The sequence below is a fragment of the Alkalihalobacillus sp. MEB130 genome (assembly GCF_032335535.1).
In the GTDB taxonomy this organism is placed as follows: domain Bacteria; phylum Bacillota; class Bacilli; order Bacillales; family Bacillaceae_D; genus Halalkalibacter.
In genome coordinates this window covers 1-115,343 of the sequence record NZ_JAOANA010000014.1, presented here as the reverse complement: position 1 = coordinate 115,343, position 115,343 = coordinate 1, and the positions used below count along the sequence as shown (strand labels likewise).

Here is a 115,343-nt window from a genome sequence, read left to right as displayed (position 1 = left end):
GGACCAGGCTACAGCTCGGGAGTTACTTGCAACAGAGGCGAGTTTAACCATTCGAGATGTATATGATGAAGTACTCGTAGATGGAGCAGATCTACGACAAAATGGAGCAAGTTCTTCATTTCATCCAGATACAAATGATCCAATTGTAACACTAACGTTAGATGATGCGCGTCAAATGGAACAAATTTCAAGAGATATGTTATCAAGACCACCAGCAGAGAATCTACTCGTCATGTGGTTAGATTTTGAAGAAGGTGTTGACTCTTATGCAGAGGAAGCGTTAAAAGAAGATCCAAAATACCTCTCTGCAGCAACTGTTCGTGAAATTATTTATTCGAATACAGCAACGATTAGTGGGAATTTCACCCTTGAAGAAACACAATTCCTTGCGGAAGTGTTAAATGCAGGTGCATTGCCGGTAGAACTGGAAGAAATGTATTCCAATTCTGTTGGTGCTTCTTTAGGGGAACAAGCGATGCAAAAGACGGTGTATGCAGGCTTTATCGGTGTCGCCCTCATATTCGCATATATGCTGTTTTATTATCGTTTTATGGGAATAATTGCTGTTATCACGTTAAGCACGTACATTTACCTTGTATTACTGGTGTTTAACTGGATGAATGCGGTCTTAACTCTGCCAGGAATTGCAGCATTAATACTCGGAGTGGGGATGGCCGTAGATGCCAATATCATTACGTACGAACGAATAAAAGAAGAAATCAGATCTGGAAAATCGGTGATGTCGGCATTTAAAGCTGGAAGTCGTAGATCTCTTTCAACAATTCTTGATGCCAATATTACAACGATTTTAGCAGCAGCTGTCCTTTTCTCGTATGGGACAAGCTCAGTACAAGGCTTTGCTGTCATGTTAATTGTCAGTATTTTAACAAGCTTTGTAACAGCTGTTTATGGATCGAGGCTTCTTCTTGGCTTATGGGTGAATAGTCGAGCTCTTAATAAGAAAACTCGTTTGTTCGGTGTGAAGGAAGGTGAAATTAATGAGCTTTAATTTCCAAAATCGCGAGATAGACTTCGTCCAACATCGAAAAAAGTTTTTCGCTTTCTCAGGAATTTTCAGTTTAGTGGGCATCATCTTATTGCTTACACTTGGCCTAAACTTAGGTATTGACTTTGAAAGTGGTTCACGAGTCGATTTGCTCTCACCTGAACCACTCACGCAAGATGTGATTATGGAAGAGTTTGCGCAGATTGGATTTACTCCAGATGATGTGCAGCTTGGCGGAGATCAAAATGAAATGGCTAGTGTAGGCTTTATAGGGGTATTAGGCCCAGATGAAATAAATGAGATACAAGCTCATTTTGCTAGTGAATATGGACATGAGCCAAGTGTGAGTACGGTTGATCCTATTATTGGTGCTGAATTAGCACGAAACGCATTAATCTCTGTGTTGATTGCTTCTGTTGGGATTATTATTTATGTAACGATTCGATTTGAATTGTTATATGGGATAGCAGCAATTGTAGCGTTGTTGCATGATGCATTTTTTATTATTGCTGTCTTTAGTTTGCTTCAAATAGAAGTAAACGTACCATTTATTGCAGCCGTCTTAACGATTGTCGGGTATTCGATTAATGATACAATTGTTACGTTTGACCGAATTCGGGAGAACATGAAGCTAGCTAAGCGAGTAAAAGACTTTGATGATTTAGCACGTGTCGTAAATAAGAGTCTTGTTCAGACGCTAGCACGTTCGATTAATACGGTTCTAACGGTTGTCTTTGCAGCGGCAGCTATCTTCATATTTGGTGGAGAGGCAATCCGGTCATTTGCGCTTGCTTTATTAATTGGTCTAGTAGCAGGTACATATTCATCTATGTTCCTAGCATCACAGCTATGGTTGATTTGGAAAGCGAAACAATTGAAAAAAAAGAAATTCAACTCTCAGCAGCAACCTGAGGGAGAGCCAACAGTATAACATGCGTGGAAGTATCAAGAAGGGTCTCAAGGGTGAAAATCATCCTAATTGAGGCCCTTTTCTCTTTTGATACTTGTTGTTTCTGCAAAAGATGAATGATGAGTTTTATTGATGGTAAAATAAGTACAGAAGAAAGATATGAGAATCAAAACAAGACAAAGTAGGTGTTGGGGTGTCCGAAGCAGATGTACGTTATCGAAAGGTAAGATTTGCGGCATGGGTTGGGATTATAGGAAATATTATATTAGCTATTATTAAAGCGGTTATAGGGATTATGGCAAACAGCCGAGCGCTAGTGGCAGATGCTGTACACTCAGCTTCTGATGTGGTCGGCTCCGTTGTCGTTTTAATCGGTGTCCGTGCGGCGAAATTGCCACCGGATCGGGACCATCCATATGGACATGGAAAAGCCGAGTCTGTAGCAGCCATAATCGTAGCCGTTTTGTTGTTTATTGTTGGCTTCGAGATTGCTCTTGGTGCATTTCAATCATTTTTTGAACCTGTAGAGGTACCAAAAGTTATTGCTATTTATGCTGTTATTTTTTCAATCGTTGTGAAAGAATTAATGTTTCGTTATAAGTATCAATTGGGTAAGAAGTATAAGAGTGAGGCGTTAATGACAGATGCATGGCATCATCGATCAGATGTCTTCTCTTCTTTCGCTGCCTTAATTGGGATAGGTGCAGCCATTTTAGGTGGGTATTTAAATATCCCATGGCTCGTTTACGGAGATTCCGTGGCGAGTGCGTTTGTAGCTATTTTGATTGGGAAAATGGCGTGGACTCTTGGAAAACAGTCTATTCATAATGCGTTAGATCATGTTCTTCATGAAGAAGATACAGTTGAGATGAAAAAGGCGGCAGCGAGTGTCGAAGGTGTCCTTAGAATCGATGAGTTCTTGGCAAGAGAACATGGTCATTATGTGATCATTGATATAAAAGTTTCTGTTGATCCTTCTATTACGGTAGAGGAAGGTCATACAATAGGAAAAAGAGTAAAGGTTCGACTGTTAGAAGAGAAAAATGTTCATGATGTGCTTGTTCATATTAACCCTTACAGAAAGAAAGAAGATAGCGGAGAGGAGTTGGATGAATGAGGGGACAATGGAGTTTAATTCTTGGGTTGGTGGCAGCTGTCGTTATCGCAATTTTTGCTGTTATAAATGTTGAGGCTGTTCGGGTCAATTATATGTTTGGAGTGGCAGAGTGGCCACTGATCCTAGTCATCTTAGGGTCCGTTCTTATGGGGGCTATTATAGTCGGGGCTGTAGGAATGCTTAAGATTTACCAATTACAAGCTGAGATTAAACGATTAAAAAACAAACAAAACGATTCAACAAAAGAACTGAATCACCAATCCAACGAGGCTAAAAAAGCAGCGGGGAAAAGTAAGATAAAAACTGAAAAAGAGGAAAGATTCCAGTCTAAGGAAAAGAATGAATGATCGTTGTAACCCCTTGAAAGCTCATGTATAATGAGACATTCAAGGGGTGTTTATATGTTAAAACCAAAAGCAAGATGGAGAATAAAGGAACAAGCATCCGATCAAATAGATCAATTAGTAAATGAACTAAACATTGCTCCTTTAGTAGCAACGTTGCTCTTGAATCGAGGTTTCGAGACCGTTGAAGCTGCTAGGCGATTTTTAAATAAAGAAGAAATGTCCTATCATGATCCGTTTTTATTGGATGATATGGACCGAGTCGTATCGAGAATTCGTGAAGCCGTTGAGAAAGAGGAGCGAATTCTTATTTTTGGTGATTACGACGCAGATGGAGTAAGCAGTACAACCGTTATGTACAAAGCCTTACAGTCTATAGGAGCTCAAGTAGACTTTTATATTCCTAATCGTTTTACTGAGGGATATGGACCAAATGAGCCAGCTATTCGACGAGCGAAAGAACAAGGATATGGCTTAATCGTTACGGTTGATACCGGAATTGCAGCTGTTCACGTTGCAGCTGTGGCAAAAGAGATTGAACTTGATTTTATCGTGACCGACCATCATGAGGCGCCACCTGTTTTACCTGATGCCTATGCTATTGTGAACCCGAAAAAACCGGGATGTCCGTACCCTTTTAAAGGGTTAGCAGGTGTCGGGGTTGCCTTAAAGGTAGCACAAGCGCTCCTAGGTCGGGTTCCTACAGAGTGGTTAGATATTGCGGTTATTGGAACGGTAGCCGATTTGGTTCCTCTTATCGATGAAAACCGTCTTTTAGTTATGGAAGGACTACATGTTCTGCAATCGACTAGTAAGCCTGGTTTAATTGCATTGAAGAAAAAGTGTGGAATTGAATCGCAAGTTGTTCAAGCTGATCATGTTGGGTTTGGAATCGGACCTAGAATCAATGCTGCCGGTCGCCTAGACTCAGCAGATCCAGCTGTCCACTTACTTTTAGCAGAAACGCAGGAGGAAGCGGAGCAATTGGCAACAGAAATCGACTTCTTAAATAAAGAGCGCCAAGCTGTCGTTAGTGAAATTGCAGAAGCCGCCGTTTCTGTAGTAGAAGAGCACTATCCTCCAGATGAAAATGACGTATTGGTTATTGCAGGAGAAGGTTGGAATGCAGGAGTAATTGGAATCGTTGCCTCACGTCTAGTGGAACGATATTATAGACCAACAATTGTCTTAAGTATTGATAGAGAAAAGGGACTCGCGAAAGGGTCAGCGCGAAGTATCGAAGGCTTTGATATGTTTGAAGAACTTTCAAAAAGCCGAGATATTTTGCCACATTTTGGTGGTCATCCAATGGCAGCCGGGTTAACAATGAATGTTGATGATTTAGACGAGCTTCGAACAAGGCTTAACCAACAGGCAAAAGAGGTTTTAACGGAAGAAGACTTCAAGCCTGTTACAGCCATTGATTTAGTCGCTACTGTCGATGAAATCTCAGTGTCTGTCATTAAACAATTAGAACAACTTGCTCCTTTTGGTGTAAGTAACCCAACGCCTAAAGTATTGCTTCAGAATGTCCAATTAGATCAAATGAGGAAAATTGGAAGTGATTCGAATCATTTGAAAGTCGGGTTTACAGAGAATGGAGCCACTCTAGATGGGATAGGCTTTCACCTTGGTTATTTATCAGATGAGATCACTTCGCATGCAAAGGTATCTGCAGTTGGTACGTTATCTATTAATGAATGGAATGGTCATGTAAAGCCTCAATTAATGATTGATGATATGGGTGTTTCAGAGTGGCAGTTATTTGATTGGAGAAGTATTCAGAAAGCTAGATTGGCGGAGCGCCTACAAACGATACCGCCTGAAAATCGAGTATTGATTGCATTTAAGAAAGAAACAAAGACCATACTAGGACTTGAAAATGAGACTGTGTATACAGTGGGTGAACATAAAGAATGGGGTAATTTATCTAATAGCTATGTTGTTTTACTAGATATACCAGAGGAACGAGAACAATTGAAATGGTTACTTTCAAACCATGGACAACCTAGTCGAATTTATGCGGTCTTTTATCATGAGGACGATTCTTTCTTTACAACAAATCCGAATAGAGAACAATTTAAATGGTACTATGCATTTCTTTTAAAGAGAAAATCGTTTAATATTAGAAAGCACAGTGAAGAATTAGCCAAATATAAAGGCTGGTCAAAAGAAACGGTCACTTTTATGTCACAAGTATTTTGTGAACTTGGTTTTGTAACGATAAACGATGGCATACTAAATGTAGCTAACGATCCACAAAAGAAAGGCTTAGAAGAGTCTGCAACGTACCGACGAAAACAAGAGCATGCGAAGATTGAAAATGATTTTGTTTATTCTTCGTACATGGATCTAAAACAGTGGTTTGCTCAAGTAATGGCTGATTCTATAGAAGAAACAATGATCAAGGAGACGGTGTAAAAATGGATTTTAAGAACTATATTCAAATTGTAGAGGACTACCCAAAGGAAGGGATTCGTTTTAAAGACATTACGACTCTCATGCAAGATGGAGCTGCGTATAAAGCTGCTATTAATGAAATGGCCGATTATGCTCGTGAGAAAAATGCTGATGTGATCGTAGGACCAGAGGCGAGAGGATTTGTCGTAGGGTGTCCAATTGCTTATTCGTTGGAAGTTGGATTTGTACCCGTTCGAAAAGCAGGGAAACTTCCACGTGAAGTGATTTCAGTAGACTATGGTTTGGAATATGGAAAGGATAGCTTAACGATTCATAAAGATGCGATTAAGAAAGGTCAAAGGGTTGTCATTACAGATGACTTATTGGCAACAGGTGGAACAATTGAAGCCACCATTAAAATGGTTGAACAGCTAGGCGGAGTAGTAGTAGGAATTGCTTTCATGATTGAACTTGGCTACTTAGATGGTAGAGATCGCCTGGAGAAATATGATCTATTTTCTTTAATGACTTATAACTAAAATTACATGATGTTGGGTGGCTTAACTTGGTAGGTTATGTAAGTAGGAGGATGGCAGAAATGCGGACTATTTCTTTCTATTTTTATGATCATCATTAGTTGGGTTACCCTCTTTTGTTATATAAGAAGAATAAGGGTGTGTTTTCCTTTTTTGGGTAACCTTTCATACAGTAAAGAAAGTTTCGTCTTTTCTCTTTACATAGCGCGGAAACTTACCCATAATATAAAGAAATATTGAATCGTAAAAAGGTGATTTCATGACGATAGATCAAGTTCTAGAGAAGGCAAGTCGGTATTTAAATAAGGATGACGTCGCTTTTTTACGAAAAGCTTACGAATATGCTGAACAGGCACATGAAGGTCAATACCGGAAATCAGGGGAGCCCTATATACTTCACCCTATTCAGGTTGCAGGAATTATTGTTGAGCTCGAACTTGACCCGAATACAGTTGCTGCGGCTTTTTTACATGATGTAGTGGAAGATACAGATGTGACGGTAGAGGATTTAACGAAAGCATTTAATGAACAAGTAGCTATGTTAGTAGACGGCGTGACGAAATTGAAAAAATTCAAGTATAAGTCAAAAGAAGAGCAACAAGCAGAGAATCATCGCAAAATGCTTATTGCAATGGCTAAAGACATACGTGTCATTTTAATTAAGTTAGCTGATCGTCTTCATAATATGCGAACACTCAAATTTATGCCGCCAGAAAAACAACGTGTGACGTCAAATGAAACGTTAGAAATTTTTGCGCCATTAGCTCATAGACTCGGGATATCAACAATCAAGTGGGAATTAGAAGATACGGCTTTACGTTACTTAGATCCACAACAATATTATCGGATTGTTAATTTAATGAAAAAGAAACGTGCAGAGCGTGAGAAGTATTTGTCCGGAGTGATGGATACGATCAGTGAACACTTGAATGATGTGAATGTACAAGCTGAATTATCAGGTCGACCAAAACATATTTATAGCATTTATCGTAAAATGGTGCTTCAAAACAAGCAGTTTAATGAAATATACGATCTGTTAGCCGTACGTATTATGGTCGATAGCATCAAAGATTGTTACGCCGTTTTAGGTGTCATTCATACATGCTGGAAGCCAATGCCTGGGCGGTTTAAAGATTATATTGCAATGCCAAAGGCCAATATGTATCAATCGCTTCATACAACAGTAGTAGGGCCTTTTGGAGATCCACTAGAGGTACAGATTCGAACAGAGGAAATGCACCGAATTGCAGAATACGGGGTTGCAGCTCATTGGGCCTATAAAGAAGGAAAAGATGTCTCTCAAAATAAAAATTCATTCGAAGATAAGTTAAGTTGGTTCCGTGATGTAATTGAGTCTCAAACAGAGACCAATGACGCACAAGAATTTATGGAATCATTAAAAATGGACTTGTTCTCAGATATGGTTTTTGTCTTTACACCAAAAGGGGAAGTCATTGAATTGCCTGCTGGATCAGTTCCACTTGACTTTGCTTATCGCATTCATAGTGAAATAGGGAATCGCTGTATAGGGGCAAAGGTAAATGGAAAAATGGTTCCACTTGAGCACCGTTTAAATACTGGTGATATTGTCGAAGTATTAACGTCTAAACACTCGTATGGGCCAAGCCAAGACTGGCTGAAAATAACGAAATCTTCTCATGCGAAGAATAAAATTAGACAATGGTTTAAAAAAGAGCGTCGGGAAGAAAATGTTGAAAAAGGTCGGGATTTAGTTGAAAAGGAAATTCGTAACCTAGATTTTGAACCGAAAGACGTTCTAACGGCTGAAAACATTGCGGAAGTAGCTAATAAATTTAGCTTCTCTGGTGAGGAAGACATGTTTGCTGCTGCTGGCTATGGCGGAATTAGTGTTAAACAAATCGTAAATAGAATGACAGAAAAATTACGGAAACAGCAAGATCAGGAACAAGAAGATAAATCATTAGCGGCGGCATTATCTGATGTACAAACGCAGCGACCGACGAAAAAAGTGAGCTCGGGTGTAAGGGTAAAAGGTGTAGATAATCTTCTAATTCGTTTATCTCGTTGCTGTACGCCGGTCCCTGGTGATGAGATCATTGGGTACATTACTAAGGGACGTGGAGTGTCTATACACAGATCAGATTGTGCGAATGTTCAAAATGAGGAAGCGCAAGGCCGCTTACTTGAGGTTGAGTGGGAAGGCGACATTCAACAAAGTAAGTCTTATAATGTTGACATTGAGATAAGTGCTTACGATCGAAATGGACTTTTAAATGAAGTGTTGCAAGCTATTACAGAGTCAAGAACGGTCATTAACGCAGTGTCTGGTCGTTCAGATCACCGCCAAAAAGTAGCTACGATTCATTTAACTATTTCCATTCATAATATTGATCATTTGCATAAAGTTGTAGACAAGATTAAACAATTACATGACATTTATTCAGTAAGAAGAGTTATGCACTAGAGGTGGAGTATGAGAGTAGTTTTACAACGGACTAAAGAATCATCTGTAAGTGTGAACGGCGAAATAATCGGTCAAATTAATGTGGGCTTAACATTACTTGTTGGAATCACTCACGATGATACGATAGATGACATCGAGTATGTGGCAGATAAAATTGTAAACTTACGAATTTTTGAAGACGACGATGGAAAAATGAATCATTCTTTAAAAGATGTAAATGGACAAATCCTTTCTATATCGCAATTTACTCTGTATGGAGACTGCAAAAAAGGACGACGTCCAAACTTTATGAACGCGGCCAAACCAGACGTAGCGAAACAGCTGTATGATCAATTTAACGAAGAGCTAAGAAACAAAGGAATGGACGTACAAACCGGAGAATTCGGAGCCATGATGGACGTCTCCCTCGTAAATGACGGGCCGGTAACATTGATTGTTGAGAGTAAATAAAAAAGGGTGAACTTCCCCTTTTTTATTTACTCGAAGCGATGAGCGGAGCCGCCGTAATGTCTTAAGCCTTTTTGAGCGAACTTCTCAAAAAGGCGCACGGCGAGTGGAGCCATCGCAACAGGTTCGCACGTAATAGAAGCGCTGACTCATCCTTTTTTCACAAAATTCATCCTTCCACGTAAGTTTTTCCCTTATCTTGGTCAAAATAAGAGAAACAACTTTGGAAGGATGAATGTTATGCGCTCAAGTATGCGTCAACAAATGCATCACAATCAACTACAGCCCGTCTTTAATATGGATTACCATAATTTTATCGAGCGTGAGAATCAAAATACAAACCTAGAACTTGCTAGTGAGTTTGGTCTATCGTTACGAGATGTAAAATTGCTAAAAGCTAAAATGAATCGTAATTAGACTATTGACATGAAGCGTGAACATTCGTATGATAATAATCAATTAATTTAAAAAATAACTATTCCTAAGAAGAGGCACAGTAGTTAAGGTAACAAGTAGAAAGAGAGGAGAGGTCGTGGCTGAGAGCCCTCCATACTTGTCTTAATGAATGAACACCTTGGAGGAGTTTTTCTGAACATATTTTATTAGTAGGAAAAGACGTATACAGGCGTTAACTGTTTAAAGTGGAAGCGATGTTTGCTTCAATTTAGGGTGGCACCACGGGTATAGACTCTCGTCCCTGATGAATGATTAAATTCATCAGGGACGAGAGTTTTTTTATGATTTATAAAGTTTGGAGGAAAAGAAAATGAATATTCAAATCCCGCGCGGTACGCAGGATATCTTGCCAGGTGAAGTAGAGCTTTGGCAATACATAGAAGAAAAAGCGAAGGACGTTTGTCGTAGATATAATTATCAGGAAATACGTACACCGATTTTTGAACATACGGATTTATTTCAAAGAGGAGTAGGGGATACGACTGATATTGTTCAAAAAGAGATGTACACGTTCACGGATCGTGGAAATCGTAGTTTGACATTAAGACCTGAAGGGACTGCTGCAGTTGTTCGTTCCTACGTAGAAAAGAAAATGTATGGTCAACCTAACCAACCGACGAAATTATTCTATACAGGTCCGATGTTTCGTTATGAACGTCCACAATCAGGTCGGATGCGTCAGTTTGTCCAATTTGGAGTAGAAGCACTCGGCAGCCATGATCCGGCTATCGATGCAGAAGTACTAGCTTTGGTTATGAGTTTGTATAAAGAGTTAGGTTTAAATAAATTAAAATTAGTCATCAATAGTCTTGGTGATCAAGAAAGTAGACAAGCACATCGTCAAGCGTTGATTGATCACTTTAAGCCAAGCATTAGTGAATTTTGTGATGATTGTCAAAGTCGTTTAGAGAAAAATCCGTTACGAATATTAGATTGTAAAAAAGATAGAGAGCATCCATTAATGGCCAACGCTCCTTCCATACTTGACTATTTAAACGATGAATCTAGTTCATATTTTAATCAAGTCAAAAGCTATTTAGATCAGCTTGGAATTGACTATGTTGTCGATCCTACTCTTGTGCGTGGGCTAGATTATTATTATCATACTGCATTTGAAATTATGGCAGAAGGAGAAGGGTTTGGAGCGATTACGACACTGTGTGGTGGTGGTCGTTATACAGGTCTTGTAGAAGACATTGGTGGACCTTCTACTCCGGGAATAGGATTTGCTTTTAGTATTGAGCGCGTCATTATGGCATTAAAGGCTCAAGAACAATCTATACCAGAACCTCCGAAATTAGACTGTTATTTGGTTTCGCTAGGAGATGCAGCTAAGGAAAAGTCAGTTGAACTGCTTTATCAATTAAGATGTGCAGGCGTGAGTGCTGATAAGGACTATTTAGATAAAAAGATGAAGGCTCAGTTTAAAGCTGCAGACCGACTGCAAGCTCGTTTTACAGCGGTTTTAGGTGATGATGAACTTTCGCAGGGGAAAATCAATGTCAAAGACATGGCAACTGGCGAACAAATTGAAGTTGAGCTGACATCATTTATTCAATATATAAAAGAGAAAACTGTAGGAGGTAAGTAAGATGATAGGGAGAACGCATCATTGTGGAATGATTAGTGAACAACAGGTTGGTGAAAAAGTACAATTAAAGGGCTGGGTACAAAGGCGCCGTGATCTAGGTCAAGTCATCTTTTTAGATGTACGTGATCGCTCTGGAATCGTTCAAGTTGTATTTAATCCTGACATAAATCAAGAAGCACTAGCAGTAGCAGAACGTGTTAGAAATGAGTATGTGATTGAACTAGAAGGGGAAGTAGTTGCGAGAGATCCGAAAACAGTAAATGATAAACTGGCAACTGGTTCAATTGAAGTTCATGTTCATAAATTGAGCATCTTAAATGCTTCAAAATCACTTCCATTTCAAATAGAAGCAGATACAGACGCATCTGAAGATGTTCGTTTAAAATATCGTTACTTGGACCTTCGCCGTCCAGATATGCAAGAAACATTCAAGCTTCGTCACCGTACGACAAAGTTAATTCGTGACTTCTTAGATGAAGAAACATTTATGGAGATCGAAACTCCAATGTTAACAAAAAGTACACCAGAAGGAGCACGTGATTATCTAGTACCAAGCCGTGTTCATCATGGAGAATTTTACGCTTTGCCACAGTCACCACAGTTATTTAAACAATTATTAATGGTGTCTGGATTTGAAAGATATTATCAAATTGTTCGTTGTTTCCGCGATGAGGACTTGCGAGCAGACCGTCAGCCAGAATTTACACAAGTCGATATTGAAACATCATTTATGGACAAAGAAGACTTATTAGCTATGACGGAAAAAATGATGGCGAAAGTCATGAAAGAAGTGAAAGGGCTAGACGTTTCGTTGCCATTTCCTCGCTTAACTTATGATGAAGCAATGAATCGTTTTGGATCAGATAAGCCAGACCTTCGTTTTGGGATGGAGCTAATTGAATTGTCTGATGTGGTGAAAGACTCAGAGTTTAAAGTATTCCAAAGTGCTCTTGCAAGTGGTGGTACTGTAAAAGGATTAAACTTAAAAGGAGGAGCCGATAAACTTTCACGTAAAGAAATCGACGCGCTAACCGATTTTGTTAAGCAATACGGTGCAAAAGGCTTAGCTTGGTTAAAAGTAGAAGAAGAAGGGCTTAAAGGACCGATTGCTAAATTCTTCGACGGTGACATTGCCACTTCATTAAAAGAAGCTCTTGATGCTGAAGTCGGTGACTTATTATTCTTCGGTGCGGATAAGAAACAGGTTGTGTTTGATAGCCTTGGTGCTCTTCGCTTAAGATTTGGAAAGCAATTTGACCTAATTGATCAAAATCAGTTTAATTTCCTGTGGGTCGTGGATTTCCCACTAGTTGAATACGATGAAGATGCGAAACGTTATGTTGCCTTGCATCATCCGTTCACTAGCCCAGTCAAAGAAGATATGGCTCTTCTTGCTACAGATCCAGCTAGTGTGCGTGCTAATGCATATGATCTGGTCTTAAATGGCTATGAGCTTGGTGGAGGATCACAGCGTATTTATCAAAGTGATATTCAAGAGCAAATGTTTAAGGCACTTGGTTTCTCTGAAGAAGAAGCACGTGAACAATTTGGCTTCCTGTTAGAAGCGTTTGAATATGGAACTCCACCACATGGAGGAATTGCATTAGGGTTAGACCGCTTAATTATGTTATTAGCTGGTCGTACGAATTTACGTGATACGATTGCTTTCCCTAAAACAGCTAGTGCAAGTGATCTAATGACGAATGCACCTGGAGAAGTAAGCGTGGAACAATTAATCGATTTAAATTTATCCATTATTGGAAAGAAATCGGAAAAAGTGAACGTATAAAAGATTGACACTACAATGATCGTAACGTATAATCACGATAATAGAATATGAACGTTTGATAATTCAAACTTATCCAGAGTGGTGGAGGGAACTGACCCAACGAAGCCCGGCAACCGTTTTGCAAGCCATGCAAAAAAAGGTGCTACATTCAGCAGAATAATGATTTATTCTGACAGATAAGTGAAGGCACAAAAACCTTTCCTTATCAGGAGAGGTTTTTTTATTTGGGAGAGGAGAGATGACAAAGATGTCATTAAAATTAGGTTTAATAGGATTTGGAACAGTAGGCAGTGGCGTATATGAACGATTGGTTCAATCAAAAGACGAAATAAAACAGTTACTAGGTAAGAATATTGAAGTAGCAGCCATTTTGGTAAAAGATAGGCAGAAAAAAAGAGTAGTAGATGTAGATGCCTTTGTTACAACTGATTGGGATGAATTTACTAATGCAGCTCAGTTCGACATTGTGTTTGAAGCAATAGGAGGAGTAGAGCCAGCCTTTACATATACAGCTGAATGGTTATCCAAGGGTGTACCAGTTATTAGTGCCAATAAGAAGTTGATTGCTGAAAAAGGACAATTGCTTGAGGAAATTGCGGAAAAACAATCAACTTATTATGGATATGAAGCGGCAGTAGCTGGAGGCATACCGATTATTAATAATTTGAAAGGAACGCTTGCAACTACGTCTATTTCTAGAATTTCAGGAATATTAAATGGAACAACAAATTATATGTTAACCGAGATGATTGAGAAGCATCGTGGGTTCGCTGATGTTCTATTGGAAGCACAGGAGTTAGGATATGCTGAGGCTGACCCTACGGATGATCTGGAGGGATATGATGCTTGGTATAAAATTCGGATTTTGAGTCGATTATGTTTTGGGAAATGGCCAGTAGCTGATGAGTTTCCAAGAAAAGGAGTGTCTGAGATAAAAGATTGGCATGTGGAAGTAGGAGAGCGCCTTGGTTTTAAAATTAAACTCATTGCGGAAGCTTGGAAAGCCGAGTCGAAGGTGAGTGGTCAAGTAACACCTGCCTTTTTGACACAGACCGAACCATTAGCAAATGTAAGGGGAGTAACAAATGGGATTGCCATTGAAGGGAGCTCGATTGACAAACTGCTTTTTATTGGCCCAGGAGCTGGAAAGGAAGCAACCGCCAATAGTATGGTAGAAGATTTTCTCTTTCATGAACGATCTTACAATACTAAGAGGGGGCTTGGTTCTGTAGAAAAGCAGGTAGAAGAGACGTATACTTACATGTTTATCTTCCTAGATCATTCTGAAAGAGACGAAGCACTAAATTGGGCAAAGCAAAACGAGATTGCGATTGTAGATACGTTTTCTCATCATGAAGGAGAAGGCTGGATTATGGAAGGTACGGAAGCTTCTCCTTTTGTAACTTATCCAATCTTTGGTGATGTTTCTACCCGAAATCGTTTAAAAACGGTGCATTCAGCGCAATTCGGGGCGTTCTGATTTTAATTTTTTATAAGCTGTAACTAATGAGTAGGCATCTTCCTTTATATAGTACGTACGAACGCCTCGGTTCGTATGTAAGTATAGAAATCCCATGGCTCCTTTTTCTGGTTTTTTTCGATAAGAAATATCGAAAATAGATGTTAGTGGGTAAGTATCTTCTTTTACGATAAGTTGATCGTCAAATAATTTCATTTCAAATGATGTCTCAATTGTGCGTTTTTCAGTCCAGCCAATTTCTTGATGGATTTCAATGCATGTTTGAGTTGCCAATAGATTCATATGTGCACCTCTCTAAAGAATATGTATAGTAAATAACTGTATCATAGGAGCATGTTTTTACCAAATAAAACAGATGATAGAATAATCAGAAAAATGATTGACGGGAATGTAGAGGTTTGATAGGATATAGATAAATAAGTAAGAACTCCTAGAATGTACGTGATTTTTACTATTTTGAGCCAACAGAATTGATAAGGGAGCTTGGGTTAATAACTGGCTTACAAGCCTGTATTATCAGGAAGTAAAAGAGTGATTACAGAGCACCCACCTGTTGTTAGAACAGGTTCAAAATCAATAAGGGCACGGCATTAGTGGGATTCTTACTGTACATAGGTCAAAAAGCAACTTCTCATGAGGGAAGTTGCTTTTTGTGCGAAGGATTTTGGAGAATGGTCTATACTAAAAATAGAATTGAGGGCATTGAAAAGGGGAATACCGTATCTTTTTCAGTGCCTCTCATATTCCATAGTTTAGACTTTTAATTATGGCTATGGTATAGTCAATTCCGACAGAACGTTTGGAAGGAGCAGGAAACATGTTGCATCAATTTTCTAGAAATGAACTGGCCATTGGTCATGATGGACTAGATCAATTAAAAAATAGTACAGTAGCCGTACTTGGTATTGGAGGAGTAGGGTCATTTTCTGCAGAGGCACTAGCCCGTTCAGGAGTGGGTAGATTAGTGCTCGTTGATAAAGATGATGTTGATATAACAAATGTGAACAGACAAATTCATGCTTTGTTGTCGACTGTAGGTAGACAAAAAGTGGAATTAATGAAAGAACGTATCCAAGATATTAATCCTGAATGTGAAGTAATTGCTTTAAAAATGTTTTATACAGAAGAAACATATGAGCAATTTTTCAGTTATGGGTTGGATTATGTTATAGATGCTAGTGACACGATTAGTTATAAAATTCACCTAATGAAACAGTGCTTAGAACGAAAGCTCCCTATTATTTCAAGTATGGGGGCAGCTAATAAAATGGACCCAACTCGTTTGCGAATTGCTGATATTTCGAAAACAAGTCATGACCCTATTGCCAAAGTGGTTCGTACACGTTTAAGAAAAGATGGAATTAAAAAAGGAATTGAAGTCGTTTATTCAGATGAACAGCCAATAAAAATTAGAGAAGAAATTCGCCAAGAGATTGTTTCTGAAGCAGCCGAACAAGGAAGCATCCGAAAAGCAAAAATGCCACCTTCTTCTAATGCTTTTGTTCCTTCTGTTGCGGGCTTAATTATGGCTGGCCACGTTATTACAAATTTGTTAAAAGATATTGAAATTAATCGATAAGAAAGAGAGGCTTCCTAGTGAAGCTTCTTTTTTTAGCAATGATATATCACACAATTTCGAAGAAGTATTTGTATGATTAACCAATGTTTTTTGTGAAGAATATCAATGTTGAAAAAAATCTTGAATGTTATTTGAACTTTTCATATAATGAAAGCACTTACAACAGGTCATCAGATGACCTGAGAGATGAATTGGATGAATGAGGGGGAATCTTAAATGAATTTAGGAACATTAGCTTTATTAGCACTTGTACCAATTTTATCTGTTTTTTTATTTTTGGTTATTTTAAAATGGCCAGCAAAAAGAGCCATGCCAGTGGCATTTATTGTTACAGTTGCTGTGTCTATGTTTATTTGGGGGGTACCAGGCAATCAAGTCGCAGCTGCTAGTATGCGGGGGGTTACGACAGCACTTGAAGTATTATTGATTGTGTTTGGGGCCATTTTATTATTAAACGCTCTTAAAGAAAGCGGTGCTATTCATACGATTCGTCAAGGGTTTACAGAGATTTCTCCTGATAGAAGGGTTCAAGCTATAATCATTTGTTGGTTATTTGGATCTTTTATTGAAGGCGCTTCCGGTTGGGGGACACCGGCAGCGATTGTTGCTCCATTACTTGTTGCGATTGGTTTTCCAGCGATGGCGTCTGTTGTCGTTGCCTTAATTATTCAATCTACTCCTGTATCTTTTGGTGCAGTCGGAACACCGATTTTAATTGGAGTAGAATCAGGGCTAGGGGAGTCAGCATTAGTTCATGAAACAGCTGCAAGCTTAGGGATGACCTATGAGGCTTACATACGCTCCATTGGAGGAGAAGTAGCGATTATCCATGGAATAGTTGGTTTGTTTATTCCTTTATTTATGGTAACGATGTTAACGACATTCTTTGGAAAAAATAAATCCATTACAGAAGGATTAGCAGTATGGCCATTTGCGATCTTTGCAGGGCTTGCTTTTACGATTCCATACGCACTTGTTGCGAACATCCTTGGACCAGAGTTTCCTTCGTTATTTGGTGGGTTAATTGGGTTAGCGATTGTTGTGCCAGCAGCTAAAAAAGGATTTCTTATTCCAAAGTCTACGTGGGATTTTGATTCAAAAGAAAATTGGGATCCAGACTGGGTTGGTAGATTGAAAGTTTCTAACGCGAAACCACCTCGTCGCATTTCACCACTAATGGCATGGTTTCCTTATGTTATTGTAGGGGGCATTCTTGTCTTAACACGTGTGAATGCGCTTCCTTTTGGTGATTGGCTAAAAGTAGTAAAAATTAACGTTACAGAGTTATTTGGTACAACCATTTCATTTTCGAGTACTCCATTACATTTACCTGGTTCGATATTAGTTTTTGTATCGATTATCGTGTATTTTATGCATAAAATGAAACCAGAAGAATATAAAACGGCAGTAAAGGAATCTTTCGGAACAGTGGTCAGCGCAGCTCCTGCTTTGTTGTTTGCCGTTCCAATGGTACAAGTGTTTCTAAACTCTGGTGTCAATTCTAGCGGCTTTGAAAGCATGCCAATTGTTTTAGCTGAAAGTGTATCCGCTTTACTAGGGGATAATTGGCCAGCAGTAGCGCCGGCAATTGGTGCATTAGGAGCCTTTGTAGCAGGAAGTAATACAATTAGTAATATGATGTTTTCTCTGTTCCAGTTTGGGGTGGCAGACAATATTGGAGTTACAGCATCAACAGTTGTTGCACTTCAAGCAGTAGGTGGTGCAGCAGGAAATATGATTTGTGTTCATAATGTTGTGGCTGCATCAGCTGCTGCAGGCTTATTAGGAAAAGAAGGAATCATCATCCGAAAAACAATCATTCCAACAGCCTTCTATGTATTTTTAGCTGGTGGTGTAGGATTTGTGTTCTTAAACGGAATTGGTTTTAATTTAGGAACTGTAATGGTGGCCATCGTTTTAGTTGGAATTGTTTTCGCTTTTTCAAAAGGAAGCAAAAAAAGAAAAGAATTAGATGAAACAAACAGAGCGGCATAATTAATGTTTTACATCTCGGTTTAGCTTATTATAATAGTAGTAGAGACTAAATGGGAGGGGGTCTTTTGACCACCCTCTAATCTTATAAATGAAAGAGAAGAATGAATTTTACTATAGTCATCAGATGACCTGATCATCTAGTGAGGGGGAAATAATGAAAGTATCATTATTTATTACATGTTTAGCAGATGTTTTTTATCCTGGTGTGGGCAAAGATACTGTTGAAGTGTTAGAAAGATTAGGGTGTGAAATTGATTTCCCAGCAGCTCAAATATGCTGTGGACAGCCAGCCTATAATAGTGGGTATCACCGTGAAACGAAAGATGTTGCCAAGAACATGATTCGTGCTTTTGAACAGTCTGAATATGTTGTGACACCGTCTGGATCTTGTGCGTCCATGTTTCTTGAGTACCCACATTTGTTCAAGGATGACCAAGAATGGAAGCAGAGAGCGGAACAATTGGCAGAGAAAACATATGAATTCAGTCAATTTTTAGTTGATGTATTAAAAGTGGAAGATGTGGGGGCGAAATGCCCTGTAAAAGCTACGTATCACACATCTTGTCACATGACGCGGTTATTAGGTGTAAAAGATGCACCAATGAAACTATTAAACAATGTGGAAGGACTCGAATTTACAAGCTTACCTAATAAAGAAAACTGCTGTGGATTTGGAGGGACTTTCTCAGTGAAAATGGTACCGATTTCAGAACAAATGGTGAATGAAAAGATTAGCCATATTGAAAGTACAGAGGCAGAAGTGTTAGTAGGGGCAGATTGTGGATGTTTAATGAATATTGGAGGAAGAATTGACCGTCAAGGGAAGCCAATTAAAGTCATGCATATAGCTCAAGTATTAAACCAAACAGCGAAATAGGAGGTGAAGACGGTATGGGAATGAAAATAGGAGATGTTGAATTTTTTGGACGCGTTGATAAAGGATTAAAAAACGATTTCATGAGAAATGCAGTAGTCTCAGCTCAAGAACGACTAAAAAATGCAAAATCAAATGCCGAAAAAGAATTAGGAGATTGGGAAGACTGGCGTGAGCTTTCTGAAGAAATTCGTCAGCACACGTTAGAAAACCTTGATTATTATTTGGAACAGTTAGCAACGAATGTCTCGGCTAAAGGAGGCCATGTCTTTTTTGCAGAAACAGCTGAAGAGGCCAATGAATATATCAAAGAGGTTATTCGAAAAAAAGAAGCGAAGAAAATTATAAAATCGAAATCAATGGTAACTGAAGAAATAAGTATGAATGAGGCTCTTGAGTCGATGGGATGTGAAGTGATTGAGTCGGATCTAGGGGAATACATCTTACAAATAGATGATCATGATCCACCTTCACATATTGTCGCTCCAGCTCTTCATAAAAATAAAGAGCAAATTCGCGATACTTTCCATGTGAAAAAAGGATACCAAAAATCGTCTAAGCCTGAGGAGTTAGCGCTCTTTGCACGAGAACAGCTACGTCAAGAATTCGTAAATGCCGATGTAGGAATTACTGGTTGTAATTTCGCTGTTGCTGAATCAGGGAGTATCTCTTTAGTGACCAATGAAGGAAATGCTCGTCTTGCTACTAGCTTACCTAAAACCCAAATTTCTGTAATGGGGATGGAACGGATTGTTCCTACTTGGGAAGAGTTAGAAGTCCTTGTGAGCATGTTGTGTCGAAGTGCGGTAGGTCAAAAGTTAACAAGTTACATTACCGGATTGACAGGACCTAAAGAAGAAGGAGATGTCGATGGTCCAGAGGAATTTCATCTTGTGATTGTGGATAATGGCCGGTCCAATATTTTAGGAACTGAGTTTCAATCTGCTTTGCAATGTATTCGTTGTGCGGCATGTATTAACGTTTGTCCGATTTATCGTCATATTGGTGGGCATTCTTATGGCTCAATCTACCCTGGACCAATTGGGGCGGTATTATCACCTCTATTAGGCGGGTATGACGAGTATAAAGAGCTTCCGTATGCTTCAAGTTTATGTGCTGCATGTACGGATGCTTGTCCAGTTAAGATTCCTCTTCATGAGCTTCTTGTTAAGCATCGTCGTAACATCGTTGAAGAACAAGGCAAAGCCTCGTTCGGTGAAAAGTTAGCTATGAAAGGGTTTGCTATGGCTGCTAGTTCACCTAAAATTTATAATATGGGTTCAAAAATGGCGCCGCAGATGATGAGTCCTCTTGTCAAGGATGGAAAGATCTCAAAAGGACCAGGACCTGTTAAACCTTGGACAGATATTCGCGATTTTCCTGAGCCGAGTAAAGAATCCTTCAGGGAATGGTTTAAGAACAGGGAAAAGGGAGGGGAAAAGTAATGGCGAATGGACTGATTCATAATCAAGAAGCTTTCTTAAATAAAATATCAGCTAGTTTAGGAAGAGAGCGTAGAAAAGATAAAGTAATTCGACCCGTATGGAAAAAACAGCCCCAATATAATGTCTTTAAAGGTGAAACTCAAGATGAGCTAGTACAAAGATTAAAAGCTCAATGTGAGAGAATTCATACGAGTTTTGAAGAGGTAACAACAAAAGAGCTTCCGGAAAAACTAGCGGAAGTAATCGAACGTTTTCAAGGAGAGAAGATTATTAGTTGGAAAGATGAGCGCTTTTCTCAATTTGGTCTAGATCCTCTCTTTTCCTCTTTGGAGGATAAAGGAAAAAGCATTCATACTTGGAATCCAGAGGATGGAGAGAAAAATATTGAACTAGCAGAGAAAGCAGATATTGGGATTACATTCTCTGATATGACATTAGCAGAATCAGGTACCGTTGTTTTGTTAAGTGATGCGAATAAAGGGAGATCTGTTAGTCTCTTACCAACGAGTTACATTGCAATTATCCCTAAAAGTACCGTTGTTCCTCGAATGACGCAAGCTGCCAGACATTTACATGAACTTGCACAACAAGAAGGACGCTTTCCTTCATGTGTCAATTTTATCTCCGGTCCTAGTAATAGTGCCGATATTGAAATGAATTTAGTTGTTGGTGTTCATGGTCCTATTAGAGCGTGCTATATTGTTGTTGATGATCAATAGAATTGAATAAAGAAACACAATGAAAAAACAACTAAGCCAGAGAAGAGGCTTAGTTGTTTTTTCTAGTCTTACGTAGTTCGTAAGAAATTTGATTTATTTCGCTAATTTTTCTAAATTCCCATTTTTGTCCATCTTGAATGAGGCAGTTGAAAGAGACTCTTCATCTTCAAGTATGGCCATACGTCTAGCGCGGTTCATAATTTGAATAAGAGATTGATAATCCTCTTCAATAATACTATTATCCTGTTTCATTTTCTTTAATTCTTTCTCTAGTTCATTGTTTCGTGCTTCAAGCTCTTTGTTTTCTTTCGCAAGCCTCTCATTCTCACGTTGTAGAACAGACGATTGAGAAGAAGTATGCATCATATTTTGTAAATAATCAATAACAGATTCTAGTGACATCTCACTATCTAGTGATTGGGTTACCCGTTCCATAGTTGGCTGTTGTGCCCACATCATAGGTCTCATTTGTGGGTAATAAGAAAACGATGCTGCTCTTTTCCGTTCTTTGCGCTCTTTCTTCGCTTCAGCAATTTGTTTCATATAACGATTACGAACAACAGCATTCCAACGGAATCCGCACGCTGCAGATGTCCGATTCAGCTCATCGCCAACCTCGTCAAACGCACGTAACTGAGTGCTCCCTTCTGTAATATGTTTCAAAACGGTTTCGGCAAGTAATACATCATCTTCATGTGACCAAGCATCTTGTCTAACTTTCATATTATATCAACTCCTTGAGATTGTTTTTTATCTAATTGGTACCAATTCTAACCAGATAAAAAGTGATTTATACAAGGGTGATAGAAAAAAGATAAGATTCTTTCGTTTCAATTGACTTAGTTACATAGATTAACATACCCACTACATATGAGCGTCATGGTTGTTTTTTTAGAATCTACAAAGCTACTTGAAATGGTAAAGTACTTACTATAAGGAAAGAGCTGACTTACTAGATTTTAGTAAGTCAGCTCTTGAAAGTGTTCCTTATTTATTTTTTAGACGTTCATAGATTTCCGCTAAAGCTTGTTCAAATTTACCCGTTCTCTTTGGTTCATAATAGGATGTCCCTTTTAACTTATTTGGTAAATACTGCTGTTTGACCCATCCATGTTCGTAATCATGAGGATATTTATAATCAATACCCCGGCCTAATTGCTGGGCCCCTTGATAATGGGCATCTTTTAAGTGTTTGGGAACATCCCCAATCTTCCCTTTTCGGATGTCAGAAAGAGCAGCATCTAGTGCTTTATACGCTGCATTAGATTTTGGAGATAAACAAAGCTCTATGACAGCATTCGCCAAAGGAATTCTCGCCTCTGGAAAACCGAGGCGCTCGGATGCTTCAATCGCTGAAAGCGTACGCGAACCAGCCTGAGGGTTAGCTAACCCTATATCCTCATAAGCAATCACAAGCAATCTGCGATTAATACTAATTAAGTCACCTGCTTCTATTAACCGTGCTAAATAATGAAGAGCCCCATCAACGTCACTGCCTCTAATCGATTTTTGAAAAGCAGAAAGAACATCATAATGAGCATCTCCATCTTTATCATGCTGAAAGCTTTTCTTTTGAATACAATCTTCAGCGGTTTTAAGAGAAATGATTTTGACCCCTTCGTTATTAGGAAACGTTGATAATATGGCCAACTCCAATCCATTCAAAGCTGAACGAACATCTCCTCCACAAGCTTGAGCAAGATGAGTAATAGCTTCATCATTAATATCGATTTTCTCTTTTCCATAACCATTGTGATCATCTACAAGAGCACGACGTAGTGCCTCTTTAATGTTATCAACCGTTAATGGTTCAAGCTCGAAAATTTGACAACGACTGCGGATGGCTGGGTTAATAGAGTGGAACGGATTTGCTGTTGTTGCCCCAATTAATATAAGCAATCCATTTTCAAGGTAAGGCAGCAAGAAATCTTGTTTCCCCTTATCTAAGCGGTGGACTTCATCAAGAATAAGAATCAATTGCCCGTGCATTTTTGCTTCTTCAACCGCAATTTCCATATCTTTTTTGTTGTGTACGACAGCATTAAGCATTTTCGATGGTGTTCCTGTTGAGCCTGCGATGCTACTAGCTATTGACGTTTTACCGATACCAGGGGGACCATAGAGGATCATGGAAGACAATTGACCGGCATCTACCATACGCCTTAGTAATTTTCCTTCCCCAATAAGGTGATGTTGCCCAATAATATCGTCTATTTTTTTTGGTCTCATACGATAAGCGAGTGGTTGTCTTTTCATGCTTTTTAGCCTCACTTCATACATTGGTATAGTCAGTGTAATAGATGTGAATCTAAATGCCAACTATTCTTACTGGATTTGATAGGTAACGGACGCAATTTACCTTTTTTCATGCTATAATGGCAAAGAATTAGATAGAGAGAAGGGATTTCTCTTGGGGAGAGTAGAAATAAATAGAGCAAAGCAAGTCTTTCTCATTAGGTGGAGCACCTTTATGATCGGTCTCATGATTATGGGGTTTGGAATCGCATTAATGGTTCATGCGGATCTTGGTGGGGCACCTTGGGATGTTCTTCATATAGGCCTGACCAATCAATTTGGTTTAACGGTTGGCACATGGTCGATTTTAATGGGATTTGTTGTATTAACGATCACTACCGTTTTAATGAAATCATTGCCGCAAATAGGTGCTTTTCTCAATATGATATTCCTAGGAATATTCATTGATTTATTTCTATGGATCATTCCCGCACCTGAGTTTTTAGTATTACAGTATGTGATGATGATAGCAGGAATTGTCATAATAGGGTATGGAATTGGTGTTTACATAGCCCCTGGATGTGGAGCCGGACCTCGAGACAGTTTAATGCTCGCACTTCAATTAAAAACAGGATGGAAAGTTCAACATGTTCGAGTCCTAATGGAAGTAAGTGTATTAACGGTTGGGTGGCTTTTAGGTGGTACGGTTTTTATAGGAACTCTTATTTTTTGCTTTGGAATTGGTTCAATTGTAGGAATTACATTGCCACATTGTAAGCGACTATTTGATTCTATTATAGAAAGAGGGAATAAGGATGAAGATTTCAACGAAAGGCCGTTACGGACTTACAATCATGATGGCATTAGCTAAGCAAGCGGGAGAAGGTCCTATTTCGCTTAAATCAATTGCTAAAGAATATGATCTATCTGAACATTATTTAGAGCAACTTATTGCTCCACTTAGAAATGCTATGCTTGTAAAAAGTGTTCGTGGAGCGTATGGAGGCTACATGTTAGCAAAAGATGCAAAAGAAATCACAGCTGGCGATATTATTCGCGTGTTAGAAGGACCAATTAGCCCTGTAGAGGTTATGGATAATGAGGAGCCAGCTAAGCGAAATTTATGGATAAAAATCCGTGATGCTGTCAAGGATGTACTTGATAACACTACGCTTGATGATTTAGCAACCTATGAAGATTCAGGAGAGCAAGAGTATTTTATGTTTTATATTTAAGGTGTTCGATCTTTTATAGAGATTACTTGATGTAAAGAAAGGTTACTCTTAGTGAAAGTTGCGGAAGTCATTCGACTCCTGCGGGATAAAGAGGTAGGCTACTTTACTGATAAAAACAACAATAAGTAAATCTTAAGAAGGTGAAATAAAGTGGAGATGATTTACGTTGACCATGCTGCCACATCCCCCCTTCATCCGAAAGTATTAGATGCGATGCTACCATATTTCGAAACGCATTTTGGAAACCCATCTAGTATTCATCAATTTGGAAGACAGGCGAGACAAGCTTTAGATCAATCAAGAAGAACGATTGCCAAAGTACTTGGCGTGAGTGAACAAACTTTAATCTTTACTAGTGGTGGCACAGAGGCTGATAATATGGCGATTATTGGCTATGCACTAGAAAATGAAGACAAAGGAAAACATATTATTACCTCTCAGGTGGAACATCATGCGGTTTTACATGCTTGCAAGGAACTTGAAAAACGTGACTTTGATGTTACCTATCTCCCAGTAGATGAAACGGGGCAAGTGAAGCTAAATGATGTACAAGCAGCCTTGCGTGATGATACAATTCTCGTTACATTGATGTTTGGTAACAATGAAGTAGGAACGATTCAACCGATTGAGGAAGTTGCTTTGTTGTTAAAAGAACATCAAGCTGTTTTTCATTCAGATGCCGTTCAAGCATGTGGAGCTGTAGAGTTTGACCTTTCTGATTTATCTGTTGATATGCTTTCCATTTCTGCACACAAAATAAATGGACCTAAAGGAATCGGGATTCTTTATGTGAAAGAAGGCTTGAAACTAAGACCTGTCCTTTTTGGTGGAGAGCAGGAACGAAAGAGAAGAGCAGGAACAGAAAATGTAGCTGCCATTGTTGGGTTTGCAAAAGCAATGGAGCTAACGTATCAGTCCATTGTTGAACGAAAAGAGCGTTACGAGCAGTTCGCTCAAATTCTAATTGATACGTGGACAAAACAAGACGTGCAGTTTTTCATTAATGGTCATCAAAATGAGCGATTGCCTCATGTGTTAAATATTAGTTTTCCAGGAGTAAATATTGAACAATTGTTAATGAATCTTGATTTAGCCGGAATTGCAGCTTCAAGTGGTTCGGCTTGTACTGCTGGTTCAATTGAGCCATCTCATGTACTTGTAGCCATGTTTCAGGATGAGGATACCAGAATTCAGTCAGCTATACGCTTTAGTTTTGGTCTGGGTAATACAGCAGAACAAATAGAACGCGTTGCAAATGAAACAGCAAAAATTGTGAGTAGGCTAGGCCAACAAGAGGAATTTATCAACTAGAACAGATAGCCAAAGGTGGTGAAAGAATGAAGAAACGACCGGAAGACACGAGAGTAGTTGTTGGAATGTCTGGTGGTGTTGATTCATCGGTGACGGCTTTGCTTTTAAAAGAGCAAGGCTATGATGTAATAGGAATTTTCATGAAAAATTGGGATGACACGGATGAAAGTGGATTCTGTACAGCCACAGAAGACTATGAAGATGTAATCCAAGTTTGTAACCAAATTGGAATTCCTTATTATGCCGTTAATTTTGAAAAACAATATTGGGATAAAGTGTTTACCTATTTCTTAGAAGAATACAAAGCAGGTCGGACACCAAATCCTGATGTGATGTGTAATAAAGAGATCAAGTTTAAAGCCTTTTTGAATCACGCGATGTCACTTGGAGCTGATTATGTAGCAACAGGGCATTACGCGCGTGTTGAGGAGCGAGACGGGAATTTTGTCCTTTTGCGTGGAGTAGATAATAATAAAGACCAAACGTATTTCTTGAACGCACTTTCGCAAAAACAACTATCCAAAACGATGTTTCCAATTGGACACTTACCGAAAAAAGAAGTACGTGAGCGTGCACTTGAAGCTAATTTAGCTACGGCTAAGAAAAAGGATAGTACAGGAATTTGTTTTATTGGTGAGCGGAATTTCAAGGAGTTTCTCAGTGAATTTTTACCAGCACAACCTGGCGAAATGCAAACGGTCGATGGAGAAGTAAAAGGTCAACACGACGGTCTTATGTATTATACACTTGGACAGCGTCAAGGACTTGGGATTGGCGGAGCTGGTGAGCCTTGGTTTGTGATAGATAAGGACCTAGAGCGGAACGTGTTAATTGTCGGCCAAGGGTTCCATCATGAAGGATTGTATTCTGAAGGACTCGATGCAATCGGAATGAACTGGATCGTCTCAAAACCATCTTTTGAAAAAGAATTTACTTGTATGGCAAAGTTACGATATCGCCAAGATGATCAAAAAGTAACCGTCTATCCAAAAGAAGATGGTACAGCTCGAGTTTATTTTCATGAGCCACAACGCGCCGTCACACCTGGACAAGCCGTTGTTCTATATGAAGGCGACGTTTGCCTTGGTGGAGGAACGATTGATCACGTCATTAAGAAGTGGGAAAATGCCTAAAAAGGTATTTTCCTTTTTTTCAGTCAGATCAAAAAGTGGGTTTCTTTTTGATCTGACTGAAGCAATGAGCGGAGCCGCTGCCATGTTTTAAGATCATCAGAGCGATCTTCTCAGATGATCGCGCAGCGAGAGGAGCCATTGCAAATTGAATGGATAAAAAGCGGTTTTCTTTTTGATCTGACTGAAGGAGGTTCATTTATGTTAAATGAAAAAGGCATTTCTTTAATGAATGAAAAAAAATATGAGGAAGCAGCACAAGCTTTTAATGATGCTATTGAAGAAAACCCTAAGGATCCTACAGGGTTTATTAATTTTGGGAATCTTCTAGGGCTACTAGGGGATCATGAACGTGCGTTAACGTTTTTTGATAAAGCGATCGGTTTAGATGAACACGCAGCAACAGCTTACTACGGAGCTGGGACCGTTTATTATAAGCAAGACCATTTTGAAGAAGCGACAAAAATGTTTAAGAAAGCAATAATGGAAAAGTTAGATGAATCTGATGTTCATTTTATGCTTGGAATGAGTTATTACCAACTTGGTGCACTTCCTCATGCATTAGCTTCTTTTAAAAGAACAGTAGAACTTCAACCAGAAGACGTTGACGGCTTGTTTCAATATGGATTATGCTTAGCTCAATTAGAGTATATTGATGAGTCTATTGAACAATTTGAACAGGTTATAACATTGGACAAGCAACATGCCGATGCATACTTCAATTTAGGGGTTGCCTATGCTTATAAAGAACGCGCCCATGAAGCACTTATAGCATTTGAAAAAGCATTAGAAATACAACCGGATCATGCATTAGCAGCTAACGGAAAGAAAACAATAGAACAAGCCATCAAGTAAGGGTGATGACATGTGAAAGAAGAGACGATCTTGCCTAAAGAAGAGAAGACAATTGAACGAGGATATATAAAAGGTACAGTTAGCCATATTGTGTTTCGTAACGAAGAGAATTACTATACAGTCGCTCTAATTCATGTTCAACAAACCAATGAGGAAATCAAAGAAAAGAAACTAACTGTCGTCGGAACTCTTCCGAAATTAGAGCAAGATGAAACCTTTTTGTTTTTTGGTCAGATCATTGATCACCCGAAATTCGGTATTCAATACCAAGTTGAACAATTTAGAAGAGATTTACCTCAAACAAAAAATGGCATTATTCATTATTTATCAAGTGGGCGCTTCCCTGGAATTGGAAGCAAAACAGCGGAGACAATTGTGGAGAAATTAGGGGAAAGAGCGATCACAAAAATTGTAGAAGATCGTTCTGTCTTATCTGAAGTGCCGAAGCTTTCAAAAGAAAAAGCAGATGCCTTGTATGAACAATTAGTTGATCAACAAGGTGTAGAACAAGTGCTTATGACACTATCGAAACACGGGTTTGGAGTCGAACTTTCCATGAAAGTCTATCAGGCTTATGGATTGCAAGCTCTTGACATCATTCAAACGAATCCTTATCAATTAATTGCGGATGTAGAAGGAATTGGATTTAGAAAAGCTGATTTATTAGGAGCTGCAATTGGAATTACGGGAAAACATCCGGACCGTATTCGAGCAGGCTGTCTTTATCTTTTGCAGGAGCTTTGCCTTCAAGATGGACATGTATTCTTAGAAAAAGATGTTCTCATTCCTCATGTCATCTCACTGCTTTCTACTTATGAATGTAAAATAGAAACACTAGAAGTCGAAGAGCAGCTTCTTCTTATGCAAGAAGAGGATGCACTTCGAACAGAGGAGACACGTGTTTACTTAAAGTCACTGTACTTTGCAGAAAAGGGCATTGTTAGTAATGTTCAACGGTTGTTAAGTCAAGAAGTGGAAGAAGAATTTCCTGAGGCTGAGTTTTTAAAAGGATTAGGACAATTAGAGGAAGAACAGAAATTAGAATACGCTCCTTCACAAAAGGAAGCGATTCAAACCGCGTTGTCTTCCCCACTTATGATTTTAACGGGAGGACCTGGGACAGGGAAAACAACGGTTATTAAAGGGATTGTAGAGCTATTTGCACGTTTGCATGGACTTCCTTTAGATGAAAAAGCGTATTCCAAAAGCAACCCATTCCCAATTTTGCTTGTTGCGCCAACGGGAAGAGCAGCAAAAAGAATGAGCGAAGCGACTGAACTACCAGCTACAACGATTCACCGGTTGCTTGGTTGGAAAGGTGGCAGTGGAGGGTTTGAAAAGGGCGATCATGAACCATTAGAAGGAGAACTTCTCATTGTTGATGAAAGTTCCATGGTTGATATTTGGTTAATGAATCAGTTACTAAAATCCGTTCCAAAAGGAATGCAGGTCGTTCTAGTTGGTGACCAAGACCAATTGCCATCTGTTGGCCCAGGTCAAGTCCTTCGTGACTTTTTGGAATCCGACATGATTCCAACCGTTCCTTTAACAGATATTTACCGTCAAGCAGAAGGTTCCTCCATTATAGAGTTAGCCCACTCGATGAAAGAAGGAACGATGCCAAGTAACTTACCTGAGCCTCAATCAGATCGAAGGTTTTTTCCATGTCAGGTTGATCAAGTTCAACAAGTGGTTTCTCAAATTTGCGAAAATGCAATGAAGAAAGGTTATACTGCAAAAGAGATTCAAGTTCTCGCTCCAATGTATAAAGGAAATGCAGGAATTACCCAATTAAATTCAATGTTGCAAAATTTGTTTAATCCAAAAACAGAGCAAAGAAGAGAAATCGGTTTTGGTGATGTAGTGTATCGAACTGGAGATATGGTGCTGCAATTAGTGAATAACCCGGACGAACATGTTTATAATGGTGACCGTGGAGAAATTGTTGCTATTTTCTATGCAAAGGAAAATCAAGAAAGACAAGATCAATTGGTCATTTCTTTTGATGGCACAGAGGTCGTGTATGTAAAGAAAGACTTGAATCAAATTACTCATGCATACTGTTGCTCCATTCATAAAGCACAAGGTAGTGAATTTCCGATTGTTGTAATGCCTGTTGTGAGAAATTATGCAAGAATGCTGAGACGAAATCTGCTTTATACTGGCATTACAAGAGCGAAGCAATTTCTATTGTTATGTGGGGATTTAAAAGCGATTCACACAGCGATCACACAAAAAGACGAACTCATCCGAAATTCAATGCTACAGCAAAAGTTGCAACAATTGCCTCTGTCGAGTGGGAGCAATCAACCAACATAATCAAAAACAAATCGCCACACACTAAGATTGTTCGGAAAGGTGGCGATTTTTTTGCGTACTTTTTCAACAGTTGAAGGATTACCGGTCCTTTCGATTTCTACAGGTAAAGAGTGCGGACATGTCGTGGATTTGTGTTATGAAAATGGGCTTGTAACTGGGTTTCTGATTGATCCAAAAGGTTGGTTTGCTAAACATTTATTTCTACCGGTAAACCATATAACCAGTATTGGTCCGGATGGTGTAATGGTAAAGGACTATTATGCCTTACAGCCTCTTTCCAAAAAAGAAAAACATGCATTTCATTTAAAACATGGCAAGCATCGTCTTCATGGTACTGCTTTATTAACAGCAGAAGGGGAGAAATTAGGCTTGCTAGAGGATGTATATTTCTTGGAAGAAGTGGGCACGATTGTAGGGTATGAGGTGACGGAAGGGTTGGTAGCAGACCTAGTTGAGGGACGTCGAGTTGTGAAAAGCGACTCGAAGTTAACCATTGCTGGGGGGCGAGCCATCCTAACGGAATAGAAGGGAGTCTTTTACCATGCATTGTCCAAACTGTAAGAGCAAAGATATCGGAAAAATCGGTACAAACCAATACTATTGCTGGAATTGCTTTGTAGAAATGAGTTTATTAAAAGGAAGATTATCGATGCACCAAGTGGAAGAAGATGGTTCACTTAGCTCGTTGGATGATCTGTTTGAAGACGAGGACCTTCAAGTTGGGATGTAGGCCAACCGTGTAAGGAAACAAAACTTATTGAACCATAGTGATAATAGTAAAAAGAGGGCTGGACGGATCCTAATGACTTAGGAGAAGGACACTCTCTTTTTTTTCAAGGGCGCGGGAAACATGAAAGATGTGGCTTCTCTGCAGCTGTGAAAAAGAGGAGAGAGGAAAATCACGACCGCAAGAGAGTAGTTTGCGGCCTCCGAAAAAAGGAGATAGAAATACCACGACCGCAAGCGACCTTTCTGCAGACCTAAAAAAGAAAAGCAGTATCGTTTCTGATATAAAGGGAGCGTTTGTAATTTTGAATGGATATGAGTTGGCTGTACACAATAGTAATTGGGGGTGTGTGCGATGGAAATTCAACAAAAATGGTTATATCGACTAGTTTTCACGTTACTAACACTACTAATTATTTATATGATCGTCCAACTAGCACCTTTATTATCTCCCATAAGTGCAATGATTCGAGCACTTGTGTTACCTGTTGGGATTGCTGTTTTATTAACATATTTACTTCATCCATTAGTAGAGAAGATGCATGATTCTGGGATGTCAAGACCACTAGCTGTTTTGCTTATTTTTTTATTAATTGTCTTTACATTAGGGTTTTTGTTAACAATTGGACTGCCATCTTTTATCAAGCAAATACAGCATGCTTTTGAAACCATACCTGCTCAAATTCGAGAGCTAGAGAGAGAAACGCAAAGATTGCAACAATATATTGAGACGCTCCCTGCTCCGTTGCAGACTCAAACACAAGAGTGGAGAGTGCAACTTGTCCAAATGGGTGAAAGTGCTTTTGACCAAATTGAACAGGCTGCTCTTTTTCTAATTAAGTCGATGTTTTCATTTATCGTTATTCCTTTTCTTGTGTTCTTCTTTTTAAAAGACCATGATGCTATTAGAAGAATATCTTGGTATGTAACGCCCAGAAAATGGCGCGATGCTCTTAAAAAGTATATTAAGGATGTTGACCATACATTTGGGAGTTACATTCGAGGTCAGTTACTCGTCTCCTTATCTGTTTTTATTATTTCCACAATTGGTCTTTGGATAATAGGGGTTCCTTATCCCATTTTACTTGGTTTATTTATGGGTGCAATGGATTTAATTCCTTATTTCGGGCCTTTTATTGGAGCTGTGCCAGCTGTGATTATTGCATTTTTACAGTCATGGCAATTAGGGGTAGCCACGATTATTTTAATATTTGTTATCCAACAGATCGAAGGAAATATTTTATCTCCGGTCATTGTTGGAAAAACTCTTCATTTACACCCTGCTCTCATTATTCTTGCTTTATTAGTCGGGGTAGAAGTAGGGGGGTTCTTAGGAATGCTTATCGCTGTGCCGATCTTAGCGATTGGAAAAGTTACGTTGCTTCATATCCGGTTTCACTTCATGAAAGATTGACATTTCGATAGTGGATTTCTATAATAGAAGGGCATACAGAGCTATTTGAGAAAGCAATGAATAAAGCGTTGATGGAACGAGTATGAAGCAGACCATTCAAAAGAGAGGTGTACCTTGGCTGAAAGTACACTGTTTGAAGGGCTTCAGAAGGCTACTCCTGAGTGCAGATAATCTCTGACGTTAAACCGCGTTAAGGTTTTTAAGTGATAGGCAAGAACTGTCTATAATTAGGGTGGTACCGCGTGATAAACTCTCGTCCCTTTTAGGGATTAGGGTTTTTTTATTTGTTCAAAATTAGTTACATAAATGAAGGAGAGACAAGAAATGAGAAAACTGACATCTGCTCAAGTTAGACAAATGTATTTAGATTTCTTCAAAGAAAAAGGCCATGACATTGAACCAAGTGCTTCCTTAGTACCGCATGAAGATCCTTCGTTGCTATGGATCAATAGTGGGGTAGCGACGCTAAAGAAATACTTCGATGGTCGTGTCATTCCAGAAAATCCAAGAATAACAAATGCGCAAAAATCGATTCGTACAAATGATATCGAAAACGTCGGGAAAACAGCTCGTCACCATACATTTTTTGAAATGCTAGGGAACTTCTCAATTGGTGATTATTTTAAAGAAGAAGCAATTGAGTGGGGATGGGAATTTCTTACGAGCGAAAAATGGATCGGTTTTGATCCTGAGAAATTATCGGTAACCGTTCATCCGGAAGATAATGAAGCGTACGACTATTGGAAAAACAAAATTGGCATTCCTGAAGAGCGTATTATCCGTCTTGAAGGGAATTTTTGGGACATTGGTGAGGGACCTAGTGGACCGAATACGGAAATCTTCTATGATCGTGGACCAAGTTATGGAAATGATGAAAGTGATCCCGAATTATATCCAGGTGGAGAAAACGAGCGTTATTTAGAAGTGTGGAACCTTGTATTTTCTCAGTTCAACCACAATCCTGATGGTAGCTATACGCCGCTTCCAAAGAAAAACATTGATACTGGTATGGGTCTTGAACGTATGGTGTCTGTTATTCAAGATACACCAACCAATTTTGAAACAGATTTGTTTATGCCGATTATTCAAGCTACAGAAGAAATTGCTGGGGTTACATATGGAAAAGATAAAGACATCGATGTGGCTTTTAAAGTTATTGCCGATCATGTTCGGACCGTTACCTTTGCTGTAACCGATGGTGCTTTGCCTTCAAATGAAGGAAGAGGCTATGTACTTAGAAGACTTTTGCGTCGGGCTGTTCGTTACGCAAAATTAATCTCAATTAACCGCCCATTTATGTTTGAACTCGTTCCAGTTGTTGGGGAGATTATGGTTGACTTTTACCCAGAAGTGAAAGAAAAGACGGAATTCGTTCAAAAAGTCATGAAAAACGAGGAAGAACGTTTCCATGAAACATTGAATGAAGGGTTATCCATCCTTGAGAAAATTCTTGATGATGCCGAAAAAGCAAACAAATCTGTCATTGATGGCAAAGATGTGTTCCGTTTATATGATACGTACGGGTTCCCAGTAGACCTAACGGAAGAATACGTACAAGAAAAAGGGTTGGAGATTGATCGAGACGGGTTTGAGAGAGAAATGGAAGGACAACGAGAGCGTGCGCGTTCCGCTCGTCAAGAATCAGGCTCAATGCAAGTACAAGATGAAGTACTTGGTCAAATTACAACTGAAAGTACGTTTGTTGGATACGATCATTTAAATACCGATGCTACTGTTGATGTGATTGTATTTGAAAAAGAAGTAGCGGACCTTGTTTCTGCTGGAAACACAGCTCAAGTTATTTTAAACAAGACCCCATTTTATGCCGAAAGTGGTGGACAAGTAGCCGATAAAGGAACCATTCGTGGTGAAAATGTAGTTGCTGAAGTAACGGCTGTTACGAAAGCACCTAATGGTCAACATCTTCATACAGTTGAAGTAAAAGAGGGCGTTCTTGAAAAAGGAGCAACCGTTACGTGTACTGTAGAGGAAACTGAGAGAATCGCAATAGTTAAGAACCATACTGCAACACATCTATTGCATCAAGCTTTAAAAGACGTCCTTGGAGCTCATGTTAACCAGGCAGGTTCATTAGTGTCAGAAGATCGTTTGCGTTTTGACTTCTCTCACTTTGGTCAAGTAACAGCAGAAGAAATGACAAAAGTAGAAGAAATCGTGAACGAACAAATTTGGAATGCACTTGCTGTTGATATTTCCTTAAAGAAATTGGACGAAGCAAAAGAAATGGGAGCAATGGCCCTTTTCGGTGAAAAATATGGTGAAACAGTTCGTGTCGTTCAAGTTGGCGATTATAGCTTAGAGCTTTGCGGTGGTTGTCATGTTCGCAATACAGCTGAAATTGGATTGTTTAAGCTTGTTTCTGAATCAGGAATTGGTGCAGGAGTACGTCGAATTGAAGCGGTGACAGGCAAGGGTGCTTATGAGCATATGAACGCACAAATTCAATTGCTAAAAGATGTTGCTTCAAATTTAAAAGTGAAACGAGTACAAGATGTTCCTGCAAGAGTGGAGGCATCTCAACAACAAATTAGAGAATTACAAAGAGAAAATGAATCATTATCAGCAAAATTGGGCAATATGGAAGCTGGGAATCTTATCAATGAAGCTGTTGAGATCAATGGAGTTAAAGTATTGACGAAAAAAGTCGATGCAGCTGATATGGATGGATTACGAGGTATTGTAGACACGTTAAAACAAGACGTCGCTTCTGGAATTATCGTGTTAGGTGCGGTATCTGGAGATAAAGTAAATATTGTGGCTGGTGTAACGAAAGACTTACTTGATAAAGGCTTCCATGCAGGGAAACTAGTCAAAGAAGTGGCGACTCGTTGCGGTGGCGGCGGTGGTGGCCGTCCAGATATGGCTCAAGCTGGCGGAAAAAACCCAGCACAATTGGAAGAAGCGTTAGCGTTTGTAGGAGAATATGTAAATACAATTTCCTAATTCGACTTTAATGGTGTACAATGGAAATAGACAAGCTATTATTAGACAAAATTTGTCGGATAGCAATGAATGAAAGAGGTGTTTGTGATGAGCTCTATGGACAAAACGATGCAATTTAATTTTCATGATGATACGGTTGATGTTGATGTCCAAGAGGTGCTCCTTTCTGTATATGAGTCACTTGAAGAGAAAGGTTATAACCCCATTAACCAGATTGTTGGCTATTTACTTTCAGGAGACCCTGCGTACATTCCGCGTCATAAAGACGCAAGGACACTCATTCGTAAGCTAGAACGTGATGAACTAATTGAAGAGTTAGTAAAATCCTATTTATCACAGCACCGTAAGGAGAATGAATGAGAGCACTCGGCTTAGATGTTGGAACGAAAACAATAGGTGTTGCTCTAAGTGACGAGCTTGGATGGACTGCGCAAGGATTAACGACGCTTAGACGCAAAGAGGATGAAGAAGAAAAGGATTTTGAATCGATTGCTCAGCTAGTCAAAGAGCATGGTGTTGATACGATTGTTATCGGAATGCCTAAAAATATGAATGGTACAATCGGTCATGCTGGTGAAAGAAGTCAATTATTTGCTGATACATTAAGTACACATGTTTCGTGCACGATAAAGATGTGGGATGAGCGTTTAACGTCAGTCGCAGCAGAACGTATGCTTATCTCAGCAGATGTGAGTCGAAAAAAAAGAAAGCAAGTCATTGATAAAATGGCAGCGGTCATGATCTTACAAGGATACTTAGACCATAAAGGATCTTAGACCTAATTACTGATAAGAGGTGCAATGTTTAATGACAGAACAAGAAAAAGAACGAATCGTGATTCCTGATGAAAACGGAGACGAACATCTTTTTGATGAATTATTCAGATTTCATGTGGATGCAACAAATAAGTCGTATATTCTCGTAACTCCAGTAGGTGCAGAAGAAGACGATGAGGAAGAAGTAGAAGTATTTGCTTTCCGTTACGAGGATCGTGAAGGGGAAGAAGACGATATTGCCTTATTTCCAGTAGAAACGGACGAAGAGTGGGAAATGGTTGAAGAAATGTTGAATACATTTCAACCTGAAGATGAGGAATAAGTAGTAGAGAAATCATGCTACACTTAAAAAAGTAGTACCCCAAAATAAGGGTACTGCTTTTTTTCTTTAATTTTCGTCGAATTGTAGTATAATATAACGGTGGAAGGAGGAGAATGATGTCTGAATCCAACGAAAAACCACGAAATGACCTTTATGAGGAGCGAGTTTCTCAGGCTAAGGTTGTTCGGAAAATTGTTTTTTATAGTTTAATTGGTATATTTATTATAGGTATCATTTTATTTATAAGTGCTTATTTTTATTTGAAAAATGCTTTAGGCCCTGTTGATGCGGCTGATCCAGAGGAAATTCAGGTGACAGTTCCAATAGGCTCATCAGCCAATCAAATAGGTACGATCTTAGAAGAAGAGGGCTTAGTTCGAAACGGTACATTCTTCCGTTATTATGTTCGTTATAAAAATGAGTCAGGATTCCAAGCTGGAGATTATGCACTTTCGACAGATATGACAATGGATGAAATTATTGCTGAATTAAAAGAAGGAAGAGTAATGCAAGAACCAGAACTTGTTTTTACGATTCCAGAGGGTAGATGGCTTGAAGATGTAGCTAAAATTATGGCTAACGAAACCTCTCATACGGAAGAAGAGGTTATGGAAGTTTTGACCGATAGCGAGTATATTGAATCATTAATTGATCAATACTCGATGTTAACGGAAGATATATTAGATGAAGATATTCGGTATGCTCTAGAAGGGTATTTGTTTCCAGCACGTTATGATTTTATGGACGAGGATCCTTCAATAGAATCGATGATAGAAGCTATGCTAGGCGGTACACAGAAGGTGATAGAAGAATTCGCTTCTGATGTGGAGGCAAGTGAATATAGTATACATGAGATCTTAACCCTTGCTTCGATTATTGAGAGGGAAGCACAAAAATCGGAAGACCGTTATCTTATTTCTGGAGTTTTATATAACCGGTTAGATCGAGATATGCCGTTGCAAGTAGATCCGACTGTTTCCTATGCTCTTGGTGAACATCTCTATATGACAAGTTATGCTGCTTTAGAAGTGGATTCTCCTTATAATACGTATCGATATAGAGGAATTCCAATTGGCCCGATTGCCAATCCTGGAAAAGATTCCATTCGTGCGGCTTTGAGCCCTGAAAAGACAGATTACCTGTTTTTCTATGCGCGATTTAATGGAGACGTTATTTATAATGAGACTTATGAAGAACATAATCGTACTCATCAAATGTATAGGGACGAATGGGTAGAAGGACAAAGTCAACAAGCTGAGGAAACAGAAGAGTAAGCAGATGATAAGGGGGATGTGTTTCTAAACACGCCCTCTTTTCTATGGTTGAATGATGAGAATGGAGTGGAATGATGATTAATAAACAAGTAGAGGATTATTTAAAGTCGCTAATCCCAACACGCGGGGAGCGAGTCGAACAAATAGAAGAATTTGCAAAGGTTAACCAAGTTCCAATTATGGATCTTATCGGGATGGAAAGTCTATTACAACAAATGAAATTACATGAGCCGAAACGAATTCTTGAAATTGGAACAGCAATCGGCTATTCTGCCATTCGAATGGCTCAAGCTTTTCCTTCTTCACGTATCGTGACAATGGAACGGGATGAGGAAAGATTTACGGAGGCACTGAAAAATATTTCCGAACTCGATCTTGTTGATCAGATAGATGTAAGGTTTGGAGATGCGCTTGATTTGGCTCAAACACTTGAATCAGAACCCCTTTTTGATGTATTATTTATTGATGCCGCAAAAGGGCAATACCAACGCTTTTTTGATTTATATGGGAAATTGGTTAAACCTGGTGGCGTGATTTATTCGGATAATGTGTTATTTCGTGGTTTGGTTGCGGAAGAAGACATAGAAAATAAACGATTACAAAAACTAGCAACAAAGATAAAAAGCTATAATGAATGGTTAATGAATCATCCTGACTATGATACAAGGATTTTGCCAGTGGGAGATGGATTAGCTGTCAGTATAAAGAGATAAAAGGAGTGAACTATGGGAATGAAACCTGAACTGCTCGTTACACCAAAAGACATTGAAGCGGTAAAACGTTTATTTGTAGCTGGTGCGGATGCTATTTTGATTGGGGAAGAACGCTATGGTCTTCGTCTAGCCGGGGAATTTTCAAGAGATGCGATTACAGAAGCGACAAACATCGCTCATGATCTTGGCAAGAAAGTTTATGTTGCCATGAATGCTCTTTTTCATAATGAAAAAGTAGATGAATTGGCGGAGTACATTACATTTTTAAAAGATACAGGTGTGGACGGAATAACGTTTGGAGATCCGGCTGTTTTAATGACTGTGCGTGAAGTGGCTCCTGATTTGAAATTACATTGGAATACAGAACAAACAGCGACGAATTGGTTCACTGCTAACTATTGGGGACGCAAAGGTGCCAAGCGTGCTGTGTTAGCTCGTGAAATTAATATGGATGCGATTGTAGAAATAAAAGAACATGCTGAAGTTGAGATAGAAGTGCAAGTTCATGGAATGACTAGTATGTTTCAATCAAAAAGAACATTGATCGGGAACTATATGCAATTCCAAGGCAAAAATTTATCAGTAGAAAAACGAGACAAAGAGCGAAATATTCATTTGTTTGATCCTGAACGCAATGCTCGTTATCCAATTTTTGAAGATGAAAATGGAACACACATTATGAGTCCTAATGATATTTGCATTATTGATGAATTAGAAGAAATGATGGATGCGAGTGTGGATAGTTTTAAAATAGACGGATTATTAAAGTCGACAGATTATATGGAAGCTGTAACAGCACTATATCGGGAAGCCATTGATTTATGTGCAGATAATCGCGATGAATACGAAGAACGAAAAGAGGCATATTTAAAGAAAATAGAAGACATTCAGCCGGAAAATCGTAAGCTTGATACTGGATTCTTCTTTAAAGAAACGGTTTATTAAGAAGGGAGGCTATGAAAAAATGACTACCATTGCAGAACGAACAACAGAAGGCAAACGTGTGATAACAAAAAAACCAGAACTTTTAGCACCAGCAGGAAGTCTTGAAAAGCTCAAAGTAGCGGTTCATTACGGGGCAGATGCGGTTTTTATTGGTGGGCGAGAATTTGGATTACGTTCAAATGCAGACAACTTTTCCATTGAAGAAATGCGAGAAGGAGTTGAATTTGCTAATAAGTATGGAGCAAAAATATATGTAACAACGAATATTTTTGCTCATAATGAGAATATGGACGGGCTTGAAGAGTATTTACAATCATTACAAGAAGTTGGGGTAACAGGAATTATCGTTGCAGACCCTCTTATTATTGAAACCTGTAAGCGAGTTGCACCTAAAGTAGAGGTTCATCTTAGTACTCAACAATCTTTAAGTAACTGGCTAGCGGTTAAGTATTGGAAAGAAGAAGGATTACACCGAGTGGTTCTTGCTCGTGAAGTAGGTCTTGAAGAAATGCTTGAGATGAAAAAGAAAGTCGATATTGAAATCGAGGCCTTTATTCACGGAGCAATGTGTATTTCTTATTCAGGTCGATGCGTGTTAAGTAACCATATGACTGCACGTGATTCAAACCGAGGCGGGTGCTGTCAATCGTGTCGTTGGGAATACGACTTATATGAGACAAACGAAAACGGGGAGAAAGCTCTGTTTGAAGAGGGAGATCCTCAATATACAATGAGTCCAAAAGATTTAAATCTTGTCCAAGCAATTCCGAAGTTAATCGAAGCTGGAATTGATAGCTTGAAAGTGGAAGGGCGCATGAAATCCATTCACTATGTTGCTACTGTAACAAGTGTCTATCGTAAAGTGATTGATGCTTATTGTGAAGATCCAGATAACTTCCAAATTGATAAAGCATGGCTAGACGAACTCGAAAAATGTGCGAATCGTGATTTTGCTCCTCAATTCTTCGAGGGAGAGCCGACGTTTGAAGAACAAATGTATGGAAAACATCCGAAACGGACAAAGTTTGATTTCGCTGGATTGGTACTTGATTACGATCAAGAAACATCCATCGTTACATTGCAGCAACGTAACCACTTTAAGGTGGGAGATGAGGTTGAATTTTTCGGCCCTGAAATTTCAAACTTTATTCAAAAAGTCGATACGCTTTGGGATGAAGATGGCAATGAGATTGATGCAGCACGACATCCGTTACAAATTGTCAAGTTTAAAGTAGACCAAGCAGTGTATCCGCAAAACATGATGCGTAAAGAGGTTAAATAATGTCTAAAAAGCCAATTGTTATCGGTGTGGCCGGGGGAACAGGTTCTGGTAAAACAACGGTAGCGAAAGAAATATTTTATCAATTTAATGAACAATCGATTGTTCTTATTGAACAAGATGCTTACTATAAAGATCAAAGTCACTTACACTTTGAAGAACGACTAAAAACAAACTATGATCATCCTTTAGCATTTGATAATGACTTGTTATTGGAGCATTTACAATTGCTCTCGTCAGGAAAAGGAATTAAGAAGCCGATCTATGATTACAAGGCTCATACAAGGTCAAAGGATGTTATCAATATTGATCCAAAAGATGTTATTATTGTTGAAGGCATCTTAATTCTAGAAGACGAACGTTTGCGTGAGATGATGGATATTAAATTATTTGTAGATGCTGATGCTGATATCCGAATTATCCGCCGTTTGGTAAGAGATATAGAGGATCGTGGTCGTTCTATCGAATCAGTAATTAATCAATATACATCAGTTGTAAGACCGATGCATTTACAATTTATTGAGCCAACGAAGCGATATGCAGATGTGATTGTTCCAGAAGGCGGGCAGAATCGTGTCGCAATTGATCTAATGGTAACAAAAATTCGAACAATTATTGAAGAGAAAGCGATTTTGTAATAGCATAAGAACAGGTCTATATTTTATGAGACGATTTTAAAAACTCGGTAACCCGAGTTTTTAGTCTACATATGAAGTTGAACTTTTGTATTTCATTATTATTTGAACGTAGTAGATGAGGAGTGAAAGACATGGCAGAAGAGAAAAAGCATTATATGACAATGGATGGTAAGAAGAAGTTAGAAGAGGAATTAGAATACTTAAAGACAGAACGACGGAAAGAAGTCGTTGAAAGAATAAAAATTGCTCGTAGCTTCGGTGACCTCTCTGAGAACTCAGAGTATGATTCTGCGAAGGAAGAGCAGGCTTTTGTTGAAGGACGTATTGCTCAACTAGAAAAGATGATTCGTAATGCCGTTATGATCGAAGAAGAAGAAGGTGCAGCAAATGTTGTATCTCTTGGGAAGACAGTGAAATTTATTGAGCTTCCAGATGGAGAAGAAGAAGAGTATACGATCGTGGGTAGTGCAGAATCAGATCCAGCAGCTGGGAAAATTTCAAATGACTCTCCAATGGCACAAAGTTTATTGGGACGAGGTATTAATGATAAAGTTTCCGTTAACACACCAGGTGGGGAAATGGAAATTAAAATTGTCGATATTAGCTAACACATCAAAAAAGCTGCTCATACTGAGTAGCTTTTTTTGATTGTGTAAAACCTTGTATCAACCTGTTCTCGCGCTTTTCGGAAAGATCTTGTATAATTAACGACAGAGAAAAGGATTAAAGGGAGTGGAGTTATGCAAGGATATCGTTTTGAACAACGTAAGAAGAAGCGAGAAAACCGTATATTAAATGTGGCGATAGCTGTAGTGACCATTCTTATTATTGTAGTTGCCGTTCAAATTTTCTTAGGAGCAACCAAAAGTGAAGAAGCATCGACTGAAAATGACTTAGTAGAAGAAATAGAAGAAACAAATGAAACAGAAGTAATTCAAGATCCTGTTGAGACAAATGAGGAAGCAAGAGAAGAAGAGGAACCTGAGGTAAGGGAAGAAGAGGACAGCGAAGAAGAGACAGAAATGGATGAAGAATTTGTTGAGGCTGTTCCAGAAGAAGACTGGTCACCAGTAGGGACATCGCAAACGGGTGAATTTACTCCTGACTTCACAAAAAACGGGACGAACTGGAATGAAATGGTGAGGGCTATTCAGCAAGCTACAGGGTTTTCTGATATGACTATTTTTTGGCTAGGTAACGGGGGATCGGCAACGAGAGCTCGTGGAGAAGTAAGTGATAGGAATAATCCAAGTGAACGTTATGAAGTGTTTATTGAATGGGTTGATGGCCAAGGCTGGATGCCTGTTGAGAAAAACAAAATAAATTAATGGCTTCGGGTTTATTTGAAAAGAATCGCATCACAAACCTTTTCAGATAAACCCTTCTAAAATGAATGAGCAGAAAGGGTATTATCTATGTCAAAAACGATTGTAATAAATGGAACCATCATTACTGTAAACGGTTCGAATCAAGTACTTAAAGGTGGAGCTATCGCGTTTGAAAATGGCAAGATTACATATGTAGGTGAAACGCCAAACGATCTTTCCATGTATGAGGAAGTCATTGATGTAAAAGGCGATTATGTGTTACCTGGTTTAGTAAATACGCACGGCCATGCTTCAATGTCGTTGCTTCGTGGTTATGCAGACGACCTTCCATTGCAACAATGGCTAGAGGAGAAAATGTGGCCTATTGAAGCTCAGTACACAAAAGAGCATGCGAAATGGGGAACATACTTATCGTTGATTGAGATGCTACGTACAGGGACGACAACATTTGTTGATATGTATGACAATATGGATGAAGTCGCAATGGCTGTAGAAGCATCAGGAGCAAGAGCTAGGCTATGTAGAGGGATGATTGGCTTTGGTTCAGAAGAGTTACGTCAAAGTAAGTTAGAAGAGGCCTCAAGCTTTGCTAGAAATTGGAACAACAAAGCGAATGGACGAATTACAACGATGATGTCACCACATTCACCGTATACGTGTTCACCTCAATTTATAGAACAAATTGTATCAAAAGCAGTTGAGCTAGACGCACCGATTCATATCCATATGTCTGAAACGATCGCAGAAGTAGCTCAAAATGAGAAAGAATATGGGGAGCGTCCAGTTAAGCATCTAGAAAAGCTAGGTGTGTTCTCACAAAGAAGTTTGGTAGCACATGCTGTACATGTGGAAGATTGGGAAATGGATATTCTCGCTAAACATGATGTGAAGGTGTCAAATAACATTATTAGCAATTTGAAATTAGCAAGCGGTATTGCCCCTGTACCTGAAATGCTAAAGAAAGGAATTACTGTTTCTCTTGGAACGGACAGTTCCGCTTCTAATAACAATCTAGATTTATTTGAAGAATTGAAGCAGGTGGCTCTTTTATACAAAGGTGTCCATAACGATGCAACCTTAATTCCTGCAGAAAAGGCATTGCAACTAGCTACCATTCATGGAGCTGAAGCGATCTGGTTAGAAGATCAAATCGGAAGCCTTGAGGTTGGGAAAGAAGCTGATTTCATTGTGATGAATACGAAACAAGCTTTTTATCAGCCTGCTCATAATCCGGTTTCTCATCTTGTTTATTCAGGAAGCGGACGAGATGTGAAAGATGTGTTCGTACAAGGAAAACAAGTTGTGAGAAATGGCGAGTGCTTAACAGTAGATGAAGAGAAGGTCATCTTTGAAGCGAATCGTTTAAGCGAACAATTTTAAATTTCATTTTCAAAAGTGAAATCTACAATTTAAAAAGCCTTGAGAGAAGGTCACTTCTCTCAAGGCTTTTTAGCAACCACTTTATTGACAACGACAATTAATCAATCTTCCAGCTTTCAAGATAGACTTTTTGTTCATCTGTTAGAGCATCAATTTGGATTCCAAGCGCCTCTAATTTTAACTGAGCGACTTGCTTGTCTAATTCATAAGGAACCGTAATAATTCGATTTCCGATTTCTTTGTACTTTTCATTCACATAAGCAAGCGAGACGGCTTGTAAGGCAAATGTCATGTCCATTATTTCAGCAGGGTGACCATCACCTGCTCCTAAGTTAACAAGACGACCTTCTGCTAGCAAATAGAGCTTACGTCCATCTTTAAGAACATATTCTTCTATGTTTTTGCGCACTTCACGTTTAGAAGTAGATAAGGCCTCAAGGTCATGTTTGTTCACTTCCACATCAAAGTGACCTGCATTTGCTAAAATGGCCCCATCTTTCATAACTTCCAAATGTTCACGACGAATCACATATTGATTCCCAGTTACAGCAATAAAATAATCCCCATGTTGCGCAGCTTCTACTAGTGACATTACTTCAAATCCATCCATATAGGCTTCAATAGCTTTAATGCTATCTACTTCAGTCACAATTACTTTAGCTCCCAGACCTTTTGCACGCATTGCGACACCACGTCCGCACCATCCGTACCCAACAACGACTACTGTTTTTCCTGCAACAACTAAATTGGTTGTACGGTTTATGCTATCCCACACTGATTGACCAGTACCATAGCGATTATCGAATAAATGTTTGCAATAACCATCATTTACCGCAATCATGGGAAACGGTAGGTCTCCTGACTTTTCTAACGCCTTATCTCGAATAACACCCGTTGTCGTTTCTTCACAACCTCCACGAATGTTTTTGATAAGATCAGGACGCTCTGAATGAAGGAGTGTCGTAAAGTCGCCCCCATCGTCAATAATCAGGTCTGGCTCTACTTCTAGTGCCATAATTAAATGTTGTTTAAATTCCTCTGGATCAGGTCGGTGTTTAGCGAAAACAGTAATGCCGTCTTCAACAAGCGCAGCGCAAACATCGTCTTGAGTGGAAAGAGGGTTGCTTCCTGCAATATAAACATCAGCTCCTCCTGCTTTCACTACTTTGGCAAGATAAGCGGTTTTTGCTTCTAAATGGAGACAAATGGCCACTTTTAATCCTTTAAAAGGTTGAGTGACTTCGAAATCTTCACGGATACGATTAAGAACAGGCATATGTTCTTTGACCCAATCAATTTTTAAATGGCCTTCAGGGGCAAGGCTCATATCACGTACAATGCTTTTCATATTCATGTTCCTCCAATGTATGTAGTTCAAACTAAACTTAATGATACCGTATTCTGTCAACAGATGAAAGCTTGCTATTACAATGACGATTGATTTAAGGTTTATAAGTTAAATGGAACCATATAGGATATTTAACAAACATTGCATCATCTATTTCTTGTAGAAAATGATAGAATGAATGATAGAAGAGTAGGAGGAAGATAAATGGAAGATAAAAAGATCAAGCAACTTGAAGCGAAAGTCACGGATTACAAACAATTTGGTTTCATTTTGTTATCATTAAGTATTTTTCTGTTTATCGGATTAGTCATTCCAACAGAAAGTACGGTTATCGTTGTACCGAATTTATTTATTGCTGGTATATTTATTGCACTAGCGTTAGCGGTGGTATTTCATCGTTTGGCGATGAAAGCACAGAAGCAGTTATATGAAGAGAATACTCATTAATAATAGATACTCAAAAATTAGTAATCTAAATATTATTTCTAAGAGGGGTTCTTAACCAATCAATGGTTAAGAACCCCTCTTTCATTTTGGTTTTGTAAATTGGGAATGTTATCTAGAATGCTTACTCACAGTAGAATAACTACCATAACAGTGTGAGATATTATAAAAAATGCTAACAGGTAGGAGTACCGGAATGAATTCCTTTTTTGTTTTTAAAAAGCTAAATGCAAATTATATATATATTCGAGAAGATAGTCACTACACAGATGATTTAAAAAAAAGAGAATTTACTTGGAACGGTAGGCGGGGAATTTGTCTATTTCTTGAAACAATTATAGATGAAGAAAAACTAGAAAAAACATTTTTCTCTAATCTGGAAACTGATTCTCAATCTGAAGAGTCTGAGCTTAAGAAGAAAATAAGCGCCACTGAGGTCTCTGAGATCCAACACATCAATCAGGTTTCTAATGAATTACATAAAGGAATGGCTGCGGTATTTCTAGAAGAAAAGTCAGAAGCCTATGTGTTCGATGTCAAAAAAACAACTGAGCGATCTGTTCAAGAACCTGAAAATGAGAAAATTGTTCGAGGTTCACACGACGGCTTTGTTGAAACATTAATGACTAATCTTCAGCTTCTAAGAAGAAGGATTGAGGTTCAAGATTTGGTTATTAAATATCACGCTGTTGGGACGGAAACGAAGACAAGAATTGCTTTAGTTTATTTAGCTAGTATCGCAAATCCAACAATTGTAAAAGAAGTCGAGGAGAAGGTAAAGTCAATATCAATAGATATGGTCTTCAGCCCTGGTGCTATAGAAGAGTTTCTCGAAAATGATACAATTTCACCATTCCCGCAAATGCTTAATACAGAACGGCCAGATCGTGTAATGGCTAATCTAATAGATGGTCGTATAGCGATATTAACGGATGGTGATCCTACTGCTCTTGTTTGTCCAAGTAGTTTTTTTACTTTTTATCAATCGCCTGATGATTACAATAGTCGATTTTTAGTTGGTACCTTCTATCGCTTATTGAGAATGGTTAGCTTTCTAATAGCTATTTTTGTTCCGGCTATTTATATTGCAACTGTCTCTTTTCATTTTGAAGTAATTCCAGCTGATTTAGTGCTCCCAGTCAAAAGCTCGGTAGAAAGAATTCCATATCCTCCTATTGTTGAGGCAATCTTAATGGAATTAACGATCGAGTTAATTAGGGAAGCAGGAATTCGCTTGCCAAGCCCTATTGGACAAACAATTGGAATTGTAGGTGGACTAGTCATTGGGGATGCGGTTGTCCAGGCGGGGCTAGTATCTAACATTATGATTATTGTTGTGGCAATAACTGCGATTGCATCTTTTGTCGTTCCTTCTTTTGAAATGAGTTCAGCACTAAGAGTAATCCGGTTTCCTTTTATGTTTTTCGCTGCTAGCTTTGGTTATTTTGGAATCATGTTTTGTTTTACGCTTTTGCTCATCCATCTATGTAGGTTGGAGTCCTTTGGCTCTCCTTATTTCTCACCATTAGCTCCTCTAACATGGCAAGATCTTAAGGATAGTGTCATTCGCGCTCCTATGAAAAAAATGAATGAACGGCCGAAAGCAACGTTACCGAGGAAAAAATTCAGGCAAGCTATACGCAAAGGAAGAAGGAAATGGTAACCAATAATAAAGAGTTAATTAGTCCCTTACAATTCATATTTATCATTATTCAAACACAAATCGGAGTAGGGATACTCTCTTTACCTTATATGATCTATGAAAGTGGCGCAAAAACAGATGCTTGGATTTCGATGCTTCTAGTCGGGGGAATTATTCAACTAATCATCTTATTGTATTGGGTGTTAACAAACTGGTTTCCGACAAGTCCTTTTTATGGATTATTGTCAAAGGTGTATGGGAAACTGTTTGGACGAGCTCTTACGATTGGATATACCGTTTATTTTATCTTTGTTAGTAGTCTTGTCTTAATTCTATTCAATTTCGTCATTGAAATTTGGGCATTTCCTAGAACACCTAGCTGGGCATTCAATCTAATGATGTGCATTTTAGCCTACTATTTAGTCGTTGATAAACTAAGGGTAATTGGCCGCTTTCATACATTGGTTTCTGTCCTATTACTCACCATTATATTCTTAACCTTACCTGCTTACCCATATATGGATATTAGATATATTATGCCGATTGGAGATAGCGGGATACTTAATATTGTAAAAGGTGGAAAAGAGGCATTATTATCAATTCTTGGATTTGAGGTGATCTTATTTCTCTTTCCATTTGTAGAAGGGTCTAAAAAGAAGAAGTTAGCTGCTGCTAGTATCGCTAATGTTATCGTGACGGTCTTTTACACGTATTTGACTTTAATATGTCTGCTCTTTTTTAGCCCTGAGGAGATAAAATTAATTCCCGAACCGGTTTTATATTTATTAAAAGCATTTACTTTTCCGGTGCTTGAAAGGGTTGATATTGTCTTTTTAGCAATATGGATTATGTCTGTTGTCACATCATTAATGAGCTATGTCTATCTAGCATCTGTTGGTCTTGCTGATGTTTTCTCAGTAAAGCATCATAAAAAAACTGTTCCTTTTATAATCGGCTCAAGCTTTGTTATTGCGCTGATTCCACGAAATTCGATATCCATTGCAAGTTGGAGTGAAATCATAACAAATATCGGATTGATATTTGTTATTGGAATACCAGTCTTAACAGTGTTATACATTTGCATATTCAAGAGAGAAAAGGTGGATCAAGATGCTAACAAAAGTAGGTAGTTCTATTGTAATTTTACTAGCAACTATGATCATATCAGGATGTTGGGATCAGTATTTAATTAAAGACGTAAATTTAATTTTTACCGCAGGGATTGATCGAAATGAAGAAGGGAAATTTTTTACAAGTGTTACCATTCCTGAACAAGAAACGAATACTGAAGCACCAATTGTTCGTATGGCTACAGGGATAGGAAATACGCTGAGGGAATCACGCAACAATATTGATAATACTGTTGACGGTATATTAGATTCGTCAAAGATTAGAGTGCTATTAGTAGAAAGTATTTTAGCTGAAGAAGATCTTTATGCAATGCTTGATTTATATTACCGCGATCCAAGAGCTCCATTGAATGCAAAGATTGCCATTACGGAAGTAAAGGCACATGACGCGTTAGATATCGATATAGAAGGTCAAACATTAATAAGTGACTATTATTCAAAGCTCATTGAAGGTGCTGAAAAACGTTCCATCATCCCAAAAATGAATATTCAATATATCTGCCCACTTATGGTCGACCCAGGACGAGATTTTATGCTACCGATCATTTCAATTGGAACTTCCAATGAAAAGGAAGTTGCCTTGATTAGTGGAGCAGCTTTATTTCACGGAAAAATTATGACTGGAAAAATTAGTACTAGAGAAAGTGTTATGGCGAATCTTCTCAATAATATCATGTATGAGGATGCTCAATTTACGGTGGAAATAGCCGAAAAAGAGGAAATAATGAATGCTTTAAACTATATAACCGTCCAAGTTGAAGAGTTTGACCGAATGTTACATGTGAAAGTTAACAAAGAGGGTGAAATTGAAGTAGATCTAGATGTGAATTTATACTTCAATGTTGCTGAGTTTCCACCAGATAGCCTTGATGAGGCTAAAATAGCCGATTTAAATAAAAAGATAACGAAGGAACTTTCTGATTTGGCGACAACTGTAGTTGAGAAAATTCAGGCTGCTAACTGTGATTATTTTGGAGTAGGCAGGGAAGTCATGGCTTATCACAAACAGCAGCTAAAGGACCGAGATTGGAACGAGATATACCCAAATATCCCCATTGAAGTAACTGTTAAAGCGGAGATTATCCAACATGGAATCATTAATTAGCTGTTAATTACATAACTAAGATAGCCATGTAATTAACAGATTCTCTTTGTTAGTGAAACGTTAGTTAAATTTTACAATTTTTTAATGAAAGCACCTATATTCGTTTGAGAAGATCAAGAAAATGAGCTAGAATGCGAGCCGTTAACCCCCAAATAACATAGTCTTGATAATAATAGAAGTACTCAGGAATTTCCTCATATCGTTTTGTGTATGCCTGCTTATTAGGAACTTGATTCAGAGGAAATCCTTCCCCAGGTTCAAAGTGAATTTTCATAGTGTGTACAGCCGGTTTGTGTTGATGCAAGTATGATAATGGAACAGTGAATATATGATCCACTTCTTTTTGATTAATGTTTAATTCTTCAAGACTTCGTAACTCTGCAAGGAAAGGATAAATGACTCCACGGAAGGGAGTAACAAGGACATCAAGGGGAGCCATAATCGTCATGTCTTGCTTAGGGATTCCTATTTCTTCAGTTAGTTCGCGGAGCGCAGCTGCTTCTGCTGATGGATCTGTTGAGTCAATTCTGCCTCCAGGAAAGCAAATTTCTCCAGGTTGCTTATTGAGTTGTTTGGAACGAACTTCAAAGAGAACCGATAATTCATTATCAATATAGATTAAAGGTACAATAACAGCAGAGTTCATAGAAGTAGAGCCAAGAATTCCACTTTTTCTATTTTCTAAGATCTTTTGTATCGCAGATAGATTATACATAGGTAACCTCCATGTAATGTCTTGTGATTAAGTATATGTAACTGAACTGTTTACCTTATTATACAACATAAGCAAACAGGAATGAGAAGCACTAAAATGGGACGACATGTTACTAGATTTAACAAAATAAATAAAATGAGGAAGTTCCTTGTAAGAAGATATAACAAAAAAGCTGTAAATGACAACAGAGTAAGGTACATTAAATACAGGAAAGGTCATTGACTTAGCTTCCAAAAATGTTCTCTCTACTCTCCCCCATTGCGAGCGATTCAATTGAATCGCTCATTTTTTTGTGTCAATAGGTTTACGAGCACAATGATTTATGTATTATTTGGAACCAGGCGAATGTACCTTGCAAAAAAAGTCGAAATACATGAAAATAAAAGGAGATACAAGGACAAGAAGGGTAAGGGGAAGACCTAGATGGACGTTCATAGTAAAGAAAACGAAATGCTTGTTTTGCTAGAAAAATTAGTTAATATTGACAGTGGTTCGTACTATAAGAAAGGTGTAGACCAAGTTGGAAAAGAGCTTATTCCTTTTTTTATAGAGTTGGGTTATGACATTCAGAAAGTGAAACAACATGATCTAGGTGATCATGTCATTATTCAACACCCCGAAAGAAAGCAGTCTTCGATTTTGATAGTTGCTCATATGGATACGGTGTTTGAAGAAGGGACGGCTAACGATCGCCCTTTTTCCATTAAGGATGGACGAGCGTTTGGACCTGGTGTCATTGATATGAAGGCTAGTTTAGTTACGGTTATTTACGCACTTCGTTATTTAAAAGAAAGTGGCTCTTCTGCCTATAAAGATGTTGAAATCATCTTAAACAGTGATGAAGAAATTGGCTCTTTAACGTCACGTGAAATAATAGAAAAAGAAGCAATTGGAAAATCGTATGCTTTAATTATGGAACCAGCAAGACGAGATGGCTCTTTAGTAACAGAGAGAAGAGGGAGTGGACGTTTTACAATTGAAGTTCATGGAAAAGCGGCCCATTCAGGTATTGAGCCTGAAAAAGGGAGAAGTGCAATTGAAGAGTTAGCTCACAAAATTGTCAAGCTTCATGAATTAAATGATCATGAACATGGTGTCTCCGTAAATGTGGGGATTATTGAAGGAGGAGATGCCGTTAACACTGTATCGGCCATGGCTATTGGCCATATTGATGTACGAGTATCGACTCCGGAACAAGCGGAAGAAATGGAACATAAAATTGAAGAAGTCTGTGCTTCTTCTGATGTAAGTGGTACGGAAATTGAATTGACAGGAGATATGAGAAGACCTCCAATGTTAAAGAATAAAAAAATTGAAGATCTCTTTAATATTGTTAAAAAGGTTGGAGAAGATTTGGGAATCGAAATCAAAGACACGAAAACAGGGGGAGGATCGGATGCGTCATTTACATCCGCAATGGGAATCCCTACAATTGATGGTCTTGGTCCTATTGGAGGCAATGCGCATAGCAGCAAGGAATATTTAGTTATATCCTCATTAACAGAACGAACGTTGTTATTAGCCAAAGTGATTGAACGGCTGATGAATGATAAATATGAGAAAACAAATTGAAAATGAAAAAAGACCTGCTTGAGTTACCATCAAGCAGGTCTTTTTCGCAAAAAAAACAAATGTGTGTATGGTTGCAGTAGAAGTGTTAGGCGACACGAAGAAAATATGTAAAAAAGAGAAAATCTAACTTTATTTTAGGTGGACAGACACGACCAAGCCCAGTTATACATAGAGTTAAAGTAACGACATTATGGGGGTGATGTTATGTCAACAATAATTGCAGCGATCTCTTACTTGTTTAAAGAAGTTATCGTCTTCGTATCATACGTTAAGAATAACGCCTTCCCACAGCCACTAAAGAAAGATGAAGAACGTAAATACTTAAAGCTTATGCAGGAGGGAGACGAAGAAGCACGCGACCTTCTAATTGAACATAACCTACGTTTGGTGGCGCATATCGTCAAGAAGTTTGAAAATACAAGGGAAGATACAGAAGACCTCATCTCAATAGGAACGATTGGTTTAATTAAAGCGATAGAAAGCTATTCTGATGGAAAAGGGACAAAGCTAGCAACCTATGCTGCAAGGTGTATTGAAAATGAAATTCTTATGCATTTAAGAGCCTTAAAGAAGGTTAAGAAGGATGTTTCCCTGCACGATCCGATTGGAACGGACAAAGAGGGGAATGAGATTACGTTAATTGATGTCCTGCAAGAGGAAGGCGAAGATATCGTTGATGTGATTCAAACGAATATGGAGAAGACACAGATTTACAAGTTCATTCACGTTTTAGATGAGCGCGAAAAAGAAGTGATTGTGGGTCGCTTCGGCTTAAATTTAGAGGAAGAGCGCACCCAGCGTGAGATAGCAAAAGAGCTTGGGATATCACGTAGTTATGTATCAAGAATTGAGAAACGAGCGTTAATGAAGTTGTTTCATGAGTTTTATAAGCAGAGTCAAGGGAAGAGTTAATAAACGTTAACAGGCATTTCCTGAATATTGGGAGATGCCTGTTTTAATGAAATTTATATTTTATACTATTAAAATAGTAATTATAGATTATTACCCAATAATAACTCTCTCTTTTGGATAATGATAATGCTCTTCCGTCATTTTGCCCCGAATAATAAATAAGAATGCAAAAACACCGATACGACCTACAAACATTAAGAAAATGATCGTTAATTTTCCAGCTGTGCTTAGGTCTGGAGTAATTCCCATAGATAACCCTGTAGTTCCAAAAGCCGAGCATACCTCAAAAATGATAGCTGTTAAAGGAAACGGTTCAATATATGAGAGGAAAATAACAGCTGAAGCAGTAAGCATTATCGCTACACTTATGACAATAAAGGACTTTATTATGTCTTCTTGATCGATTTCTCTGCCGAATATTTTTATCGAGTTTTTCCCTCGAGCAAATGTATAAATAGCTAAAATGATGATGGCGAACGTAGTGGTTCGAATTCCTCCACCCACACTACTAGGTGAAGCCCCGATAAACATGAGAGCACTTAAAAATAACTGTGTAGGAATATAAAATTCTGCTACATCCATTGTGGCAAGCCCGCCATTTCTAGTTGTAACGGATTGGAATAGGGCATAAAAGAAGGTTTCATGCCACGATTTATCAAGAAAGAAATGATTTCTTTCCAATAAAAGTATTCCAATAAAACCAACTAAAACAAGTAACCCAAATGTTGTTGTTGTTAATTTAGTATAAAGTGAAAAGCGCTTATTAAATGGTCGTTCTTTTGCCAGTAAGAACTCCTTTACTTCAATGAGAACAGGAAACCCAATTGCCCCTAATACTAATAAAATGATATTAACAAATTGAACGAAGTAATCATGAGCAAAGGGCTCTAGAGAACTCCCTGTAATATCAAACCCAGCATTTGTTGTGGCACTTACTGATGCAAAGAAACCTTGTATAAATGCTTCTTGCCAAGTCGGGAAGTATTGTAAGAAGTGAATACCGAGAATGAGTGCACCGATAGCTTCAATCGCTAAAATAATAAATAAAATCTGTTTCATGATCAAAACTAAGCCTGCCATTTCTCCGCGGTTTTGATCTGTCATAATTAATTGTCTTTCTCTTAATCCAATCTTTCGACGAAAGAGCATCCATACAAATGTTCCTAATGTCATAATTCCAATTCCGCCAAATTGCAGAACAAAAGCAAGAATAAACGTACCTGGAACACTGAAGGTTTCTGCTGTTGAGACAACAGTTAGTCCTGTTACACTTACAGCACTTACAGCCGTGAAGAGTGCCTCAATAAACCCCCATTCCGTTCCAGGATTACGTGCAACAGGTAGACTAAATAAACCCATTGCAATAATGACAGCAAAAATGTAGTACATAACAATAATCTGAACCGCAGTAAGATGACTTAGGTGCTGCCTTATTTTTCCCATCTCTATAAACCTTCTTCTTCAAATCTCTTTAAATCTCTTTTATGACCAATGACAATAAGGATATCTTTTTCATTTATCACATCTTCAGGCAACGGAGAAACATTGATATCTTCCCCTTTTTTAACCGCTAAGATCGTACAACCAAACTTGGCACGTACATCTAATTCAATGATTGAGCGATTATGAATTTTGTTTGTTGCTAGCAGTTCTACAATACTGTATTCATCAGACAACTCAATAAAATCTACAATTTTTTCTGAAGTTAAATGTTGTGCAATACGAACTCCCATATCATGCTCAGGGTGAATGATTCGATCGGCCCCTATTTTATCAAGTACCTTATGGTGATAAGCGCTTTGAGCTTTTACCCAAACATTCTCAACTTCCATTTCCTTTAATACGAGAGTAGTTAATATACTAGATTGAATATTATCGCCAATCGCAACTATGACGTATTCAAAGTTGCGAATTCCTAGAGATTGTAACGCTTTTTCATCGGTCGAGTCTGCAATAACAGCATGTGTAGAGTATTGTGCAAACTCATTTACTTTATGCTCTCTATTATCGATAGCTAAAACTTGATGTCCCATTCTATATAACTCCTTGCACACACTACCACCGAAACGTCCCAACCCAACAACAGCAAATTGTTTCTTTTTGTCTGCCATTTTTCTCCACCTCTTTTTATGCAAAATAAAATAGACCATCACAAAGAATGGTCTATTGAGACCCTTCTCTCCAAAATAACGCTGACGAGGTTAGCTGTCGGATTAGGGACTGAGAGTATCCCCTCTTACTTAGTAAGATTCACCCCAAGATGGAACATTTCCACCAAAGTTGGTTCCCCCGCTCGAAAAATGATTAAGCGACTAAAGGTTATTATTAAATTTAACTAATAGAGAATTTACTTCTTTTAGGTCGGGTTGTCAATACTTATTGTATAAATTTACAAATTGCAGTTTAGTTGGGTTTCATAATCTTGTCATATGTTTCTTTAGTACAGATGGCATAAAGCTCTGCCTCATTAGGAATAGGCTCTCCTAGCTTGGTTAGAATTTGAAAATCATTCCGATCAGAAATTAAATTAGCCCCGAGTTTTTTTAAATCTTCAAAAGCATCATTATATGTTTTCCAAATATGTTTTTTTGTGATTTTACGAATATCCACACCGCTTCTTCTACTTAGGAGTTCCATGATTAGCTTGCTTGATCCTTTATCGACAGCAGCTTTTGCCATCAGATCAGATAAGGCTTCATCAGCAATAATAAATTCATCTACATTCGCATGTTCGAAGTTTGAAATATGCTTTTCTTTAAGAATCTCAACAATGGTATAAATCTCTTGATTCATCTCTACTGCATAACTCTCAATGGCTGATACAATCAGAAGTGACTGTCCATCTGCAGCGACAGAGTTAAACTCTTTATCTCCTGTAAAAATTAAAACAGCTTTCGCCTCAAGTACATTCGCCTTTTCTAATGTTTCTATATCAGTTGCATCACCTTGTATGTAGGAAAATTTATCACGCTCTAAGGGAGATTTCGGTAGTGAATCGACCACAAGAATCTTTGCTTGGTCATCAATTTCTAAGATCTCATTCATGGTATGTTTAGCTTTATTGGACCAACCTATAATCACATAGTGACCTTTTCCCTTATAATTCAATTTCCCTTCCTCCTTTAATTTTCGTAAAAGTCCAAACCCTTCAACAATTTTGCCTATGACAATACCGATTAAACCAATTCCAAAAAAATATAAAAATAATCCAAATATCTTACCTATTGTGGTATCTGGAACGAAGTCACCATAGCCTGTTGTTGTAACAGTAGTCATAACATACCAAAATCCGATGAATGGATTTTCAAACATTTCAGGTTCCAACCAGTGAATAATAAAAGAACTGCTAATTAAAAAAATGACCGTTATCAAAAATAATGTTAGCTTTCTGATGTTAACAGCCATTTTCATTATTTCAAATATCATCAACATACAAATCCCTCCTTTTAGATAAGGTTTCCAATGTTAGCAACGTTATAAGTCCGAGCTTAAATATTTTCTTAAGTAATAGAATAGCCATATGTTGTAAGGGAATTTTCCTCATTTACGTGCGCATTAAATTTCATAGGTAAAAATAAACGCAAATAATATCAGAATAGATGGGGGTGATTGCTCTGGTAAACCTAACAGAAATGCTTAAAGGCGTGCTTGAGGGTTGTGTCCTTGAAATTATAAGTCGCAAGGAAACCTATGGCTACGAAATCACGAGGCAGCTTAAAGACCTTGGTTTTACAGAAGTTGTGGATGGAACTGTTTATACCATCTTAGTCCGGCTTGAAAAAAATAATTTGGTGGAGATTACGAAAAAGCCATCTGAAAAGGGACCACCGCGGAAGTTTTTCAAACTCAACGAAGCGGGGCATGAGGAGTTGCGGATGTTCTGGGATAAATGGGGATTTGTTGCATCGAAAATGAACGAGTTAAAGGAGAGAAAACAATGAATTTTTGGGAAAAAATCACAGGGAGCGACATGACGAAAGAAATGAAAAGTTTTGAATCTCGAGCCCAAAAGCTGCCTACTGATTATCATGCGGCTTGGGAAAGAATTAACTCCAATCTTTGGCAGCACTCAGATTTCACTGGTCGAAACCTCATGCCAATTCTTGACGGTGTACTTGGCCTGCTCGAAGAATCGGCTACGGAGGGGCAAAGTGTCCATGAGGTTTTAGGCGATGACATCGAAGGTTTCTGTTCGGCGCTTGTCGGCGAAGAAGGGGCAAAGTCTTTTAGAGACAAGTGGCGCGAGCAACTTAACAATAATATTGCAAAAAAATTAGGCAAATAGGAGGATAATAATGAGAATAAAAGATATCATCGAAGGCAAAAAAGAGTGGAGAGCGCACATGGCGCGTGTCAAAGCTCTCCCAAAAGATTATCAGGTTGTATATAAAGAGATTCAAAAGTACCTATTTAAGGTCGGCCCTGTTGAGCTAACAGACGGGACGGAACTACTCTCGGGTATCATCGATCTTTTTGAAGAGGGAGTAGCCACAGGAAAAGGTGTACTCGAAGTGACGGGCAGTGACGTAGCATCTTTCTGCGACGATCTAATCAAAGATTCAGAAACTTACGCTGACATCTATCAAGAATTTGCTAACCAAGAAGTTAACAAGGCCATGAAAAAAGTTACAGATAAAAGAAAGTAAAGTTGAAAGTGGTCAACAAAATCAGCAAATATGGGGATATCTTTGCATTACTAGGTTCTATTGGAGCAGGAAAAACAACATTGATTCGAATCATGGCTACTTTACTTAAAGCCGATACTGAAAATGTTATGATCAATGGTTATGATGTTGAAAAAAAACCAGGGGACGTTAGAGGTTCTATCAGTCTTACTGGTCAGTCGCAGAGTGGGTACTTACTCTGGCGGTATGAAAAGAAGAATTGATATCGCACGGAGTTTAGTCAAAAAAGTAATAAAAAATCTGCTCCCTACGGAACAGATTTTTTATTAGTTATAAGAAGGTAAGTAAAGTCCCTAAAGCTAATGCTAAAAGGAATACTTGCCAGATTTGCCATTTGAATTTAAACAATAGACCAAGCATTACGATAGCAATAACAACACTACCCCAATCAATAAAGACTTCTAAAGATAGCCGTATTAGGAAACTAGCGATAAGACCAACAACAGCCGCACTAACACCTGCTAAGTATAATTTTAACTTTGCATTTTCTCTAATTTTATCGAAATAAGGAGCACCTAACAACACCACTAAAAAGGCAGGTAAAAAGATAAAAAAGGTTGCCAGTGTAGCTCCCCAAAAACCATATGCTGCAAATCCAACGAATGCTGCAACCATAATCAATGGACCAGGTGTTAATTCATTAATAGCTAAACCATCAATATATTGTTCAGTTGTTAGCCAGCCATAATTATCAACAGCGTCAAATTGTAACAATGCTAGAACCGTATATGCTCCACCAAAGCTAAGTGCCCCAATTTTTAGAAATAATAGGGAAAGGCTAGTTGGTATCGAAGCGGTCCCTACTGAAGCGAGTGCTAAAAGTGGAAGACTGTTAAGGCTGAATGCTTTATTGTTAAATGAGCGAACTAGTATCATATATACTAATCCCATGACTAATAGTAAAAGGATTAAATCAATTTGAGTAAAAAAAGATAAAGTTAACATGAAAAGAGTGATAAATATTTTCTTTCCGTCTTGTAATACCCCAAACTTATTTGCTATTCGATAAAGACTAAACAAAACAATCGCGACCATTGCTGGCTTAACACCATATAATAAACCTTGGGCAATATCCGATGTAGCTGCATATTGAAAGTAAGCCCAAGCTAAAATGGTGATTAAGATAAAGTTCGGTAACATAAATCCCAGTCCTGCTAAAAAACCACCTAAAAAACCACGTTGTCTATATCCAACATACATACATAGTTCAGCGGCCTCTGGTCCTGGTAACATCCCACATACAGCAAAGGCATCTCGAAATCGTTCATTATCAATCCATTTTTTCTTTTCTACCGCATGTTCATGTATGACTTGTATTTGTGCAGCAGGACCACCCCATCCCTGTAATCCAATAAGGATATAGGTCCAAAAAATGTTCCATAAACTGGGTTTCCTCACTTATATTCTCTCCCATTATAAATGATTATTTCTTTTTATCATTGCGTATAAAGCTTCATAAATAATAATTCCTTTTTCCAAAGCCTCATAATCATCCTTGCTATCTTGGCTAATTCCATCACAAATGAAATCAAGACCAGGTGCAACAGGCTCTAAAAAAACTTCTTGTACCGTATCTGCTTCATCTACAATTTGGGCAATTCTATTTAGCGCGCTATCTTCTAAATTATAATCTTCTATTAAAGAATAAAATGAACATCGTCCATTTCTGTGAGAAAACTCTGCCCCTGGAATATCAAATCCCCTTGTGCCATCAGGAATTTCTTGTTCGCCTTCAGGGATAAAAGTAAATTCAGCTTCTTGATCAATATACTTTTTAATTAACCAACAACAAGCCATACGGTCCACCCCAATGTTTTCCCATGTAACCCACTTCATTTAAACTCACTCCTTCGTTGTATCATTTTTTCACGTACGTTTAATTCCAACGGGGACTTGAAGTAATCAACATTTTTTATCCGTTGGTATTTCTTTGACAAAGAAACCAAATCAATGTTTTCTTCATCCAGTTGTTTTAAAAGGTCAATATAACTTTCATTGATTTGTTCAATAAATAACTGACTTACTTCTTGATCAGACAATCCAAAGTGAAGTTGTGATTCCCACATAGTTGCTTCTCCGCCTAAATCCTTTATTTCAACCGTTAACCATTGAAATTGTTCATATGTATAAGCATTTTTAGGTAAGAGCCATATAGCATCATGTAAATGAAACGCCCCTAAACTTTTTAATTTCCTCCAGACTTTTACCCTTGGGGAACTAGGCTTTCTAGGTATTTTATATGTGAGGTGTAGCCAACTAATCAATCTTTCACCTCCTGTAAATGTAACCATGGTTACATTGTACTTTAATATTAACTACATTCATAGAGTGGATTTACATGTGTTCTTCAAGAAAAGAGGCAATCCTTGAATAAGCGTTGAATGCACTTCTTCTTGTTGAAGCAGCAATTTAGTTGACTAGATTGGTGAAACTCATTTAAGTTGATAATATAATGAATACAAATAAAAATTTTCAAATGAGAAATATATTATTATAAGAATGGGAAAAGGAGGATCATACTTATGGATAATCGTGAATCTCCCCCCAAGATGCCACGCTGGGTAAAGGTCTTTGGAGTTATAGTTATCGTCTTGTTATTAGTATTTGTCATCATACATCTTTTGGGTGGTGAACACGGCCCAGGTCGTCACATATCAACTGATGATTTTGCTGGCTTTATAGCACTTGTAATAAAAGGTAAACAACTTTCATGACCATGACACCCTTAATTCGAAAATTCATGCTCATCGTGCATATTACTTCCTCAGTAAGTTGGATCGGGGCTGTCGCTTGCTTTCTAGCTCTTGCCATAGTTGGTCTTACAAGTCAGGATACTCAAATAGTGCGTGCGGTCTATCTGTCAATGGACTTAATCGTTTGGTACATTATAGTACCATTGAGCCTTGCTTCACTATTTAGTGGACTGGTTCAATCATTTGGGACTCAGTGGGGATTATTTCGGCATTATTGGGTTTTGGTGAAATTCCTGTTAACTATCCTTGCTACAATCGTATTACTACTACAATTGGAACCAATTAGTTATATAGCTAATGTAGCAGTAGATACAACATTTTCTAGTGCCGATTTCCGCGAGGTAAGGCTCTCATTAGTTGTTCACGCTGCTGGTGGACTATTCGTGCTACTAGTGATTATGACCCTATCGATCTACAAACCTCGTGGTGTAACCCGATATGGGTGGCGTAAACAACAAGAAAAGGTTAAGGATTCAAAGTAGTAGATAAAAACAAATTTATTATTTCGGATACTTCACTAACGATAAGATTATATTGAAGACGATCAACTAATAAAAAATTCTTATCCTACGCAGCAAATATAAAGTGACAATAGAAAGAGAATGGTAGCGCCGCTAGCCATTCTTTTTTCTAAGAAGAGAGGATTAAATTTATAGACACACTAGAGATAGAGGGTGGTCTTTAGTTGTAGAGAAATTGAGATGACTATTGATAAAAAACATATGAAGGAAGTTAAAGAAATATTGTTTGAAATTGGATTTTCAGAATCAAAAAGTAATAATTACAACTGGTTTGATGATGAGCTATCATTGACTATGTGAACAATACTTAAAGTAATGAGAGTTTGAGATGAAAAAGGATTAACTAAAGCATTGGTTTTAACTCCAATGCTTTTTTATGTTATTTTTTAATATGCATATGCTTAATTTAGAACTACAAATTGTTCCGTAAATCATGCTTTCTACTATTGTACAAAAGCAGTTAAAACCCATACCGGCTTTTGGTTATAAATTTCTTCCCCAAACCCCATAATGTAGCTGAATGAGCTTTTAAAAACGCCCCTCTTCTGACATTAGAGTAGAAATTCATATGCATTTAAGAGCCTTAAAGAAGGTTAAGAAGGATGTTTCCCTATACGATCCGATTGGAACGGACAAAGAATGAAATTACGTTAATTGATGTCCTGCAAGAGGAAGGCGAAGATATCGTTGATGTGATTCAAACGAATATGGAGAAGACACAATTTTACAAGTTCATACACGTTTTAGATGAGCGCGAAAAAGAAGTGATTGTGGTCGCTTCGGCTTAAATTTAGAGGAAGAGCGTACCCAGCGTGAAATTGCGAAAGAGCTTGGTATTTCACGTAGCTATGTATCTAGAATTGAAAAGAGAGCGTTAATGAAACTTTTCATGAGTTTTATAAACAGAGTCAAGGAAAGAGTTAATAAACGTTTACAGGAATTTTCTGGATAATAGGAGATGCCTGTTTCTAATGGAACTTATATTTTTATACTATTAAAATAGTTAGCTTTTAGAACAAGCTTTGTTAACCTAGTTTGGAACTAATAGCTTATTGCTTTCAATCCAAACTGATGTTTCTACTTCCTTTCCTACAATTGTAAATGTTTAACTCTACAAATATAAATGATGAGTCCTATTATTCGATTAATGGCATAGATGGCGATCTTTCCGAGCACGAGTCCTATAAGAAGCCCCATTCCCATTTGCCAAAAAAACGACCCAACAAGTAAATAATAATGTGGTTGATCGGTCATCAATAATTGAATAAATGAAATGGTTAGAAATACAGCCATCGGATCATTTGTTCCGGACTCGGCTTCTAATGTAGCACCTAATCTTTCTCAAAGGTTCACCCCTTTTAAACCTGTAAAGACGGCAGCAGCATCTGTTGATCCTACTATGGCACCGAATAAAAAGGCTTCTAACTAGTACACATCTAAAATGAATTTTGCTGCGGCTGCAACGACAGCTGATGTGATTAATACTCCGAATGTAGCTAAAGACAAAGCGGGGATAGTAACTGGTTTTACAGTGGACCATTTTGTTTTCAAACCACCTTCAAGGAGGATAATGACTAGTGCAAGTATCCCGATTAGCTGAGCATACTTTGCATTATCAAAATAAATGAAGCCAATGTCGTCACTACCAGCTAACATTCCAACTAACATAAAGAGGACTAGGGCGGGGACGCCAAGTCTAGTAGAGAATTTTGCTGTAATAACTCCAGCAATTAAAAGGAGAGCAGCCATCAAGATAATATAATCGGTATTAAAAACCCCATCAAACATAGATTTTCCTCTCCTTTCTAAGAAATATTAGATATCAAAGGTTAACATCCATTAATGGTGGTTCAGCTTTTTCTTCATCATTTATCCCAATATAACGAAGGGTTGCACTGCGAGTTTCATGATTAAAACGTTTTTGTAAAAGAGAAACAGCTATCCCTTGTTTATATGCATGGTAACCAAATGTCTTACGTAATGTATGTGTACCAACTTTCTCGTTAATACCAGCCTCTAGTGCTGCCTGGTTAACAATTCTATAGGCTTGTTGTCGAGTAATTGGACGACTTTTATTATTTGATCCAAACAAATAATCATCATGGTTTAAGTTTGCTTGTTTAAAGTAACTACTGACGGCTTGTTTCACCTTTTTGTTTAAGTAGACTCTTTATTTTAATTTGATAATGCCGTTTTAACCGTTATAGCTATAAATTAAGTAAGTCACCTGACAATAATAATTCGACATAGTTATAGTCATAGGGAATGTCAAATATGTGAAAAAACATGATTTATTAGTTTTTGTGTTTGGACAAGATTTTCCCTGTCATCCAGCTTTATTAACATTGCCTTACATCGCAATCATCCTACAATTATAAACCAATCCTCTAATTAGATTTTTATAACAAATTAGATAATTATAATTATTTGTTGACAACGCTTTCACTAGTTTTTATAATGAAAACAATTAGAACGATCTAATAAAAAGCTGAAGAGGGGGAAGTAATGAAAAAAAAACCAGTTTCAAAACAAATTACGATTAATATTTCCGAAGACCAAACAATTATTGAGTTAAGTTCATTAGTTCAACCATTCCAATCAGAAATTTATTTAAAAAAGATGATTCGAGGGAATGTTGTAGAAGTAAATTTAAAAAGTTTATTAGGTTTAATAACTCTACAATTAAAAAATCACGATCAAATCATTGTTCGAACAGTTGGAGAGGATTGTGAAGAGGCTTTAGTAAAAGTAATGGAATTTTTAACAAAAGGAAACAAATAGTTTCAAAGAAATGATTATTTTCAGACATTTGTTTATAATATTAGATCGATCTAATATTATTGATAATGTTTTTCGATCTATTCTTAGATCGATCTAATTTAAAGTGAGCGCTTAAATTAAATGAAACAAAAGGGGTGCAATATGAAAAAGGGACTATTATTAATTGTGTTATTGTTTGTGTTTATTCTTGGTGCTTGTTCTCAACAAACTTCAGAGAATGTGGAAAATGGTTCTGATGATGTGGTTAGTGAAAATTCAGGAGATGCAAAAATTATGAGAATGGCAGTTGCTACTCCTGAAGAGCGCTCGCTTACAAAAGGATTAGTAAAGTTTGGTGAACTTGTTGAAGAGGAGTCGAATGGTTCAATTAAAATTGAAGTGTATCCAAATGGCCAACTTGGTGGAGATCGAGAGGTATTTGAAGGGCTTCAATTAGGTACGATACAAGGAACAACAATTTCTACTGGTCCTGTCGCTCAATTTGCCCAAAGGTTCTCTGTATTTGACTTACCATTTTTATTCCCGAATACAGATGTTGCATATGAAGTGTTAGATGGACCTTTAGGAACGGAATTATTAGAAGATCTACCCGCACAAGGAGTAGTGGGATTAAATTATTGGGAAAACGGTTTCAGACATCTTACAAACAATGTGAGAGAAGTAGCGACTGTTGAAGACATCCGAGGGCTAGATATACGTACATTAGAAAATGAGCTGCATATTGACTTCTGGCGCGAACTTGGTGCAAACCCAACACCAATGGCATTTACTGAATTATTTGCTGCATTGCAACAAGGTGTTGTAGATGGACAAGAAAATCCAGTTGGGAATGTAACAACGACGAATTTCTATGAAGTACAAGATTATATAACGAAAACAAACCACATCTACAATGCTAGTGTATTCATGATCAGCCAATCGTTTTGGGACCAATTAACAGATGAAGAAAAAGATATTATTACAAAAGCTGCAGACGAAGCGAGAGATTATCAAAGAGAATTAAATCAACAAGAAGATATTGAAGCGTTCGAGTTTCTTGAAGAAGTGGGCATGACAATTACTAAATTGTCTTCAGAGGAATCTGAAAAACTTTTTGAAAAAGTACAGCCAGTATATAAAAAATATTCTTCCATAATCGGTGAAGATTTTGTCAATCAATTGTTAGAATCTATACAATAATAAACTAAGAAATCTTAGAAGGGGGGATTCCCCCTTTTTACTCTTTTATTTTTACTCTTGTAGGGTACGGAATATCTTCAGATTTTTGTAGAGTAATCATTAGTACATGTACAACTAACCCCATATTGCTTAGAAAAGTAAACAAAAGTATATATCTCGCTAGGCAAAGAAAGGTATATAGTTTTGTTTTTCTTTTCAACTAAAATCATTGGAGATTTCATAGAAAGAGAGGGATAAAGATGAGAATGTTAAAGTGGCTGGATGAGCATATTGAGGAGCTATTTTTAGTTGTTTTTTCAGTAATTATGGTCGTAGCAATTGGACTCCAAGTATTTATGAGATATGTTATGGGTGCGTCTTTATCATGGTCTGAAGAATTAGCAAGATATTGTTTTATTTGGTTAGTTTATCTAGGCATTAGTTATGGAGTAAAAAAGCAGCGTCATATCAAAGTAGACCTCGTCCTTCTTTTATTAAAAGACAAGGGGAAAGTGATCTTAAATATCATTTCTAATCTTATATTTTTGTCTTTTGCCATTTTCGTCATGATTTATGGTTATGGAATTGCAAGCAAACTCTTAACATGGGGACAGACCTCTCCGGCCCTTCAGTTACCTATGGGGCTTGTCTATATGGCTACCCCTATTGGAATGGGTCTAACAGCTATCCGAATCATTCAGCAATTATACAAGCAAATTCAAACCTTGCTCGGAAAAGAGCAATTTGAGGTGAAAACAGAACAAGAACGCTTGTTGGAAAATGAAGATGGCAATTAACATCAGGATCTAGTAGATAAGAAATAGGAGGGGACATAGATGACGACAACCGTATTATTTGCAAGTTTTGGACTGTTTTTGTTACTTAGCGTTCCGATTGGGATCGCACTTGGCTTAGCAACATTAGTTACAATTGTATATAGTGGTTCATTACCTCTAGATTTTTTAGCACAAGGTCTTGTTACGTCCATCGATTCATTTCCGTTAATGGCGGTTCCTTTTTTCATTTTAGCTGGTGAAATTATGAGTAAAGGAGGAATTTCTGAACGTCTTTTTCGGGTTGCCAATGCTGTAGTTGGAGACAAAACAGGAGGATTTGCAATCGCAACAATAATAACATGTATGTTTTTTGCGGCGATTTCAGGATCAGGACCTGCAACAGTGGCGGCTATTGGGGGCATTATGATTCCGGCAATGGTGCGTCAAGGGTACGATAAAAAGTTTGCCACCGCCGTTGTTTGTGCAGCGGGTTCTCTTGGTGTCATTATTCCTCCAAGTATTCCAATGGTGATTTATGGTGTAGTCGGAAGTGTATCAATTGGGAACATGTTTATTGCAGGAATTGTTCCTGGATTATTTGTTGCATTAGGATTAATAGTGTGGACGTATATTTATTCTCGAAAAAAAGGATATCGTGGTCTAGCAAAGAAAAGTTCTTTTAAAGACTTTTTACATGCAACGTGGGATGCGAAGTGGGCACTTCTTGTTCCAATTATTATTTTAGGTGGTATATACGGAGGGATCTTTACACCAACTGAAGCAGCTGTTATTGCCGTTATTTACGGATTATTTGCAGGAGCGGTGTTTTATCGTGAATTAAAAATGAAAGATTTGCCTAAGGTGATTGTTGATTCTGCTCTAACAACAGCAACTGTGTTAATTATTGTAGGGACGGCAACAGCATTTGGTCGCCTGTTAACTATTGAAAGAATTCCAAATCAGATTGCCTCTGCCTTGTTATCCATTTCTGAAAATAAAATTATTATAATTTTATTAATAACTTTGTTGCTATTGATTGTTGGTTGCTTTATGGATACTCTAGCAGCAATCATTATTTTAACACCCATTTTGCTGCCAATCGCTGTAAATATAGGGATAGATCCAATACACTTTGGAATTATTATGGTTGTAAACCTAGCCATTGGCTTTATCACACCGCCGTTAGGTGTAAATTTATTTGTCGGTTCCGGAATATCTGGTCTTTCAATTGAAGCGATTTCAAGAGCGATTCTCCCATTTTTTGTGGCGATGATTATTACGTTACTAATTATTACTTTTATTCCGGAAATTTCACTCTATCTAGTCAGCCTTAGAGGGTAATAGCGATGAAAACAAAACGTTCACGAGTTACGTTACAAGATGTTGCAAAGCATGCGGGAGTGTCTCGTTCAACAGCGTCTCTCATTGTACGAGGGAGTTCAACTATTGCAGTGAATACACGTAGGAAAGTTCTAGCTTCAATACGTGAATTGGGGTATGTGTATGATCGGGTTGCTGCTAATATGCGCTCACAGAGTTCATCTACTGTTGGGGTAATCATTACGGATATCGCCAACCCGTTCTTTTCTGAATTTTTAGTAGGGGTTCACCGTACGTTAGAGGAAACTGGATACATCGAATTTTTAGGAACAACATTTGACTTGGATACAAAGCAGGATAGAATTTTATCAACTATGCTTGAACATAGAGTAGGCGGAATTATTTTATGTCCAGTTTCAAATAGTTCAGCCGAAACAATTGAACGACTAAAGAAATTAGATGTTCCTATAGTTCATGCTGTTCGAGAGTTACCTAAGCTTCAGTGTGATTATGTTGGGATTGATTATACAGCTGGTGCTCAAATATCTGTAAACCATTTGATTCAAAAGGGGCACCGGCGTATTTCTTTTATAGGTGGATCATCAGGGTCATCGGCGTGGAAGGAACGAATGCAGGGATATGAAAACGGTTTAAAAAAGTCCGGCATAGAAATAGATGAGTCCATCATCATAGAAAGTCCCGTTACGCGTGAAGGAGGCATGGTCGCCGTTCATCACATTTTAAGTCAGCAGAATCCACCTACGGCTATTTTTTGCTATAACGATTTGGTAGCTCTTGGGGTCATGCAGGGCTTAAGGGATGCGAAAGTGACTCCTGGTGAAGATATAGCGGTGGTAGGGTTTGATAATGTACAAGAATCTTCCTTGTATACCCCGTCATTAACAACAGTTAATGTGTTTGCACGTCTCATCGGATCTCAAGCAGCCAATCTTATACATCAACGGATGTTGGATCAAGATCGGGACATACAGCGAATCATTTTACAACCAGAACTAGTTACTCGAAGATCGTCAGAGAATTACATTAGAGAAAAGATTTTATAGATTATTAAGTAATTTTATTCTTTGTTATATTTTAATAGGATTAGAAGCTTGATCTTTGTCATTGAAGACGTTTTGGAGGCGTATTAATGAAAAAATTAGGGATGATACTTTTGTGTTTAGTCGTTCTAACGGCTTGTTCAACTGTTTATTCGGATAATGAGGAAAAGATAATGAGACTAGCTGTTGCTACTCCAGAGGAAAGATCACTTACGAAAGGACTTTATAAATTTGCTGATATTGTTGAAAAAGAAACGGGTGGGTCTATCAAAGTAGAGGTTTACCCTAATGGGGTCTTGGGTGGAGATCGTGAGGTATTAGAAGGGTTACAGTTAGGATTCTTCCAAGGGACAACCATTTCAACTGGGCCTATCGCTCAATTTGCTGAGCGATTTGCTGTGTTTGACCTACCATTCTTATTTCCAAATGCTGAAGTGGCTTATGAATTTTTAGATGGACCAATTGGCCATGAACTTCTTGATGAATTACAAGGTCAAGGCGTGGTAGGGATAAATTATTGGGAAAATGGATTTAGGCACCTTACTAATAATAGAAGAGAAATTCATTCAGTCGATGACATTCAAGGGTTAAAGGTAAGGACGTTAGAAAATGAACTTCATATTGATATGTGGAGTCAGTTAGGTGCGAACCCAACACCAATGGCATTCACAGAATTATTTGCCGGATTGCAGCAAGGGGTTGTTGATGGACAGGAGAACCCAGCTGGAAATGTAACTACAACGAATTTTTATGAAGTTCAGGATTATTTAACGATAACAAATCATATTTACAATGCAAGTGTGTTTATGATTAGTGAAATCTTTTGGAATGATCTATCAGATAAAGAAAAGGATATTGTGATACAAGCTGCTGAAGAGGCGAAAGATTATCAACGTGCATTAAACCAACAGGAGGAGCTAGACGCCTTTGAGTTTCTAAGCAATGCCGGAATGACAATCACAGATTTATCACCAGAGGAAGCAACAAAGTTTTATGAAAAAGTACAACCTGTATATGAGAAGTATACTTCGCGTATTGGTGAGGAGTTTGTCAACCAGATATTAGAAGAAATCCAATATTGAATCATTGTAAGGGAAGAGATTTATTATGATATATTGTAGTATAGAGATAATTTTTTTGCGAGCATGGAAGATTCCTCTGTGCTCGTTTTATATTGGTTTCTATTAGACCTTCTCTTCTTTGGTAGCTAGACCAATTGACAGTCTAAAAAAGTTATCCGTATAATGATAAATATAATAAGGAAAATATAACCTAATTAAGCTGGTGATAATAGATGAAAAAAAAGCGCGTGACTTTGCTTGATGTCGCAAAACATGCCGGAGTCTCTCGAGCGACTGCTTCACTGATTGTACGAGGGAGTCCTAATATTGCAGAGAAGACGAGGAAAAAGGTGTTACAATCAATGAGAGAGCTTGGTTATGTTTATGATCGAGTAGCTGCTAATATGAGGTCTCAATCTTCAACAACTGTAGGTCTAATTATTACGGATATCGCTAATCCCTTTTTTTCAGAATTATTAATTGGTGTTCATAATGAACTAGAAAATGCGGGATATATTGTGTTACTGGGAACGACCTTCGATTCGGATTCGAAACAAGAACGACTTGTCTCAACGATGCTGGAACATAGAGTAGGGGGAGTTATATTATGTCCCGTATCGAATACTTCGAATGAAACGATTGAACGGATTAAGAATTTGGATATTCCGATCATTACGGCAGTAAGAGAGCTTTCTGATATCCATTCTGATTATGTTGGAATCGATTACGCGACTGGTTCATTATTAGCTGTAAATCACCTAATTGAACTAGGACATCAGCGGATAGCGTTTCTTGGAGGGGCGAAAGAGTCATCAGCATGGATAGAACGAAAGAAGGGGTACTGCAACAGTCTTCTGACAGCTGGACTGGAAGTCGATAATTCACTTATCATTGAGAGTTCTGTAACCCGAGAAGGGGGATTGCAAGCGGTACAAAAGCTCCTGAATCAACCCAACCGACCTACGGCTATTTTCTGTTTTAACGATATAGTTGCCCTTGGCGTTATGCAAGGCTTAAGAGATGCAGGTATTACTATTGGTCAAGATATAGCGGTAGTAGGCTTTGATAATGTTCAAGAAGCTTCTTTATTTAATCCGCCATTAACAACAGTTTCATCATTTCCACGGCTAATTGGTACACAAGCTGCCAAACTATTACATGAACGAATGAAAAATTTGGAGAAAGAAAAGCAGCACATTATTATAAAGCCAGAACTAGTTATTCGAGAAACAACGTAAAGCTAACAGAACATAACTAACTCAGATAGAAGTCAATGGTGTTACGTCTAATGATAAGAAAATTCACTTATCATTAGACACCAGGTAGGATAGAGTTTCCCTGCATGGTTTTAATACAACTCCCAAGCTAACTTAAGTGAATCAATAATATAATCTGAGACTTCCTCTACATCTTGATCGTCTGTATTAAATTTTGAATTATGAAGAGAATAAATTTCTTGTCTTTTATAAAAAAGTTCTTTAATTTCATCTATAGATCGGCCTTGTAAAACAGGACGACTGTCAATAAGAATATCGAGTCTTTCTTTCCATGAATCCCAAGAAACATCTAGATAAAATACAATGCAATTTTCCAAACATATATCTCTTATCTCCTTTTGGAGAAAAGCACCGCCACCAACAGAAATAACTTTTAATTTTTGGTTACTATAATGAGTAATTACTTCTTTTTCTTTTTCACGAAAAGCCTTCTCACCTATCGTTTTGAAGATTTCTGATGTTGGCATTCCGTATTCCTTTTCAATTACTTGATCGATATCGATGAAAGTCCGATATAATTTTTTGGCAACAAGTTCTCCAATTGTCGTCTTGCCAGCCCCCATAAATCCTATAAAAACAATACTTTTTTCTCTAAGTGAATGTTCATGTTTTATCATAATAAGAGCACTCTTCCCTAATTTTTTTTGAAAATAAAAAACTATTTAAATAATAACATATGGTTTATCCTTTCCAAAAGGATATTTGACATTACTATATATAAAGTATGATGTAAGCAATACTTATGCTCAGCAACATATAGAATATCGCAAAAGGAATATTCCACATTCCCATCTTATACGGATTGAGCTTAAGTTGCTCAGCTAAAATTGATACAGATACATTATAAGGGCTATACATAACTGTTGCTAGGCTACATGAAATTAATACAATAGCTAAAGAAAGAGACGATACGTCAAAAAGAATTGGCTGTAACAATTCTGACAAAAGAGTCAATGAAACCAAGGGATGAAACCCCATAAAGGCAGTAAATAAAAAGTAGCCCCCAATACTTATATAAAACAATAACATATTATTAGAGAGTGTACGAAACATCGTTTCCAAGAAATATAGTTGTTGTGTCAAAGATAACATTTCGACAAAAAGGCCTGCACTTAAAAACATGAAGAAGAAATTAGACAATCCGTTAGTCCGTTTTTTCCATGTAGGAATGGCAATCGAAACATATCTCTTTCCTTTCCGAAACACAGATGCCCATATTATAGAAAATGGAATGATTACAATCACAATTGAAAATAGAAACCCTTTGTTCAGCATATATTGAACGACCGTCACAAGAAGAACTAAAGTTAAAAGTAAAAGGAGCATTTCTGCTATTTTAATTACAATCTTTCTTAAGGATACTTCTGCTTTTGCTTCAATAACGATTGTAATATTTCTATATTTAAAATAAGAGAGAATCCAGTCTGATAATATGACCAAAAGTACGATTGTTAGTAAAATAGGAAAAATATATATATAACTAAAATTTGTAATATCAAGCGATGTTATGACCATAATTTCAAGTGGACTCCAAGTCAAGCAAAGAGCATAACCGCGCAATAAATTTTGTGCATAATATTTATCTGATCTACTTTTTGGAAGTTGTTGCATAGTTTTGTCTAAAGAACTTTTTAATAATGGTAAGGTAGCGATATTTAAAAACAGTCCAAGAAAATGGGTCAGAATAAAACTACGTCTATATAATTGGCTTAAACGAGTAATACCTTTCTGTAATAAAAGACTTAAATTTTTATCATATCGGCCGATATGGATAAGCGAGTTAATAAAAGGAAGTACGAGAAATAAAGCTAGTACTCCGAGCATTGATTCGAAATATAAGAAAAAGGAATACCATGGCAAATCGCTAAATATAAACAGGAAAGAACCTGTGAACAAAAAGCAAATCCCAGAAATGAAATACAAGCCACGTGCTTTTCGTATAGAAATAAAAATGGCGATAATGGATAAAATCCCGATACTATAAGAAAAGAAGGCAGTAGGAATAAAGTTAGATAAGATATAAATCAAAATTAATGATGTAAATATGAAAACAATCATAAATAAACACAATCCTTCCTCTTTATTGGATCGATCTAATAATTAACATACTAAACCATTTAATAGTAATCTACTAGTGTGTTTTTAGAATAATTGAAAAACATATTGCAAAGCGATCAGGTCTGTTGTAATATTATGATAGCGCTTTATTATACTAAGTTTAATTTCTTGTTGTGAATTTAGATCGATCTAATTAAGTTAGAATCTTAGGTACAACTTATATTTTTGAAAGTTCATTAGATCGATCTAATAAAGGGGTTTTTGCCTCAAATTATTAGATCGATCCAAAAAATAAAAGTAGGTGAAGAAAATGACTGAAAGAAAAGCACAACCTTACATTAATGGTGAATGGTTATCGAATAACCGTGAAGTCACACTTGTGAAAAGTCCTTACTCAGGTGAAGTGATTGGAGAACAAATAATAGCAACTGAAAGTGATGTTGAAAAAGCTGTAGCGGCTAGTTATGCTGCGAAGAATGAGATAGCAAATATTCCTTTACATGAACGAGCAAAAATCTTAAAAAAAGCAGCTTATTTATTAGAACAAGAGAAACAAAGATTTGCAGAACTCATTTCGCTAGAACTAGGGAAACCACTAAAAAACACGTTAGATGAAGTGTCTCGTTCTATTGAGACTTTAGAACTTTCTGCAGAAGAGTCAAAACGGTTATTTGGAGAAACGTTGCCAGGAGATGCATCTGAACGCGGGGAAAAAGCGCTGGCTACAACGTTCCGTGTACCAGTTGGAGTTGTTGCCGCAATTACACCATTTAATGCACCATTAAACCTTGTTTGTCATAAAGTGGGCCCAGCATTTGCAGCAGGAAATAGCACAATTTTAAAGCCAGCGCCACAAACGGCTCTTATTGCAACCGAGTTTCTAAAACTTCTATTAGAAGCTGGATTGCCAGAAAATGCTGTAAATATGGTTCTTGGTGGAGTAGAAATAGGCCAACAAATTGTTAAGGATGACCGAGTGAACATTATTACATTTACGGGGGGGATTGTGGCTGCCAAAAACATAAGCGAAATCGCCGGGATGAAAAAAGTCCTCCTTGAATTGGGTGGGAATGCCGCAACTGTTATTCACGAAGATGCCGACTTGAAGCGTGCAGCTGTCATGTGTGCGAAAACTGGTTTTAGTAATTCAGGACAAAGTTGCATCTCCGTTCAGCGTATCTATGTACACCAATCTGTCGTTCCTGCCTTTACAGAGTTACTGAAAGAAGAAGTACTGAAGCTGCGAGTAGGGGATCCGTTATTACCTGATACAGATGTAGGGACACTAGTGGATGAAAATGCAGCGAAGCGCATTATGGATTGGGTAAATGAAGCAGTTACATTAGGTGCAACACTCATTTGTGGTGGTAATCAAAACGGAGCAAATGTTGAACCTACAGTCTTATTAAACCCTCCAAAACAAAGTAAAGTGGTCTGTGAAGAAGTATTTGGACCCATTGTTGGTATTATTCCTTTTGAAACAATCGATGAAGCGATTGAAGAAGCAAATGATTCATCATTCGGACTTCAAGCTGGAATTTTTACAAATCAAATGGATATCGCCTATAAGTTTGCACATGCGCTCAATGTAGGTGGAGTCGTAATTAACGGAACATCAAACTTTAGATTAGATCACTGGCCTTATGGCGGCGTGAAGAATAGCGGAATCGGTCGAGAGGGTCCCCGCTATGCAATAGAAGATATGACAGAATCGAAAATGATCGTGTTAAGGTTACCTGAATAATTATAACTTTGCCATAACAAAAGTTGCGATAAAGATAGGTGGTGAAAAGGATGTTGGGATTGTTTTTGAAAAATCCTAGAAAGATAGAATTAAGAGAACTTACCTCATCATCATTTCTAAAAGATGATGAGGTAAAGATAAAAGTGATATATGGTGGGATTTGCGGTTCAGATATAAGCGTATATAAAGGATCTCTTGCACATGCTACCTATCCGCTTCATCCAGGCCACGAATTAGTTGGTGAGGTTATTGAAACTGGAAAGGATGCTGCAGAGATGCTTGGTAAAAGAGTTGTTGTAGCACCGAATTCCTTCTGTGGTGAATGTGAATATTGCTTAAAAGGGAAGCCGAATATTTGCTCGCATAAGAAATCATTAGGAGTTAATTCAGATGGTGGATTTTTGCAAGAGTTTACGATTTCAGCGAAGTATGTAATAGAAGTACCTGATGAATTATCGAATGAAAAGGCGGTAATCATTGAACCGTTTGCAGTGATTGTTCATGCTCTGCAAAAAGTAGATATTTCAGAAAAGACTTCTGTAGCTGTCATTGGTTGTGGAACAGAAGGGATGTTAGCAATTACATTAGCCGATTATTTAGGAGCGCAAATTACAGCTATCGATATCAATGAGAATAAATTTAAAAAGGTCCAAATGGTTGGAAACATACAAACAGCACGGCCTGATGAGGTTTCGGGTCATCTGTTTGATGTTGTGATTGAGGCAGCTGGAGCAAGGGCATCCGTTGAACAAGCAATTGAACTTGTAAAGCCTGGAGGGGCATTGGTTATGGTCGGTATGACAGCTGAAGCCACTTTCCCTGTTCTCCAAATTGTTAGAAAAGAATTAACACTATACGGATCCATTATTTATAACTTCCCACAGGATTTTGAGAAAAGCATTAACTATCTCCTCGATGATCATTTTAAGGTAGATGCGATTATTGAAAAAATTTGTGACTTAAAAGACTACGAGCAAGCATATGAAGATGCTGTTTCAGGTCAATTTGGAAAAATCATTATCAATTTCAAGGAGGAAACATAATGGAAAACTTAGTTTCTCATCAATTAGTGAAATATCTTGAAAACAGAGGCGTTAACCATATCTTTGGTTTATGTGGGCATACCAACATTGCTGTTCTTACAGCATTGGAGAATAGTTCCATTAAGTTTATTAATACAAGACACGAGCAAATAGCTGCTCATATTGCAGATGGATATGCACGTGCGAAAAAAGAAACAGCGGTTGTTCTAAGTCATTTAGGGCCTGGGTTAACAAATGCTGCAACAGGAGTTGCAAATGCTGCACTAGATTCAATTCCTATGGTTGTAATTGCTGGTGATATTCCAACACACTATTACGGAAAGCATCCACATCAAGAAATTAACTTGCACTCAGATGCGGCACAATATGAGGTTTATAAGCCATTTGTTAAACGTGCATGGCGTGTGGAGCGTCCTGATTTATTTCCAGAGATTTTAGAAAAAGCATTCCAATTAGCTGAAAACGGTAATCCTGGTCCCGTGTTAATTTCAGTACCGATGGACATATTTTCAAAGGAAGTAGATCCAGTGTTATTTGAAAAGCAAAAGCATAATACAAAGAATCTTCAAAAGCCGTCGATTAACGATGAAACAGCGAAGGAAATTATCCAAACTCTTATCAATGCGAAAAATCCTCTTTTCTATGTAGGTGGTGGAATCATTTTAGCGGATGCAGCTGAAGAGCTAAAGGAATTAGTTAATCACTTGAGTATTCCTGTGGCGCATTCTCTTATGGGCAAAGGAGTTGTCTCAGATGAGAACCCATTAGTGTTAGGGATGACTGGATTTTGGGGAACTGAGTTTATCAATAAGAAGGTAAAAGAATCTGACTGGATTCTTGCGCTTGGCACACGCTTTGCTGAAGCAGACAATAGTTCATGGGAAGAGGAGTTTACGTTTACTGTTCCCGAAACAAAGCTTATGCAAATTGATATTGATCCAAGTGAAATTGGAAGAAACTACCCGGTTGAATTAGGAGCTGTCGCAGACTTAAAACAAGCATTAACTGTTTTGAATCGTGTAGCAAAAGAACTTGTACCAGATGGATTAGAAAACGAAACACTTAAAGGGGAAATTCTGACAAATCGAGCGACATTCAAAGAGAGCAATAGACAATTTGTTGAGGATAATTGCTTCCCGATGCAACCGCAACGTATTTTAGATGATGTTCGTCAGGTTCTACCTAAGGACGCAATCATAACGACGGATGTAGGATGGAATAAAAATGGTGTCGCACAGCAATTTCCTGTGTATACACCTGGATCAATCTTAACACCTGGTGGATATGCAACGATGGGCTTTGGAGCTCCGGCTGCTTTAGGAGCAAAAATTGCGCAACCTGAGCGAGTGGTTGTCTCGTTAGTAGGTGACGGTGGATTTGGACAAAATCCAGCTGTATTAGCAACAGCAGCCGAGGAAAACATTCCAGTCGTATGGGTGATTATGAATAACTTTGCTTTTGGTACAATTGCTGGCTTGCAAAAAGCACACTACGGAACAACAGTAGGGACGCTATTTGAAAGAAATGGAGAACCATATTCGCCAGACTTTGCTGCCATTGCTCAAGCATTTGGCGTAGAAGGTGTAAAAATTACAGCAGCAGAAGAGTTTAAACCAGCACTAGAAAAAGCGATTACATTAAATAAGCCTGTCGTCATTGATGTGGCAATGTTAAATAACCCAGTTCCAACAGCAGGACATTGGAACATTATGGATATCTATTCTCCTGGTAAGAAAGTTCATCATGCCTCTACGAATTAAAACTATATTATTCTACTTTTTCAAAAGTAGCCAATGCCTAATATAGGCTAGGAAACTACAATCGTGTAGCTTAATACTGAATGGAGGTATGTGAGAAAAATGACACATGAATTTTCCATAGCTCATCTAACAGCTCTCGGGTGCACGCCGCCCGAGCTCACTTACATCGCTTCACGAGCAGGTTATGATTTTGTCAGTTTACGACCTATCTATATGGGATTGCATGATGAGCCAAACTACGCATTAGCTGAGAATAAAGAGATGTTAAGAGAAACAAAACGTGCATTTTCAGACACTGGAATTAAGCTACTAGATATTGAATTGGCTCGTATTTATGATGGTGTGGATCCAAAAAGCTATCTCCCAGCCTTTGAAGTTGCAGCAGAGCTCGGTGGACGGCATGTGCTTAGCAGTATCTGGACAGAGGATTATCATTATGCCATTGAAAAATTTGCGGAGCTTTGTGATTTAGCTAAGCCTTTTGGGCTTACGATTGAATTGGAGTTTGTTCCTATTGCGAGCGTTAAAAACTTAAAAGGTGCACTCGATGTTTTGCATACAGTAAAGAGGGAAAATGCGGGTCTTATGATTGATGCGCATCATTTTCACCGATCAGGGGATAAAATTGAGGATCTAGATTCGGTTCCTCGTGAATGGTTTCGATATTTTCATCTATGTGATGCTCCAGCTGATATCCCAAGTTCTAAAGAAGAGATGACTCGTATATTGCGTGAGGAACGTTTATATGTAGGTGAAGGAGGAATTGATATCAAGAGTATCATTCAGAGAATTCCAAAGGTTCCTTATTCAATAGAACTTCCACATAGCAAGCGATCTCAGGAATTGGGGTATGAGGAGTTTGCAAGGCGGTGTCTACAAACAGCAAAGGAGTATCTTGATACTCACTTGCAAAAGAACAAAAGGGATGATCTTCTCGCATAGCAATTCCTAATCATATAGATCTTAGAATCTTTTAAAAAAACAGTTTGAATTGAGGAGGGAGAGAGCCGATGTTTCTACCAAATCACGGACCTTTAACAGGGGTTCAAATTTTAGATATATCTACAATGATTGCAGCTCCGTTTGGTGCGACCTTATTAGCTGATTTAGGAGCAGAGGTAACCAAAGTAGAGCTTCCGGGTAAAGGAGATACTCTTCGTACCGTTGGACCTTGGAAAGGGGATGAACCTTTAAGATGGCCCGGTTTAGCACGTAATAAAAAATCAATTACACTAGATATTCGGCAAGATGAAGGGAAAGAAATTTTTAAACAACTGATAAGTAAGGTAGATATACTAATTGAAAATTTTCGTCCAGGTACATTAGAAAAATGGGGTTTAGGATATGAAGAGTTAAAGCAGGTAAATCCTAAGCTAGTGATGGTAAGGATTTCAGGATTCGGTCAAACGGGACCTTATCGAGAGAAAGCTGGCTTTGGTACACCGGGTACAGCATTCAGTGGGCACACAGCTATTCAAGGTTACCCAGATCGCCCACCTGTTAGTCCTTCTTATTCACTATTAGATTATATTACAGGTATATATGTGGCATTTGCAGCTGTCAGTGCCCTTTATCAATTAGAGAAAAATGGTGATGAAGAAGGTCAAGAAGTAGAAATGGGATTATATGAATCTATCTTTAGAATGCTAGAGTTCTTGGTAGCTGAGTATGATCAAAACGGAAAAGTAAGGGAAAGAAGTCCAGGTTTAGCAGGGCATTCGAGTCCAGCTGGAACATATGAAACAAAAGATGGTAAATATGTCGTTTTAGTTTGTAGTACAGATTCTACCTTCAATCGTTTAGCAGAAGCTATGGAAAGAACGGATATGTTAGAAGATTCCAGGTATTATACGAACTCTGAACGTTTAAAGAATGATCTCGAAGTTCAAGAAATTGTTTCAAATTGGATCAAAAAGTATACACAAAAGGACCTTCAAGAAAAATTAGATGCTTTTGGAGTACCGGTAAGTCCGATTTTAACAATCGAGGATATTTTCAATGATGCGCAATACAAGGCAAGAGAGAATATTGTTGAAGTTGACCATCCTCGTTTAGGTAAGGTGAAAGTCCCTGGTGTTGTACCTAAGTTTTCGCGTACTCCTGGTGCTATACGCCATCGTGCCCCTGAATTAGGTGAGCATAATGAAGAAATATTAGGAGGGAAGCTAGGTTTAACAGCTGATGACTTGGCTTCGTTAAAAGAGAAAGGAGTTATCTAATGGGAATGAAAGGGCTCACATTACCACAGAAAGCTATTATTTGTGAAGTAGCTCCTCGCGACGGGTTTCAAGCAGAAAACGAATGGATTCCAACGGAGCAAAAAATTGAGATAATTAAAAAGCTCGCATCAACCGGCGTACAATCGATGGAGATTACATCTTTTGTTCATCCGAAAGCGATACCACAATTGCGTGATGCAGAGGAAGTGGTAATCAAGTCTCAAGAGTTATCGGACATTAAGTTCCGGGCATTGGTTCCTAATGTAAGAGGAGCTCAACGTGCGATAGATGCAGGGATTAAAAAGTTAAAGCTCATGCTTTCTGCGACAGACTCTCATAGTCTATCAAATGCGAATTGTACAACGGAAGAAGCTCAAAAAGGATTCTCACCTATTGTTGAATTAGCAGAAAAACATGGAGTGAAGGTTGGGGGTTCCATTTCAGTCGCCTTTGGTTGTCCTTATGAAGGAGTTGTGCCACAAGAGCGAATCAATGACATTGTAACACGTTATATGAACTTGGGAATTGAGGAAGTATCGCTAGCAGATACAACTGGTATGGCTAATCCTAAACAAGTATATGATATGCTAGGTAAACTGAAAGGAATATATCCTGGTATGACCTTTTCCATGCATCTTCATAATACACGTGGAATGGCTATAGCTAATGCCATAGCGGCTTTGCAGCAAGGGGTGATTCATTTTGATAGCTCCATTGCGGGTCTAGGAGGTTGTCCTTATGCACCTGGAGCAAGTGGGAATATTGCAACCGAAGATTTAGTTCATACCTTTTCTGAAATGGGAATAGAGACGGGAATGAATCTTGATAGATTAATTCAAGTTGCAAAAGAGGTAAAAGGAATACTAGGACATGATGGAGGGAGCTTCATGCTTCAAGCAGGCCCAAATTCACACTTACATGAAAAACCGGAAGGACAAGTGAAGATAGAAGGCTAAGTGAATTAGCAAGGCTTTCAAAAAAAATATCACTTATGGAGGAAAGTGAGTGAGTATAGCCTAATCTAACCCTTTTTTTGATTAGGGGCTGGTGATATGGCTATCACTCTTCACATTGATTAAATCAAAAAACAGGGCTTACTTATGATAGTAAGCCCTGTTTTTTTTGGAACTAAATAACTCCTTGTGCAATCATAGCATCTGCTACTTTTTTAAATCCAGCGATATTTGCCCCAACTACAAGGTTTCCAGGAGCATTGTACTCATTTGCAGCATTGATGCTATTTGTATAAATGTTTTTCATGATTTCTTGAAGTTTAGTATCAACTTCATCAAGTGTCCAAGAAAGTCTCATACTATTTTGAGCCATTTCTAATGCTGAAACAGCGACTCCGCCTGCATTAACAGCTTTAGCTGGACCGAAAAGTACTTTCTTTTCATGGAAAATGCTTATGGCTTCTAACGTTGAAGGCATGTTTGCTCCTTCTCCTACAGCAATGACTCCATTGGATACTAAAAGTTTAGCAGCTATTTCATCGATTTCGTTTTGAGTAGCACAAGGTAAAGCGATATCGCAAGGAATCGACCAAATACCTGAGCATCCTGAATGATATTGAGCGTTAGGGTGTTCTTCAACATATTCACTAATTCTCTTACCTTCAACTTCTTTTAACCTTTTTACTGTTTCAAGGTTAATTCCTTGCTCATCATAAATGTATCCACTTGAATCACTACATGCCACAACCTTAGCGCCTAGCTGATGAGCTTTTTCGATAGCATAGATCGAAACATTTCCAGAACCTGAAACGACTACTGTACTTCCTTTAAATCCACGGCCTGAATCGCGTAGCATTTCTTCGACGAAATAAACAGTTCCATATCCAGTAGCTTCTTTTCTACCTAGGCTTCCACCATAATTTAGCCCTTTTCCTGTAAGAACGCCAGCTTCGTATGCACCTCGAATTTTTTTATATTGTCCAAACATATATCCGATTTCTCTGGCACCTACTCCGATATCACCAGCAGGAACGTCAACATCAGGACCAATATATTTAGAGAGCTCACTCATAAAGCTTTGAGTAAATCGCATAATCTCTCTGTCCGATTTTCCTTTCGGATCAAAGTCGGAGCCACCTTTGCCACCACCGATTGGTTGACCAGTTAGGGAATTTTTGAAAATTTGTTCAAAACCTAGGAACTTAACAATGCTTGCATTTACTGATGGGTGGAAGCGAAGTCCTCCTTTGTATGGACCAATTGCGCTATTAAACTGGACACGAAACCCACGGTTTACTCGAACCGTTCCTTGATCATCAATCCAAGGTATTTGAAAGCTGATTACGCGTTCCGGCTCAACCATTCTCTCAAGAATGCCATGTTCCATATACTTTGGGTTTTCAACTAGCACAGGTACTAAAGAATCAAACACTTCTTTAACAGCCTGATGAAATTCACTTTCATTTGGATTGCGTTTTTTTACTAGTTCATAAACTTCCGCTACATAACTTTCTACAATCTGTGTTTCTACATGTTGGTGTTGTACTAAAGTTGTCATGTTTCCCTCCTGCTTTGTTAAAAATAATCATGTAAAGTTTTATGCAAATTACTGAGTTTTCTAATATTATTTGTTAGATTTTCTAATATGGTATATCTTATTATTAATAACTAATCGAAACAATATGTAAATTAGATAATCTTAATGCCAAGTTGAGATTGAAAAGGTGATTATATGGAACTGAGACAAATTAGATATTTTATGGAAGTAGCAAAAAGAGAGCATGTTACAGAGGCAGCAGATGCGTTACACGTAGCACAATCAGCGGTGAGTCGGCAAATTGCTAACTTAGAATCAGAATTAGGAGTCGATTTATTTATAAGGGAAGGTAGAAGAGTGAAGGTAACGCCAATTGGAAAAATGTTTCTAGAACGTATGAAACAAGCAATGAATGTAATTGATAATGCACGGCTTGAAGTAGAAGAATACTTAGACCCGGAACAAGGGACAATCCGAATTGCATTCCCAATTAGTATGGCAGCTTATACTCTTCCAAGTGCCATAGTTGCATTTCGAGAGCAGTATCCCAATGCTAAATTTCAACTGAAGCAAGCGACTTATTATGAGCTCATAAAAGGCGTTATAAATGGGGATTTCAATATGGCATTAATTGGGCCAGTACCGACTGAGAAGAAAAAGGTGAAAAGTAAAATATTATTTACGGAGAGTGTGGTTGCCTTACTACCTCTTAATCATCCTTTAGCGGACAGAGAATTTTTAACTATGAAAGAGCTTCGCAACGAACCTTTTATCTTATTACCTAAAGGATTTATTTTACGAGACCTTATTGTGCAAGCTTGTATTCAATCTGGATTTGATCCAAACATATCATTTGAGGGAGATGATATTGACGCGTTAAAAGGGTTAGTATCAGCAGGTCTAGGTATAACATTAATACCAGAAATTACGTTAGTTGAAAATCTACCGCATGCAACGGTGAAAATACCCATTGTAGAACCATCTGTAACTCGTACAGTGGGAATCCTTGTACCAAGTGAACGGCAATTACTTCCAACAGAAAAGTTATTTTATGAGTTCTTGCTTGGATTTTACAAAAGTAAAGATTTAATGAATAAAACGAAAGAACATCAATGAGATAATGTATAACTATACAAAATTGAGAATTTAAATAATGTAAGTAGGCTATGACAGATCCTTCTCTTCATCTACTTTTTCTTGAAGCCAGGTTAGAAAAATGATTTCTTCTTTTGTTAGTTTCCTGTTTAACTTTTCCTCCACTTCAAATTTTAGTTCATCTAGAGTTTGTTTCATTAACAATGTAATTCCCCCTTTTTATATGAATATATGTCAAGTTTTGGCATAATTCAAGCTTTTTTTAAGCGTTTTCAGTATTGTGTTTTGTTCAGCTTATTTCAAATTGTATTTAACGAAAAGTGGTTGCATGATTTGTAGTGAACTAGTCAAATGCCTTCTAGGGAACAAGTGAGATCTAGAAGGCACTTTTTTGATTGGGACACTTCTTATTAAGGAAAGATTCGAAAGTACTTTAGTTATTTTTTTACTATCATATCAATTCGATATGAATTCCATCTTTTATTTATATTGATAAGATTGATTGTGAATCTTAAACTACATATAGCAACAAAATAAAATAACAAGTTATTTTTTTAAAAGTAAAAGACTGATCAACCTAACCAAATTATGTAATTAAAAGAAAGAATATTCAAAATAAAGAGAATAGTAGGAAAGGGAGTATGAAAAGATATGAAGAGTAAATGGGATCAATGGCAAAAGCAGGTTATTCATGAAGAATACGTAGAACCGGAATTAGATGAGGCATCGTTGAAGAAAAGAATGGAGGAAGTAAATAAAAAGTATTATGCATTTCGAAGCGATATGAAACGTGTCTCAAAATTAAAAGTGACAAACTAATCACCTATCGCTAAAGCAATAAATAATTATAGTTAACAAAGGAGCTCATTCATTCGAGCTCCTTTATTAATATAATTTTTTAAGTGCTAAGAGAGGTATTTAGTGGAAGTTGGATATAAAAGGTAGTTAGAGATTCATCAGAATAATAAGTTAGGTTACCTGAATGTTTCTCGATAATCTTTTTACAAACAAATAACCCAATACCTGTACCAAGTTCTTTTGTTGTATAGAATGGCTCGAATATGGTCTCTTGGACATTGACAGGGATCATCGGTCCATTATTAGCGACTTCGATAATTACTTGATCCTCTTTTTCATAGCACTTAATATAAATCTTTCGAGACGCGTTTCTTTGTTGGACTGCATCAATTGAATTAAACAATACGTTTAAAAATACTTGTTTTAGTTCATCTTTGTGAGCATTGATAAAAATACAATCATCGAACTCGGTTGTAATTTGAACATCAGAATCGATAATACTAGGATAAAGTAATTCGAGAATGGTTTCTAGTAATTGACTTACCTTAACTTGTTCTTTTGGTTGATCAACGAGACTCATTTTCGATGTATGCAAAAATTGTGTAATTCGAAATTTTAATTGGTCTAATTCTAGTTCAATAATGTCTAGGTATTTTAAATTTGGATATTCTGTTCTTAAAATTTTATTGAAACCGATTATAGAGGTTAATGGGTTTCGAAATTCATGTACAAAACTTGAAGACATTTGACCTAAGATGGTTAATTTGTCGTTATGAGATTGATTAATGAATACGTTCTTTTCCTCAAGCTCTGCATTTTTTATTTCTGTATATCTTGTTACTGCAAAATAGCAGAACCGGTCAAATTGAGCATTAATTTTATTAATGATGGAGTTTAACGGTTCCCCGGTAATATCTGACTTAAGAACAAATGTTATAAGGATACTTCTACCAATATTCACATTGTAGACAAAATCCCCTATGTTAATGTTAGCGTCTACTCGTTCCTGAGCGACTTTATAGGCTAGTTTTTGAACTTCCGTATCCGAAATAGTGTCTAGCAATGTTTTTTTTATAAGAACGTACATGAAATAGCCGTTTTCTTTTACTTTCTCTTTATGAATATCGTTTTGCTCTAAAATAATTTGTTCTTGCCAAAGTGTTAGAAATTCGGGTTCGTGATTTTCTAAGAACTCAATTAATGTTAGAGAAATGCAATTTTGTAAGGAGGGGTTAAGGGACATTCATTTTCACCACTTTTCTAAAAAATGCACCATGTTGAAGCAATGGATGGTACATTGTAAAATTAGACAATTTCTGTGTTTATCCTTTGTTATTTTTAAATTTTTTGAAATTATATGTTAGATTTCATCATCCTATGTAAAAGGGGTTACCCGAAAAAGGATAAACACCCTTTTCGAATAACCCCTGTTGCACGTTCGCTTTTTCAAATTATCCGTTAATAACTTCTCCACCGTTCACGTGTAGTACCTGACCTGTCACATAGGAAGAATCATCTGAAGCGAGGTAAACGTAACTAGGAGCTAGCTCTGCAGGTTGTCCAGGTCTGCCCATTGGAGTGGTCGTTCCAAATGTTGCAACTTGATCAGCTGGAAAAGAAGCAGGAATAAGTGGCGTCCAAATGGGGCCTGGGGCAACAGCATTTACTCGTATGCCTTTAGAGACAATACTTTGAGATAGTGAGCGTGTTAAGGCAACCATGGCTCCTTTTGTTGATGCATAATCCATTAGTACTGGGTTGCCTTTGTACGCAACAATAGAAGCTGTATTAATAATTGTACTTCCTTGTTTTAAATGGGGCATAGCAGCTTTTATAAAGTGAAAGCATGAGAAGATATTGGTTTTAAATGTACGTTCGAGTTGTTCGACTGATATATCCTCAATGTTTTCTTGATAGTATTGTTCAGCTGCATTGTTAATTAAACAATCTAATGCCCCGTAGGTTGTTATTGTTTGTTCAATCGCTTTTTGGCAAAACGCTTCCTCACCAATATCACCTGCTAGTAAGAGGCACTTGCCACCGTACTTTTCCACTTCCTCTTTTGTTTGTGTTGCATCTTCTGTTTCCTCAAGATAAACAAGACTTACGTTGGCTCCTTCTTTGGCAAACGCTATCGCTACGGCTCGTCCAATTCCACTATCTCCGCCAGTTATAAGAGCAACCTTTTTGGCAAGTTTTCCCGTTCCCTTATAATTTGGATCATCATAAACAGGTAAAGGATTCATCTGACTTTCAATTCCTGGTTGATGGTTTTGAGATTGAGCAGGTTGTCCTTCTGTCTGTTTTGATTGAATATCACTAAATTTCAACAAGATCCCTCCTCAGAAAAAATCATTATTAGATTGCGCTATGAGAAGGGAAATTAATCAAGAGTTGAAAAAGAGTGCCTAAGGTTGATCTAAACCTTAGGCACTCTTTAACAGTTAAGCTACATTGCTAGCAGAAGAGTCAAGCGATTGACGATGGGCTTTTCTAACTTTGTTTGCATACCATAATGCAACAACTAGGGTAATGGCGCCACCAATAGCTAATGAAACGCTATAAGGAAGAGAGAAGCCTTCTGGCGCATATAGGAAGTAAGTTGAAACAACGGCTGTCATAAATAATGCTGGGATTCCGCAAATCCAATGAAATTTACGATTTTCTAATAGGTACATGGCCGCTGTCCATAACATAACGGTAGCCACTAACTGATTTGTTCCACCAACGTACCTCCATAGAAACGTATAATCAATCGTTGATAACCAAAATGCAGGAATTGTTACAGGAATGGTAGCAAGTAAAATTCCTTTTAATCCACGAACTTTTAAAAATTTCTCAACGAGTTCTAATACCATCATTCGTGAAGAACGTAAGGCTGTATCTCCAGTTGTGATAGGAAGAATGATAACTCCAAGAATAGCTAGAATTCCCCCAAGAGTCCCTAGTAATGTTGTGGAGATCTCGTTTACAACTCCAGAAGGTCCACCAGCGGCTAAAGCTTCCTGTAAGCCACCTGTTCCGCCAAAGAAAGTCATTCCAGCTGCAGCCCAAATAAGGGCAATAACACCTTCTGCCACCATGGCTCCGTAGAAAACTTTTCGGCCATGTGACTCACGTTTAATCGTACGAGCTAGAATAGGACTTTGTGTACTATGGAAACCAGAAATAGCTCCACATGAAATAGTAACCATTAATAAAGGCCAAATTGGTAAATCTCCAGGATGTAAGTTAGCGAACGTAAGGTTTGGAATGGAATGATCTGAAACTAGCAAAGAGATTCCAATTGATACGGCCATAAAAATTAAAATGGCACCGAAAATAGGATAGATGCGTCCAATAACACGATTTACCGGTAATACAGCTGCAACTAAAAAATAAGCAAAAATAAGAACAAGTGCTAATGTAAATGAAAGTGGTGTTAAAGTAGCAATTAATTGAGCAGGTCCTGCTGTGAAGGCTGCCGCCACAAGAACCATTAATACTATTGAAACAACATTAATCATCACGCGCATGGTGTTCCCTAAATAACGTCCAACAAGACTAGGGAATTGAGCTCCATTATGACGCAAAGAAAGCATTCCAGAAAAATAATCATGAACAGCTCCAGCGAAAAGACATCCAATAACGATCCAGATGAATGCTACTGGACCATATAACGCACCAGCTACCGCTCCGAAAATAGGTCCAAGACCAGCAATGTTTAATAATTGAATTAAGCTAGCCTTCCACCAAGGCATTGGTGTGTAATCAATCGCATCAGAGTTTGTATAAGCAGGTGTCTTGTTTTGGTCATTAATGCCAAAAATTCTTTCTACCACTTTGGAATAAATAAAATAACCACCAACAAGAAACGCAATCGCGAAAAGAAAAGTTACCATAATCATGAATCCTCCAATTGTCTGAAAAATCTAAGTATACGTATTGTAACTATTTCTTACATACGAATCAATATATTTTTCTGAAAAAACATTAAATTCACTATATTAAAACGGTTACATAGGAAAAGTGTGAATTCTTTATGCTCTGAAAAATAAAAAATGGGCGACCTTATAAAAAGGTCGCCCGTAATCTTATTCCTTGGATCTAGGCTTGGTTGGGTCACAATCGTGGGATTCGAGTTGAGCTGATTGAGCTAGTTTTTCTAAGTAATAACATTCTTCACGAGCCATGTGATCAGCCATTAGTTGATCGAGAGTTCCTAATAGCTTGTTTGTCATTTCTAATTCCTCAAGTTCACGTAAGAAGTTTTTGAATAGAATGAGCTCAAGTTTCACATGATGATTAAAACGGTCTAAAGCTGGGAACTGATCAACGTTCGCCCGTAAATAACCAGCCATTTCAACAGCCTTGATATAATATTGTTCAAATCTTTCCGTAAAAGCTTCGCTCTTTTCTTGTAGTTGCTTCTCAACTAAATCGAGGGAATCTGTTATTCCACCAGCATGGCCCGCAGCATCGAGCAGCCAAACTAAATGGTGGTGAAGGGGATGAGTAATCGGAGGCTCCTGTTGCTCCATTAAGTACGGTAAGATTCTTAAGTATTCGTCTACTTCATTAACCATGTGATTTAAAAAAGTTGGAGAAAGTTCAATCGTAACATCACCAACTAAATGCTCATGAATAATGTCTAACTTAAATACTCGAATGGCTTGTGCTTGCTCATGGGCCCGCTCAGTCAACTGCTGTAATTGTTCTATAGAAATAGTTTGACGGCTCATTTCGAGCAGCGTATCAAACGTTTCAATGAATTGAACAGCTCTATTAACTAACTCTGTTTCGGTTGGAGAGAGTGTATCGCGAATAAATCTGGCATGATCGCCTAACACTTGTAGCCAAAATCGATGTTCAAATAGTGCATTCTGATAAAAGTTATTCAATGAATATACCCTCCTTAAATAAACCTTATTCAGAATCACTCTATGTTGAAAGTAAGGGTAATATTATCAAAGAATCGAATTCACTCTAAACTAAAAAAACGATGAGAGCTTGTCTCATCGTTTTTGTAATCAGCTTATTCGTTTACAGCGTCTTTAAGTTGTTTACCTGGTTTGAATGCTGGATTCTTTGTAGCAGGAATTTCAATTTCTTGGCCAGTTTGTGGATTACGTCCTTTACGTGCAGAACGCTCACGTACTTCGAAGCTACCAAAGCCAACAAGTTGAACTTTTCCACCTTCAACAAGCGCTGTAGTAATGCTGTCGAATACTGCGTCTACTGCTTTTGACGCATCCTTTTTAGAAAGGTCTGCTTGCTCCGATACTGCATTAATTAAATCTGTTTTGTTCATTGAAAAAAACTCCCTTTCATACCTTGATTTGAAAAACGCTTCACCTTATGTATGAAGTGTTCATTCTTCATTTTTAATAACTGTCATTTTCGACAAGCTAAAAATAATGCCGCAACTTTATTTAATAATGAAACCCTAGAGGTGTCAAGACTTTCGGCTGAAATAAAAGAATATTATCCCATATTTTTCACATTTTTTGACATGAATCCTTCATTTTTTTGAATGTCTACGCAAATATTGTAAAAAAATAAGAGGGGACCGATTGGGTCCACCTCTTACATTTTTCGTACTGTAAAAGAAGAAATCATAAGAATAGCTAATACAAGAGTAATAATCATAAAGTAAAATGCAGAAATATATGGTACTAATAGAAGCTGGAATGTTAAGATACATCCGGCAGCTGTTATGGGTAAACCGACAAAATAGCCTGTACTTTCCATAACGTTAAAACGGGCTAGTCTAATGGCACCACATGCAATAAAGAAAATGGTTACAAACATACCTGGTAAACCGAAACTAAATAAAATTGCCTGGTATAATAAAAACGCAGGTGCAACTCCAAATGATATAATATCACTTAAGGAGTCTAACTGTTTGCCAAACTCAGAGGTGCTGTTAAAGCGCCTTGCCGCAGCTCCGTCTAATCGATCCGTTAGAGCAGCGATTGTAATAAACAGAAGACCTAACCGTAATTCATTTTGTAAAATAAACATAATAGCAAAAGCACCTAAACCTAAATTTAAAAGGGTGAGAGCATTCGCAATTTGCCCTTTTAACTTTTTGACGGTATGATCCAATTGATGTAAAAGGAACATTTCATCGACTCCTTGCATGAATTTATGCAACACATAGTAACTAAGTAAAGTAACCTTCTTAAATAATAATCATACCATACGTTCAGGAACTAAACTAGATAACAAAATATGTTTGCAATTGTTTTAAAGAAATTGGGGGAAATTATTTTGAAAAAAATGCTCTTTCGTTCATGTATCGAACTTACAAATCATCGTCTTACTTCATCTGCGTTAAAACGTTTTTCAAGATCTAAAGTGAGCAAGCCACTAATCAAACCATTTGCAAGTACTTTTGGATTAAATGAAGCGGAGATGAAAAGGCCACTACATGAGTATGCTCATTTGCATGATTTATTTATTCGAGAATTAAAGTCTGAAGTACGTCCAATTGATCAACAAGCACAAAGTATTATAAGCCCGGTTGATGGAATCGTTGCTCAACATGGAGACCTGACTCAAGGAACGACCTTTCACGTGAAAGGACAAGACTATAATATTGAAGAGATGTTAGGCTCTTCTCAAGTCTCACAACCTTACTATAATGGTTATTATCTTATCTTATACCTTAGTCCGAGTCATTATCACAGAATTCACAGTCCAGTTGATGGAATGATTACTCGACAATGGAAACTCGGGAGCTTATCTTATCCAGTTAATTCAGTAGGATTACGTTATGGAAAAAGGCCGCTGTCGCGAAATTACCGGGTTATTACTGAATTTGATGTAGAAGGAAGTCGTGTTGCCTTAGTCAAAGTAGGGGCTATGAATATCAATACAATCGAACTTACTCATAAAGGTATGCATTTGAAAAAAGGAGAAGAAATGGCCTATTTTTCTTTCGGATCCACAGTTGTTCTTCTTTTTGAACAAGGATTAATTAGTCAATCAGATATTGAAGCAAATAGTGAGGTGAAAGTAGGAGAGCCAATCGCCTACCTTCGTAAAGCAGGTGGAGCAATGTGAGATTGCTTCGACATATTGCGCAACGAATTGTGAATGAGGTATCGAAAGTTATTGAAGAAGAGGTCATTGTTATGAATGATGAGGGAGTTATTATTGCAGCTAGTGATTCTAGTCGTGTTGGCTCCTTTCATCAAGTAGGAAAAGAAGTAGTATTACATGGAAAAAAACAAATGATTACAGAAGGTGATAGCAAGAAATATAAAGGCGTCAAGATGGGCTTGAATTTACCGATTCACTTTCAAAGAAATGTGATCGGAGTAATTGGAATTACAGGGTCGCATCCAACAACAGTTCGGTACGGCGAATTAATCCAACGTATGACCGAACTTATCATTCAAGAGGCTTTTGCAGCGGAACGACTCGATTCAAAGTTAAGAGGTCTAGAAACATTTGTATATGAATGGCTTCATGCAAAAACGTTATCAGAAGAATTTATAGAACGAGGCGAAATATTAGGGATTCAGATGAATGAGCCGAGATATTGCGTGTTAGTTCAACTAGATGAAGAGTCTAAAGAGCTTAATGAAACCTTGTTAGAGCAAGATATGATTCAAAGAGTTCGAGCACTGCTTCCTAACGAGGAAAAGGATATTCTTGTAAGATGGGGCAATGGTCGATTTGTACTCCTTGTATCAGCAAAGGTACATACAGAGAAGGAATTGTATCATGCACTAGAGCGGCTGCATAAAGGATTAGAAAAAACACATTCCATTAGATGTAGGTCAGGAATTAGTCGGGTTCATCATGATCCTGTGAGTTTTTCTACAGCTTATCATGAAGCAAAGCAAGCTCTGAATGTTAAAATGAAAGAAGAAACAGTTATCTTTTACCAATCACTAACACTAGAAATTGCTCTTACTGAGGTTTCTTCAGGTACGAGGAAGAAATTGATTACAGAAGTGTTAGGAAAGTTATTGGACGAACCGGAATTATTAGAGACGTTGGAAGTATATCTAAATCATCAATTATCTGTTAAAGAAGCCGCCAAATCACTTCATATCCATATCAATACGCTGCATTATAGGTTAAAACGAATTCAGGATTTATCAGGATGTCATTTAAAAGAAACGAAAGAACTTGTTACGTTATTTTTGGCTTTATGGTATTACAGAACGTTAGATGAATAAACAAAAAAAACTTTAGAAAACGCTTTTATTTTGTGTTTTTACACATAGGATAAAGGGGTTCTTTTTTTTATACTTAAAAGTATGAAAGAGGCGGTTTTCCCTCAAAAGGCAGGAGAGTGATATATAAATGCTAGATAAACTAGTGAAACAAAAGCTTATATCTATAGTGGGTAAAGACAATTTTTTTGATTCTGAAGAAGACTTGGTTGTTTATTCTTACGATGCAACACCAAATTTTCAAGCCATGCCAGATGCGGTAATTAGACCGAGACAAACAAAAGAAATACAAGAAATCGTAAAAATATGCAACGAATTTAAAGTACCGATTGTTCCTAGAGGTTCTGGAACGAATCTTTGTGCAGGAACTTGTCCGCTTGAAGGTGGTATTGTTTTATTGTTTACGCATATGAATAACATTCTTGAAATTGATGAAGAGAACTTAACTGTTACGGTCCAGCCTGGTGTCATTACGCTAGATTTAATTAACGCAGTGGAGGAGAAAGGATTATTCTATCCACCTGATCCAAGCTCGATGAAAATATCAACAATTGGTGGAAATATTAATGAGAATTCCGGAGGCTTGCGAGGATTAAAATATGGAGTAACTCGAGATTATGTTATGGGACTTGAAGTTGTCCTACCAAATGGGGAAGTGATTCGAACAGGAGGAAAACTAGCAAAGGATGTTGCGGGATATGATTTTACTAGATTGATGGTTGGGTCAGAAGGGACATTAGGTGTGATCACAGAGGCGATTTTGAAGCTTATTCCTATACCTGAGACAAAGAAAACGATGCTCGCTTTATTTGATAATTTAGAAGGAGCTGGGGCGGCTGTACAATCTATTATTTCTAATAAAATTATTCCAGCGACACTTGAATTCTTGGATCAAGGTACATTAGAAGTGGTTGAAGATTTCGCTAAGATCGGACTGCCTACAGAGGTAGGAGCGGTTCTTTTAATTGAGCAGGATGGCCCACGTGAAATTGTAGAACGAGATATGAAGAAAATGGCTGAAATATGCGAGCAATCCCATGCTCTTTCGATACAAGTTGCCCAAACGGTAGAAGAGGGACTAGCGTTAACGACAGCTCGTCGTGCTGCTCTTTCCGCACTCGCTAGAAAGAAGCCAACGACCATTTTAGAAGATGCTACAGTGCCACGTTCGAAAATAGCAGAAATGGTTCAAGCTATTAATGAAATAGCTCAAAAATATGAAGTGGAAATTTGCACATTTGGTCATGCCGGTGATGGCAATTTACATCCAACCTGTATGACTGATGCAAGAGACGTTGATGAAATTCATCGTGTAGAGGAAGCTTTTGCCGAGATTTTTGCAAAAGCAATTGATTTAGGAGGCACGATCACTGGTGAGCATGGGGTTGGAGTTATGAAGTCGCCATACCTGGCTTGGAAGCTTGGAGAAGAGGGAGTTAGTGCTATGAAAACCCTTAAATTTGCCTTTGATCCACACAACATTATGAACCCTGGCAAAATGTTTGCAAAAGAAACAAAAAAGAGGGTGGTGGTTCAAAAATGACAACAATGAAACAAAAACAACATGAAGCCATTACGGAAGAGTTTAAAGAGCGGATGGACTATGATGAATTGATGAACTGCATGCGTTGTGGATTTTGTTTGCCTTCTTGTCCGACGTACGGTGAAACAGGACAAAAGGAAGCTGCTTCACCACGAGGACGAATCGCATTAATGAAGGCAGTTGTCGATGGAGGAAAGGCTCCTGATGAAGATTTTGAACGTCAATTGAATCTATGTCTAGGTTGCCGGGCTTGCGAACCAGCGTGTCCTTCAGGTGTGAAGTATGGTCATCTCCTTGAAGAGGCACGTGACATATTAAACAAGCACAAAAAACATAGCTTACCAGTGAAAGTTCTCAGGTATTCTGTCTTTAGTGGGCTCTTTCCTTTTCAAAATCGAATGAGGAATGTAAATGGGATGCTATGGCTCTACCAACAATCTGGAGTTCAAAAAGTCGTACAAAAAACGAAAGTGTTGAATTTGCTACCTGGAAACCTTGCTACAATGGAGAAGATTCTTCCTGTCGTACCTTCACCAAAAGAAATGAAGCACCGTCCTACCCATATTAAGCCAGAAGGACAAGTGAAAAAAAAGGTTGCTTTTTTCTCGGGATGCCTAATGGACACGATGTTCATGAAGACCAATGATGCTACGCTCTTTCTTCTGGAGAAAGCAGGCTGTGAAATTGTGATACCAGAGGCGCAAAATTGTTGTGGTGCTCTTCATGCTCATTCTGGTGAGAAGGAACAAGCACGGCAGTTAGCAAAAAGAAATATCGAAGCATTTGAAAGGGCAGAAGTTGACTATATTATTTCAAATGCAGGTGGTTGTGGAGCATTATTAATTGAGTATGATCATCTATTGAAAGATGAGCCCGATTGGCATAACCGTGCACAAGCTTTTTCTAAAAAAGTGAAAGATATTTCTGCTGTCTTATTAGAAGTAGGCTTACCAAGAATGAAGTTACCAGAACAAACCATTACGTATCAGGATTCTTGTCATCTTCGAAATGTTATGAATGCAGGAGGCCCGCCACGACAGCTTCTACAGATGATAGAAGGGATACAGTATAAAGAAATGAAGAATTCTGATCGTTGCTGCGGTTCTGCAGGAGTTTATAATATGATTCAACCTGAAATGTCTACACAAATTATTGATGAAAAAATGAGTGATGTCAAAGTAACAGAAGCAACGACCATTGTTACAGCAAACCCGGGATGTTTATTGCAAATGAAGTTAGGAGTGGAACGAGAAGGGTTAACGAACACAGTTCGTTCAGTTCATATTGTTGATTTGTTAGCAGAAGCCGTTCAATACGGTGAAGAATAAGAAGCAAAAGACCCGATGATTTCTATCATCGGGTCTTTTGTCGAAACTATTGTGGCTCATTTAATTTTTTCTCATACATTTTCTTTAAATCGTCTTGACCACTTTTCTCCCAAAGTGGAACTCCTGTACGATATGCAGCTCTGGCAACCATTAAGGCAGCAACTGGTGCTGTTAAGAAAACGAACAAGATAGCAAGTAGAATTTTTCCGGCAAATATTCCTTCGACTAATAGAAAGAACAAGAAGGTTGCTACCATGATCGAAATCACACCGAGGGTTGCGCTTTTCGTTGCTGCATGCGTTCGTCCATACACATCAGGGAATCGAATTAAACCGATTGAGCCGAGTAGGCTAAGAAAAGCTCCGGTAATGATAAAGATGCTTAAAATAATCTCAATCGCGTTCAAATACAACACCCCTTTCAATGAACTTCGATAAAGCAATCGTACCAATAAAAGCTAGAATACTAATGACAAGAATGACTTCTGAATAAGCTAAAGTTTCTTGAACGATCATTAGGATTCCGATAAAACCAATAAGGTTAATTCCAAAAGCATCTAGAGCAACAATTCGATCTGGCATCGTAGGCCCAATAACGGTACGAATGAAGCAGACGAATAATGACAGCGACATGACTGCTAGCACAATCATTAAGATCGTATGAAACATTACTTCGTCACCTCCAAAATCGCACGTTCAAATGTATTGTGAATTTGACGAATCATTTCTTCTTTATCCGGTACATGGATAGAGTGAATGTAAATGTATTTATTATCATCCGAAAAATCCATAGACAAAGTTCCAGGTGTTAAGGAAATGAGGGAAGCTAATAACGTTAACTCCCATTCTGTTTCAAGCTTTGTAGGGACTTCAATAATACCTGGTTGGATATCTAACTTCGGACTAAGCACAATTTTAATAACATCAATGTTAGCCATAATTAACTCTTTAAAGAAGAGCAATGTCAATTTGATAAACGCCCAAACACGACGGAAATAGAAATCAAACTGCAAAAATCTCCGCAATACAAATAGGATAAAAATCCCGATTACATAACCAACTAGAAAATCAACACCAGTATAGCTGTTTTGTAGGAAGGCCCAGATGAGCGCAATGAAAATGTTTAATAATATTTGAAAGGCCATAGCAACTACTCCTTTAGAACTGATTCGATATAAATCGATGGGTCTAGGATTTGTTCTGCCACTTGTAATGAGTAAAGAAAGATCGGTTCTGCAGCGAACCCTAAGATGATCGTAAGCGCCACAAGTGGAACAATTGGCAATAATAATTTACCAACTTTGATTTTTGCTTGTTCCTCAGTATGTTTTTGCTCACCCCAGAACGCATAGATGAAAATTTTCATCATAGAGAAAAGGGTTAAGAGTCCAACCGCAAGAGCGACAGCTGCTATTACATAATTTCCTTCTTCAAAACCAGCTAATATGATTGGAAATTTACTAAAGAATCCACTTAAAGGAGGGATTCCTGCTAATGAGATAGCTGATATGAAAAACATCCAAGCGAGATATGGATGAGTTTTAAGCAATCCACCCATTTTTTTCAAATCAGTTGTCCCGGTTATTTTTTGAGTAGCCCCAGCGAATAAGAACAAGGCTGATTTAACAATAATATGGTGAGCAATGTAATAGATTGCCCCAGCCACTGCAAGTGTTGAATAGATGCCAAGCCCCATCACCATGTATCCAACCTGACTGATGATGTGGTAAGAAAGAATACGTTTAAAATCAAATTGAGATACGGCACCAAGTACCCCAAAGATCATTGTAAACCCAGCAATCGTGACTATGAGATAGTGGGTAAACCCTGGATCATGTGTAAAAATGAGTGTGAAAGAGCGAATAATCGCGTAAATTCCCACTTTTGTTAGTAGACCACCGAATAACGCTGCAATAGCTGCAGGTGGACCATAGTACGAACGTGGAAGCCAGAAATAAAGTGGGAATAATCCACCCTTCATCGCAAAGACAACAAAGAATAAAACTGCAATTACATTTAATACTCCAACTTGTTCTAATTCCCCTACTCGCTCAGCAATCTGAGCCATGTTTAATGTTCCTGTTACAGCGTAAATATAGGACACACCAACAATAAACAAGATCGAAGCAAAAACGTTAATAGCTACATATTTAAATGACTCTCTTAATTGATATTTCGTTCCGCCCATAACGATCAGGATATAGGAAGAAATAAGCATGACTTCAAAAAAGACGAACAAGTTAAATAAATCACCTGTTAGAAATGCTCCGTTTACCCCAGCTAGTAAGAAGAAGTAAAACGGGTAGAAAAAGAATTTTTCACGTTCTGATGAGATCGTTTGAAAAGCAAAGAATAAACAAACGACTCCCACGATACTACATAAGATCACCATCATGGTAGCGAACATATCGGCAACAAGCACAATACCAAACGGTGCTGGCCAGTTCCCGAGTTCAAGAACGGTAATTCCATTTTGATAAACAAAGACTGCTATATAAATAGAGACAATGAGCATACCAATAGCTGTAATTCCGCTGATTACTCGTTGAATCGTATGCTGGTGCCTAAATAATATTAAAATGGTCCCAATAATAAATGGGATAAGAACTGGTAATATAATTAAGTTATTCATCAGCAGATCCCCTCAATTGGTCTAAATCATCTGTCTTGTGTTCTTTGTATGTGCGATAGGCGAGAACAAGCAAGAAAGACGTGACCCCAAAACTAATTACAATCGCTGTAAGGATAAGAGCCTGCGGCAGCGGATCCGCGTAGGCTTCTGATCCTAAGCTTAACAATGGTGGTGTTCCTCTTTGCAAACCAGCCATTGTTAATAATAATAGATGAGCTCCATGTGACATGAGGATCAATCCTAAAACAACGCGCAATAAGCTTTTTGTTAAAATCATATAAGTTCCGACCATAAAGAGGACCCCAACAACGATGGACATTAATATTTCCATTATGCATCATCCTCCGCAATCGTAAGAATCGTAATTAGAGCAATAGCCACAACGACTAGATAGACACCTAAGTCAAAAGGTAGGGCTGTTGTTAATTCTGTTTCGCCTAAAATAGGCAATTGATAATATTCAAAGAACTGAGTTAAAAAAGGATAACCAAACAACATACTAGATACACCCGTTGCAATAGCAATTAATAGTCCTACTGCAATAATGGCGGTATAGTCAAATGGCAATGCCTTTTTCATGCTCTTCATATCAAAACCAAGGTACATTAATAGAAGAGCACAAGCTGTCATTAATCCCCCAATAAATCCTCCGCCGGGATTGTTATGTCCGGCGAAGAATAAATATACCGAGAAGGCGAGAATGATGAAGGTGACAACTCTCGTCAGCGTATGAAGCATTAATTCATTTGATTTGATTTGTTTCTTCACACATCTTCCCTCCCTGTCATTCTTAATTTAATGAGAGCGACTACTCCAAGAGCGGCAATCCCAAGTACGAGTACTTCGAGCAAGGTATCAAGTCCACGGAAGTCAACTAGTATGACGTTTACCATGTTGTACCCACCAGCTAATTCTTTTGAATTCTGGATAAAGTACTCGGAAATCGATTCAAACCCAGCTTCATTCCCAAGTGCTGATGCACTAAGGGCAATAAGGGTAACGAGGCTACCAACTGCAATAGAGATAATTAAATTTACTATGTTAAAACGTGGTTTAAACGACTCTTTGCGTAGCTCAGGTAAGTGGTAGAACACAAGCATAAAGAGAACAACCGTTACCGTTTCAACTAATAATTGAGTCAACGCTAAGTCAGGTGCACGGAACACAACAAAGAATAATGCTAGTAGGAAACCGATGACACCAACAACAATGACCGCTGTAATACGATGATTGATGAATGGCATGACTAACGTTGCTCCAATGAAGACAATAACTAAAATCCACATGAATGGATCAATCCCCGTTACATTAACCGTATCAATAGCAAAGACGTTGTAACGATACATTGTATAACCAAATAGCAAAATCATGAAGACGGACATATACACGAAGTAATCGCGTAACAATCCTGTCATTTGGATACGTGTAGCAAATTGTGATCCACTAATCAATCCAGTAAGAGAATGATCATAGAACCAGTTGAGAGGATCTCTTTCTCTTAAATAGAAAGCCATCTGTGACCATTTTCTCATCATTAAGAAAATGAACGTCCCAACTAAGATAACGCCAATAGTCATAAATAGCTCTGCATTGAAACCATGCCAGTGATAAATGTTCACATAAAATCTATCCTCTGCACCTAATAAATTAGGCAAAATAGATGCCATGGCTGGTTCGATCAGCGTGTAAGCTAGCAGATTCGGGAACAAACCAAAGATGACAACTAAAGAACCTAAAACAATTGGACTAATCAACATTCCAATTGGTGCTTCGTGAACATGCTTCACATCAAGCTTTTCAGGTTGGAACTTACCTGTGAAAGTTTTAAAGAACATAATCATACAGTAAACAAATGTAAATACACTCGCAATCCAAGCGAGGATTGGGAAGAGCATTCCCCAAGTTTGCATGTTAAAGATGTCTAATTCAGTTGAGTTCAAAACACCTGTAAAAAACATCTCTTTACTTAAGAAACCGTTAAATGGAGGCAAGCCTGCCATTGAAGCTAAACCAATTAACGAAATCGTAAATGTGACAGGCATAATAGTCATTAAGCCGCCTAACTTACGAATGTCTCTCGTTCCAGTTTCATGGTCAATGATACCTGCTGTCATAAACAAGCTACCTTTAAATGTTGCATGATTAATTAAATGAAATACAGCAGCGAGAATAGCGGTTGTGTAAATGGTCTCTGATCCATATCCGTAATACAGCGAAGCTGAACCAAGACCTAATAAACACATGATTAATCCTAGCTGACTGATAGTTGAGAACGCGAGAATGGCTTTCAGGTCTTTTTGGCGTACGGCAGAAATCGATCCCCAACATAGGGTGACAATTCCGAATGCGGATAAGATCCAGAACCATTCAGCAGACCCTCCAAAAACTGGAGTAAGACGAGCTACTAAATAAATTCCTGCTTTAACCATCGTTGCAGAGTGAAGGTAAGCACTAACAGGTGTAGGTGCTTCCATTGCATCTGGCAACCAAATATGAAACGGAAATTGCGCTGATTTTGTAAAGGCTCCGAGCAAAATCAGTAACATAGCTGGTAAGAAGAGCGCACTTGTTGTCACTAAATCTACATTCGCGATAATCTCACGAATGCTAAATGTCCCTGTCATTACATACATGAGGCAGAAACCACCAAGCATGGATAAACCACCGAATACGGTAATGAGCATAGACTTTTGGGCACCATACGTAGATTTTTCACGATGGAACCAATAACTGATTAATAGAGAAGAAGCTAAACTCGTTAATTCCCAAAAAACATACAGGACGATTAGGTTATCCGATAAAACAACCCCAAGCATGGCTCCCATGAACATTAACAAGTAAACATAAAAGTTGTTCAAGCTCTCCGTTTTCTTAGATAGATAATAGATCGAATACAGGATAACCAATGTTCCGATCCCTGTTATCAGAAGAAGAAACAGTAAGCTTAGTCCATCCAGATAGACAGTAAAATTAATCCCAAGAGATGGAACCCAAGGGACGGTATGCTCAACAACCCCTCCTGCAGACGTTATCGGCAAATACTGGATGAAATAAATAAATAAGACGAGCGGGAGTACAAGGACAAACCACCCCGTATGTATGGGTCTTACGTACTTATACAAAAAAGGGATCAATATGGCTAACAAAAATGGGGAGATTGTAGCCCAATGTAAAACCGTCAAATCACATACCTCCTTTTTTTACTTATAACATTATTAATTTGTGCAAAACTCCTTTTTTTACCATGAAACTTTCTTGCCAATGTACACAATTCTCAAGACTAAATAAAAGTATAACCTACTTTTTGAACGTGTGCATCCGTGACGCATTTAGCTTTTCCGGATTTCTAAGAACTTATTAAATATGTAGAAATAAGAAAAAAAAGCTAAAAAAATTTTTTTAGATAGAGTATAAAATCAGGGATCATCAAAAATGATTCACTGAAATTGGAAAAAGTATGTATATTTTTTATAATGCTGCGACACTCTATAGACAAAAGGAAGCCTTATCTTTAAAAAAGGCTAATTTTGCATTCGGGAACGAGCGATCGTTGCCTAAAACAGGAGTGACAGAAATGAACAACAAGCAGAAAGGGTTAGCGGCTGTTAGTATTTTTCTCGTTCTTTTTTCTGGTGGGTGGTATGCGAATGAGTTTAACAAGCGTACGATTCATGAAAAAGGACTAGATGGGCCAAACAATGTCACAATCCAACAACTGCATGATAACGTCGTACCAACAACGTTTCCGTTCCAGCCTAGGGAATACATTCGCATTGGAAATCGAATGCCCGTTCAATCTGAGTAATAAGGTTTGGACAATAAAAGAAGGCAGCTATCCTGTAGGATAGCTGCCTTTTTGCATTATGAAGATAATTTAATTTTGTCGGAAAGAGATCGTTTGGCAATTTCAATTTGAATTAATTCAATAAAATCATGATTGAGGTTTAGTTCAACAGCCTTATAATAAGTTTCAATTAGAAGTTCATCAGAAAGGTTTTGCATGCTTGTCTCCTGTCAAATTTCGACAGGTCCACCTCCTTCGTTTTCGAGTTAGATTTTTTATAGGAATAGAATGGGTTTCTAGTGAATAAAATACTAAGTTGTTTGAATGTGTTTTAATCCTATCATGACTTCCAAAATAGAACAACTGTTCTACTTATCCACATTCGTAGGTGGATAAGTTGTTAATTACCTGTTTATTACCAGGTAAAAACCTTACTCTTATTAGGGGATAACGTGCATAAAGTTATCCACAGGTGTTGAGTGGTGCTTAGATTTGTCGAAATTTTTTTTAAAAAGTTGAAAAAACAAACTGTTTTTCTTTAATAAAGTCGTTTTCTGTCCGTAAGAATTGAAAAAAAAAATAACTAAAGGTATAGTTAAAGTTTGGTACGAGTGGGAGGAAATGCTGAGGTAAGTAGCAGCTGTCATCCGGGATGAACTACTCAAATGTCTCTCATAATAGAAATAAGTGAACAAATATAAAAGGGTAAGGAAAAATAGGAGGCTTTTATGGAAGAAAGAAAACCAATATGTTCAGGTTGTGGTGTTACGATTCAATCTGAGGAGAAAGAGGAGTTAGGATATGCTCCTGCATCTGCATTAAATAGAGATGCGATCATTTGTCAAAGATGTTTTCGCCTAACTCATTATAATGAAGTTCAAGACGTTTCTTTAACGGATGATGATTTTTTAAAGATCCTAAATGGGTTAGGACAGAAGAAAGCATTAATTGTAAAAATTGTCGATATCTTTGATTTTAACGGTAGTTGGTTGCCAGGACTTCACCGATTTGTTGGGGGAAATGAAGTACTTTTAGTAGGAAATAAAGTGGATCTGTTACCAAAGTCTTTAAATCATAACCGCTTAATTAATTGGATGAAAAAGTCTGCTAAGGAATTAGGCCTAAAGCCAATTGATGTTCTGTTAATGAGTGCAGCAAAAGGGATTGGGATTGAACATGTAGCCGCTGAAATAGATCGGTTGCGAAATGGTCGTGATGTTTATATTGTTGGGTGTACAAATGTTGGAAAATCAACTTTTATTAACCAAATGATTAAAACATTTGGTGGAGATACAGAACAATTAATTACCACATCCCACTTTCCGGGTACAACATTAGATATGATCGATATTCCTCTTGATGACGGACAAGCATTATTCGACACTCCAGGGATAATTAATCATCACCAAATGGCTCATCATATAGATAAACAAGAATTAAAGATTATTACTCCTAAAAAAGAAATCAAACCTATGGTGTTTCAGCTTAATGAGGGACAAACATTATTCTTTGGTGGGTTAGGACGGTTTGACTTTGTATCAGGAGAGCGAACGTCGTTTACTTGTTATTTCTCAAATGAATTGCATATTCATCGGACCAAACGTGAAAAGGCAGATGAGCTGTATGAGAACCATCTAGGAGAGCTCTTAACTCCTCCGAATAAAGATGGTAAGGATTCACTCCCTCCACTTGTGAAGCATACGTTTCATATTAAAGAGAAAAAAGTGGATATCGTCTTTTCAGGGCTAGGATGGGTCACGGTTAACGGAACAAATATCCAAGTTGAGGGGTACGCTCCAAAAGGAGTTAATGTGACCATTAGAGAATCTATCATTTAGATCATAAATGTTAGGGGGAGAGGACATGGGGAAAGTTTTTGGTTTGTTAGGGCATCCTGTTGGACATTCAATGAGTCCGCAAATTCATAACGATGCATTTAATAAGGAAGGAATTGAAGCAGTTTATCATGCTTTTGATGTAAAACCTGAACTTGTGAGAGAAGCTATTTCAGGATTGAGAGCCTTGCAAATAGCCGGATGCAATGTGACAGTACCTCACAAACTCGCGGTGATGGAATTTCTTGATGAGATTGATGAGGAAGCAAGACTTATCGGGGCCGTTAACACGATTGTAAATCAAGATGGGAAACTAATCGGTTATAACACAGACGGACGGGGATATGTCCAATCTTTACTTGAAGAAATGAATAGTGATATTAAAGACAAACGCATTTTGATTATTGGTGCTGGTGGGGCAGCTAGAGGAGTGCTTACTGCCTTATTACAACATGGAATTGCCCATGTTGCTATTACAAATCGTACTCTCGAGAAGGCAAATTCGTTCCTTGCTTTAGCCAACAATTTCAGTATATCAGCTGAAGCTATTGATCGAATTGACGCTGAAGAGCGCCTTCATGAATTCGATGTTGTCATTAATACAACGTCTGTTGGTATGAGCCCGCATATTCATGAAACACCGTTATCCTTAACAAAGTTAAGGAAAGAAAGTGTCGTTAGTGACTTAATTTATAATCCTCTTGAAACTACATTTCTAAAAGAAGCCAAAAGCCAAGGGGCACTAATCATAAATGGTGTTGGAATGTTTGTTAATCAAGCGGCTTTATCGTTTGAATACTGGACGGGAAAAAAGCCGGACCGGGAACAAATGAAGAAAATAGTCTTACAACAATTAGGAGGAACAACATGTTAACAGGTAAACAAAAAAGATTTCTACGTTCAAAAGCTCATCATTTAAATCCAATTTTCCAAGTGGGAAAAGGTGGAGTGAATGATAATATGAGCAAACAAATAGAAGAAGCACTTGAAGCGAGAGAACTTCTAAAAATAAGCATCTTGCAAAATTGTGACGAGGATAAAGATGATGTGGTTGCAAAATTGGTTTCACAGACAAAAGCGGAATTAGTTCAAGTCATCGGAAACACGATTGTATTGTACAAGGAATCCAAAGAAAATAAGGAATTGGTCCTCCCTTCTTAATTCGAGAGTAGGAGAGTGAAAAAAATGAAAAAAGTAGGATTGTTTGGAGGAACATTTAATCCTCCTCATCTTGGTCATTTATTATTTGCTCAAGAAGTGTTGATCTCCTTTGAGTTAGATGAAATTTGGTTCATCCCTGTAAATGTTCCTCCGCATAAAGAAAGTGACGATCTTGCTTCAAATCAGGATCGTGTTGATATGCTTGTTGGTGCGACGCGAGACAATGACCATTTTCATGTAAATACGATTGAGTTAGAAAGAGAAGGACCGTCCTACACGATTGATACGATGAAACAGTTAAAACAATTGTATCCAGACGATACGTTTTATTTCTTAATCGGTGGAGATATGATCGAGTATTTGCCAAAATGGACGAAAATTAAAGAGTTGATGGAACTCGTTACATTTATCGGTGTCAAGCGCCCAGGATCTACGGTTCAACCAAACGAATATTCAAATCAAGTCCTTCTATTGGAAATGCCTCAAATTGATATATCTTCAACAGATATTAGGCATAGGGTTCAAAGCGGGAAACCGATTACGTATATGGTCCCTGATAGAGTGGAAGCCTTGGTGAAGGAGAGATTATTATATGAACCGAGAACAAGCATTGGCAATCGTAAAACTACAGCTTACAGACCATAGGTATCAACATACTTTGGGAGTGGTTGATACAGCCATAGAGTTAGCCAAACGATTCGGAGCTGATGAGGAAAAGGCGGAAATCGCCGCTATTTTCCATGACTATGCAAAGTTTCGTGATAAGGAAGAAATGAAAAGGATTGTTCAGGAGAAACTAACGGAAAAGTCATTTTTGGATTATGGTGACGAACTTTTGCATGCGCCGTGTGGAGCGTACTTGGTTCAACATGAGGTGGGAATTGACGATCAAGAGCTGTTAAATGCCATCTATTATCATACAACAGGAAGACCTGAAATGACCGTTTTAGAAAAAGTCGTTTTTTTAGCTGATTATATTGAACCTGGTCGACAGTTTAAAGGCGTGGAGGAGGTTCGGGTGCTTGCGCAAACGAACTTAGATGATGCTATATTGCAAACACTTGAAAACACAATTTTCTTCCTAATGAAAAGGCGTCAACGTGTTTTTCCAGATACATTAGCTACGTTCAATCAATTAGTTAAACAAAAAAAGGAGAAGTGATGTCCGTGAATGAAACGTCAACTTTATCACTTGCTGTAAAAGCAGTCGATGATAAAAGAGCAGAAAATATTGTTGCCTTAAATATGAAAGGTGTATCTTTAATTGCCGATTATTTTGTCATTTGTCACGGTAATTCTGACAAACAAGTGCAAGCTATTGCCTATGAATTAAAAAAAGTCGTTCAGGAACAAGGGATTGAAATTAAGCGATTAGAAGGATTTGACCAAGCAAGATGGGTGTTAATTGATTTAGGTGATGTAGTGGTTCATGTGTTTCATAAAGATGAGCGAGTGTATTACAATTTAGAGAAATTATGGGGAGATGCCCCAATAGTTGAATTAGAAGGAGTTTTGGGCTAATGAGTTTAAAGCCTGGATTCACCGTTTCGTTAGAGGTTGTTCGTACGGCTAACTTTGGTTTTTTTCTAAGTGATGGTCAGACCGACATTTTGCTTCATGAACGTGAAGCGACAAGGGAGATAAAAGTTGGAGATCGAGTAGACGTATTCTTGTATCATGACCATCAAGGTAGGTTAGCTGCCACGATGGAACAACCATATTTACAAGTAGGAGAAGTGGCTTGGTTAGAAGCTGTAGAAGTAAAAACAGGTCATGGGGTATTCTTTCATAATGGCATTTCAAGGGACCTCTTTTTATCAATGGACGAGCTTCCATATGATCGAGAGATGTGGCCGCGTCCAGGAGATAAATTGCCTTTGTCATTAACTTGGGACAAAAGAGGTCGTTTAATGGCTAAGCTTGTAAAAGGCGAACCTGTTGAAAAAACATCGATTCAAGCTCCAAAAGAAATGATGAATAAAGAAGTAACTGGATATGTGTATCATTTTCTTGATGAGGGAGCTTTGTTATTAACAGATGAAGGGTACATTGCATTTCTTCATAATGATGAAATGCAAAGAACCCCTAGATACGGGGAGCATCTTCAAGTACGAGTACAATTTGTAAGGGACGATGGACGGATTAATGTAACGATGAATCCACTTCGATCTGAACAACAAGAAGAAGATGCAGATCGTATTTACTCCTTTTTACTAGAACGTGGGGGCTCGATGCCTTACTGGGATAAAACACCGCCAGAAGACATTGAACTTAGGTTTTCGATCAGTAAAGCTAAATTTAAGCGAGCTTTAGGTAAATTAATGAAAGAAAACAAAATTGAACAGCGAGATGGTTGGACGCATGTTAAGAAGTAAAGTTAGGAGCATTTGAGCGATATGAACTATCAAGCTTTTGCTACATTATATGACACGTTAATGGCAGATGCCCCTTATGGGGAATGGATTCATTTTTTGAACAAACAATTAAACGTCACGAACTTAGAAGGGCAAAGGATTCTAGACGTTGGCTGTGGGACAGGAGAGCTCTTGGTCAGGTTAAAGCAGCAAGGTGCTGATGTTACGGGGGTTGATTTGTCAGCTGAAATGCTCACGATTGCTAAAGAAAAATGTGAGCAATATGGCTTCTCTCCCCTCTTAATTCAGCAATCAATGACGGATTTAGAAGACCTCGGTCAGTTTGACGTTGTCACATTGTTTTGTGATTCCCTTAACTATTTGGAGACAGAACAAGATGTGGTGAAAACTTTTGAGTGTATTAATAAGCTTTTGAAAAAAGGGGGCTATCTTTTATTTGATGTTCATTCTGTTTCAAAAATTGAAAATGGATTTATAGGACAGACATTTGCTGAAGATGCAGGTGAGGTTGCCTATATATGGACATCATTTGAAGGAGTGGCTCCTCATAGTGTCGAACATGAATTAACTTTTTTTGTACAAAATGAATCTCATCATTATGAGAAGAAGTTCGAATTACATAAGCAGAGAACGTTCCCAGTCGAACAGTATAAAAAGTGGTTGCAGAAAGGTTATGATGACATTACCGTTCAAGCGGATTTCACGTCTTTTGCACCGACAGCAGAAAGTGAACGAATATTTTTTAGCTGTAGAAAAAAAGACTAGAGGAATTTTAAAATGTATCGCGAATAAAAATAAAGGAAGAGCTAGGCTCTTCCTTTATTTAGTCTTTTGAGAATGCTTCTGAAATTAATTCTTGATCTTCGTAATATTTAGCATGAGTTTGCTGAAATAGGTGATCGAACATAGGTCCGATTTCGGCTTCTAACACTTTAATGCCTTCCCCTGTAATACCCCCAGGAACACACACTCGTTTTTGTAAAGTGGGTAAAGTAAAATGGCCTTTCTCAAGTAACTTCCCCATACCTATCATCATGTTTGTAGCTAAGGTAGTTGCATCTTCTTGAGTAATCTCTGTTTGTCTCACAGCGCCATCAATAAATTGTTGCATAATATAACTGAAAAAGGCTGGACCGCAACTCACAATATCTGAAGATACCCGCGTAATATTCTCATCAATTTCCAACGGTTCAGATATCGATGATAGTAAATGGGTCACAAGTTGACGATCTTCAGCTTGGCATCGTTTGCCAAAACTTAAGAGAGAAGGTCCAGTTAAGGCTCTATTTAAAATACTAGGAATTGCACGAGCTACTCTGCAACGAACCATTTCCTCTAGCTGTTCAACTGAGATTGGACTTGTGATAGAAATTAATAACTTGTCATCACTACAAACGTGAGCAATCTCCTGTAAAATGGTAGGCATTTGTAACGGTTTTGTGCATAAGAAAATGACATCTGATTGTTTCACGGTCGCTACCGCATCAGAGGCAATTCTGATGTCTTGGAAGCGTTCCTTCAATGCCTCCGCTTTTTCCCTATTGCGATTCGTTACGACAAATTGGTGCGGAGAAATGGCACCGGATTCTATGAATGATTCAAGTAAAATCGTCCCCATACTACCTGTTCCGATTACTCCAATTTTCAAGATAGCCCCTCCTTCAACAATCTTACCTACGATTATCGTTATGACTAAACGTATGAAGGGCAAGGCAATGTTATGCTTGAATTATTTATTGTTTAGTAAATTTACGACCATTTCGGGCGTGACAAGCTTGCGTGGCGGAAATTGAAACTGCATCGCAATTTGATTCATAGTTTGAGTTATTTGATTAATTTCAGTCGTTTCAACAGGTTTTCCTGCCTTTGCGTTCTCGAAAACAGCATCAATGGCTCTCTCTCTTTGAGCGTCTAAAGCGAGAAATTGTTTTTGTGCTTCACGATGTTTTTTTACTTGTTCTGCAATTTGTAAATGTACAGCCATGGTAATTGTCTCCTTCCAATTCTTGTTGTATAGCATTGCCAAAAAAAATCATGAGGTGATGAAATGATAAAAAAGATGTTAGAGCGAAAACAAATCCTCTCTACTGCGGCAATCTTACTATTAGTCAGTGTAGTATTGTTTCTGCTTTTTAGCAATCCTAAAGAAGAAGAAGTTACATTTAATTGGACAGATTATCAACAAGACATGGGGCAAGAGGCAAATAAACAAGAATTGCACGTTAGTGAGATGTATGTAACCGTAGATGTAAAAGGGTCCATTCAGAATCCTGGTGTTTATGAATTAAGGGCGGGAGAGAGAATTCATGACGTTATAAAAAAAGCAGGTGGGTTCTTACCAGATGCTGATGAACGAAAGTTAAATTTAGCTCAGTTGTTACATGATGAAATGATGATATATGTGCCGAAAATGGGAGAAGAAGAAGCGATTTCTGAAAATATGACTAGTCCGGGAGAAGCTGAAGGGAAAATTAGAATTAATCACGCAGATGCAAGCACCCTTGAGCAACTTCCGGGGATTGGTCCTGCAAAGGCGGCAGCCATAGTAGCTCATCGAGAAGAACACGGTCCATTCAAAACAGAAGCCGACTTATTGCAAGTATCAGGAATTGGTCCAAAGTCTGTTGAGAACCTGAAAGAGCATCTAACATTTCATTAAATGACTTATGATTGACGTACTAGTTCGTTTTTTCTAAACTAGCAATATGAATGTAGAGGAGGATTTCAAAAGTGCAAAGGATTTCGTGGGATCAGTATTTTATGGCTCAAAGTCATTTATTAGCGTTAAGAAGTACATGTACACGACTTATGGTTGGTGCAACCATTGTAAGAGAAAAGAGAATCATTGCAGGTGGCTACAACGGCTCTGTCACTGGTGGGGCCCATTGCATTGATGATGGCTGTTATGTTGTTGATAACCATTGTATCAGAACGATACACGCCGAAGTGAATGCTCTTCTCCAATGTGCCAAATTTGGTGTGCCAACAGAAGGATCTGAAATATACGTAACACATTTTCCTTGTGTCCATTGCTCGAAAGCAATCATTCAAGCAGGGGTTAGAAGTGTTTACTATGCAAAAGATTACAAAAATCATCCTTATGCAAAAGAGATGTTTCGTGAAGCTGGGATTGAAGTCGTACAAGTAGAATTAGACGAAATGAGTTTGGACCAACAACACCTTGAAAAAATGAAATTTACTGCTGAACTTTTAGATAAATTGGACAAGGCAGGTGTAGAAGAAGAAGAACTTCGTCAGTTACGTGATGAAGCAAATACGTTGTTTACACAGAATATCCTAAGGGGGTGAGATCCATCTTTCCCCTCTTTACCATTCTCCCAGCTGCAGCCACTTTAGGTCTTCTCTTGGCTTTAAAAGGAGCAGATCCCCCGTATTTAATTGTTTTAACCATATGCCTTACTGTTTTCTTCTATCAACGAATGGCTTTTAAAATGAAGATTCTTCTTTTCACCATACCTTTTCTTCTATATTATTTTGTCGGTTTATCTGCACTCGATCAGCAAAAATCTGTTTACACTTCAGGGGAACAGACGGTAATTGGAACGATTCACACTAATCCGATTGTAGATGGAGATTCTTTGTCGATGCGTGTGAAAAGTGACAAAAATGAAGTGATTCAAATTCAATTGTTTTTGTCCAATGAACAAGAACAACATCAAATGAAAAGGTTGATGATTGGAGATGTATGCAAAATAAATGGTACCTTTACCTCGCCTTCTCCGGCGACTAATTTTCATCAGTTTAATTATCGTCAATATTTATATGAGCAACAAATATTTTGGATTGTAAGACCGAACATAGGTGGAATTCAATGTTATGAAAGTGAGAACCAGAGTAACTTTATAAAGCTTCAGAAATGGAGGGATAAGCAGCTAAACCGCATGGAGCTAGATATTAATCCTGAACTTCACGGCATCATGAGTGCATTGGTTTTTGGAGAGAGGGGATTGATGGAAGGAGATGTTCTATATGCTTACCAAAAACTAGGTATCATCCATTTGCTTGCTGTATCTGGTTTACATGTTGGGATGATTGTGACAGCTCTTTTTTATTGCCTCATTCGAATAGGGATGACCCGGGAACGAACAATGGAGTTGTTGCTCATCTTTCTTCCCATATATATTATAGTAGCTGGGGCCGCTCCTTCTGTTGTAAGAGCATCCCTTATGGCTATCATTGTTTTACTTTTTTTGCGATTGAAGTTGAAAATTCCACCACTTTTAGGGATTGTTATTGTTTATTTAGGGTATCTCCTTGTGAAACCTTACATTATTTTTCAATTAGGATTTCAACTCTCCTTCTTAGTTTCCTTTGGATTAATTGTATCTGCTCCAACGTTGCAGGCGCGTTACAATCAAGTCCACTTACAGTTACTATTTGTAACCATTTTGTCACAATTCCTCTCTTTTCCCATTTTGCTTCATTATATGTTTGAATTTTCCGTTATAAGTATTCCTTTAAATTTAGTATATATTCCGTTCATCTCCTTTTGTGTTCTCCCGCTAACTTTTCTAGCTTTTCTAGCTTCTTTTATCCTACCAGCTACTTACAATGTTCCCCTTATTTTCTTAGAAAAAATGGTTCCGTCTATCCACGACATTCTAATTTTGATTTCAGAACAAAAGTGGTCTACGTTCATTACTGGACGGCCGTCTAGTATTATAATGATCTTCCTTTATGTGGGTGTCGTATTTGCTTTACTAAAGTGGGAGAAAGGAGGGGCGCTGTGGTGGAGACAACCAGCTATTGTTCTTGGAATTGTAATGATCGTTCATTTAGGAGCTCCTTACATAGATTCAAGAGCGAAAATAACGATGATTGATGTAGGTCAAGGAGATAGCTTCTTACTCGAGCTTCCATACCGAAGAGCAGTCTACCTTATTGATACTGGGGGAACGGTTTCCTTCTTTCAGGATGAAGCGTGGAGGCAGCGAAGAAGGTCATTTGAAGTAGGGGCCAATATCGTGGCTCCAGCATTGAAAGCTCGTGGAATTCGAACGATTGATTCATTACTATTAAGTCATGGTCATCTTGATCATATTGGAGGAGCAGAAGCATTAGTGGATGCATTTACAATTAGAGAAGTACTGTATAGCAAAGGACCTGTTGAGAACGCTGTTGAACATGACCTATTACATGCACTCGCAAAAAAGGGTGCAAACATACAGTTTGTCAGCGAAGGGGTGAATTGGAAAGAAGGAGGAGCGCAATTTATTGTCTTATCTCCTGTTGGAGATGAAATGAACCTTAATGCGCGCTCCATTGTGCTTCACGTAATAGTAGAAGGGATTTCGTTTCTTTTTACTGGGGACTTAGAAGAAGAGGGAGAGAGGAGATTAATTCAAACGTACCCAGGCTTGCAAGTAGATATTTTGAAAGCTGGTCATCACGGAAGTCGGACATCGACGACCGAACAGTTTTTAGAACAATTGCAACCAAAAGCTATTTTTATTTCGGCTGGGCGTAACAATCGATTTGGTCATCCACACCCAGATGTTATGAATAGATTAGAGGAACGAAACGTAGTAATTTGGCGAACTGATCAACACGGCTCCGTTCAATTGTTATTGCGAAACGGTCAAATTGAAGCCAGTAGTATGATTCAAGAGAAATAAAAGTGCATCTTACTATCAATGGATTGGGAGAACATGCAAAAGAGGGAGTCGATAAGGACTCCCTCTTTCATCTGTTAGATTTACATACCACTAAATACATCTACAATTGTAGCGATAATGAATAGGGTTGCAAAGAAACCAAAAGGAACGATAAACCCAACAGCAGAGTCAATTGCGTCATTACGTTTACATTGTACTTCTTTTTCGAAATGCATCTGTCATTCCTCCTTATTCAATTCAAGTATACGGGATGGGCTGAGAAAATGCTAGGTCGTTTCATCAGCTATTTCTTAAAAACGAGTTTGTTCAAAAAATTGTAAAAAACTTTAGAAATAGATTGGTTTGTCTGTAAAGAGTTGTCACCTATAGTTTCGGATTGCATAGGATATGATAAATAGTGCAAGGCGGTCATGGTTATCGTTGTAATTGAGAGGTCCCGGGTTCTTAGTTACAGCGTTTATCATAAATGGGGGTCTAGCATTTACGGGGCTAGACCCCTTTCTCATTTTTCTTGTCATCTGTGCAATCATTGTCTATCCTAAAGGGAGGACAAGCGTAAGACAACCATGAGTATTCCCAGCAATGTATGGAAATAAGCAAGAAAAATGAGGAATGATTATGTCATATTTAAAAACAAAAAAAGAATTACAAAGTGGCACGGTAAGATCAGTATATTTTATGTATGGGACTCAATCATTTCTGATGGAGGACCTAATGTTTCATTTAATCCAACAAGTTGTTGGTTCGCAAGATGATCCTAATGTCATTACCTATAGCCTACAAGACACGCTCCTAGATATCGCTGTAGAAGAAGCAGAAACCTTTCCTTTTTTTGGTGGGAAAAAGGTCGTTGTGATCAAAGACTTTTCGCTTGTGTCAAGTCAGAAACAAGAGAGCAAGTTAGAACATGATTTAGAACGTTTAATGCAATACATAGAAAATCCTTCACCAGAAGCCATATTGGTTTTGTTGGCTCCTTACGAAAAACTAGATGAACGAAAAAAAATAACGAAATCATTAAAACAAAAAGCATCAGTCGTTGAATGTTTTCCTTTTGATGATCGGATGTTGTCTGAATGGCTAGATGATCAAGCTTCAACCAAACAATTTACTTTTACTCAAGACGGGAAAGACCATTTGCTAGGTCGTGTGGGACCGCAACTTTTATTATTGGCATCAGAAATGGAAAAACTGTCTTTATATGTAGGAGAAGGCGGGACAGTAACGGGTGATGTCGTTGATTTACTTGTTGCCAGATCATTAGAACAAGATGTGTTTGCTCTTATTGAGTTTGCGGTTAAGCGACGGTTGGACGAGGCGTTATCAATTTACCATGATTTATTAAAACAAAAAGAAGAACCATTAAAACTTTTATCATTAATTGCAAGGCAGTTACGAATTTATTATCAAGTAAAAGAGTTAAGTAGAAGAAGTTATTCTCAAAAGCAAATTGCGGCTCAATTGAAGTTGCATCCATATGTCGTAAAGTTGGCGAGTCAACAAATGAATAAATTTGATGATAAACATCTTCTTCAATTACTTGAAGCAGCAGCTGATACGGACTATGCGATTAAATCAGGGAAAATGGAGAAAGTGTTAGCAGTGGAGCTATTGTTAATAAAGTTAGCCAGTTGAGAATCCAAGTAAGAATGAAAAAGACAAAAAAACACACGAACAAAAATTCGTGTGTTTTTTACATTATGCAGAAAGTCCGTTAAGCTTCTTCGCAAGACGAGACTTTTGACGAGATGCTGCATTTTTATGAATAAGACCTTTGTTTGCTGCTTTATCAAGCTTTTTCGTAGCTTCAGTGAAAGCGGCTTGAGCTACTTCAACATCACCAGCTTCTACTTTTGCTTCGAAGTTTTTGATTGCAGTACGTAGAGCAGATTTAACAGAAATGTTTTGAGCACGACGCTTGTCAGCAGTTTTCACACGTTTAATCGCAGATTTAATATTTGGCATATCATTCACCTCCTAATACATGTTGTTCAGGTTTGATCCCAGTCCATCTATTATGAACGGTTTCGCTTCTTTTTTAAGTACGTTGACACGTTTCGCATCATTCATACAACAAATTGCATTTTATCAAAAACTAAGCATGATTGCAATAGAAGAATGAAAACCAATTGGACCGGAAACACTACTTTCACGAGAGAGTCTATACTAGGAGTGTGGTCCAAATGAGTGATGAATTAAATCTTGACCAATATCAAGTACGTACAGATCTAGCAGTTGAAGCTCATCAAATGGTGTTAGAACAAGAAGAGAAAGCGGGTAAGGGAGCATCCCCTAAAAATGTAAATGGAGTCAAAATAGACGAAGAAGTCGTAGATGATGTCACGATAACTAGAGTCGTAATTGATGAAGTAGGAGCCAAAAGATTAGGAAAGAAAGCTGGCAATTATTTAACGTTTGAAGCTTTAGGAATTCGTAAAAAAGATACGGAATTGCAAGAGAAGATGGAACGTGTTTTTGCCAATTCGTTTTCTGCCTTTTTAAAGGATATCGGCATTAAAGAAACTGACTCGTGTCTAGTTGTAGGGTTGGGGAACTGGAATGTAACTCCTGATGCTTTAGGACCAATTGCTGTAGAGAATTTACTTGTGACGAGCCATTTATTTAAATTAGCTCCAGAACAAGTACAAGAGGGATTCCGTTCAGTGAGTGCCCTAACACCAGGGGTGATGGGGTTAACGGGAATTGAAACAAGTGATGTCATTTATGGGGTAATTGAAAAAACAAAACCAGACTTTGTTATTGCGATCGATGCGTTAGCTTCCCGCTCAATTGAACGAGTAAATGCAACCATTCAAATTTCGGATACAGGAATTCATCCTGGAAGTGGTGTTGGTAATAAACGAAAAGAACTTAGCAAAGAGGCGTTAGGTATTCCTGTTATTGCGGTCGGAATTCCAACAGTTGTTGATGCTGTATCAATCACGAGTGATACCATTGATTATGTGTTGAAGCATTTTGGGAGAGAGATGAAAGAAGGAAAATCGCCGTCCCGCTCATTAGCACCAGCAGGGATGACATTCGGTGAGAAGCGTAAACTGACAGATGAAGACTTACCGACCGAAGAAAAACGTGAAACGATTCTGGGGATGGTAGGAAACTTGCCTGAAAATGAAAAGCGCCAACTAATTCAAGAAGTCCTATCACCATTAGGTCACAACTTAATGGTAACACCAAAAGAAGTTGACGTATTTATTGATGATATGGCCAATGTCATCGCAGCAGGCTTAAACGCAGCCTTACACGAACGAATAAACCAAGAAAACGTTGGAGCCTATACACACTAGAGAGTAAAAGAAAAAAGGGTGATCTTCCCTTTTTTCTTTTACTCGAAGCGATGAGCGGAGCCGCCGTAATGATCTTAAGCCATGTAGGAGTGGGTTTCTCCTACATGGCGCACGGCGAGAGAAGCCAT

General features: G+C 37.9%; 115 protein-coding genes, 1 other RNA gene, 4 pseudogenes, 2 riboswitches and 2 other annotated features (1 of these 124 running past the window's edge). Of the genes and pseudogenes, 85 read left to right on the top strand and 35 right to left on the bottom strand.

Features of this window, described 5'->3' with window-relative positions; all coding sequences use genetic code 11:
• From secD to N0O92_RS15025, 12 genes are all read left to right on the top strand, one after another.
• Nucleotides 1–1,009, top strand: partial view of a protein translocase subunit SecD gene (secD, locus tag N0O92_RS15080; RefSeq protein WP_315615485.1) — the 3' portion only. The gene continues 296 nt to the left of window position 1, outside the view; only the last 1,009 of its 1,305 coding nucleotides appear in the window; its start codon lies off the left edge, out of view; the stop codon is at nucleotides 1,007–1,009.
• Entirely contained in the window at nucleotides 999–1,937 is a 939-nt protein-coding gene (gene secF / locus N0O92_RS15075; RefSeq protein ID WP_315615484.1) for a protein translocase subunit SecF, read from the top strand. Before secD ends, secF begins: the two co-directional genes overlap by 11 nt.
• Before the next feature lie 172 nt (nucleotides 1,938–2,109).
• Entirely contained in the window at nucleotides 2,110–3,033 is a 924-nt protein-coding gene (locus N0O92_RS15070; protein ID WP_315615483.1) for a cation diffusion facilitator family transporter, read from the top strand.
• A complete protein-coding gene (locus tag N0O92_RS15065; RefSeq protein WP_315615481.1) occupies nucleotides 3,030–3,380 on the top strand; it encodes a LapA family protein in 351 nt (116 codons plus the stop codon). The genes N0O92_RS15070 and N0O92_RS15065 overlap by 4 nt, the downstream gene beginning before the upstream one ends.
• A gap of 54 nt (nucleotides 3,381–3,434) precedes the next feature.
• The gene (gene recJ / locus N0O92_RS15060) at nucleotides 3,435–5,798 is read left to right on the top strand and encodes a single-stranded-DNA-specific exonuclease RecJ (protein WP_315615480.1); all 2,364 of its coding nucleotides are present in this window, start codon (nucleotides 3,435–3,437) and stop codon (nucleotides 5,796–5,798) included.
• Between the two features lie 2 nt (nucleotides 5,799–5,800).
• Nucleotides 5,801–6,316, top strand: a complete 516-nt coding sequence (locus N0O92_RS15055; RefSeq protein WP_315615479.1) for an adenine phosphoribosyltransferase — start codon at nucleotides 5,801–5,803, stop codon at nucleotides 6,314–6,316.
• 256 nt (nucleotides 6,317–6,572) lie between these two features.
• The gene (locus N0O92_RS15050) at nucleotides 6,573–8,759 is read left to right on the top strand and encodes a RelA/SpoT family protein (protein ID WP_315615478.1); all 2,187 of its coding nucleotides are present in this window, start codon (nucleotides 6,573–6,575) and stop codon (nucleotides 8,757–8,759) included.
• A 9-nt stretch (nucleotides 8,760–8,768) separates the two neighbouring features.
• Nucleotides 8,769–9,209, top strand: a complete 441-nt coding sequence (gene dtd, locus N0O92_RS15045; protein WP_315615477.1) for a D-aminoacyl-tRNA deacylase — start codon at nucleotides 8,769–8,771, stop codon at nucleotides 9,207–9,209.
• A gap of 237 nt (nucleotides 9,210–9,446) precedes the next feature.
• Nucleotides 9,447–9,623, top strand: coding sequence for a hypothetical protein (locus N0O92_RS15040; protein WP_315615476.1), 177 nt, complete (start codon nucleotides 9,447–9,449; stop codon nucleotides 9,621–9,623).
• Nucleotides 9,624–9,680: 57 nt separating this feature from the next.
• Nucleotides 9,681–9,908 (top strand) — a binding site (T-box leader).
• A gap of 64 nt (nucleotides 9,909–9,972) precedes the next feature.
• Complete coding sequence (gene hisS / locus N0O92_RS15035) at nucleotides 9,973–11,253, top strand: histidine--tRNA ligase (protein WP_315615475.1); 1,281 nt, start codon at nucleotides 9,973–9,975, stop codon at nucleotides 11,251–11,253.
• Nucleotide 11,254: 1 nt separating this feature from the next.
• Entirely contained in the window at nucleotides 11,255–13,042 is a 1,788-nt protein-coding gene (gene aspS / locus N0O92_RS15030) for an aspartate--tRNA ligase (RefSeq protein ID WP_315615474.1), read from the top strand.
• A gap of 66 nt (nucleotides 13,043–13,108) precedes the next feature.
• Nucleotides 13,109–13,225, top strand: a riboswitch (SAM riboswitch).
• 64 nt (nucleotides 13,226–13,289) lie between these two features.
• Entirely contained in the window at nucleotides 13,290–14,522 is a 1,233-nt protein-coding gene (locus tag N0O92_RS15025) for a homoserine dehydrogenase (protein WP_315615473.1), read from the top strand.
• On the opposite strand, the gene N0O92_RS15020 is transcribed toward N0O92_RS15025, so the two are convergent.
• Nucleotides 14,499–14,804: a hypothetical protein gene (locus N0O92_RS15020; RefSeq protein ID WP_315615472.1), complete on the bottom strand. Its 306-nt coding sequence runs from the start codon at nucleotides 14,802–14,804 to the stop codon at nucleotides 14,499–14,501. The genes N0O92_RS15025 and N0O92_RS15020 overlap by 24 nt on opposite strands.
• A 142-nt stretch (nucleotides 14,805–14,946) precedes the next feature.
• Between N0O92_RS15020 and ssrS the strand changes: the two genes are divergently transcribed.
• From ssrS to N0O92_RS14990, 6 genes are all read left to right on the top strand, one after another.
• Nucleotides 14,947–15,126, top strand: a non-coding RNA gene (ssrS, locus tag N0O92_RS15015) — 6S RNA.
• Between the two features lie 213 nt (nucleotides 15,127–15,339).
• On the top strand, nucleotides 15,340–16,101 hold the full coding sequence (locus tag N0O92_RS15010) for a tRNA threonylcarbamoyladenosine dehydratase (protein ID WP_315615471.1): 762 nt from the start codon (nucleotides 15,340–15,342) through the stop codon (nucleotides 16,099–16,101).
• 216 nt (nucleotides 16,102–16,317) lie between these two features.
• Nucleotides 16,318–18,096 carry an L-lactate permease gene (locus tag N0O92_RS15005; RefSeq protein ID WP_315615470.1) on the top strand — a complete coding sequence of 593 codons (1,779 nt, stop codon included), beginning with the start codon at nucleotides 16,318–16,320 and terminating at the stop codon, nucleotides 18,094–18,096.
• A 154-nt stretch (nucleotides 18,097–18,250) separates the two neighbouring features.
• A complete protein-coding gene (locus N0O92_RS15000) occupies nucleotides 18,251–18,973 on the top strand; it encodes a (Fe-S)-binding protein (protein ID WP_315615469.1) in 723 nt (240 codons plus the stop codon).
• A gap of 14 nt (nucleotides 18,974–18,987) precedes the next feature.
• A complete protein-coding gene (locus tag N0O92_RS14995) occupies nucleotides 18,988–20,415 on the top strand; it encodes a LutB/LldF family L-lactate oxidation iron-sulfur protein (protein WP_315615468.1) in 1,428 nt (475 codons plus the stop codon).
• Nucleotides 20,415–21,134, top strand: a complete 720-nt coding sequence (locus N0O92_RS14990) for a LutC/YkgG family protein (protein ID WP_315615467.1) — start codon at nucleotides 20,415–20,417, stop codon at nucleotides 21,132–21,134. The genes N0O92_RS14995 and N0O92_RS14990 overlap by 1 nt, the downstream gene beginning before the upstream one ends.
• Before the next feature lie 93 nt (nucleotides 21,135–21,227).
• Here the strand turns inward: N0O92_RS14990 and N0O92_RS14985 are convergent, their stop codons facing one another.
• On the bottom strand, nucleotides 21,228–21,857 hold the full coding sequence (locus tag N0O92_RS14985) for an RsfA family transcriptional regulator (protein ID WP_315615466.1): 630 nt from the start codon (nucleotides 21,855–21,857) through the stop codon (nucleotides 21,228–21,230).
• 264 nt (nucleotides 21,858–22,121) lie between these two features.
• Nucleotides 22,122–23,390, bottom strand: a complete 1,269-nt coding sequence (locus N0O92_RS14980) for a replication-associated recombination protein A (RefSeq protein WP_315615465.1) — start codon at nucleotides 23,388–23,390, stop codon at nucleotides 22,122–22,124.
• Nucleotides 23,391–23,604: 214 nt separating this feature from the next.
• On the opposite strand from N0O92_RS14980, the gene N0O92_RS14975 reads away from it, so the two are divergent.
• The 21 genes from N0O92_RS14975 (at nucleotide 23,605) to N0O92_RS14875 (ending at nucleotide 43,978) form a co-directional block, all read left to right on the top strand.
• Nucleotides 23,605–24,240: a YczE/YyaS/YitT family protein gene (locus N0O92_RS14975; RefSeq protein ID WP_315615464.1), complete on the top strand. Its 636-nt coding sequence runs from the start codon at nucleotides 23,605–23,607 to the stop codon at nucleotides 24,238–24,240.
• Nucleotides 24,185–24,604 (top strand): cysteine metabolism transcriptional regulator CymR, encoded by a 420-nt coding sequence (gene cymR / locus N0O92_RS14970; protein ID WP_315615463.1) that lies wholly within the window; start codon nucleotides 24,185–24,187, stop codon nucleotides 24,602–24,604. Before N0O92_RS14975 ends, cymR begins: the two co-directional genes overlap by 56 nt.
• Before the next feature lie 150 nt (nucleotides 24,605–24,754).
• Nucleotides 24,755–25,915 (top strand): cysteine desulfurase family protein, encoded by a 1,161-nt coding sequence (locus tag N0O92_RS14965; protein WP_315615462.1) that lies wholly within the window; start codon nucleotides 24,755–24,757, stop codon nucleotides 25,913–25,915.
• A 26-nt stretch (nucleotides 25,916–25,941) separates the two neighbouring features.
• Nucleotides 25,942–27,048, top strand: a complete 1,107-nt coding sequence (gene mnmA / locus N0O92_RS14960; protein WP_315615461.1) for a tRNA 2-thiouridine(34) synthase MnmA — start codon at nucleotides 25,942–25,944, stop codon at nucleotides 27,046–27,048.
• A 198-nt stretch (nucleotides 27,049–27,246) separates the two neighbouring features.
• Nucleotides 27,247–27,900: a tetratricopeptide repeat protein gene (locus N0O92_RS14955; RefSeq protein WP_315615460.1), complete on the top strand. Its 654-nt coding sequence runs from the start codon at nucleotides 27,247–27,249 to the stop codon at nucleotides 27,898–27,900.
• Between the two features lie 12 nt (nucleotides 27,901–27,912).
• Nucleotides 27,913–30,219, top strand: coding sequence for an SF1B family DNA helicase RecD2 (gene recD2 / locus N0O92_RS14950; protein WP_315615459.1), 2,307 nt, complete (start codon nucleotides 27,913–27,915; stop codon nucleotides 30,217–30,219).
• Between the two features lie 51 nt (nucleotides 30,220–30,270).
• Nucleotides 30,271–30,744 carry a PRC-barrel domain-containing protein gene (locus N0O92_RS14945; RefSeq protein WP_315615457.1) on the top strand — a complete coding sequence of 158 codons (474 nt, stop codon included), beginning with the start codon at nucleotides 30,271–30,273 and terminating at the stop codon, nucleotides 30,742–30,744.
• Between the two features lie 16 nt (nucleotides 30,745–30,760).
• Entirely contained in the window at nucleotides 30,761–30,949 is a 189-nt protein-coding gene (locus N0O92_RS14940; RefSeq protein WP_315615456.1) for a hypothetical protein, read from the top strand.
• A 351-nt stretch (nucleotides 30,950–31,300) separates the two neighbouring features.
• Complete coding sequence (locus N0O92_RS14935; protein ID WP_315615455.1) at nucleotides 31,301–32,359, top strand: AI-2E family transporter; 1,059 nt, start codon at nucleotides 31,301–31,303, stop codon at nucleotides 32,357–32,359.
• A 59-nt stretch (nucleotides 32,360–32,418) separates the two neighbouring features.
• Nucleotides 32,419–32,623, top strand: a binding site (T-box leader).
• Nucleotides 32,624–32,683: 60 nt separating this feature from the next.
• A complete protein-coding gene (alaS, locus tag N0O92_RS14930) occupies nucleotides 32,684–35,323 on the top strand; it encodes an alanine--tRNA ligase (protein ID WP_315615454.1) in 2,640 nt (879 codons plus the stop codon).
• An 87-nt stretch (nucleotides 35,324–35,410) separates the two neighbouring features.
• Nucleotides 35,411–35,683 (top strand): IreB family regulatory phosphoprotein, encoded by a 273-nt coding sequence (locus N0O92_RS14925; RefSeq protein ID WP_034746893.1) that lies wholly within the window; start codon nucleotides 35,411–35,413, stop codon nucleotides 35,681–35,683.
• Entirely contained in the window at nucleotides 35,680–36,099 is a 420-nt protein-coding gene (ruvX, locus tag N0O92_RS14920; RefSeq protein ID WP_315615453.1) for a Holliday junction resolvase RuvX, read from the top strand. Before N0O92_RS14925 ends, ruvX begins: the two co-directional genes overlap by 4 nt.
• 31 nt (nucleotides 36,100–36,130) lie before the next feature.
• Entirely contained in the window at nucleotides 36,131–36,421 is a 291-nt protein-coding gene (locus N0O92_RS14915) for a DUF1292 domain-containing protein (protein WP_315615452.1), read from the top strand.
• A 116-nt stretch (nucleotides 36,422–36,537) separates the two neighbouring features.
• Nucleotides 36,538–37,695: an endolytic transglycosylase MltG gene (mltG, locus tag N0O92_RS14910; protein ID WP_315615451.1), complete on the top strand. Its 1,158-nt coding sequence runs from the start codon at nucleotides 36,538–36,540 to the stop codon at nucleotides 37,693–37,695.
• A 74-nt stretch (nucleotides 37,696–37,769) separates the two neighbouring features.
• Nucleotides 37,770–38,408: an O-methyltransferase gene (locus tag N0O92_RS14905; protein ID WP_315615450.1), complete on the top strand. Its 639-nt coding sequence runs from the start codon at nucleotides 37,770–37,772 to the stop codon at nucleotides 38,406–38,408.
• A 12-nt stretch (nucleotides 38,409–38,420) separates the two neighbouring features.
• Entirely contained in the window at nucleotides 38,421–39,353 is a 933-nt protein-coding gene (locus N0O92_RS14900) for a peptidase U32 family protein (protein WP_315615449.1), read from the top strand.
• 19 nt (nucleotides 39,354–39,372) lie between these two features.
• Nucleotides 39,373–40,635, top strand: coding sequence for a peptidase U32 family protein (locus N0O92_RS14895; RefSeq protein ID WP_315615448.1), 1,263 nt, complete (start codon nucleotides 39,373–39,375; stop codon nucleotides 40,633–40,635).
• Complete coding sequence (udk, locus tag N0O92_RS14890; RefSeq protein ID WP_315615447.1) at nucleotides 40,635–41,270, top strand: uridine kinase; 636 nt, start codon at nucleotides 40,635–40,637, stop codon at nucleotides 41,268–41,270. Before N0O92_RS14895 ends, udk begins: the two co-directional genes overlap by 1 nt.
• 131 nt (nucleotides 41,271–41,401) lie before the next feature.
• Nucleotides 41,402–41,878, top strand: coding sequence for a transcription elongation factor GreA (gene greA / locus N0O92_RS14885; protein WP_315615446.1), 477 nt, complete (start codon nucleotides 41,402–41,404; stop codon nucleotides 41,876–41,878).
• A 132-nt stretch (nucleotides 41,879–42,010) separates the two neighbouring features.
• Nucleotides 42,011–42,598 (top strand): YrrS family protein, encoded by a 588-nt coding sequence (locus N0O92_RS14880; RefSeq protein ID WP_315615445.1) that lies wholly within the window; start codon nucleotides 42,011–42,013, stop codon nucleotides 42,596–42,598.
• 87 nt (nucleotides 42,599–42,685) lie between these two features.
• Nucleotides 42,686–43,978 (top strand): amidohydrolase family protein, encoded by a 1,293-nt coding sequence (locus N0O92_RS14875; RefSeq protein ID WP_315615444.1) that lies wholly within the window; start codon nucleotides 42,686–42,688, stop codon nucleotides 43,976–43,978.
• Nucleotides 43,979–44,075: 97 nt separating this feature from the next.
• Here the strand turns inward: N0O92_RS14875 and N0O92_RS14870 are convergent, their stop codons facing one another.
• Nucleotides 44,076–45,326, bottom strand: coding sequence for an adenosylhomocysteinase (locus N0O92_RS14870; RefSeq protein ID WP_396334526.1), 1,251 nt, complete (start codon nucleotides 45,324–45,326; stop codon nucleotides 44,076–44,078).
• Nucleotides 45,327–45,530: 204 nt separating this feature from the next.
• Here N0O92_RS14870 and N0O92_RS14865 point away from each other — a divergent pair, with 204 nt between their 5' ends.
• The 4 genes from N0O92_RS14865 (at nucleotide 45,531) to N0O92_RS14850 (ending at nucleotide 49,647) form a co-directional block, all read left to right on the top strand.
• Complete coding sequence (locus N0O92_RS14865) at nucleotides 45,531–45,773, top strand: YrhC family protein (protein WP_315615442.1); 243 nt, start codon at nucleotides 45,531–45,533, stop codon at nucleotides 45,771–45,773.
• A gap of 193 nt (nucleotides 45,774–45,966) precedes the next feature.
• Entirely contained in the window at nucleotides 45,967–47,433 is a 1,467-nt protein-coding gene (locus tag N0O92_RS14860) for a spore germination protein (protein WP_315615441.1), read from the top strand.
• Nucleotides 47,427–48,542: a GerAB/ArcD/ProY family transporter gene (locus N0O92_RS14855; protein ID WP_315615440.1), complete on the top strand. Its 1,116-nt coding sequence runs from the start codon at nucleotides 47,427–47,429 to the stop codon at nucleotides 48,540–48,542. The genes N0O92_RS14860 and N0O92_RS14855 overlap by 7 nt, the downstream gene beginning before the upstream one ends.
• The gene (locus tag N0O92_RS14850) at nucleotides 48,523–49,647 is read left to right on the top strand and encodes a Ger(x)C family spore germination protein (RefSeq protein WP_315615439.1); all 1,125 of its coding nucleotides are present in this window, start codon (nucleotides 48,523–48,525) and stop codon (nucleotides 49,645–49,647) included. Before N0O92_RS14855 ends, N0O92_RS14850 begins: the two co-directional genes overlap by 20 nt.
• Nucleotides 49,648–49,741: 94 nt before the next feature.
• Here the strand turns inward: N0O92_RS14850 and N0O92_RS14845 are convergent, their stop codons facing one another.
• Nucleotides 49,742–50,362: an NUDIX hydrolase gene (locus N0O92_RS14845; RefSeq protein ID WP_315615438.1), complete on the bottom strand. Its 621-nt coding sequence runs from the start codon at nucleotides 50,360–50,362 to the stop codon at nucleotides 49,742–49,744.
• A gap of 423 nt (nucleotides 50,363–50,785) precedes the next feature.
• On the opposite strand from N0O92_RS14845, the gene N0O92_RS14840 reads away from it, so the two are divergent.
• Entirely contained in the window at nucleotides 50,786–51,934 is a 1,149-nt protein-coding gene (locus tag N0O92_RS14840) for a M20 family metallopeptidase (RefSeq protein WP_315615437.1), read from the top strand.
• Between the two features lie 204 nt (nucleotides 51,935–52,138).
• Nucleotides 52,139–52,846: an RNA polymerase sporulation sigma factor SigK gene (sigK, locus tag N0O92_RS14835; protein ID WP_315615436.1), complete on the top strand. Its 708-nt coding sequence runs from the start codon at nucleotides 52,139–52,141 to the stop codon at nucleotides 52,844–52,846.
• 90 nt (nucleotides 52,847–52,936) lie between these two features.
• Here sigK and N0O92_RS14830 read toward each other — a convergent pair whose 3' ends face one another.
• The 3 genes from N0O92_RS14830 to N0O92_RS14820 form a co-directional block, all read right to left on the bottom strand.
• Nucleotides 52,937–54,289, bottom strand: coding sequence for a TrkH family potassium uptake protein (locus N0O92_RS14830; RefSeq protein ID WP_315615435.1), 1,353 nt, complete (start codon nucleotides 54,287–54,289; stop codon nucleotides 52,937–52,939).
• A 2-nt stretch (nucleotides 54,290–54,291) separates the two neighbouring features.
• Nucleotides 54,292–54,957, bottom strand: a complete 666-nt coding sequence (locus N0O92_RS14825; RefSeq protein ID WP_315615434.1) for a potassium channel family protein — start codon at nucleotides 54,955–54,957, stop codon at nucleotides 54,292–54,294.
• A 64-nt stretch (nucleotides 54,958–55,021) separates the two neighbouring features.
• Nucleotides 55,022–55,167, bottom strand: a riboswitch (cyclic di-AMP (ydaO/yuaA leader).
• Between the two features lie 82 nt (nucleotides 55,168–55,249).
• Nucleotides 55,250–56,278 (bottom strand): ion channel, encoded by a 1,029-nt coding sequence (locus N0O92_RS14820; protein WP_315615433.1) that lies wholly within the window; start codon nucleotides 56,276–56,278, stop codon nucleotides 55,250–55,252.
• A gap of 200 nt (nucleotides 56,279–56,478) precedes the next feature.
• Here N0O92_RS14820 and N0O92_RS14815 point away from each other — a divergent pair, with 200 nt between their 5' ends.
• The 4 genes and pseudogenes from N0O92_RS14815 to N0O92_RS14800 all read left to right on the top strand — a co-directional run.
• Complete coding sequence (locus N0O92_RS14815) at nucleotides 56,479–56,787, top strand: PadR family transcriptional regulator (RefSeq protein ID WP_315615503.1); 309 nt, start codon at nucleotides 56,479–56,481, stop codon at nucleotides 56,785–56,787.
• Nucleotides 56,784–57,131, top strand: a complete 348-nt coding sequence (locus tag N0O92_RS14810) for a DUF1048 domain-containing protein (protein WP_315615431.1) — start codon at nucleotides 56,784–56,786, stop codon at nucleotides 57,129–57,131. The genes N0O92_RS14815 and N0O92_RS14810 overlap by 4 nt, the downstream gene beginning before the upstream one ends.
• A gap of 10 nt (nucleotides 57,132–57,141) precedes the next feature.
• Entirely contained in the window at nucleotides 57,142–57,492 is a 351-nt protein-coding gene (locus N0O92_RS14805; protein WP_315615430.1) for a DUF1048 domain-containing protein, read from the top strand.
• Between the two features lie 2 nt (nucleotides 57,493–57,494).
• Nucleotides 57,495–57,753, top strand: a pseudogene (locus N0O92_RS14800) (ATP-binding cassette domain-containing protein); the annotation flags it as partial.
• Between the two features lie 48 nt (nucleotides 57,754–57,801).
• Here the strand turns inward: N0O92_RS14800 and chrA are convergent.
• From chrA to N0O92_RS14785, 3 genes are read right to left on the bottom strand one after another with little or no spacing between them, the layout of a single operon-like run.
• On the bottom strand, nucleotides 57,802–58,929 hold the full coding sequence (chrA, locus tag N0O92_RS14795; RefSeq protein ID WP_315615429.1) for a chromate efflux transporter: 1,128 nt from the start codon (nucleotides 58,927–58,929) through the stop codon (nucleotides 57,802–57,804).
• Between the two features lie 15 nt (nucleotides 58,930–58,944).
• Complete coding sequence (locus N0O92_RS14790; RefSeq protein WP_315615428.1) at nucleotides 58,945–59,367, bottom strand: chromate resistance protein ChrB domain-containing protein; 423 nt, start codon at nucleotides 59,365–59,367, stop codon at nucleotides 58,945–58,947.
• Nucleotides 59,364–59,795 (bottom strand): Chromate resistance protein ChrB, encoded by a 432-nt coding sequence (locus N0O92_RS14785; RefSeq protein WP_315615427.1) that lies wholly within the window; start codon nucleotides 59,793–59,795, stop codon nucleotides 59,364–59,366. The genes N0O92_RS14790 and N0O92_RS14785 overlap by 4 nt, the downstream gene beginning before the upstream one ends.
• A 258-nt stretch (nucleotides 59,796–60,053) precedes the next feature.
• Between N0O92_RS14785 and N0O92_RS14780 the strand changes: the two genes are divergently transcribed.
• The 3 genes and pseudogenes from N0O92_RS14780 to N0O92_RS14770 all read left to right on the top strand — a co-directional run.
• Nucleotides 60,054–60,245, top strand: a complete 192-nt coding sequence (locus N0O92_RS14780; RefSeq protein ID WP_315615426.1) for a hypothetical protein — start codon at nucleotides 60,054–60,056, stop codon at nucleotides 60,243–60,245.
• Entirely contained in the window at nucleotides 60,242–60,766 is a 525-nt protein-coding gene (locus N0O92_RS14775; RefSeq protein ID WP_315615425.1) for a DUF2269 domain-containing protein, read from the top strand. The genes N0O92_RS14780 and N0O92_RS14775 overlap by 4 nt, the downstream gene beginning before the upstream one ends.
• A 589-nt stretch (nucleotides 60,767–61,355) precedes the next feature.
• Nucleotides 61,356–61,757, top strand: a pseudogene (locus tag N0O92_RS14770) (sigma-70 family RNA polymerase sigma factor); the annotation flags it as partial.
• Between the two features lie 185 nt (nucleotides 61,758–61,942).
• Here the strand turns inward: N0O92_RS14770 and N0O92_RS14765 are convergent.
• Both N0O92_RS14765 and N0O92_RS14760 read right to left on the bottom strand, forming a co-directional pair.
• Nucleotides 61,943–62,593, bottom strand: a pseudogene (locus N0O92_RS14765) (cation:proton antiporter domain-containing protein); the annotation flags it as partial.
• A 34-nt stretch (nucleotides 62,594–62,627) separates the two neighbouring features.
• Nucleotides 62,628–62,960: pseudogene (locus N0O92_RS14760) on the bottom strand (tyrosine-type recombinase/integrase); the annotation flags it as partial.
• A gap of 350 nt (nucleotides 62,961–63,310) precedes the next feature.
• Here N0O92_RS14760 and N0O92_RS14755 point away from each other — a divergent pair.
• The 7 genes from N0O92_RS14755 to N0O92_RS14725 all read left to right on the top strand — a co-directional run bounded on the left by N0O92_RS14755 (nucleotide 63,311) and on the right by N0O92_RS14725 (nucleotide 70,200).
• Nucleotides 63,311–63,586, top strand: coding sequence for an HPr family phosphocarrier protein (locus tag N0O92_RS14755; RefSeq protein WP_315615424.1), 276 nt, complete (start codon nucleotides 63,311–63,313; stop codon nucleotides 63,584–63,586).
• 141 nt (nucleotides 63,587–63,727) lie between these two features.
• Entirely contained in the window at nucleotides 63,728–64,765 is a 1,038-nt protein-coding gene (locus N0O92_RS14750; protein ID WP_315615423.1) for a TRAP transporter substrate-binding protein, read from the top strand.
• Between the two features lie 239 nt (nucleotides 64,766–65,004).
• Entirely contained in the window at nucleotides 65,005–65,541 is a 537-nt protein-coding gene (locus N0O92_RS14745; RefSeq protein WP_315615422.1) for a TRAP transporter small permease, read from the top strand.
• Between the two features lie 39 nt (nucleotides 65,542–65,580).
• Entirely contained in the window at nucleotides 65,581–66,861 is a 1,281-nt protein-coding gene (locus tag N0O92_RS14740; protein ID WP_315615421.1) for a TRAP transporter large permease, read from the top strand.
• A gap of 5 nt (nucleotides 66,862–66,866) precedes the next feature.
• On the top strand, nucleotides 66,867–67,904 hold the full coding sequence (locus N0O92_RS14735; RefSeq protein WP_315615420.1) for a LacI family DNA-binding transcriptional regulator: 1,038 nt from the start codon (nucleotides 66,867–66,869) through the stop codon (nucleotides 67,902–67,904).
• An 86-nt stretch (nucleotides 67,905–67,990) separates the two neighbouring features.
• On the top strand, nucleotides 67,991–68,983 hold the full coding sequence (locus N0O92_RS14730; RefSeq protein ID WP_315615419.1) for a TRAP transporter substrate-binding protein: 993 nt from the start codon (nucleotides 67,991–67,993) through the stop codon (nucleotides 68,981–68,983).
• A gap of 212 nt (nucleotides 68,984–69,195) precedes the next feature.
• The gene (locus N0O92_RS14725) at nucleotides 69,196–70,200 is read left to right on the top strand and encodes a LacI family DNA-binding transcriptional regulator (protein WP_315615418.1); all 1,005 of its coding nucleotides are present in this window, start codon (nucleotides 69,196–69,198) and stop codon (nucleotides 70,198–70,200) included.
• Between the two features lie 110 nt (nucleotides 70,201–70,310).
• On the opposite strand, the gene N0O92_RS14720 is transcribed toward N0O92_RS14725, so the two are convergent.
• The gene (locus N0O92_RS14720; RefSeq protein ID WP_315615416.1) at nucleotides 70,311–70,856 is read right to left on the bottom strand and encodes a shikimate kinase; all 546 of its coding nucleotides are present in this window, start codon (nucleotides 70,854–70,856) and stop codon (nucleotides 70,311–70,313) included.
• 94 nt (nucleotides 70,857–70,950) lie between these two features.
• A complete protein-coding gene (locus tag N0O92_RS14715; RefSeq protein WP_315615415.1) occupies nucleotides 70,951–72,297 on the bottom strand; it encodes a hypothetical protein in 1,347 nt (448 codons plus the stop codon).
• Between the two features lie 310 nt (nucleotides 72,298–72,607).
• On the opposite strand from N0O92_RS14715, the gene N0O92_RS14710 reads away from it, so the two are divergent.
• The 6 genes from N0O92_RS14710 (at nucleotide 72,608) to N0O92_RS14685 (ending at nucleotide 80,019) form a co-directional block, all read left to right on the top strand.
• Complete coding sequence (locus N0O92_RS14710; protein ID WP_315615414.1) at nucleotides 72,608–74,041, top strand: aldehyde dehydrogenase family protein; 1,434 nt, start codon at nucleotides 72,608–72,610, stop codon at nucleotides 74,039–74,041.
• Between the two features lie 50 nt (nucleotides 74,042–74,091).
• Nucleotides 74,092–75,084 carry a zinc-dependent alcohol dehydrogenase gene (locus N0O92_RS14705; RefSeq protein ID WP_315615413.1) on the top strand — a complete coding sequence of 331 codons (993 nt, stop codon included), beginning with the start codon at nucleotides 74,092–74,094 and terminating at the stop codon, nucleotides 75,082–75,084.
• The gene (locus N0O92_RS14700) at nucleotides 75,084–76,844 is read left to right on the top strand and encodes a thiamine pyrophosphate-binding protein (protein WP_315615412.1); all 1,761 of its coding nucleotides are present in this window, start codon (nucleotides 75,084–75,086) and stop codon (nucleotides 76,842–76,844) included. The genes N0O92_RS14705 and N0O92_RS14700 overlap by 1 nt, the downstream gene beginning before the upstream one ends.
• Nucleotides 76,845–76,943: 99 nt before the next feature.
• On the top strand, nucleotides 76,944–77,786 hold the full coding sequence (locus N0O92_RS14695) for a sugar phosphate isomerase/epimerase family protein (RefSeq protein WP_315615411.1): 843 nt from the start codon (nucleotides 76,944–76,946) through the stop codon (nucleotides 77,784–77,786).
• A 68-nt stretch (nucleotides 77,787–77,854) separates the two neighbouring features.
• On the top strand, nucleotides 77,855–79,063 hold the full coding sequence (locus tag N0O92_RS14690; protein WP_315615410.1) for a CaiB/BaiF CoA transferase family protein: 1,209 nt from the start codon (nucleotides 77,855–77,857) through the stop codon (nucleotides 79,061–79,063).
• Nucleotides 79,063–80,019, top strand: coding sequence for a hydroxymethylglutaryl-CoA lyase (locus N0O92_RS14685; RefSeq protein ID WP_315615409.1), 957 nt, complete (start codon nucleotides 79,063–79,065; stop codon nucleotides 80,017–80,019). Before N0O92_RS14690 ends, N0O92_RS14685 begins: the two co-directional genes overlap by 1 nt.
• 172 nt (nucleotides 80,020–80,191) lie before the next feature.
• Here the strand turns inward: N0O92_RS14685 and gdhA are convergent, their stop codons facing one another.
• Nucleotides 80,192–81,574, bottom strand: a complete 1,383-nt coding sequence (gene gdhA / locus N0O92_RS14680; protein WP_315615408.1) for an NADP-specific glutamate dehydrogenase — start codon at nucleotides 81,572–81,574, stop codon at nucleotides 80,192–80,194.
• Between the two features lie 174 nt (nucleotides 81,575–81,748).
• Here gdhA and gltC point away from each other — a divergent pair, with 174 nt between their 5' ends.
• Nucleotides 81,749–82,669: a glutamate biosynthesis transcriptional regulator GltC gene (gene gltC, locus N0O92_RS14675; RefSeq protein WP_315615407.1), complete on the top strand. Its 921-nt coding sequence runs from the start codon at nucleotides 81,749–81,751 to the stop codon at nucleotides 82,667–82,669.
• A 48-nt stretch (nucleotides 82,670–82,717) separates the two neighbouring features.
• Here the strand turns inward: gltC and N0O92_RS14670 are convergent, their stop codons facing one another.
• Nucleotides 82,718–82,852 carry a hypothetical protein gene (locus N0O92_RS14670; protein WP_315615406.1) on the bottom strand — a complete coding sequence of 45 codons (135 nt, stop codon included), beginning with the start codon at nucleotides 82,850–82,852 and terminating at the stop codon, nucleotides 82,718–82,720.
• Nucleotides 82,853–83,299: 447 nt separating this feature from the next.
• Between N0O92_RS14670 and N0O92_RS14665 the strand changes: the two genes are divergently transcribed.
• A complete protein-coding gene (locus N0O92_RS14665) occupies nucleotides 83,300–83,467 on the top strand; it encodes a hypothetical protein (protein ID WP_315615405.1) in 168 nt (55 codons plus the stop codon).
• Nucleotides 83,468–83,546: 79 nt separating this feature from the next.
• Here the strand turns inward: N0O92_RS14665 and N0O92_RS14660 are convergent, their stop codons facing one another.
• The 6 genes from N0O92_RS14660 to pssA all read right to left on the bottom strand — a co-directional run bounded on the left by N0O92_RS14660 (nucleotide 83,547) and on the right by pssA (nucleotide 89,551).
• Nucleotides 83,547–84,689: a histidine kinase N-terminal domain-containing protein gene (locus N0O92_RS14660; RefSeq protein WP_315615404.1), complete on the bottom strand. Its 1,143-nt coding sequence runs from the start codon at nucleotides 84,687–84,689 to the stop codon at nucleotides 83,547–83,549.
• A 208-nt stretch (nucleotides 84,690–84,897) separates the two neighbouring features.
• Nucleotides 84,898–85,776: an SDR family oxidoreductase gene (locus N0O92_RS14655; protein WP_315615403.1), complete on the bottom strand. Its 879-nt coding sequence runs from the start codon at nucleotides 85,774–85,776 to the stop codon at nucleotides 84,898–84,900.
• 114 nt (nucleotides 85,777–85,890) lie between these two features.
• A complete protein-coding gene (locus tag N0O92_RS14650) occupies nucleotides 85,891–87,327 on the bottom strand; it encodes a carbon starvation CstA family protein (RefSeq protein WP_315615502.1) in 1,437 nt (478 codons plus the stop codon).
• Nucleotides 87,328–87,519: 192 nt separating this feature from the next.
• Complete coding sequence (locus N0O92_RS14645) at nucleotides 87,520–88,326, bottom strand: DUF2935 domain-containing protein (protein WP_315615402.1); 807 nt, start codon at nucleotides 88,324–88,326, stop codon at nucleotides 87,520–87,522.
• Nucleotides 88,327–88,460: 134 nt separating this feature from the next.
• The gene (locus tag N0O92_RS14640; protein ID WP_034625140.1) at nucleotides 88,461–88,736 is read right to left on the bottom strand and encodes an HU family DNA-binding protein; all 276 of its coding nucleotides are present in this window, start codon (nucleotides 88,734–88,736) and stop codon (nucleotides 88,461–88,463) included.
• Between the two features lie 275 nt (nucleotides 88,737–89,011).
• Entirely contained in the window at nucleotides 89,012–89,551 is a 540-nt protein-coding gene (pssA, locus tag N0O92_RS14635) for a CDP-diacylglycerol--serine O-phosphatidyltransferase (RefSeq protein WP_315615401.1), read from the bottom strand.
• Between the two features lie 147 nt (nucleotides 89,552–89,698).
• Between pssA and N0O92_RS14630 the strand changes: the two genes are divergently transcribed.
• From N0O92_RS14630 to N0O92_RS14615, 4 genes are all read left to right on the top strand, one after another.
• Nucleotides 89,699–90,493 (top strand): phosphatidylserine decarboxylase, encoded by a 795-nt coding sequence (locus tag N0O92_RS14630; protein ID WP_396334524.1) that lies wholly within the window; start codon nucleotides 89,699–89,701, stop codon nucleotides 90,491–90,493.
• Entirely contained in the window at nucleotides 90,490–91,620 is a 1,131-nt protein-coding gene (locus N0O92_RS14625; RefSeq protein WP_315615400.1) for a CdaR family transcriptional regulator, read from the top strand. Before N0O92_RS14630 ends, N0O92_RS14625 begins: the two co-directional genes overlap by 4 nt.
• Before the next feature lie 127 nt (nucleotides 91,621–91,747).
• Entirely contained in the window at nucleotides 91,748–93,160 is a 1,413-nt protein-coding gene (glcD, locus tag N0O92_RS14620) for a glycolate oxidase subunit GlcD (RefSeq protein ID WP_315615399.1), read from the top strand.
• Entirely contained in the window at nucleotides 93,157–94,488 is a 1,332-nt protein-coding gene (locus N0O92_RS14615) for a (Fe-S)-binding protein (RefSeq protein WP_315615398.1), read from the top strand. The genes glcD and N0O92_RS14615 overlap by 4 nt, the downstream gene beginning before the upstream one ends.
• Before the next feature lie 46 nt (nucleotides 94,489–94,534).
• On the opposite strand, the gene mnhG is transcribed toward N0O92_RS14615, so the two are convergent.
• The 7 genes from mnhG to N0O92_RS14580 are packed head-to-tail and all read right to left on the bottom strand — an operon-like array spanning nucleotide 94,535 to nucleotide 100,301.
• On the bottom strand, nucleotides 94,535–94,894 hold the full coding sequence (gene mnhG / locus N0O92_RS14610; protein ID WP_315615397.1) for a monovalent cation/H(+) antiporter subunit G: 360 nt from the start codon (nucleotides 94,892–94,894) through the stop codon (nucleotides 94,535–94,537).
• Entirely contained in the window at nucleotides 94,881–95,156 is a 276-nt protein-coding gene (locus N0O92_RS14605; RefSeq protein ID WP_315615396.1) for a Na(+)/H(+) antiporter subunit F1, read from the bottom strand. The genes mnhG and N0O92_RS14605 overlap by 14 nt, the downstream gene beginning before the upstream one ends.
• A complete protein-coding gene (locus N0O92_RS14600) occupies nucleotides 95,156–95,632 on the bottom strand; it encodes a Na+/H+ antiporter subunit E (protein ID WP_315615395.1) in 477 nt (158 codons plus the stop codon). The genes N0O92_RS14605 and N0O92_RS14600 overlap by 1 nt, the downstream gene beginning before the upstream one ends.
• A gap of 5 nt (nucleotides 95,633–95,637) precedes the next feature.
• Nucleotides 95,638–97,119: a Na+/H+ antiporter subunit D gene (locus N0O92_RS14595; protein ID WP_315615394.1), complete on the bottom strand. Its 1,482-nt coding sequence runs from the start codon at nucleotides 97,117–97,119 to the stop codon at nucleotides 95,638–95,640.
• Nucleotides 97,112–97,450: a Na(+)/H(+) antiporter subunit C gene (locus tag N0O92_RS14590; RefSeq protein WP_315615393.1), complete on the bottom strand. Its 339-nt coding sequence runs from the start codon at nucleotides 97,448–97,450 to the stop codon at nucleotides 97,112–97,114. Before N0O92_RS14590 ends, N0O92_RS14595 begins: the two co-directional genes overlap by 8 nt.
• The gene (locus N0O92_RS14585; RefSeq protein WP_396334522.1) at nucleotides 97,450–97,887 is read right to left on the bottom strand and encodes a Na(+)/H(+) antiporter subunit B; all 438 of its coding nucleotides are present in this window, start codon (nucleotides 97,885–97,887) and stop codon (nucleotides 97,450–97,452) included. The genes N0O92_RS14590 and N0O92_RS14585 overlap by 1 nt, the downstream gene beginning before the upstream one ends.
• Nucleotides 97,884–100,301 (bottom strand): Na+/H+ antiporter subunit A, encoded by a 2,418-nt coding sequence (locus tag N0O92_RS14580; RefSeq protein ID WP_315615392.1) that lies wholly within the window; start codon nucleotides 100,299–100,301, stop codon nucleotides 97,884–97,886. The genes N0O92_RS14585 and N0O92_RS14580 overlap by 4 nt, the downstream gene beginning before the upstream one ends.
• A gap of 392 nt (nucleotides 100,302–100,693) precedes the next feature.
• On the opposite strand from N0O92_RS14580, the gene N0O92_RS14575 reads away from it, so the two are divergent.
• Entirely contained in the window at nucleotides 100,694–100,924 is a 231-nt protein-coding gene (locus N0O92_RS14575) for a hypothetical protein (protein WP_315615391.1), read from the top strand.
• Nucleotides 100,925–100,980: 56 nt separating this feature from the next.
• Here the strand turns inward: N0O92_RS14575 and N0O92_RS14570 are convergent, their stop codons facing one another.
• On the bottom strand, nucleotides 100,981–101,121 hold the full coding sequence (locus tag N0O92_RS14570; RefSeq protein ID WP_315615390.1) for a sporulation histidine kinase inhibitor Sda: 141 nt from the start codon (nucleotides 101,119–101,121) through the stop codon (nucleotides 100,981–100,983).
• A 510-nt stretch (nucleotides 101,122–101,631) separates the two neighbouring features.
• Here N0O92_RS14570 and yqeH point away from each other — a divergent pair.
• Genes yqeH through N0O92_RS14530 form a run of 8 tightly spaced genes read left to right on the top strand, consistent with a single transcriptional unit; the run spans nucleotide 101,632 to nucleotide 107,039 of the window.
• Complete coding sequence (gene yqeH, locus N0O92_RS14565; RefSeq protein ID WP_315615389.1) at nucleotides 101,632–102,741, top strand: ribosome biogenesis GTPase YqeH; 1,110 nt, start codon at nucleotides 101,632–101,634, stop codon at nucleotides 102,739–102,741.
• Between the two features lie 25 nt (nucleotides 102,742–102,766).
• Entirely contained in the window at nucleotides 102,767–103,612 is an 846-nt protein-coding gene (gene aroE / locus N0O92_RS14560; RefSeq protein WP_315615388.1) for a shikimate dehydrogenase, read from the top strand.
• A complete protein-coding gene (yhbY, locus tag N0O92_RS14555; protein ID WP_315615387.1) occupies nucleotides 103,606–103,899 on the top strand; it encodes a ribosome assembly RNA-binding protein YhbY in 294 nt (97 codons plus the stop codon). The genes aroE and yhbY overlap by 7 nt, the downstream gene beginning before the upstream one ends.
• 24 nt (nucleotides 103,900–103,923) lie before the next feature.
• The gene (locus tag N0O92_RS14550; protein ID WP_315615386.1) at nucleotides 103,924–104,544 is read left to right on the top strand and encodes a nicotinate-nucleotide adenylyltransferase; all 621 of its coding nucleotides are present in this window, start codon (nucleotides 103,924–103,926) and stop codon (nucleotides 104,542–104,544) included.
• Complete coding sequence (yqeK, locus tag N0O92_RS14545) at nucleotides 104,492–105,061, top strand: bis(5'-nucleosyl)-tetraphosphatase (symmetrical) YqeK (protein WP_315615385.1); 570 nt, start codon at nucleotides 104,492–104,494, stop codon at nucleotides 105,059–105,061. Before N0O92_RS14550 ends, yqeK begins: the two co-directional genes overlap by 53 nt.
• Before the next feature lie 5 nt (nucleotides 105,062–105,066).
• Entirely contained in the window at nucleotides 105,067–105,420 is a 354-nt protein-coding gene (rsfS, locus tag N0O92_RS14540) for a ribosome silencing factor (RefSeq protein WP_315615384.1), read from the top strand.
• Nucleotides 105,420–106,274 (top strand): CvfB family protein, encoded by an 855-nt coding sequence (locus N0O92_RS14535; RefSeq protein WP_315615383.1) that lies wholly within the window; start codon nucleotides 105,420–105,422, stop codon nucleotides 106,272–106,274. Before rsfS ends, N0O92_RS14535 begins: the two co-directional genes overlap by 1 nt.
• Before the next feature lie 21 nt (nucleotides 106,275–106,295).
• Nucleotides 106,296–107,039, top strand: coding sequence for a class I SAM-dependent DNA methyltransferase (locus N0O92_RS14530; protein WP_315615382.1), 744 nt, complete (start codon nucleotides 106,296–106,298; stop codon nucleotides 107,037–107,039).
• 58 nt (nucleotides 107,040–107,097) lie between these two features.
• On the opposite strand, the gene comER is transcribed toward N0O92_RS14530, so the two are convergent.
• Nucleotides 107,098–107,922, bottom strand: a complete 825-nt coding sequence (comER, locus tag N0O92_RS14525) for a late competence protein ComER (protein ID WP_315615381.1) — start codon at nucleotides 107,920–107,922, stop codon at nucleotides 107,098–107,100.
• Between the two features lie 81 nt (nucleotides 107,923–108,003).
• Nucleotides 108,004–108,258 carry a DUF2533 family protein gene (locus N0O92_RS14520; protein WP_315615380.1) on the bottom strand — a complete coding sequence of 85 codons (255 nt, stop codon included), beginning with the start codon at nucleotides 108,256–108,258 and terminating at the stop codon, nucleotides 108,004–108,006.
• Nucleotides 108,259–108,321: 63 nt separating this feature from the next.
• On the opposite strand from N0O92_RS14520, the gene N0O92_RS14515 reads away from it, so the two are divergent.
• The 3 genes from N0O92_RS14515 to N0O92_RS14505 all read left to right on the top strand — a co-directional run bounded on the left by N0O92_RS14515 (nucleotide 108,322) and on the right by N0O92_RS14505 (nucleotide 111,910).
• Entirely contained in the window at nucleotides 108,322–108,933 is a 612-nt protein-coding gene (locus N0O92_RS14515; RefSeq protein WP_315615379.1) for a helix-hairpin-helix domain-containing protein, read from the top strand.
• Between the two features lie 71 nt (nucleotides 108,934–109,004).
• Nucleotides 109,005–109,583 carry a ComE operon protein 2 gene (locus N0O92_RS14510; RefSeq protein WP_315615378.1) on the top strand — a complete coding sequence of 193 codons (579 nt, stop codon included), beginning with the start codon at nucleotides 109,005–109,007 and terminating at the stop codon, nucleotides 109,581–109,583.
• Nucleotides 109,580–111,910: a DNA internalization-related competence protein ComEC/Rec2 gene (locus tag N0O92_RS14505; RefSeq protein ID WP_315615377.1), complete on the top strand. Its 2,331-nt coding sequence runs from the start codon at nucleotides 109,580–109,582 to the stop codon at nucleotides 111,908–111,910. Before N0O92_RS14510 ends, N0O92_RS14505 begins: the two co-directional genes overlap by 4 nt.
• A gap of 80 nt (nucleotides 111,911–111,990) precedes the next feature.
• Here N0O92_RS14505 and N0O92_RS14500 read toward each other — a convergent pair whose 3' ends face one another.
• Nucleotides 111,991–112,125 (bottom strand): YqzM family protein, encoded by a 135-nt coding sequence (locus tag N0O92_RS14500; protein ID WP_315615376.1) that lies wholly within the window; start codon nucleotides 112,123–112,125, stop codon nucleotides 111,991–111,993.
• Nucleotides 112,126–112,522: 397 nt separating this feature from the next.
• On the opposite strand from N0O92_RS14500, the gene holA reads away from it, so the two are divergent.
• Nucleotides 112,523–113,545 (top strand): DNA polymerase III subunit delta, encoded by a 1,023-nt coding sequence (gene holA, locus N0O92_RS14495; RefSeq protein ID WP_315615375.1) that lies wholly within the window; start codon nucleotides 112,523–112,525, stop codon nucleotides 113,543–113,545.
• A gap of 63 nt (nucleotides 113,546–113,608) precedes the next feature.
• Here the strand turns inward: holA and rpsT are convergent, their stop codons facing one another.
• Nucleotides 113,609–113,875 (bottom strand): 30S ribosomal protein S20, encoded by a 267-nt coding sequence (gene rpsT / locus N0O92_RS14490; RefSeq protein ID WP_315615374.1) that lies wholly within the window; start codon nucleotides 113,873–113,875, stop codon nucleotides 113,609–113,611.
• A 218-nt stretch (nucleotides 113,876–114,093) separates the two neighbouring features.
• Here rpsT and gpr point away from each other — a divergent pair, with 218 nt between their 5' ends.
• Nucleotides 114,094–115,215 carry a GPR endopeptidase gene (gene gpr / locus N0O92_RS14485; RefSeq protein WP_315615373.1) on the top strand — a complete coding sequence of 374 codons (1,122 nt, stop codon included), beginning with the start codon at nucleotides 114,094–114,096 and terminating at the stop codon, nucleotides 115,213–115,215.
• The last annotated feature ends 128 nt before the right edge of the window (nucleotides 115,216–115,343 follow it).

Bases quoted from the DNA above. Each gene is read 5' to 3' on its own strand.
- secF (WP_315615484.1), top strand. From the start codon at position 999: ATGAGCTTTAATTTCCAAAATCGCGAGATAGACTTCGTCCAACATCGA.
- N0O92_RS15065 (WP_315615481.1), top strand. From the start codon at position 3,030: ATGAGGGGACAATGGAGTTTAATTCTTGGGTTGGTGGCAGCTGTCGTT.
- recJ (WP_315615480.1), top strand. From the start codon at position 3,435: ATGTTAAAACCAAAAGCAAGATGGAGAATAAAGGAACAAGCATCCGAT.
- N0O92_RS15055 (WP_315615479.1), top strand. From the start codon at position 5,801: ATGGATTTTAAGAACTATATTCAAATTGTAGAGGACTACCCAAAGGAA.
- N0O92_RS15050 (WP_315615478.1), top strand. From the start codon at position 6,573: ATGACGATAGATCAAGTTCTAGAGAAGGCAAGTCGGTATTTAAATAAG.
- dtd (WP_315615477.1), top strand. From the start codon at position 8,769: ATGAGAGTAGTTTTACAACGGACTAAAGAATCATCTGTAAGTGTGAAC.
- N0O92_RS15040 (WP_315615476.1), top strand. From the start codon at position 9,447: ATGCGCTCAAGTATGCGTCAACAAATGCATCACAATCAACTACAGCCC.
- hisS (WP_315615475.1), top strand. From the start codon at position 9,973: ATGAATATTCAAATCCCGCGCGGTACGCAGGATATCTTGCCAGGTGAA.
- aspS (WP_315615474.1), top strand. From the start codon at position 11,255: ATGATAGGGAGAACGCATCATTGTGGAATGATTAGTGAACAACAGGTT.
- N0O92_RS15025 (WP_315615473.1), top strand. From the start codon at position 13,290: ATGTCATTAAAATTAGGTTTAATAGGATTTGGAACAGTAGGCAGTGGC.
- N0O92_RS15020 (WP_315615472.1), bottom strand. From the start codon at position 14,804: ATGAATCTATTGGCAACTCAAACATGCATTGAAATCCATCAAGAAATT.
- N0O92_RS15010 (WP_315615471.1), top strand. From the start codon at position 15,340: ATGTTGCATCAATTTTCTAGAAATGAACTGGCCATTGGTCATGATGGA.
- N0O92_RS15005 (WP_315615470.1), top strand. From the start codon at position 16,318: ATGAATTTAGGAACATTAGCTTTATTAGCACTTGTACCAATTTTATCT.
- N0O92_RS15000 (WP_315615469.1), top strand. From the start codon at position 18,251: ATGAAAGTATCATTATTTATTACATGTTTAGCAGATGTTTTTTATCCT.
- N0O92_RS14995 (WP_315615468.1), top strand. From the start codon at position 18,988: ATGGGAATGAAAATAGGAGATGTTGAATTTTTTGGACGCGTTGATAAA.
- N0O92_RS14990 (WP_315615467.1), top strand. From the start codon at position 20,415: ATGGCGAATGGACTGATTCATAATCAAGAAGCTTTCTTAAATAAAATA.
- N0O92_RS14985 (WP_315615466.1), bottom strand. From the start codon at position 21,857: ATGAAAGTTAGACAAGATGCTTGGTCACATGAAGATGATGTATTACTT.
- N0O92_RS14980 (WP_315615465.1), bottom strand. From the start codon at position 23,390: ATGAAAAGACAACCACTCGCTTATCGTATGAGACCAAAAAAAATAGAC.
- N0O92_RS14975 (WP_315615464.1), top strand. From the start codon at position 23,605: ATGATCGGTCTCATGATTATGGGGTTTGGAATCGCATTAATGGTTCAT.
- cymR (WP_315615463.1), top strand. From the start codon at position 24,185: ATGAAGATTTCAACGAAAGGCCGTTACGGACTTACAATCATGATGGCA.
- mnmA (WP_315615461.1), top strand. From the start codon at position 25,942: ATGAAGAAACGACCGGAAGACACGAGAGTAGTTGTTGGAATGTCTGGT.
- N0O92_RS14955 (WP_315615460.1), top strand. From the start codon at position 27,247: ATGTTAAATGAAAAAGGCATTTCTTTAATGAATGAAAAAAAATATGAG.
- N0O92_RS14940 (WP_315615456.1), top strand. From the start codon at position 30,761: ATGCATTGTCCAAACTGTAAGAGCAAAGATATCGGAAAAATCGGTACA.
- N0O92_RS14935 (WP_315615455.1), top strand. From the start codon at position 31,301: ATGGAAATTCAACAAAAATGGTTATATCGACTAGTTTTCACGTTACTA.
- alaS (WP_315615454.1), top strand. From the start codon at position 32,684: ATGAGAAAACTGACATCTGCTCAAGTTAGACAAATGTATTTAGATTTC.
- N0O92_RS14925 (WP_034746893.1), top strand. From the start codon at position 35,411: ATGAGCTCTATGGACAAAACGATGCAATTTAATTTTCATGATGATACG.
- ruvX (WP_315615453.1), top strand. From the start codon at position 35,680: ATGAGAGCACTCGGCTTAGATGTTGGAACGAAAACAATAGGTGTTGCT.
- N0O92_RS14915 (WP_315615452.1), top strand. From the start codon at position 36,131: ATGACAGAACAAGAAAAAGAACGAATCGTGATTCCTGATGAAAACGGA.
- mltG (WP_315615451.1), top strand. From the start codon at position 36,538: ATGTCTGAATCCAACGAAAAACCACGAAATGACCTTTATGAGGAGCGA.
- N0O92_RS14905 (WP_315615450.1), top strand. From the start codon at position 37,770: ATGATTAATAAACAAGTAGAGGATTATTTAAAGTCGCTAATCCCAACA.
- N0O92_RS14900 (WP_315615449.1), top strand. From the start codon at position 38,421: ATGGGAATGAAACCTGAACTGCTCGTTACACCAAAAGACATTGAAGCG.
- N0O92_RS14895 (WP_315615448.1), top strand. From the start codon at position 39,373: ATGACTACCATTGCAGAACGAACAACAGAAGGCAAACGTGTGATAACA.
- udk (WP_315615447.1), top strand. From the start codon at position 40,635: ATGTCTAAAAAGCCAATTGTTATCGGTGTGGCCGGGGGAACAGGTTCT.
- greA (WP_315615446.1), top strand. From the start codon at position 41,402: ATGGCAGAAGAGAAAAAGCATTATATGACAATGGATGGTAAGAAGAAG.
- N0O92_RS14880 (WP_315615445.1), top strand. From the start codon at position 42,011: ATGCAAGGATATCGTTTTGAACAACGTAAGAAGAAGCGAGAAAACCGT.
- N0O92_RS14875 (WP_315615444.1), top strand. From the start codon at position 42,686: ATGTCAAAAACGATTGTAATAAATGGAACCATCATTACTGTAAACGGT.
- N0O92_RS14870 (WP_396334526.1), bottom strand. From the start codon at position 45,326: ATGAAAAGCATTGTACGTGATATGAGCCTTGCCCCTGAAGGCCATTTA.
- N0O92_RS14865 (WP_315615442.1), top strand. From the start codon at position 45,531: ATGGAAGATAAAAAGATCAAGCAACTTGAAGCGAAAGTCACGGATTAC.
- N0O92_RS14860 (WP_315615441.1), top strand. From the start codon at position 45,967: ATGAATTCCTTTTTTGTTTTTAAAAAGCTAAATGCAAATTATATATAT.
- N0O92_RS14855 (WP_315615440.1), top strand. From the start codon at position 47,427: ATGGTAACCAATAATAAAGAGTTAATTAGTCCCTTACAATTCATATTT.
- N0O92_RS14850 (WP_315615439.1), top strand. From the start codon at position 48,523: ATGCTAACAAAAGTAGGTAGTTCTATTGTAATTTTACTAGCAACTATG.
- N0O92_RS14845 (WP_315615438.1), bottom strand. From the start codon at position 50,362: ATGTATAATCTATCTGCGATACAAAAGATCTTAGAAAATAGAAAAAGT.
- N0O92_RS14840 (WP_315615437.1), top strand. From the start codon at position 50,786: ATGGACGTTCATAGTAAAGAAAACGAAATGCTTGTTTTGCTAGAAAAA.
- sigK (WP_315615436.1), top strand. From the start codon at position 52,139: ATGTCAACAATAATTGCAGCGATCTCTTACTTGTTTAAAGAAGTTATC.
- N0O92_RS14830 (WP_315615435.1), bottom strand. From the start codon at position 54,289: ATGGGAAAAATAAGGCAGCACCTAAGTCATCTTACTGCGGTTCAGATT.
- N0O92_RS14825 (WP_315615434.1), bottom strand. From the start codon at position 54,957: ATGGCAGACAAAAAGAAACAATTTGCTGTTGTTGGGTTGGGACGTTTC.
- N0O92_RS14820 (WP_315615433.1), bottom strand. From the start codon at position 56,278: ATGTTGATGATATTTGAAATAATGAAAATGGCTGTTAACATCAGAAAG.
- N0O92_RS14815 (WP_315615503.1), top strand. From the start codon at position 56,479: ATGCTTAAAGGCGTGCTTGAGGGTTGTGTCCTTGAAATTATAAGTCGC.
- N0O92_RS14810 (WP_315615431.1), top strand. From the start codon at position 56,784: ATGAATTTTTGGGAAAAAATCACAGGGAGCGACATGACGAAAGAAATG.
- N0O92_RS14805 (WP_315615430.1), top strand. From the start codon at position 57,142: ATGAGAATAAAAGATATCATCGAAGGCAAAAAAGAGTGGAGAGCGCAC.
- N0O92_RS14790 (WP_315615428.1), bottom strand. From the start codon at position 59,367: ATGAAGTGGGTTACATGGGAAAACATTGGGGTGGACCGTATGGCTTGT.
- N0O92_RS14780 (WP_315615426.1), top strand. From the start codon at position 60,054: ATGGATAATCGTGAATCTCCCCCCAAGATGCCACGCTGGGTAAAGGTC.
- N0O92_RS14775 (WP_315615425.1), top strand. From the start codon at position 60,242: ATGACCATGACACCCTTAATTCGAAAATTCATGCTCATCGTGCATATT.
- N0O92_RS14755 (WP_315615424.1), top strand. From the start codon at position 63,311: ATGAAAAAAAAACCAGTTTCAAAACAAATTACGATTAATATTTCCGAA.
- N0O92_RS14750 (WP_315615423.1), top strand. From the start codon at position 63,728: ATGAAAAAGGGACTATTATTAATTGTGTTATTGTTTGTGTTTATTCTT.
- N0O92_RS14745 (WP_315615422.1), top strand. From the start codon at position 65,005: ATGAGAATGTTAAAGTGGCTGGATGAGCATATTGAGGAGCTATTTTTA.
- N0O92_RS14740 (WP_315615421.1), top strand. From the start codon at position 65,581: ATGACGACAACCGTATTATTTGCAAGTTTTGGACTGTTTTTGTTACTT.
- N0O92_RS14735 (WP_315615420.1), top strand. From the start codon at position 66,867: ATGAAAACAAAACGTTCACGAGTTACGTTACAAGATGTTGCAAAGCAT.
- N0O92_RS14730 (WP_315615419.1), top strand. From the start codon at position 67,991: ATGAAAAAATTAGGGATGATACTTTTGTGTTTAGTCGTTCTAACGGCT.
- N0O92_RS14725 (WP_315615418.1), top strand. From the start codon at position 69,196: ATGAAAAAAAAGCGCGTGACTTTGCTTGATGTCGCAAAACATGCCGGA.
- N0O92_RS14720 (WP_315615416.1), bottom strand. From the start codon at position 70,856: ATGATAAAACATGAACATTCACTTAGAGAAAAAAGTATTGTTTTTATA.
- N0O92_RS14715 (WP_315615415.1), bottom strand. From the start codon at position 72,297: ATGATTGTTTTCATATTTACATCATTAATTTTGATTTATATCTTATCT.
- N0O92_RS14710 (WP_315615414.1), top strand. From the start codon at position 72,608: ATGACTGAAAGAAAAGCACAACCTTACATTAATGGTGAATGGTTATCG.
- N0O92_RS14705 (WP_315615413.1), top strand. From the start codon at position 74,092: ATGTTGGGATTGTTTTTGAAAAATCCTAGAAAGATAGAATTAAGAGAA.
- N0O92_RS14700 (WP_315615412.1), top strand. From the start codon at position 75,084: ATGGAAAACTTAGTTTCTCATCAATTAGTGAAATATCTTGAAAACAGA.
- N0O92_RS14695 (WP_315615411.1), top strand. From the start codon at position 76,944: ATGACACATGAATTTTCCATAGCTCATCTAACAGCTCTCGGGTGCACG.
- N0O92_RS14690 (WP_315615410.1), top strand. From the start codon at position 77,855: ATGTTTCTACCAAATCACGGACCTTTAACAGGGGTTCAAATTTTAGAT.
- N0O92_RS14685 (WP_315615409.1), top strand. From the start codon at position 79,063: ATGGGAATGAAAGGGCTCACATTACCACAGAAAGCTATTATTTGTGAA.
- gdhA (WP_315615408.1), bottom strand. From the start codon at position 81,574: ATGACAACTTTAGTACAACACCAACATGTAGAAACACAGATTGTAGAA.
- gltC (WP_315615407.1), top strand. From the start codon at position 81,749: ATGGAACTGAGACAAATTAGATATTTTATGGAAGTAGCAAAAAGAGAG.
- N0O92_RS14665 (WP_315615405.1), top strand. From the start codon at position 83,300: ATGAAGAGTAAATGGGATCAATGGCAAAAGCAGGTTATTCATGAAGAA.
- N0O92_RS14660 (WP_315615404.1), bottom strand. From the start codon at position 84,689: ATGTCCCTTAACCCCTCCTTACAAAATTGCATTTCTCTAACATTAATT.
- N0O92_RS14650 (WP_315615502.1), bottom strand. From the start codon at position 87,327: ATGGTAACTTTTCTTTTCGCGATTGCGTTTCTTGTTGGTGGTTATTTT.
- N0O92_RS14640 (WP_034625140.1), bottom strand. From the start codon at position 88,736: ATGAACAAAACAGATTTAATTAATGCAGTATCGGAGCAAGCAGACCTT.
- pssA (WP_315615401.1), bottom strand. From the start codon at position 89,551: ATGTTCCTTTTACATCAATTGGATCATACCGTCAAAAAGTTAAAAGGG.
- glcD (WP_315615399.1), top strand. From the start codon at position 91,748: ATGCTAGATAAACTAGTGAAACAAAAGCTTATATCTATAGTGGGTAAA.
- N0O92_RS14615 (WP_315615398.1), top strand. From the start codon at position 93,157: ATGACAACAATGAAACAAAAACAACATGAAGCCATTACGGAAGAGTTT.
- N0O92_RS14605 (WP_315615396.1), bottom strand. From the start codon at position 95,156: ATGTTTCATACGATCTTAATGATTGTGCTAGCAGTCATGTCGCTGTCA.
- N0O92_RS14600 (WP_315615395.1), bottom strand. From the start codon at position 95,632: ATGGCCTTTCAAATATTATTAAACATTTTCATTGCGCTCATCTGGGCC.
- N0O92_RS14595 (WP_315615394.1), bottom strand. From the start codon at position 97,119: ATGAATAACTTAATTATATTACCAGTTCTTATCCCATTTATTATTGGG.
- N0O92_RS14590 (WP_315615393.1), bottom strand. From the start codon at position 97,450: ATGGAAATATTAATGTCCATCGTTGTTGGGGTCCTCTTTATGGTCGGA.
- N0O92_RS14575 (WP_315615391.1), top strand. From the start codon at position 100,694: ATGAACAACAAGCAGAAAGGGTTAGCGGCTGTTAGTATTTTTCTCGTT.
- N0O92_RS14570 (WP_315615390.1), bottom strand. From the start codon at position 101,121: ATGCAAAACCTTTCTGATGAACTTCTAATTGAAACTTATTATAAGGCT.
- yqeH (WP_315615389.1), top strand. From the start codon at position 101,632: ATGGAAGAAAGAAAACCAATATGTTCAGGTTGTGGTGTTACGATTCAA.
- aroE (WP_315615388.1), top strand. From the start codon at position 102,767: ATGGGGAAAGTTTTTGGTTTGTTAGGGCATCCTGTTGGACATTCAATG.
- yhbY (WP_315615387.1), top strand. From the start codon at position 103,606: ATGTTAACAGGTAAACAAAAAAGATTTCTACGTTCAAAAGCTCATCAT.
- N0O92_RS14550 (WP_315615386.1), top strand. From the start codon at position 103,924: ATGAAAAAAGTAGGATTGTTTGGAGGAACATTTAATCCTCCTCATCTT.
- yqeK (WP_315615385.1), top strand. From the start codon at position 104,492: ATGAACCGAGAACAAGCATTGGCAATCGTAAAACTACAGCTTACAGAC.
- N0O92_RS14535 (WP_315615383.1), top strand. From the start codon at position 105,420: ATGAGTTTAAAGCCTGGATTCACCGTTTCGTTAGAGGTTGTTCGTACG.
- N0O92_RS14530 (WP_315615382.1), top strand. From the start codon at position 106,296: ATGAACTATCAAGCTTTTGCTACATTATATGACACGTTAATGGCAGAT.
- N0O92_RS14520 (WP_315615380.1), bottom strand. From the start codon at position 108,258: ATGGCTGTACATTTACAAATTGCAGAACAAGTAAAAAAACATCGTGAA.
- N0O92_RS14515 (WP_315615379.1), top strand. From the start codon at position 108,322: ATGATAAAAAAGATGTTAGAGCGAAAACAAATCCTCTCTACTGCGGCA.
- N0O92_RS14500 (WP_315615376.1), bottom strand. From the start codon at position 112,125: ATGCATTTCGAAAAAGAAGTACAATGTAAACGTAATGACGCAATTGAC.
- holA (WP_315615375.1), top strand. From the start codon at position 112,523: ATGATTATGTCATATTTAAAAACAAAAAAAGAATTACAAAGTGGCACG.
- rpsT (WP_315615374.1), bottom strand. From the start codon at position 113,875: ATGCCAAATATTAAATCTGCGATTAAACGTGTGAAAACTGCTGACAAG.
- gpr (WP_315615373.1), top strand. From the start codon at position 114,094: ATGAGTGATGAATTAAATCTTGACCAATATCAAGTACGTACAGATCTA.